The organism is Neisseria cinerea (genome assembly GCF_900475315.1).
GTDB lineage: Bacteria > Pseudomonadota > Gammaproteobacteria > Burkholderiales > Neisseriaceae > Neisseria > Neisseria cinerea.
Window position 1 is genome coordinate 1,440,589 of record NZ_LS483369.1, and the last position, 115,343, is coordinate 1,555,931.

The window sequence follows — 115,343 nt, forward strand, 5'->3', positions numbered from 1 at the left end:
CGCAAACCCGTTTCATGATGCACATCCAACGGTTCGAGCCGAACGCCGCCCAATGACAAGACCGGCAGTATTATCCTTTCCGACATCCTTTTCTCCCAATATTCCGCCTTCAGACGGCATTTCCGTTCAAAATGCCGTCTGAACACCTAAAAGCACAATACTCCCGCTTCCGAAACAAACCCGCCCAAAGGCCGGTCGTGCTCCTCGACCGGCAGTCTGTCCACCAACTGGCAGGCAAAGCCCACGCCCACAGTTTTTGCCTGCAAACGGTATTTCATAGCCGCAAGCGTCGCATCGTAGTAGCCGCCTGCCTGTCCCAAGCGATAGCCCAGCCTGTCCATACCGACCACTGGTACAAGCAGGAGGTTCAAATCATGCACACGCCTTTTCCGACCTGCAAACTGAGGGACATGCAGCTTCGCCCTACCGCGCTTGCGTTCTTGTTTCGTCTCGTCGGCAGGATAAGGCGTAAACCACATCCGCCGCAAACGCGGTTCGATATAAGGCAGATAAAGTTTGGCCCCGCGTTTTTGCGCCGCGTGGACAAACCCGTCCAGCCGCAGTTCGTTGCCCATCGGCCAATACACGCCGATTTTCCGCCCCTTCTTGATATAACGTTTAAGCAGGCGGTTAATCGTTTGCCCTGCCGCCAACCGCCCTTGATGCCCCATCTGCGCGCGGGCACGACGCAATTCTCGGCGCAGGGCGTGTTTTTCCTCATTCCTCATTTCAGACGGCCTTTTAAGTGTTGTTGTAGAATACGGCGATTATAAACACTCTGTTAACCTCGAAACAGGATTCCGCCATGTGGCATATCGTCCTTATCGGCTACCTCTTCGTCGCCGTCATGTATTCCGCCGCCCAACCCAGCATCGTGCGCGCGTTGATTTATTTGGTTTTTTGGGCAGTGTTGCCCACTGTATTCACGGTCTTCGTCGTAACCGTCCGCCGCCGCAACCGCCTGATGAAGCAACAGGAAAAAGAAGCATTCGAACAAAGCCGCCGCGCAGCCGGACAAGAAGGCGGCAAACACAGCGGCAGTGCATAAAATCCCTTTTCAGACGGCCTCTTATCCGCTATAATCCATCAGTTTTCCATTTCGGAAACACTCTTTTATTTTTTAAAACTTATGCCCACTTTCGCCGAAGGGTGCTTGACAATAGGCGCAGCCTATCAAGTTCTATGCGATTGAATGTGTGCTCTTTAACCCTTTCAAGGAAATAACATGTCTCAAATTACTATGCGTCAGATGATTGAAGCCGGTGTTCACTTCGGTCACCAAACCCGTTTCTGGAACCCGAAAATGGCTCAATACATTTTCGGTGCGCGCAACAAAATCCATATCGTAAACTTGGAAAAAACCCTGCCGATGTTCCAAGAGGCGCAAGAAGCCGTACGTCGTCTGGTTGCCAACAAAGGTACAGTATTGTTCGTAGGTACCAAACGCCAAGCCCGCGAAATCATCCGCGAAGAAGCTACCCGTGCCGGTATGCCTTTCGTTGATTACCGCTGGTTGGGTGGTATGCTGACTAACTACAAAACCGTTAAGCAATCCATCAAACGCCTGGAAGAAAAAACTGCTGCCTTGGAAAACGCTGCCGAAGGCGGTTTCAATAAAAAAGAAATTCTGGAAATGCAACGCGACGTTGAAAAACTGGAACGTTCTTTGGGCGGTATCAAAAACATGAAAGGCCTGCCTGACGCGATTTTCGTTATCGATACCGGCTACCAAAAAGGTACTCTGGTTGAAGCTGAAAAATTGGGCATCCCTGTTATCGCCGTAGTCGATACCAACAATAGCCCTGACGGCGTGAAATACGTTATCCCTGGTAACGATGACTCCGCTAAAGCTATCCGCCTGTACTGCCGCGGCATCGCTGACGCAGTTTTGGAAGGCAAAAACCAAGCGCTGCAAGAAACTGTAGCCGCTACCCAAGAAGCTGCTGCCGAGTAATTCGGTACACAGAAGAGGGGCGTTATGCCCCTTTTCTCAAATCCCGTTCTGAAATCCGTTTCAGACGGCCACTATTTCCAAACACGGCAATCACCGTGTTCCCAAAAATCTAGGAGATTCAAAATGGCAGAAATTACTGCAAAAATGGTTGCCGACCTGCGCGCCGCTACCGGCCTGGGCATGATGGAATGCAAAAAAGCCTTGGTTGAAGCTGAAGGCAACTTCGACAAAGCCGAAGAAATCCTGCGTATTAAATCTGGTGCGAAAGCCGGTAAACTGGCTGGCCGTACTGCTGCCGAAGGCGTATTGGCTTACGCGATCAACGGCAATGTCGGCGCATTGGTTGAAGTAAACTGCGAAACCGACTTCGTTGCTAAAGACACCGGCTTCGTAGAATTTGCCAACTTCGTTGCGAAAACTGCCGCCGAGAAAAAACCGGCTTCTGTTGAAGAACTGAGCGAACTGGTTGAAGCAGAACGCAAAGCCATCATCGCTAAATTGGGCGAGAACATGTCTGTTCGCCGCTTCCAAGTGATCGACACTGCCAACCAACTGGTTGCCTACATCCACGGTGCTTTGGCTACCGAAGGCGTATTGGTTGAGTACAAAGGCTCTGAAGATGTAGCACGCAAAATCGGTATGCACATCGTTGCCGCTAAACCACAATGCGTAAGCGAAGCCGAAGTAGATGCTGAAACCGTTGAAAAAGAACGCCACATCTACACCGAACAAGCTATCGCTTCCGGCAAACCTGCCGACATCGCCGCTAAAATGGTTGAAGGCCGTATCCGCAAATTCTTGGCTGAAATCACTCTGAACGGCCAAGCATTCGTGATGAACCCTGACCAAACTGTTGCCCAATTCGCTAAAGAAAACGGCACTGAAGTGGTTAGCTTCGTACGCTACAAAGTAGGCGACGGTATCGAAAAAGCCGTTGTTGACTACGCAGCCGAAGTTGCCGCCGCTGCTAAAGTGTAAGGCACTTATGAAAAAGAAAGCACCTGGATTCCAAACGAATCAGGGTGCTTTTTTTTGAGAAAACCGTTTACGGTACCTATTTTAAGACGGCCGAATATTCAGGCTGTCTGAAAACCAAAACAATAATAGAACGACACACCATATCATTGTAATCCGACCGTTTGAAAATTCAGACGGCCCAAACTCCGACCGACGACATTCAAGAAAGCAAGGTATCCCATGACACAACAAATCAAATACAAACGCGTATTACTGAAACTCTCCGGCGAATCCCTGATGGGTTCTGATCCGTTCGGCATCAATCACGATACCATCGTTCAAACTGTCGGCGAAATTACCGAAGTCGTTAAAATGGGCGTGCAAGTCGGTATCGTTGTCGGCGGCGGTAACATTTTCCGCGGCGTATCCGCCCAAGCAGGCAGCATGGACCGCGCCACTGCCGACTACATGGGCATGATGGCAACCGTGATGAACGCCTTGGCACTCAAAGACGCATTTGAAACTTTGGGCATCAAAGCGCGCGTACAATCCGCACTGTCTATGCAGCAAATCGCTGAAACTTACGCCCGTCCCAAAGCCATTCAATATTTGGAAGAAGGCAAAGTCGTGATTTTTGCCGCCGGTACCGGTAATCCGTTCTTCACGACCGACACTGCCGCCGCATTGCGTGGTGCGGAAATGAACTGCGACGTGATGCTCAAAGCCACCAACGTTGACGGCGTGTACACCGCAGACCCGAAAAAAGACCCATCTGCAACACGCTACGAAACCATTACTTTTGATGAAGCCTTGTTGAAAAACCTCAAAGTGATGGACGCCACCGCTTTCGCCCTCTGTCGCGAACGCAAGCTCAATATTGTAGTATTCGGCATTGCTAAAGAAGGCTCGCTCAAACGCGTTATTACCGGCGAAGACGAGGGCACACTGGTTCACTGCTGATTGCCCTAGGACTGGCAGATATAGTCGCATATAGGCTTCAGACGGCCATTTATTATATGGAGATTAATAAGCCTAAACCCATCCTGCCTTATACATCAATTTTTCATATGCCGACTATATTGCCTTCCATTTGAAAATGCCGTCTGAACGATGTTCAGACGGCATTTTGCCTTTCAGTGGGTAAACCGCCTTGTAGTAGGCGGACAAAATCGGCATAAGGAGCAACACCGTACTCATCACCCGCACCGATTTCAACCTGTTTTGCCGTTTTGATGAACTAAGCATCCCCGATTACAGCACCTTATGCCGCTTCTGGTTTTTTCAGCCGTGTGGATGAGGCAGGAAAGCTAATATGGGAAAACGACCCCAATAAAAATTGGTGGGGTAACCGTATGGATGATATTCGCAGCATCGTCCAAGGCGCAGTCAATCCTTTTTTAATGGGTTTTCAAGGAGTAGGGATTGGGGCAATTATCGACAGCGCGGTAAACCCGGTAACCGATGCGGCAGCACAGAAAACTTTACAAGATATTAATGATTTAGGAAATTTAAGTCCCGCAGCACAACTTGCGGCTGCAACCACATTACAAGACAGTGCTTTTGCGGTTAAGGACAGTATTAACTCTGCCAAACAATGGGCAGATGCCCATCCGAACATTACAGCTACTGCCCAAACTGCCCTTTCCATAGCAGAAGCTGCAGGTACGGTTTGGGGAGGTAAAAAAGTAGAACTTAACCCGACTAAATGGGATTGGGTTAAAAATACCGGCTATAAAACACCTGCTGCCCGACCTATGCAGACTTTAGATGGGGAGATGGCTGGGGGAAACAAATCATTAAAAATAGGGACACAATCTGTTGAAAAATCAACCGGTCGTACAATACCTAATAATTTAAAGGAACAATTAGCAATGGAAGAAGTTAAGGCAAACCCACAGGGCAAAACTCCTGCGAGAATACCTCCTATGTCCGATACTAAAAATGGTTGGTTAGCAAAAGACGGTTGGGTTAAGCGTGTTCAAAACGTAAACAAAATTGAGATACATTACATTGAAAACACAAGAACCGGTGAAAAAACAGATTTTAAGTTTAAGGATTAGTCATGTTTTTAGATGATGTAAATGTTTTTTTAGATGATTTAAATACTAATCCAATCACTGACGAATGGTATATGTCCAATTTTGCCGATAAACATATTAAAATTTTGGAAAGTTACGAAGCCTTTGATATTCTAAAACAATTTGTTGATTACATGATTGAAGAATATGATGAAAAATCAGAATATGAAATCATGGAAATATTGAGACAATTAAAATATCAAGCAGATACCAACGAAAAATTTTATACAAATACACAGAAACAGAAAATTGTAGAATTATATAAACAAGAAATTAGTCAGGATATTTTAAATGAAATCTTTAGATAAACTATCAATATAGAAGGAAATCCTTGGAAAAAATAAAATGATAATCGAACACAATGGAAATATACATAAAATAGCCAGAATGACTGGAAATAAAAATAATTTTTTAGAAATAATCCTATCAGATATTCATGAAAATATAAAAATCAAACTATTAACTATAAAAGTAAAAGGAGAGAATGTTATAAATATCCTTCCTGAGGAAGTTAGTTTTTATGCAAAACAAGGTGTTGATTTAATTTATGAGAAATATAAACGGAAATTCTTTATCTCCGAAATTTCTTTTTGCCAATCAGATAGCCGGCCTTCAAGTATCTACGCTTTTCTTACATTTCACTTGCTTGAAGATATTATTAAAAATGAATCCCCATCCAACTACACCTGACTGGTTAATAGCAGGTATGAACCGTGTATTCATATCAATATAAGATTAATTACGGCAGAATTTGATGAAATTAGACAAAAACTTATCGTAAGATTTTATTTAGACAGAGAAGCAGCCGTAGGTCGGATTCTCGAATCCGACATTTTCCAACAGCGTTTTTTCGGAAACGATAGACGCGTCAAATATTTTGTCGGATACAAATATCCGACCTACATCTCTGCACAGCGAACTTTACAAGGTATTAATGATTTAGGAAATTTAAGTCCGGAAGCACAACTTGCTGCCGCGAGCCTATTACAGGACAGTGCTTTTGCGGTAAAAGACGGTATCAACTCTGCCAAACAATGGGCTGATGCCCATCCGAATATAACTGCAACAGCCCAAACTGCCCTTTCCGTAGCAGAGGCCGCAGGTACGGTTTGGAGAGGTAAAAAAGTAGAACTTAACCCGACTAAATGGGATTGGGTTAAAAATACCGGCTATAAAACACCTGCTGCCCGACCTATGCAGACTTTAGATGGGGAGATGACCGGTGGGAATAGACCGCCTAAATCTATAACGTCGGAAGGAAAAGCCAATGCTGCAACTTATCCTCAATTAGTTAATCAATTAACTGAGCAAAACTTAAAAAACATTGCTGCACAAGATTCAAGATTAGCAAGTGCTGTAAATGATTGGAAAACAATACAACCAAATAAAAAGGGAGAAATTAATTTTGGTATTGGTTCTGCAACTCGTCAAGAGGCTGAACAGTTAGGAAAAATTTGGGTTGGAGACGGAGCCAAACCAGTTAATAGTCCATCTTGTCAAGGATGTATGTTAAGTGCAGATGGCACAAGGCTATATCGTCCTCCAACTACAAAATCAAACACCCCTGAATCACTTAACCCAACGGGAGTGCAAGCTAATTTTGTTACTAGAAGTGTTGATGGAAAAACCTTAACTAATGGACATTTGAATATAAAATGATTAAATTGGATTTAAAAAGCATAAATTTATATGATATTGATTTTGAAAAATTTACCCCAGAAATTCCAGATAATTTTCATAGATGGATAGATTTGGATATCGGAATCGAAGGAGAACAAGGCTCATCTATTTTTTCACTTTGCATTTGTTCTCCTAAATGGATTTCCCATCATTGTAATAAAGAAGGTTTTTTTTGGTCTAATGCATTAATATTAGAACAGTTTGATCATAAGATTATTAAAAGTGAAATTGATAAAATATTAGAATATTGTTCAAAAGAAACTTGGGATTTGACACTTTCAAACTTATTACGATTTTTTTCTTGGGAATTCGAAGATTACAATCCAAACACATAAGAGCAATTTGGGATGATAAGTCTGGAACGGTTGTAATTAGAAATCCCAAAGACCCAGATGGTGGAACTGCATTTAGACCAACCTTAGTCAAAACTTACTTTGACAAGCAAAAATAAAATTATTATGAATATAATCAATTACAAAGGTGATAACATTATTATTTCTTTAACAAGAGAAGAGCTTCAATTATTGCGTTCCCTTGTTATTGAAATTTATGCAGGTGTTTGCATAGATGCAGAAGAATTTGAGATTGTGTCAGGAATTCGCAATCCTCAATTAGTGCAAGAGCTAGAACAACATTTAATTGAAGCATATAATCTAATGGATACATCTAACTAAATGGTTATGCAGCCGTAGGTCGGATTCTCGAATCCGACATTTTCTAACAGCGGCATTTCGGAAACGATAAACGCGTCAAATATTTTTGTCGGATACAAATATCCGGTCCGCATTTTAAATTCAAATCTCTTCCAATTTCGCAAACTTGGTGTCCAGCTCTTTTACGCCCTGTTTGCCGAAGTTGATGGTCAGTCGGGCGGATTCGCCTTTGTCTACGGCATCGATGATGACGCCGGTGCCGAATTTGGCGTGGCGGACGTTTTGGCCGATGCGGAAGCCTGCGTAGGTTTGCGGCTGTTTGAAGTCGTCGATGATTTTGTCTTTGAACGTAGCGGTTTGGCGCGTGTTGCCGTAGCTGTCGTAGGCCGGTTTTTTGACGGACAGGTAGTGCAATACTTCGGGCGGAATTTCTTCGACGAAGCGGGAGACGATGCCGAATTGGGTTTGTCCATGTAGCATACGTTGTTGCGCCATGGTGATGTAGAGGCGTTTGCGGGCGCGGGTGATGGCGACGTACATGAGGCGGCGTTCTTCTTCGAGGCCGCCGCGTTCAGTAAGGCTCATTTCGCTGGGGAAGCGGCCTTCTTCCATGCCGGTGAGGAATACGGCGTTAAATTCCAAGCCTTTGGAGGCGTGGACGGTCATCAGTTGGACGGCTTTTTCGCCTGCACCTGCTTGGTTTTCGCCGGATTCGAGGGCGGCGTTGCTTAAGAAGGCGAGGATGGGGAAGGCGAGGTCGTCTGAAATGTTTTCAGGCAGAGTTTCGAAGTTGCTGTCTTCGGGTTTGAACTCGATGGCAGCGTTGACGAGTTCGTCAAGGTTGTCGAGGCGGTCTTGGTTGTCGCCTTTTTGGGTTTGGTAGTGTTCGGTTAGGCCGCTGTCTTTGAGGATGCCGACGATGATTTCGGATAGGGGCATTTGTCCGACTTGGTTGCGCAGGGCTTCAATCAGGCGGACGAAGGCGGCGATTTTGGTGGCTTTTGCGCCGGCATTGCAGGCTGCCTGCCAGAGGGTAATGCCTTGTTCGTTTGAGGCCGTCTGAAGGTTTTCGATGGTGCGTGCGCCGATGCCGCGCGGTGGGAAGTTGATGACGCGCAAGAGGGCGTTGTCGTCGTCGGGATTGACGGCGAGGCGCAGGTAGGCGAGCGCGTGTTTGATTTCTTGGCGTTCGTAAAAGCGCAGGCCGCCGTAGATTTTGTAGGGGATGCCGCTGCGGAACAGGCTTTGTTCGATAACGCGGGATTGGGCGTTGCTGCGGTAGAGGACGGCGATTTCGTCCAAATCCCAGCCTTCGCGTTCGAGGGCTTTGGTTTCGTCAACGATGAATTGGGCTTCTTCAAGGTCGGTAAAGGCGGAGTAGTAGCGGATTTTGTCGCCTGCTTCGGCGTCGGTGCACAGGTTTTTGCCGAGGCGTTCGTCGTTGTTTTCAATGACGGCGTTGGCGGCGGCGAGGATGTTGCCGACGGAGCGGTAGTTTTGTTCGAGTTTGACGGGCGCGTCGATGTGGAACTCTTCCATCAGCGCGGTCATGTTGCCGACGTGCGCGCCGCGGAACCGGTAGATGCTTTGGTCGTCGTCGCCGACGGCAAACACTGCCGCGTTGCCGCCCGCCATGAGTTTGAGCCAGGCGTATTGCAGTTTGTTGGTGTCTTGGAACTCGTCGACCAGAATGTGATTGAAGCGGTTTTGATAATGTTGGCGCAGGATTTCGTTGCTTTGCAGCATTTCGTAGCTGCGGAGCATGAGTTCGGCAAAATCGACCACGCCTTCGCGTTGGCAGATTTTGTCGTATTCGGCGTAGCACTCAATCATGCGGCGCGTGTGCGGATCGGGCGCGCTCAAGACGGAAGCGCGTAAACCGGATTCTTTTTGCGCGTTGATAAAGCCTTGCAGCGAACGCGGCGCGATGATTTCTTCGGCGATGTTGAGGCTTTTGAGCAGGCGTTTGATCAGGGAAAGCTGGTCGCCGCTGTCGAGGATTTGGAAGGAGGAGGGCAGGCCTGCGTCGCGGTGGTGCAGGCGCAAAAAGCGGTGGCAGAGGCCGTGAAACGTGCCGAGCCACATGGCGCGGACGTTGACGGGAATCATCGCGCCGAGTCGGGTTTGCATTTCTTTGGCAGCTTTGTTGGTAAACGTTACCGCCATAATGCTGTGTACGCTGGCTTGTCCGCTTTGCAAAAGCCATGCGATACGCGTGGTCAGCACGCGCGTTTTGCCGCTGCCCGCGCCCGCCAAAACGAGGGCGGATTGCGGCGGCCAGGTTACGGCGGAAAGTTGTTCAGGGTTCAAGCCTTGCAGCAGATTGGGAGCGGATTCGTTGGGAAACATAGGGATGCCGTCTGAAAAGTGGAATGCGCTATTTTAATAGAAACGGAAGGATGTCTGACAACTTGATTTTGATTTCGGTTTTGGCAAAGCCCTCGCCGACACACGCACGCAAAACCTTGATAGGCGGATATCACATTGAGGCGTTCCAAACCGATTTGGACGGACGCATCGGCAGGATACGGGCTGGTTTGCCGCCTGAACATAGGAATAACCGCCTTTCACTTTGCAAACAACCGAAATCGTACCGATTGTTCAGACACAACCAAAAACAAATGCCGTCTGAAACCCGAATTGTCAGGTTTCAGACGGCATTTTTTGTTCAGGCGGTTGCCGCTTCTTCGCCGAACACTTCCCGCCACAATTTCCTGACATTGCCGTAGTGGGACAGCAATTCGTCGCTTACTTCGGTTTTTTCCGCGTCGCGCAGTTTGGTGTTGTGTTGCTGCTGGCGGTAGAAGCGGTAGGCGGTGCGGCTTTGTTCGGCGAGGTTTTTGTCGATAAGGCTGCAGTCGGCGGCAATGTTCAAGAGGGCGATGTTGCCGTAGTTGTCGAGAAGTTGCGGATATTTTCGGGCATGGGCAAGGATGAGGTATTGGACGATAAATTCGACGTCGACCACGCCGCCACGTGCGTATTTGACGTTGCTGTCAATCGGCGGATGGGTGGGGAACATTTTTTCGCGCATTTCGATGATTTCGCCTGCCAAGGCGGTGTGGTCGCGCTCGGCGGTGAGGATTTCGGTGCGGATGCGGTCGAAGGCCGTCTGAATTTCGGGTGTGCCGCATATGAAGCGGGCACGGGTAAGGGACTGGTGTTCCCATGTCCATGCGTTTTCGCGCTGGTATTTTTTGAAGGCGGCGATACTGTGGGCGAGGAAGCCGGCGTCGCCGTTGGGGCGCAGGCGCAGGTCGGTTTCGTAGAGGCTGCCTGCGCCAGTGGCGGCGGAAAGCCAGTTGGTCAGGCGGCGGGCAAGGCGGCTGTATACGTCACCTGCATCGGGATGGGGATCGTCGTAGAGGTAGACGAGGTCGAGGTCGGAGGCGTAGCCGAGTTCTTTGCCGCCAAGTTTGCCGTAACCGACGATGGCGAATTGCGGGGTGTCGCGGTGTTTTTTGGGCATGTCCGCCCATGCGCACGGCAGGGCGGCGGCGAGGATGGTGTCGGCGAGGGCGGAAAGTTGGTCGGAGAGGGATTCTACTGTCCACAGTCCGGCGAGGTCTTGGACGGCGAGGCGGAAGACTTGGGCGTGCTGGAAGCGGCGCAGGGTGTCCATTTGCGCTTCGGTGTCGCCGCCGCAGGCTTTGAGGTCGTCTGAAAGGGCGGCGGCGAGGGCTTGCCAGTCGAACGCGGTATCCAAAAGCTGCGCGCTGATGAGTTCGTCCAGCAGAATCGGATATTTGCTCAGATACGCCGCCACCCATGAGCTTTGGCTCATAATCTGCGCGAGTTGCGCCAAGGTTTGCGGATGTTCGTTGAGGAAGGCGAGATAGGCGGAGCGGCGGCTGATGTTTTCGAGGAAATCAAACAGCCGCATTAATGTATCGGTCGGATTGGGTTGCTCTGCCGCCGCCTGTACGAACAGCGGCACAATGGCGTCAAAACGCGGCTGAGCGTGTGCGGAGAGGTGGCGGTATTTATGACCGTGCCGGATTTGGTCGAGCCTTGCGGCGATGGTTTCGGCATCGAACCCGTGTTCTCTCAGACGACCTTGCCGCTCTTCTTCGTCGGGTTTGTCCTGCCATGCCCATTGCCATTCGCTGTTGTCCTGTGTTTGCTCTTCGGGTTCGCTCAAAATTTCGTTGAACAACTGATTGACCTTGTTACGATGAACGTTGAGGTCGTCTGAAAAGGCGGCGTAGCTGTCGAAACCCATACTTTCGGCAAGCAGTTGTTTCTGTTCGGGCGAGGAGGGCAGGGTTTGGGTTTGCTGGTCGTCCCAGTATTGCAGGCGGTGTTCGACGTCGCGCAGGAAGCGGTAGGCGGCAAGCAGGGTTTCGACGTTTTCAGACGGTATGATGCCCAGCTCGGCAAGTTTTTTCAGCGTTTCCTGCGTGCCTTTCAGTTGCAGCGCGCGCATTTGCCCGCCGCGTATCATCTGAAAAATCTGGGCGATAAATTCGACTTCGCGGATGCCGCCCGCGCCGAGTTTGATGTTGTCCGCCATGCCTTTTTTGCTGACTTCGCTGCGGATTTGGCGGTGTAGGTTGCGCATTGCCTCATACGCGCTGTAATCCAGATATTTGCGGAATACGAAGGGACGCACCAGCGATTTGATGTCGTTTGGATACGGCGTAACCACGCGTCCTTTGCACCACGCATAGCGTTCCCATTCGCGCCCCTGCGTAATCAGGTATTGCTCCAGCGCGGTTTCGCTCAATACTAGCGCGCCCGAATCGCCGTCCGGCCGCAGCCGCATATCGACGCGGAACACCTGCCCGTCGGCGGTAATGTCGTTCAGCAGCGCAATCAGTTTCTGCCCGACTTTGGTGAAAAATTCCTGATTACCCCGTTCGCGCCTGCCGTCGGTGTCGCCCGATTCGGGATAGATGAAAATCAAATCGATGTCGGAAGACACGTTCAACTCATAGCCGCCCGCCTTGCCCATCGCCACCACGCTCAAATGCTGCGGCGATTTCGTATAACGCCCAATCGGTGTGCCGTACATATCCTGATAATAGGCGTAGGCGAAATCCAGCGCGGTATTGACGGCAAAATCGGCAAACAGCGTAATCGTGCGGGTTACTTCGTTCAAATCGCTGATGCGGTTTATATCGCGCACGATAATCTGCGACACCACATAACGGCGCAACTCGCGCAACTGCCGCGCCAATTCTTCCTCGTTTTCTTCCGCGCGGATTTTGTCCCAATCGGCAAAAGCTTGAAAATCAGCTTCGGTCAACACCTTGTCCAGCATGAGCAGGAAGATTTCGAGCTTGAGTTTGCCGTTGTCGAGCTGGCGGGCGAGGAACAGGGAATGGCGGCGGGCGGCGTCGAGGCAGTTGTCGGACATTTCGGATTCCGTTTGGAAGGATGACGGGAATGGTATGGTGGATTAACTTTAAATTAGGACAGGGCGAGGGGATGCCGTACCAGTTTAAAGTCAAGGCACTATATCATAGCAATCTTCGATGCCGTCTGAAACCTTGTCCCGATATTCGGACGGACTCCTACCGATAAAAAACAGCGGCAAATGCCGCCGTTTCCTGCTCAAACCTCGCCACGCTCTTTTAAAACAGAATAAGCAGCACGTTTCCCGTGTGGATTTTTTAAAAAAACCATCACTCTTTACGATTTCATGCAGCTCTTCACTTGATTTCTCCGCATATTCCATTTTCAGCGCCTTATGCTCATTGGCTGCTTCAATCATTCCCTCGCCTACTGTTTTTGCTGCTTTTGCCACACCATTCCAAAAGCCCATAATCATGTTCTCCAATCGTTTCAAATAAGGTCGTTGTTTCTGTCAAGAAATAACGACAGTTTATAAACTGTCGGAAAACAAAATGCCGTCTGAAGACAGATTCTGACTTTCAGACGGCATTTCAAAACAGATTAAGCGTTCAGCAGGCTTTCATCCAAAGCCAAATCATCGTTTCGGTTAACCGCCACTTTGCGCGCCAACACGTTTTGCGCGATTTGCTGCGCTTCGGCAAGCGAGTGCATTTGATAAGTGCCGCATTGGTATTCGTTCAGCTCGGGGATTTTGCTTTGATCTTTGACATTGACCACATCCTGCATCGAGGCGAGCCATGCATTGGCGACCTGCTGTTCGGAAGGCGTACCGATGAGGCTCATGTAGAAACCGGTACGGCAGCCCATCGGGGAAATGTCGATGATTTCGACGCCGTTGCCGTTTAAGTGGTCGCGCATAAAGCCTGCAAACAAATGCTCCAGCGTGTGTATACCTTTTTCGGGCAGGATTTCTTTGTTGGGAACGCAAAAGCGCAGGTCGAATACGGTAATGGTGTCGCCTTTGGGCGTGGTCATGGTTTTTGCCACACGCACGGCAGGAGCGTGCATACGGGTGTGGTCAACCTTGAAACTGTCTAACAGGGGCATTGGGTTATCCTTTTGAATGAATGGTTTGGGGGTAGGATGGGTTCTGAGTCCGATTACAATTCGGCAATCTTTACCGCTTCGCCCGAAGCCGCGCTCAGGGCTTCGTTTAAAACGTCATAAAAATCGCGTCCGTCTCGCGTTGCCAGCCATTTGCCGTTTTGCTCGGCGAAATGGTAGCCGCCGCTTTTTGCGGCAATCCACAATTCCTGATTGGGCGTGTGGCGGTTGACGATGATTTGCGTGCCGTCTCCGGCTTCGATGGTCAGGACGTTTCCGGCAAACTGGCAGTCGAAATCCCAGCCGTTTTCGTCGATTTGGTCTTCGATGTGTTCGAACAATTCTTCGCTCATGCGGATGAATTCGCTTTCGGTCATCATGGCTTTTTGCGTGTTTTTTGTTTAAGATACCGAATCTTGCCACATTCGCGCTTATGAAGGAAGTTTACCGATGAAATACGGCGTATTTTTTGCAGCGGCAACCGCCCTCCTGCTCTCGGCCTGCGGTTACAAAGGCGACCTCTACCTGCCCAAAGAAGGCGACAAGGCGCGTTTCGGCGTAATCCAAACCGGTTTGCAACTTCAAAGCAAACCGCAATCCACTTCACAAACCCAAAAATGAAAACGAAAACATGACCCTATTTTGCGAACAAGTCCCCTACCCCCGCCTTGCCGAAGAATTCGGCACGCCGCTTTATGTGTACAGCCAATCCGCGCTGATCGAAGCATTTGAACACTACCAAACTGCCTTTGCCGAGCTCTCCCCGCTCGTCTGCTATGCAGTTAAAGCCAATGGCAACCTAAGCATCATCAAGCACTTTGCTTCTTTGGGGAGCGGTTTTGACATTGTGTCCGGCGGCGAATTAGCACGCGTTTTGGCGGCAGGCGGCGATGCGGCGAAAACGATTTTTTCCGGTGTGGGTAAGAGTGAAGCAGAAATTGAGTTCGCGCTGAATGCGGGTGTGAAATGCTTCAATATGGAAAGCATTCCCGAAATCGACCGTATTCAAAAAGTTGCCGCGCGGTTGGGTAAAACCGCGCCCGTCTCCCTGCGCGTCAACCCCGATGTCGATGCCAAAACCCATCCCTACATCTCCACAGGACTGAAAGCCAACAAATTCGGCATCGCCTACGCCGACGCGCTCGAAGCCTACCGCCATGCCGCACAACAGCCCAATTTGAAAATCATCGGCATCGACTGCCACATCGGTTCGCAACTGACCGACTTAAGCCCGCTGGTCGAAGCCTGCGAACGCATTTTGATTTTAGTTGACGCTCTTGCCGCCGAAGGCATTGTTTTGGAACATTTGGACTTAGGCGGCGGCGTCGGCATTGTTTACCAAGACGAAAATGTGCCTGATTTGGGCGCGTATGCCCAAGCAGTTCAAAAACTGATCGGCACACGCCGTCTGAAACTCATTCTTGAGCCAGGCCGCAGTTTGGTCGGCAACGCAGGTTCGCTGCTGACACGCGTCGAATTCGTCAAATACGGCGAAGAGAAAAACTTTGTGATGGTCGATGCAGCGATGAACGATTTAATGCGCCCCGCCCTATATGATGCCTATCATCACATCGAGGCGGTCGAAACCAAAGACATTGAGCCTCTGACGGCCAACATCGTCGGCCCGATTTGTGAAACCGGCGACTTCCTCGGCAAAGACCGCACCATCGCCTGCGAAGAAGGTGATTTGCTGCTTATCCGCAGCGCGGGCGCATACGGTGCCAGCATGGCGAGCAATTACAACGCGCGCAACCGTGCGGCGGAAGTGTTGGTTGACGGCGGCGGATACAAGCTCATCCGCCGGCGCGAAACCTTGGAACAACAAATGGCAAACGAACTCGCCTACCTGTAAGCCGAACATCAAAATGCCGTCTGAAACAGTTCAGACGGCATTTTTAACGCTCTAAAGGCTTACTCGTTCGGCAACCTTAACAGGGAAAGCAGCAGCCCTCCCCAGATTATCACGATTGAGACAATCATCATCACAATGGCGGAAGTACTCATTTTTCTTCTCCTTGTTCGTGTTCGTGTTCGTCTTTGACATTAAAATCCTGACCGTGTTTCCAAGGCAGCAGCGAAAGCAGCAACCCGAACACGACCAATGCCGCCGACATTCCCCATCCGAAAATACTGAGGAAACCATCCGGATAACCTTCGTAATTTTTCTCCATCAGGCCGCTGGTATCTTTAAACAGCATATAGCCGAGCATGGCGACGGTAAAGAACACACAAACCGTCCACAACGCACCGATGCGTATGGAAGACAACGCGTTAAGATGCTTGCGCAACTCCGGCAGCCTGCGGAATACGATAATCGCCAAAACATACAAGAAACCGGATGCCACAATGCCGTAAGTATTGACGAACTTGTCCAAAACGTCCAAAACAGGCAGACCGGTGGTCGTACCGAACAACAATGTAGAAACAATGCCCATGGGAATACAGACGAGCAATGTAGCGTTGACGCGACCGATATTCAACTTGTCCTGAATGGCGGCCACAATCACTTCGACGATGGAAATCATCGAGGTAATGCCTGCAAACACCAGCGAACCGAAAAACAATACGCCGATAAGTGCACCCATGGGAGCCTGATTGATGATGGTCGGAAAAGCGATAAACGCCAAACCGATACCGCTGGAGGCGACCTCATTAACCGCCTGCCCGTTTGCCTGCGCCATAAAGCCCAGTGCGGCAAACACGCCGATACCCGCGAGCAACTCAAAACTGCTGTTGGCAAACCCGACCACCAAGCCCGTGCCGCCCAAATCCGTTTTCTTCTTCAAGTAAGAAGAATAAGTAACCATAATGCCGAAACAGATGGAAAGAGAGAAGAAAATCTGACCATAAGCAGCCACCCAGACCTTAGGATCGGCAAGCTTGGACCAGTCCGGCGTAAACAATGCGTCCAGCCCCTTTGCCGCACCCGGCAGGGTCAGTGAAATGCCGACCATAATCAAGAACATGATTACAAGCAACGGCATAAAGAAAGACGATGCGCCTGCCACGCCTTTTTGCACGCCCAAAGCCATAATGACCGATGTGAAAACCCATACGCCGACTAACGGCCCGACAACTTTACCGACAAAATCCAATCCCAAAGCCTCAGGCCCGGCCATATTCAGGAAGTCTTTAAAGAAGAAGTCTTGCGGATTGACACCCCATGCCGCATTGAACGAATAATAAACATAACTTGCCGACCAACCGATAATCACTGCGTAATAGATGCAGATGACGATATTGGTCATCACATTCCACCAGCCTACCGGTTCAAACCAGCGTCCGAGGCGGCGGAAAGCCAACGGCGGGGAACCCCGATAACGGTGCCCGATGGCATAATCAAGCAGCAGCAGCGGAATACCGGCTGTCAGAAGGGCGACCAAGTACGGCAGCATGAATGCGCCGCCGCCATTATCAAATGCAATATAGGGAAACCGCCAGATATTGCCCAAACCCACGGCAGAACCGATGGCGGCAAACATAAACGCCCGACGGTTGTTAAACGTGGCGCGTTCGTTCGTTTTGGAATCAGACACGTTGATACCTCTTAATTACCTAATAAAAAACAAGCCATTAACGGCTACTCGATATAGAAAACAGCGTCTGACAGGATAATGTCGTCTGAAAAAACAATCTGGCTTTTGACTGATTGTTTACAATCTATGCGCTTATCGTAAAAAAATTTAACGCCGATGGCAAGCAATGATGACTTGAAAATGAAAAAATTTTCTATTTACCCGTAAAAATCCCCTTTTTATGCCTACCGGCACCCGCCCATTATTCAGATAAAAAAACCGCACGGTATAAGCCGTGCGGTTTTTTTATCTGAAAGCTTCAGACGGCATTTCTTACATCATGCCGCCCATACCACCCATGCCGCCCATGTCAGGCATAGCAGGTTTTTCTTCAGGGATTTCAGCAATCATGCAGTCTGTGGTCAGCATCAGGCCGGCGATAGATGCGGCGTGTTGCAGCGCAGAACGGGTTACTTTGGCAGGGTCGAGTACGCCCATTTCGATCATGTCGCCGTATTCGCCGGAGCCTGCGTTGTAACCGTAGTTGCCTTTGCCTTCCAACACTTTGTTCACAACCACGCTAGGTTCGCCGCCTGCGTTGGCAACGATTTGGCGCAGCGGAGACTCAACGGCGCGCAATACGATTTGTACGCCTGCGTCTTGGTCGGCATTGCCGGTGTGCAGGTTTTCCAGAGCGGCACGGGCGCGCAACAGGGCTACGCCGCCGCCTGCAACCACGCCTTCTTCAACGGCTGCGCGGGTAGCGTGCAACGCGTCTTCCACGCGGTCTTTTTTCTCTTTCATTTCGACTTCGGTAGCGGCACCAACTTTGATTACTGCTACGCCGCCTGCCAATTTGGCAACGCGCTCTTGCAGTTTTTCTTTGTCGTAATCGCTGGTCGCGGTTTCGATTTGTTGGCGGATTTCGGCAACACGCGCTTCGATTTGGGCAGCGTCGCCGAAGCCGTCGATGATGGTGGTGTTTTCTTTACCGATTTCGATGCGTTTGGCTTGACCCAAGTCTTCCAGAGTGGCTTTTTCCAAAGACAGGCCGACTTCTTCGGCAATCACGGTGCCGCCGGTCAGGATGGCGATGTCTTGCAACATGGCTTTGCGGCGGTCGCCGAAGCCCGGAGCTTTAACGGCAACGGTTTTCAGGATGCCGCGGATGTTGTTCACGACCAAAGTCGCCAAGGCTTCGCCTTCTACGTCTTCAGCGATAATCAAGAGCGGACGGCTAGCTTTGGCCACTTGTTCCAAAACAGGCAACAAGTCGCGGATGTTGCTGATTTTTTTGTCAAACAGCAATACAAACGGATTGTCCAAAGCAGCAATTTGTTTTTCAGCGTCGTTGATGAAGTAAGGAGACAGGTAGCCACGGTCGAACTGCATACCTTCAACCACGTCCAGCTCGTTTTCCAAAGATTTGCCGTCTTCAACGGTAATCACGCCTTCTTTGCCGACTTTTTCCATCGCTTCGGCGATAATCGCGCCGACTTGTTCGTCAGAGTTGGCGGAAATAGATCCGACTTGCGCGATTTCTTTAGAAGTGTCGCAAGGTTTGGCGATGTTTTTCAGCTCGTCAACCAAAGCGGCAACAGCTTTGTCGATACCACGTTTCAGGTCGGTCGGGTTCATACCGGCGGTCACGTATTTCATGCCTTCGGCAACGATGGATTGTGCCAATACGGTTGCAGTAGTGGTACCGTCACCTGCTACGTCGTTGGTTTTAGACGCAACTTCTTTCACCATTTGCGCGCCCATGTTTTCGAATTTGTCTTTCAATTCGATTTCTTTTGCAACAGACACACCGTCTTTAGTGATGTGCGGACCGCCAAAAGCGCGGTCGAGTACCACGTTGCGGCCTTTAGGGCCCAAAGTTACGCGTACGGCGTTTGCCAATACATTGACGCCGTTTACCATTTTTTGGCGAACTTCATTGCCGAATTGTACGTCTTTTGCTGCCATTTAAATTCTCCAAATCAATATTAAAAATCTGTTCGATGCCGTCTGAAAACTTCATGTTTGATTCAGACGGCCTTCGGTTCTGAAACCTAATTCAACAATTATTCAACGATACCAAAGATGTCTTCTTCACGCATTACCAACAGCTCTTCGCCGTCGGCTTTTACGGTTTGGCCGCTGTATTTGCCGAAAATGATTTTGTCGCCGACTTTGACATCCAGCGGACGGCGCGCGCCGTCTTTACCGATTTTGCCCGCACCCACGGCGATTACTTCGCCCATGTCGGGTTTTTCAGCGGCTGCGCCCGGCAAGACGATGCCCGATGCGGTTTTCTCTTCAGCTTCCAAGCGTTTGACGACGACGCGGTCGTGTAAAGGGCGGATGGTCATGTTTATACTCCGATAAAATTATTTAAAAACAATTTCCTGCCTAAAAAACTCAGACAGATTAAGGATGAAAACCGGACAGCCGTCAGGCGGCTGCCTGTATAAGTCGGTAAAATTAGGGTTTGTTCGAACAAATTCAAGTGATGCGGTACAAAATTATTCCTGCCGTTTTTCATGTCGTCGAACAAACCTGTCAACAAAAAACAACACTTTCCAAATAAAAACAATACGCAACTTTACAGAATAACTACATCTCGATAATATTAATGAGAATAATTATTGACTGTCTAAAATCTAAACCATTTCTTAGCAGTTTTGTTTTTATTTTTCTATCTCAACAAGGAAGATTGAATGAATACCCCGTTGTTCCGCCTCAGCCTGCTCTCACTTACCCTGGCGGCAGGTTTTGCCCATGCGGCAGAAAATAATGCCAAGGCCGTACTGGATACCGTTACCGTAAAAGGCGACCGCCAAGGCAGCAAAATCCGTACCAACATCGTTACGCTTCAACAAAAAGACGAAAGCACCGCAACCGATATGCGCGAACTCTTAAAAGAAGAGCCGTCCATCGATTTCGGCGGCGGTAACGGCACGTCCCAACACCTGACCTTGCGCGGCATGGGTCATAATTCTGTCGACGTCAAGGTGGACAACGCCTATTCCGACAGCCAAATCCTTTACCACCAAGGCAGATTTATTGTCGATCCCGCTTTGGTTAAAGTCGTTTCCGTACAAAAAGGCGCGGGTTCCGCCTCTGCCGGTATCGGCGCAACCAACGGCGCGATTATCGCCAAAACCGTCGATGCCCAAGACCTGCTCAAAGGCTTGGATAAAAACTGGGGCGTGCGCCTCAGCAGCGGCTATGCCTCTAATGACGGCGTAAACTACGGCGCAAGCGTATTCGGAAAAGAGGGCAACTTCGACGGTTTGTTCTCTTACAACCGCAACGATGAAAAAGATTACGAAGCAGGTAAAGGCTACAAAAGTCCCAACGGCGGCAAAACCGTACCTTACAGCGCACTGGACAAACGCAGCTACCTCGCCAAAATCGGAACAACCTTCGGCGACGGCGACCACCGCATCGTGTTGAGCCACATGAAAGACCAGCACCGGGGCATCCGTACTGTGCGTGAAGAGTTTACAATCTTCGAGTCCGACCCTGCAAAAGACAGGCAGAAACCCTCATACCGTGAAACTACCCAATCCAACACCAACTTAGAGTACACGGGCAAGAACCTGGGCTTTGTCGAAAAACTGAACGCCAACGCCTATGTGTTGGAAAACGAACGCTATTCCGCCGATGACAGCGGCAGCGGTTACGCAGGCAATGTAAAAGGTCCTAACCATACCCGAATCGCCACTCATGGTGCGAACTTCAACTTCGACAGCCGCCTTGCCGAACAAACCCTGTTGAAATACGGTATTAACTACCGCCATCAGGAAATCAAACCGCAAGCGTTTTTGAACGGCGAATTTGAGATCTCCGGTAAGAAGAAAGATCCGAAAGATCCCAAAAAAGAAATAGATAAGACCGATGAAGAAAAAGCGAAAGACAAGAAAGATATGGATCTTGTCCATTCCTACAAACTGTCCAACCCGACCAAAACCGATACTGGCGCGTATATCGAAGCCATTCACGAAATTAACGGCTTTACCCTGACCGGCGGGCTGCGTTACGACCGCTTCAAGGTAAAAACCCACGACGGCAAAACCGTTTCAAGCAGCAGCCTTAACCCGAGTTTCGGTGTGATTTGGCAGCCGCACGAATACTGGAGCTTCAGCGCAAGCCACAACTACGCCAGCCGCAGCCCGCGCCTGTATGACGCGCTGCAAACTCACGGTAAACGCGGTATCATCTCGATTGCTGACGGCACAAAAGCCGAACGCGCACGAAATACCGAAATCGGCTTCAACTACAACGACGGCACGTTTGCCGCAAACGGCAGCTACTTCTGGCAGACCATCAAAGACGCGCTTGCCAATCCGCAAAACCGCCACGACTCTGTCGCCGTCCGTGAAGCCGTTAACGCCGGTTACATCAAAAACCACGGTTACGAATTGGGCGCGTCCTACCGCACCGGCAGCTTGACTGCCAAAGTCGGCGTAAGCTACAGCAAACCGCGCTTTTACGATACGCACAAAGACAAGCTGTTGAGCGCGAACCCTGAATTTGGCGCACAAGTCGGCCGCACTTGGACAGCCTCCCTTGCCTACCGCTTCAAAAACCCGAATCTGGAAATCGGCTGGCGCGGCCGTTATGTTCAAAAAGCTGAGGGTTCGATATTGGTGGCAGGTCAAAAAGGTCGCGACGGCAAACTGGAAAACGTTGTACGCCAAGGTTTCGGTGTGAACGACATCTTCGCCAACTGGAAACCGCTGGGCAAAGACACGCTCAATGTCAATCTTTCAGTCAACAACGTGTTTAACAAGTTCTACTATCCGCACAGCCAACGCTGGACCAATACCCTACCAGGTACCGGACGTGATGTACGCTTGGGTGTGAACTACAAGTTCTAAAACATAGTGTAAAATCCGGATGCCGTCTGAAACCCGTTTGGCGTTGAAGGCGGCATTCGGATATTACAGGTCGGATATTGATGCCCGGCCTGTCTTGCCTACATCCTCGAATCCCACAACAGAGAAATTATCCTATGTCACGTTTAACTGCTTTAGCCGTATGCTGCGCCCTTGCTTTGGGTGCGTGTTCGCCGAAAGATTCCGCTTCAAACCAAAACGCGCAAACCGCTCCTGCCGCCCAAACCGAAGGTGCGTCCCTGACCGTCAAAACGGCGCGCGGCGATGCGAACGTGCCGCAAAATCCGGAGCGCATCGCCGTTTACGATTTGGGCGTACTTGATACTTTAAGCAAATTGGGCGTGAAAACCGGTTTGTCCGTCGATCAAAACCGGCTGCCTTATTTGGACGAATATTTCAAATCCACGAAACCTGCCGGCACGCTGTTCGAGCCGGATTACGAAGCACTCAACGCTTACAAACCGCAGCTCATCATCATCGGCAGCCGCGCAGCCAAAGCGTTTGACAAATTGAACGAAATCGCGCCGACCATCGAAATGACCGCCGATACCGCCAACCTCAAAGAAAGTGCCAAAGAGCGTATCGACGCGCTGGCGCAAATCTTCGGCAAACAGGCGGAAGCCGACAAGCTGAAGGCGGAAATCGACGCGTCTTTTGAAGCCGCAAAAACTGCCGCGCAAGGCAAAGGCAAAGGTTTGGTGATTTTAGTCAACGGCGGCAAGATGTCCGCCTTCGGCCCGTCTTCACGACTGGGCGGCTGGCTACACAAAGACATCGGCGTTCCCGCTGTCGATGAATCAATTAAAGAAGGCAGCCACGGCCAGCCCGTCAGCTTCGAATACTTGAAAGAGAAAAATCCCGACTGGCTGTTTGTCCTTGACCGCGGCGCGGCCATCGGCGAAGAGGGTCAGGCGGCGAAAGACGTGTTGAATAATCCGCTGGTCGCCGAAACAACCGCATGGAAAAAAGGACAAGTCGTTTACCTCGTTCCCGAAACTTATTTGGCAGCCGGCGGCGCGCAAGAGCTGCTGAATGCAAGCAAACAGGTTGCCGACGCTTTTAACGCGGCAAAATAATGAAACGGCGGCATTCGATGCCGTCTGAAACACGGAGATTCAAACCGCCTCCTGTGTTTCAGACGGCATTTGCCCGATTTCCGGCGACTGCATCATCCAGTACCCCGCCTTGTAAAAACAGGGTCGGAAGCGGATTCCCGCAGCCTTATTCAGATTTCCTACAGGCGTAAAAAGCCGACAATAACGCCTTTCCACCCTTCTCTTTTTATGACTGCCAGACCCTTATCGCTAAACTTAACCAACCTCCTGCTTTTGGCGGCATTATTTATCGTCAGCCTGTCGGTAGGCGTTGCCGATTTCCGCTGGTCGGATGTGTTTTCCCTGTCCGACAGTACCGAATTGATACTGGTCAGCCGCCTGCCCCGCACATTCGCCATCGTGCTGACCGGTGCATCGATGGCGGTAGCGGGGATGATTATGCAGATTTTGATGCACAACCGTTTTGTCGAACCTTCTATGGCGGGCGCGAGCCAAAGTGCGGCCTTAGGCCTGTTGGCGGTAACATTGCTGTTTCCGACGGCCGCCCTGATGGTCAAAATGTCGGTTGCCGCCGTTGCTGCGTTAATCGGGATGTTGGTGTTTATGATGCTTATCCGCCGTCTGCCGCCGACGGCGCAATTAATGGTGCCGCTGGTGGGGATTATTTTCGGCGGCGTCATTGAGGCGGCGGCAACATTTGTGGCATACAAGTTCGAGATGCTGCAAATGCTCGGCGTATGGCAGCAGGGCGACTTTTCAAGCGTACTGCTGGGACGTTACGAGCTGCTTTGGATTACGGGTGGATTGGCATTATTTGCCTACCTGATTGCAGACCGGCTGACCATACTGGGGCTGGGTGAGGCAGTAAGCGTCAATCTGGGTCTGAACCGGACGGCAGTCTTGTGGTCAGGTTTGATTATTGTGGCACTGATTACATCGCTGGTTATCGTTACGGTCGGCAATATCCCGTTTATCGGGCTGGTCGTACCGAACATCATCAGCCGGCTGATAGGCGACAGGTTGCGCCAAAGCCTGCCGGCGGTGGCTTTGTTGGGCGCGTCTTTGGTTTTATTGTGCGACATTATCGGACGCGTGATTGTGTTTCCGTTTGAAATTCCGGTATCGACCGTCTTCGGCGTATTGGGTACGGTGTTGTTTTTATGGCTTTTGTTAAGGAAACCTGCCCATGCCGTCTGAAAACAAATTTGAATTTATGCAAGGTTCCCCGCGCCCGTTATGGGCGGCATTCGCACTCTTACTGATCTGCTGCGGACTGTTTTTAACGCTCAATGTCAAAGGCGATTGGGATTTTGTACTGCAACTGCGGCTGACCAAGCTCGCGGCTTTACTGTTAGTCGCATATGCGGTCGGCGTTTCCACCCAGCTTTTTCAAACGCTGACCAACAATCCGATTCTCACACCCTCGATTTTAGGTTTTGACGCGCTGTATATGTTTTTACAGACGCTTTTGGTTTTCACGCTGGGCGGCGTGGGCTATACATCCCTGCCTGCAGTCGGCAAGTTCGGCTTCGAACTTACCGTCATGATGGGCGGCTCGCTGCTGCTGTTCTACACACTCGTCAAACAAGGCGGTCGCGATTTATCGCGCATGATTTTAATCGGCGTGATTTTCGGGATTTTGTTCCGCAGCCTTTCCTCGCTGCTCTCCCGCATGATCGATCCCGAAGAATTTACCGCGGCGCAGGCAAACATGTTCGCCAGTTTCAATACCGTCCACAACGAACTGTTGGGGATAGGCGCGCTGATTCTGCTCATCAGCGCGGCGGCGGTTTGGCGCGAACGCTACCGCTTGGACGTTTACCTTTTAGGGCGCGCCCAAGCCGTCAATTTAGGCATCAACTACCCGCGCAACACCTTATGGCTGCTGCTTTATACCGCCGCATTGGTGGCAACGGCAACGGCCGTGGTCGGCCCCGTAAGCTTTTTCGGGCTTCTCGTCGCCTCGCTTGCCAACCACTTTTCCCCTTCCGTCCGCCATTCCGTCCGCCTGCCGATGACGGTTTGTATCGGCGGCATCCTCCTGGTCGGCGGACAAACCGTGTTCGAACACCTGCTCGGCATGCAGGCAGTGTTGAGCGTGGTAGTAGAATTTGCCGGCGGACTCGTTTTCCTCTATCTCGTTTTAAAACACAAAAAATGACGGATGCCGTCTGAACGGCCGCCCGCCTCGACAGGACAAAACATATGACACAAGAACATTTCCCCTCATTCTTCAACCAAGCCCCGACCATCACCGTCAGGGACGCGCTTGCCGAATTCCTCGGCGCGGCCGAAAACGGCATCCTCACTTACCGCTACGCCGATGCCGTGCGCCTGTGCGGCCACTCCTGCCCGACCGTCGCCGGTGCCTACCTGATGGTCATCAAAGGGCTGGAAGCACTTTACGGCGCAGAGCTGCCGCAACGCGGCGACATCGAAGCCTTTATGCAGGGCAATCGTGACGAAGGCACGACCGGCGTTACCGCGTCCGTCGTCCAACTCCTTACCGGCGCCGCACCCGAAACCGGCTTTGGCGGCGTAGGCCCGGCCGGACGCTTTGCCCGCCGCCACCTCTTATCCTTTGGTGCAGGCGAAATCACCGGCACACTCGCGCTCCGCCGCCGCGATACCGGCAAAACCGTTGCCGTCAGCCTCAACGCCGCGCTCCAACCCTTTGCACCACAAATGCGCGACATCATGCCCAAAGCCGTCAGCGGCAGCGCAAGCCCCGACGAACTCAAACAATTCGGCGAACTCTGGCAAGAACGCGTCCGCGCCTTCCTGATTGACCAAGCCGACAACCCCGAATTTGTTACCGTCAGCGAAATTTAACCACGCCATACAGGAATAAAATTCAGACGGCCTCATCATTTAAAGGCCGTCTGAAAACCCAATTTCCCATATTCGAATCCGCCTATGATTACCATCCGCAACGTCAGCTTCCACATCGGTACTCGCCCCATTCTGGACAACATCAGCCTCGACATTCCCGAAGGCGGCATTACCGCGCTAATCGGCCCCAACGGCGCAGGCAAATCTACCCTCCTCTCCTTTATGGCGCGGCTTCAGCCTCTGGTACACGGCAACATCAGCTACGCAGGCAAAGACATCAAAACCACCCCCACCGCCGAACTCGCCCGCACGCTCTCCATCCTCACCCAAGAAAACAGCATCATGAGCCGCATTACCGTGCGCGACCTGCTCATGTTCGGCCGCTATCCCTACCACCAAGGCAGGCCGTCTGAAAACGACAAAACCATCGTTGAAGAAGCGCTTGCCGAGTTCCACCTGCAAGACTTCGCCGACCGCTACCTGACCGAGCTTTCCGGCGGCCAACGCCAACGCGCCATGATTGCCATGGTATTCTGTCAGCGCACCGACTACGTTTTGCTGGACGAACCGCTGAACAACCTCGACATGTATCATGCCCGCTGCCTCATGCAAATCCTGCGCCGGCTGACCGACGAACACAAACGCACCACCGTCGTCGTATTGCACGACATCAACCAGGCCGCCGCCTACGCCGACCACGTCGTCGCCATGAAAAACGGCCAAGTCGCCATGCAGGGCAAGCCCAACGACATTTTCACCGCCGCAAACATCAAAACCCTATTCGACATGGACGTCGACGTACTCGACCACCAAGGCAAAAAACTGATTGTCCACCATATCTGAACCCGAAAAAATGCCGTCTGAACATTCAGACGGCACCCCATATCCTGACAAAATTAAGAAACGACACCGGCAGTATTGGCGGCAGCATAACATGCACATGTTAACAGATATCAATACCGAACCACCCGCCGGCAAGAATCAAATAAATAAATAAATAAATAAATAAATAAATTATGCAAAATAAATTACGACAAAGTATTGTATATATGCCTCCCTTTCACATATACTTCAATATGTAAGCAAACTTAGTGGGAACGAAAATACTTGCAAAAGATTTCCACCCCGTTTTTTATCCACTCACAAAGGTAATGAGCCATGAAACACTTTCAATCCAAAGTACTGACCGCAGCCATCCTTGCCGCCCTCAGCGGCAGCGCAATGGCAGCCGACGTTTACGAAAAACCAGAAGTAGACGCCAAGATTACCGAAGCAAAAACCGCGGTAACCACCGATCTTGAAAGCAAAATCACCGCCGCAAAAGAAGAACTGGGCAAAAAACTGGATGACCAAAAAGCCAGCGACAGCAAAGAGATTGAGAAAGTCAAAAAGTCTATTGCTGGCGTTACAGAACTCCTGACAGGTAAAGAAGGCGACGACCAAAACCCTGGATTGATTAAGACCATTGACGACCTTAACACATCCGTAGAAAGCAACAAGTCTGAAATAAAAAGCAACAAGTCTGAAATAGAAAAATTAACAACCAATTTAGCAGACACTGATGCCGCTCTGGATAAAACCACCGAAGCCTTGAATCAAGCGGAAGAAAAGATAACGGCATTTGCCACAGAGACTGAGAAAAATATCGAGGCAATCAATACAAAACTAGATGAAGCCAGCAAAAGCGTCAATAGCTCACTGGACGATATCAACACTAAGGCGACACAGCCCTCAGTACCGCTGATGAAGCCAAAAAGGTAGCCGACGAAACCAAACAAAGCGTCGATACCAAAGTAAAAGCCGCAGAAGATGCCGCAGTCAAAGCCGAAGCTGCAGCAGACAAAGCTGATACTGCAGCCGGTAAGGCCGAAGCTGCCGCTGCAAAAGTTACCGACGTTGAAAAAGTTGCCAAAGCCGCCCTGGTTGAAGCCTACAACAATGCCCAAGATATCAACGGATTCAAAGCCGGAGACACCATCTACGACATTGATGAAAACAACGAAATTACCGCAAAAAAAGCAACAGAAGATGATGTTAAAGCCGACGACTTTGAAGGTAAGGGTCTGAAAGAAGTCGTGGCTGAACACGACCAAAGCCTTGCCGACCTGACCGAAACCGTCAATGAAAACAGCGAAGCATTGGTGAAAACCGCCGAGGTTGTCAACCAACACACAGAAGATCTGACAGCCGTTAAAACTGCTATCAATAAAAACGAAGATGCTATCAATAAAAACAAAGATGCTATCAATGACACCAAAGACGACTTGGCGCTAGTGACCGCCACAGCAATCAACAATGTCCAAGACATCAACGGTTTCAAAGCCGGAGACACCATCTACGACATTGATGAAAATGGCAAGATTACCAAAAAAGAAGCAACTGCAGCCGATGTTGAAGCCGACGACTTTAAAGGTCTGGGTCTGAAAGAAGTCGTAGCTGAACACGACCAAAGCCTTGCCGACCTGACCGAAACCGTCAATGAAAACAGCGAAGCATTGGTGAAAACCGCCGAGGTTGTCAACCAACACACAGAAGATCTGAAAGCCGTTGAAACTGCTATCAATGAAAATAAAGCTGCTATCGACAAGAATAAGGACGACATTAAAGCAATCGTAGAAGGCGTACGCGATAACGTCCTGCCTGCACTCGAAGCAAACCGCGAAGACATCGATGCTAACAAAAAAGCCATCGATGAAAACAAGGCAAATGCCGACAAACGCTTTACCGCAGTACATGATGCTGTCAAGGCTGTAGCCGACCAAGTTGCTGACAACGGCAACAACATCGATGCCAACAAAAAAGCCATCGATGAAAACAAAGCTGCTATCGCTACAAAAGCAGACAAAGCCGAACTGGATAAAGTGTCCGACAAGGTAACCGCAAATGAGACTGCTATCGCTAAAAAAGCAGACCAAACCGCATTGGATGCAGTGTCCGACAAAGTAACCGCGAACGAGACTGCTATCGCTAAAAAAGCAGACCAACCCGCATTGGATGCAGTATCCGGCAAGGTAACCGCGAACGAGACTGCTATCGCTAAAAAAGCAGACCAAACCGCATTGGATGCAGTATCCGGCAAGGTAAACAAAAACACTGCTGATATCGCTACAAAAGCAAACAGTGCCGACGTGTACACCAAAAAAGAGTCTGACAGCAAATTTGTCAAAGTCGAGAACAGCATCAACGGTTTGGACACTACTACCAAAGGATTGAACACACGCCTGGTTTCTGCCGAAAAATCCGTTGCAGACCACGGTACTCGCCTGGCTGCTGCCGAAAAATCTGTTGCAGACCACGGTACTCGCTTGGCTTCTGCTGAAAAATCCATTACCGAACACGGTACGCGCCTGAACGGTTTGGATAAAACAGTATCAGACCTGCGCAAAGAAACCCGCCAAGGCCTTGCAGAACAAGCCGCGCTCTCCGGTCTGTTCCAACCTTACAACGTGGGTCGGTTCAATGTAACGGCTGCAGTCGGCGGCTACAAATCCGAATCCGCAGTCGCCATCGGTACCGGCTTCCGCTTTACTGAAAACTTTGCCGCCAAAGCAGGCGTGGCAGTCGGCACTTCGTCCGGTTCTTCCGCAGCCTACCATGTCGGCGTAAATTACGAGTGGTAAGCAGCATCTCCCGATAAAGAAACCGCAGCCCTGCAAGGCTGCGGTTTTTATTTTCTATCCGGTCGTCAGACTGCCGCATCCGAACGCTCGCCCGTACGGATGCGTACCGCTTCCTCGACCGGCAACACAAAAATCTTGCCGTCGCCGATTTTTCCCGAACGCGCAACCTCGACAATCACGTCAATCGCGCGTTCCACGGCGTCATCCGCCAACACCAGCTCGATTTTGACTTTGGGCAGGAAATCGACGGCGTATTCCGCGCCCCGGTAAATCTCCGTATGCCCCTTCTGCCTTCCAAACCCTTTAACCTCGCTGACGGTCATGCCTGTAATGCCGATTTCGGTCAATGCTTCGCGCACGTCGTCGAGTTTGAAAGGTTTGATGATGGCTTCGATTTTTTTCATGGCAAACTCCATTGATTGACGGAAACAAATGCAAATATAGCAGAAGCGGCAGGGAAACGATAAGCGGTACGGTTCACTCGGCGACACGGCAATTTGCCGGAAACCGCCATTCCCGCGTATGAGGGAATCCCGACCTCTGCATTTCAGCAATATTTAAAGGCTTCTGTAAATCCAAACTTCCATATTCCCGACCGTGCGGAAATGACAGCATTTGATATCAAAACATACGGAAGCAGTTGCCCGCCCCTCTGCTTCCTGCAATTATCCGCATACCCGACTTTGGGTAAAAATCAGAAAAACAGATAAAACCCTTATTCCTTAATATCTTCAGACGGCACCTGTATTTCCCCCAACCATATGCCGTCTGAAGATTGTCAACACTTTAGCCCAAATTACCAAGCAACCCAGACCCTTTCGGCGTATAATACGGCCTTTCCCAACCGCATTTGTGAGCTGAATCATGTCTGTTGTTTTGCCCTTGCGCGGCGTTACCGCCCTTTCCGATTTCCGTGTTGAAAAACTCTTGCAAAAAGCGGCCGTACTCGGTCTGCCCGAAGTGAAACTGAAAAGCGAATTTTGGTATTTTGTCGGCAGCGAGAAAGCATTGGATGCTGCGACTGTCGAAAAACTGCAAGCCTTGTTGGCGGCGCAAAGCGTTAAAGAAACGCCCGAAGCGCGCGAGGGCTTGCATTTATTTTTGGTAACGCCCCGTTTGGGTACGATTTCGCCGTGGGCTTCCAAGGCAACCAATATCGCGGAAAACTGCGGTTTGGAAGGCATAGAGCGCATCGAGCGCGGCATGGCGGTGTGGCTGGAAGGTCGTCTGAATGATGAACAGAAACAGCAATGGGCGGCTTTGCTGCACGACCGCATGACCGAATCCGTATTGCCCGATTTTCAGACGGCCTCCAAATTATTCCACCATCTCGAATCCGAAACCTTCTCCAGCGTCGATGTTTTGGGCGGCGGTAAAGAGGCTTTGGTCAAAGCCAATACCGAAATGGGTTTGGCACTCTCCGCCGACGAAATAGATTATCTGGTTGAAAACTATCAGGCTTTGCAGCGCAATCCGTCCGATGTGGAGCTGATGATGTTCGCGCAGGCAAACAGCGAACACTGCCGCCACAAAATCTTCAACGCCGATTTCATCCTCAACGGCGAAAAACAGCCGAAATCGCTCTTCGGTATGATACGCGACACGCACAACGCACATCCCGAAGGCACAGTCGTTGCCTATAAAGACAATTCGTCCGTGATTGAAGGCGCGAAAATCGAGCGTTTCTATCCGAATGCAGCGGAAAACCAAGGCTACCGTTTCCATGAGGAAGACACGCATATCATCATGAAAGTGGAAACGCACAACCACCCGACAGCCATCGCGCCGTTTGCGGGCGCGGCGACGGGCGCGGGCGGTGAAATCCGCGATGAAGGCGCAACAGGTAAAGGCTCACGTCCGAAAGCAGGTTTGACCGGCTTTACCGTCTCCAACCTGAATATTCCGGGCTTGGAGCAGCCTTGGGAACAAGCCTACGGCAAACCCGGCCATATTGCTTCCCCTTTAGACATCATGATTGAAGGCCCCATCGGCGGCGCGGCGTTCAACAACGAATTCGGCCGTCCGAACCTCTTGGGCTACTTCCGCACTTTTGAAGAGAAGTTCGACGGTCAGGTTCGCGGCTATCACAAACCGATTATGATTGCCGGTGGCTTGGGCAGCATTCAGGCACAGCAGACACACAAAGATGAAATCCCAGAAGGCGCATTGCTGATCCAACTGGGCGGCCCGGGTATGCTCATCGGCTTGGGTGGTGGCGCGGCTTCTTCCATGAACACCGGCACAAACGACGCATCTTTAGACTTCAACTCCGTACAACGCGGCAACCCCGAAATCGAACGCCGCGCGCAAGAAGTCATCGACCGTTGCTGGCAGCTTGGCGACAAAAACCCGATTATCTCCATCCACGACGTCGGTGCAGGCGGCTTGTCCAACGCCTTCCCCGAACTCGTCAACGATGCCGGACGCGGCGCGGTATTCAAGTTGCGCGAAGTGCCTCTGGAAGAACACGGCCTCAATCCATTGCAGATTTGGTGTAACGAATCACAAGAGCGTTATGTGTTGTCGATTTTGGAAAAAGATTTGGAGACCTTCCGCGCTATCTGCGAACGCGAACGCTGCCCGTTTGCCGTAGTCGGCACGGCAACCGACGACGGTCATTTGAAAGTACGCGACGACTTGTTCTCCAACAACCCTGTCGATTTGCCGCTGAACGTTTTGCTCGGCAAACCGCCTAAAACCACGCGTACCGACAAAACAGTTACGCCATCTGAAAAACCGTTTAACGCCGGCGATATCGACATTACCGAAGCCGCCTACCGTGTTCTGCGTCTGCCTACAGTAGCTGCCAAGAACTTCCTGATTACCATCGGCGACCGCAGTGTCGGCGGCATGACCCACCGCGACCAAATGGTCGGCAAATACCAAACCCCCGTAGCCGACTGCGCCGTTACCATGATGGGCTTCAACACCTATCGCGGCGAAGCAATGTCTATGGGCGAAAAACCAACCGTCGCCCTGTTTGACGCGCCCGCTTCAGGCAGAATGTGTGTCGGCGAAGCCATCACCAACATCGCGGCGGTCAACATCGGCGACATCGGCAATATCAAGCTCTCCGCCAACTGGATGGCGGCATGCGGTAACGAAGGCGAAGACGAAAAACTCTACCGTACCGTCGAAGCGGTTTCTAAAGCCTGTCAGGCATTGGATTTGAGCATTCCCGTGGGCAAAGACAGCCTGTCGATGAAAACCGTTTGGCAGGACGGCGAAGAGAAAAAATCCGTCGTTTCACCGTTGAGCCTGATTATCTCCGCGTTCGCGCCAGTTCAAGACGTACGCAAGACTGTTACGCCCGAATTGAAAAACGTCGAAGACAGCGTATTGCTGTTTGTCGATTTGGGCTTCGGCAAAGCGCGTATGGGCGGCTCGGCGTTCGGTCAGGTCTATAACAATATGAGCGGCGACGCGCCCGATTTGGACGATACAGGTCGTCTGAAAGACTTTTACGGCGTGATTCAGCAGCTTGTCGCTGAAGACAAACTCTTGGCGTATCACGACCGCAGCGACGGCGGCTTGTTTGCGACGCTGGCGGAGATGGCGTTTGCGGGGCGTTGCGGTATCAGTGCCGATATAGATTGCCTGATGGATAAATTCCTGCCGATTCATCACCCAGATTTCCAAGGCGACCCTGCCGAAGACTTATCTGACGAACTTTATAATCATGCCGCCATTAAAATCTTATTCAATGAAGAATTAGGTGCGGTTATCCAAATTCGCCAAAAAGATAGAGATTACGTTGATGCAGCATTTAAAGCAGCCAACTTAATCGATGCAGTAAGCTGGATTGGCTCTCCTGATTTTGACAATGAATCTATTTCTTTCTTTGGTTACGGTTATTTCCTAGAACAAACCCGCGCCGACCTGCAACGCGCATGGCAGGAAACCAGCCACGCCATTCAGAAACTGCGCGACAACCCTGCCTGCGCCGATAGCGAGTTTGCCCTGATTGGCGACAACGACCGCAGCGCATTGTTTGCCGACGTGAAGTTTGACGTGAACGAAGACAGCGCCGCGCCTTTCGTCAACAGCGGCGCGAAACCCAAAATCGCCATCCTGCGCGAACAGGGCGTGAACGGGCAAATCGAAATGGCCGCCGCCTTCACCCGCGCCGGATTCGATGCCTACGACGTGCATATGTCCGACCTGATGGCAGGCCGCGTCCACCTTGCCGACTTCAAAATGCTGGCGGCGTGCGGCGGTTTCAGCTACGGCGACGTACTCGGCGCAGGCGAAGGCTGGGCGAAATCGATTCTGTTTCACCCTGCTCTACGCGACCAATTCGCCGCCTTCTTTGTCGATCCGAATACACTGACATTGGGCGTGTGCAACGGCTGTCAAATGGTTAGCAACCTTGCCGAGATTATCCCGGGCGCAGAAGCATGGCCTAAATTCAAACGCAACTTGAGCGAACAGTTTGAAGCGCGCCTGAGCATGGTTCATGTTCCGAAATCCGCGTCGCTGATTCTGAACGAAATGCAAGGCTCCAGCCTGCCTGTCGTCGTCAGCCACGGCGAAGGCCGCGCCGACTTCACGCTTCACGGCGGCAACATTTCTGCTGATTTGGGCATTGCGCTGCAATATGTGGACGGTCAAAACCAAGTGACCCAAACTTATCCGCTCAACCCCAACGGCTCGCCTCAAGGTATTGCCGGTGTGACCAACGCCGACGGCCGCGTTACCATCATGATGCCCCACCCCGAACGCGTGTACCGCGCCGCACAAATGAGCTGGAAACCGGAAGACTGGATGGAATTATCCGGCTGGTACCGCCTCTTTGCCGGCGCAAGAAAAGCTTTGGGCTAACCGCCCCAATCAACTCAAACCAATGCCGTCTGAAGAATATTTCAGACGGCATTATGGCATACCATCCTTTAAACGGTATCCTTCCACCGAGGAACACTCATGAAAATCACACCCGTCAAAGCCTTGACCGACAACTACATTTGGATGATACAGGAAGGCAACCATGCCGTCTGCGTCGATCCCTCCGACCCCACACCCGTATTGGAATTCCTCGTACGCAACCGACTCATGCTTGCCCAAACATGGGTAACTCACCCCCACCCCGACCACGAGGGCGGTGCTGCCGCACTGTGGCGCGGCTACATGGAATCGCCCATTTACGGTGAAACCGACATCGAAGCAGCAACCCACACCGTAACCGCAGGCACCCAATTTACCTTCGGCGAAGGGTTAATCACCGTTTGGGCAACCCCGGGCCATACCGACCGCCACATCAGCTACCTCATGGAAACTTCAGACGGCATACACGTCTTTTGCGGCGACACCCTTTTTTCCGCCGGCTGCGGACGCGTGTTCACCGGTACGGTCGAACAGCTTTACGACAGCTTCCAACGGTTCAACCAATTACCCGAAGGCACCCTGTTCTACCCGGCACACGAATACACCGCCGCCAACCTAGATTTTGCCGCCCATATCGAGCCGGACAACGCCGACATTCAGGCGGCATTGAAGGCGGCGGCGCATACGCCAACCCTGCCCGTTACCCTCGCACATGAACGCCGCATCAATCCGTTTTTGCGCGTCGACCTGCCGCACGTCAGGGCCCGCGTCGAGGCATTGAGCGGGAAAACGTTAAACAGCAGCCTCGATACCTTTATCGCACTGCGTGAACTTAAAAACCGATACCGGACGAAATAAAACAACAGGAAAACGCAGCCATTCCTAGGATTTTTATTAAAATCTTAAATAAAATCATACAATCATCACCAATAGACGAAAGGACGCCGTTCCCTTATAATCAAACAAAAACAAAATATACAATATAAATCCAGCACAAAACGGGGCCGGTGATTCTTACCCGCAAGAATCGTTGATTTTCTCTATTACACGGATAATCATCATGCGCTTCACACACACCACCCCGTTTTATTCCGTATTGTCCACCCTCGGTCTTTTTGCCGTTTCCCCTGCTTACTCATCCATTGTCCGCAGCGATGTCGATTACCAATATTTTCGCGACTTTGCCGAAAATAAAGGTGCATTCTCCGTAGGTGCAAGCAATATTTCCATCCGAGACAAGCAAGGCAAAATATTAGGCAGGGTTCTCAACGGCATCCCCATGCCCGACTTCCGCGTCAGCAACCGCCAAACCGCCATCGCCACCCTGGTTCACCCCCAATACGTTAACAGCGTCAAACACAACTCCGGCTACGGTTCCATACAATTCGGCAACGACACCCAAAATCCCGAAGAACAAGCCTATACCTACCGCCTCATATCACGAAACCCGCACCCTGGCTACGACTACCACCTTCCCCGCCTCAACAAACTGGTTACCGAAATCTCACCTGCCGCACTCAGCAGCGTACCCTTGCTTGGAAACGGCCAGCCAAAGACCAATGCCTACCTTGATACCGACCGCTTCCCCTACTTTGTACGGCTCGGCTCGGGCACGCAACAAGTCCGTAAAGCAAACGGCACGCGCACACAAACCGCTCCGGCATACCAATACCTGACCGGCGGCACAGCGCTAAAAGTATTGGGTTCCCAAAACCACGGTTTACGCGTCGGCGGCAGCCTGACCGACCAACCCCTTAACACCTACGCAATCCCCGGAGACAGCGGTTCCCCCCTGTTCGCTTTCGACAAGTATGAAAACCGCTGGGTGCTTGCGGGCGTACTCGGCACCTACACCGGCTTCGACAACTTCTTCAACAACTACATCGTCACCCAACCCGAATTCATCCGTTCCACCATCCGCCAATACGAAACCCGGCTGGATGTCGGGCTGACCACCAACGAACTCATATGGCGCGACAGCGGCAAGGGCCGCAGCACCCTGCAAGGGCTCAACGAACGCATCACCCTGCCCATTGCAAACCCTTCGCTTGCCCCACAAAACGACAGCAGGCACATGCCGTCTGAAGATGCCGGCAAAACGCTCATCCTATCCAGCAAGTTCGACAACAAAACACTGATACTGGCAGACAATATCAACCAAGGCGCAGGCGCATTGCAGTTCGACAGCAACTTCACCGTTGTCGGTAAAAACCGCACATGGCAAGGTGCAGGCGTTATCGTAGCCGACGGCAAACGCGTCTTCTGGCAAGTCAGCAACCCCAAAGGCGACCGGCTCTCCAAACTGGGCGCAGGCACGCTTATCGCCAACGGACAAGGCATCAACCAGGGCGACATCAGCATCGGGGAAGGCACTGTCGTACTCGCCCAAAAAGCCGCTTCAGACGGCAGCAAACAAGCATTCAACCAAGTCGGCATCACCAGCGGCAGGGGCACGGCCGTCCTCGCCGACAGCCGGCAAATCAAACCCGAAAACCTCTATTTCGGCTTCAGGGGCGGACGGCTCGACCTCAACGGCAACAACCTTGCCTTTACCCATATCCGCCATGCGGACGGCGGCGCGCAAATCGTCAACCACAACCCTGACCAAGCCGCGACACTGACGCTGACCGGCAACCCCGCCCTCAGTCCCGACCATGTCGAGTGGGTGAAATGGGGCAACCGTCCGCAAGGCAACGCGGCGGTTTACGAATACATCAACACGCACCGCAACCGTCGGACCGACTACTTCATACTCAAACCCGGCGGCAACCCGCGCGAATTTTTCCCGTTAAATATGGAAAACTCAACAAGCTGGCAATTTGTCGGCAACAACAGGCAACAGGCCGCCAAACAAGTCGCCCAAGCCGAAAATGCCCGCCCCGACCTGATTACCTTCGGCGGATACTTGGGTGAGAACGCGCAAACGGGCAAAGCCGCACCGAGTTACAGCAAAACCAATATCGAATGGGTGCAATGGTCCAAACACCCCACACAAGCCCTTGCTCTATACGAATACGTCAACCCGCACAGTGGCAGGCGTACCGACTATTACCGCCTCAAAGAAGGCGGTAACCCCGGCGCCTACTTCCCATGGGATGCCTACAGCACCCAAGACTGGGAATTTCTCGGACATGACCGCGAAGCAGCCATAGAAAAAACCCGCCATATCGCAAATGCCGCCGTATACGGACGGCCTGAATACCGTTACAACGGGGCACTCAACCTGCACTACCGTCCCAAACGCACCGACAGCACGCTGTTGCTCAACGGCGGCATGAACCTTAACGGTGAAGTCTTGATTGAGGGCGGCAATATGATTGTGTCAGGCAGACCCGTACCCCATGCCTACGACCACCAGGCCAAACGCGAACCCATTCTTGAAAACGAATGGACCGACGGTAGCTTCAAGGCTGCGCGTTTCACCCTCAGAAACCATGCCCGACTGACGGCAGGGCGCAATACCGCGCATCTGGACGGCGACATAACCGCATACGATCTGTCCGGCATCGACCTCGGCTTTACCCAAGGCAAAACACCGGAATGCTACCGTTCCTACCATAGCGGCAGCACCCACTGCACACCCAACGCCGTTTTAAAAGCCGAAAACTATCGTGCACTACCTACAACGCAAGTACGCGGCGACATTACCCTTAACGACCGTTCAGAGCTCCGCCTGGGCAAAGCACACCTGTACGGCAGCATCCGTGCCGGCAAAGACACCGCAGTCCGTATGGAAGCAGACAGCAACTGGACACTTTCCCAGTCCAGCCACACCGGCGCACTGACGCTTGACGGCGCACAAATCACCCTGAACCCCGATTTCGCCAACAATACACACAACAACCGCTTCAACACGCTGACCGTCAACGGCACACTTGACGGATTCGGCACATTCCGATTCCTGACCGACATCGTCCGAAAACAAAACGACCTCCTCAAACTAGAAGGGAACAGCCGCGGCGCATTCCAAATCCACGTTAGAAACACCGGACAAGAACCTCAAACAACCGAATCGCTTGCACTTGTGAGCCTCAACCCGAAACACAGCCACCAAGCCCGATTCACCCTACAAAACGGCTATGCCGATTTGGGTGCCTACCGCTACATCCTCCGCAAAAACAACAACGGATACAGCCTGTATAACCCGCTCAAAGAGGCCGAACTTCAAATTGAAGCCACGCGTGCGGAACATAAGCGCAACCAACGGGCATACGACAAATTACACGCCAAACTTACCCTCAAACAACAAGAAACCGAACGGCTGCAGCATATCCACCAACAGGCTCAAACCAACCAAAACGGCAGTGAAGGCAGACTGGCCCAAATCAACCGGGAAATCAACCAACTGCAGCAAAACTTCAACCAGACCGCAGCCGAATACAACCGGACCAACCGCTCCCGTACGCTCAAACGGCGCTCAATCTACGGGCAATATATCCGGTTGCAAAATACCCTCCACAGCCGCCAACAACAGGCAACCGACATCAGCAGACAGGCTCAAAATGACGCTGACGCGACTAGGCAGGCACTACAGGCCTGGCAGAACAGTCAAACCGAACTTGCCCGCATCGACAGCCAAGTCCAATATCTGTCCACCCAATTGAAACAGACAGACCCGCTGACCAGCATTCTGACGCGTGCCCAAAACCTGTGTGCCGCACAAGGATACAGTGCCGACATCTGCCGTCAGGTTGCCAAAGCCGCCAACACGAACGACCTGACACTCTTCGAAACCGAACTGGATACGTACATAGAACGTGTAGAAATGGCCGAATCCGAACTTGACAAAGCACAGCAAGGCGGCGATGCGCAAGCCGTCGAAACAGCCCGGCACGCCTACCTGAACGCACTCAACCGTCTGTCCCGACAAATCCACAGTTTGGAAACCGGCGTTGCCGACATCCGTATGCCGAACCAGGCCGAACTGATCAGCCGGTCGGCCAACACCGCCGTTTCCGAACAGGCCGCCTACAATACCGGCCGGCAACAGGCGGGACGCCGCATCGACCGCCACCTTACCGATCCGCAACAGCAAAACATCTGGCTGGAAACCGGTACGCAACAAACCGACTACCATAGCGGCACACATCGTCCCTACCAACAGACTACCGACTATACACATATCGGCATCCAAACCGGCATCACCGACCGTCTCAGTGTCGGTACGATTTTGACCGATGAGCGTACAAACAACCGTTTTGATGAAGGCGTATCCGCCCAAAACCGCAGCAACGGCGCACATCTGTTCGTCAAAGGGGAAAACGGCGCACTCTTTGCCGCGGCAGATTTAGGCTACAGCAACAGCCGTACCCGATTTACCGATTATGACGGGGCTGCCGTCCGCCGCCACGCATGGGATGCGGGCATCAACACCGGCATCAAAATCGATACCAGCATCAACCTCAGACCCTATGCCGGCATCCGTATAAACCGCAGCAACGGCAACCAGTACGTACTCGACGGTGCAGAGATAAACAGCCCGGCGCAAATCCAAACCACATGGCATGCCGGCATCCGTCTCGATAAAACCGTCGAACTGGGTCAAGCCAAGCTGACCCCCGCCTTCAGCAGCGATTACTACCATACCCGCCAAAACAGTGGCTCCGCCCTCAGCGTCAACGACCGTACCTTACTGCAGCAAGCCGCCCACGGCACACTGCATACCCTGCAAATCGACGCCGGATACAAAGGCTGGAACGCCAAACTTCATGCCGCTTACGGCAAAGACAGCAACACCGCCCGCCACAAACAGGCAGGAATCAAAATAGGCTACAACTGGTAACAAGCCGGTGAAAATGCCGTCTGAAACTCCGCGTTTCAGACGGCATTTACGTTAAAAATAGCAAGCCGTTTCCGACAAAAGAGAGTAAAATAGCGGCGTTTCCGACTCTGTGCCTGCCCTGTCAGGCTTTTATCATGGATCTTCCCAGTCCGTTTTTACCAAACGCACCCCGCACTTCCAACCGACAATAACCATCCCGCCGAAATGCCTCCCCGCGCACGGCGGGCGGAGCATTTATGAGCATCGAACAAACCCCTCCGAACTTTGAAAACAACGGTATCGAAAACGACGTAGAGCGCGTTTCCGCCGATTTCGACCGTATCCACGCACTGTGCGAAATCCTCTCGCCAGCCTTCCCGCAAATTGAGGAAGGTGTGCCGATTGAGGATGAGGCGTTGCGCGACAAATTCACCGAACTGACCGTCCTTCTGAACGAATTGCACCCGGCCGACGTGGCGGCGGTATTGGAATCGCTGCCGCCGCGCGAACGTAATATTGTCTGGATTTTGGTCAAACCGGAAGACGACGGCGAAGTCTTGCTGGAAGTGTCCGATGCAGTCCGCGAAACACTGATCGAGTCGATGGACAAAGACGAGCTGTTGGCAGCGGTCGACGACTTGGATGCGGACGAATTGGCGGAGCTGGCAGACGACCTGCCACACCAAGTGGTTTACGAAGCGCTGCAAACGCGCGATGAAGAAGAGCGTGCGCAAGTCAAAGCGGCAATGTCTTATGAAGACCATCAGGTTGGCGCGATTATGGACTTCGAACTGGTCAGCATCCGTGCCGATGTAACCTGCGAAGTGGTACTGCGTTACCTGCGCCGTTTCGACAGCCTGCCCGACCACACGGATAAAATCTTCGTGGTTGATGAAAACGATGTTTTACAGGGCGTACTGCCCATACGCAAACTCCTAGTCGCCGATCCCGAAGACTTGGTAGAAACCGTAATGGCAAGGGATATCGTACGTTTCCGTGCCGAAGACGATGTGGAAGAGGCCGCGCAGGCATTTGAACGCTACGACTTGGTAACCGCGCCCGTCATCGATGAAAACAAAAAACTCATCGGCAGGGTAACCATCGACGAAATGGTCGACGTCATCCGAGAAGAATCAGAAGCAGATATCCTGAACATGGCGGGTTTGCAGGAAGAAGAAGATTTGTTCGCACCCGTGTGGGATTCGGTGAAAAACCGCTGGATGTGGCTTGCCGTCAACCTCTGTACCGCCTTCCTTGCCAGCCGCGTCATCGGCGCATTCGAAGGCAGTATCGAAAAAATCGTCGCTCTCGCCGCACTGATGCCCATCGTCGCCGGCATAGGCGGCAACTCCGGCAACCAAACCATCACCATGATTGTCCGCGCGATGGCGATGGGGCAGTTGACGGGAATGCAGGCGGGGCGCTTGTTGAAAAAAGAAGTCGGCGTCGCCTTGGTCAACGGCATTATCTGGGGAACCGTCATGGGCGCGGTTTCATGGCTGCTCTACGGCAGCCTCGGCATCGGCTTGGTCATGGTTGCCGCGATGACGCTCAACCTCCTGCTGGCGGCAACGGTTGGCGTACTGATTCCCGTCATTATGGATAAGTTCGGACGCGATCCCGCACTGGGCAGTTCGGTACTGATTACCGCCGTTACCGACTCCGGCGGCTTCCTGATTTTCTTGGGTCTCGCAACCCTGTTCCTACTTTAAATGCCGTCTGAAACACATGAAAATGCCGTCTGAAACACCCTGTGGGGATTTTCAGACGGCATTTCACTATTTATCTTTGTTGTTACACAAGATTATTGGACGGTATGTCGGGACTGCTCTCGGGCAACGCCGACCACATCCGCACCAAACAGCGCATTGACATCGGTTTCGTCAAACACATATTTGCTGTGGCAGAAGTCGCAATCAATCTCGATGCTGCCTTGTTCCGCCACCACGCTGCCGACTTCTTCCCCGCCCAGCATCAACAGCATATCGCTGACCTTGCCCCGAGAACAGGTACATGAAAATTCAAACGTTTCCGGCTCGAATACGCGCGGCGGTGTTTCGTGGAACAGGCGGTACAAAACATGTTGCGCATCCAATTCTGCCAGCTCGCCCGCCGTCAGTGTGCGCGCCAGCGTACTAACGTGTTCCCATGCCTCTTCATCCAACACCTCTTCAGGCAGACGCTGCACCAGCAGACCGCCCACCGCTTCGTCGCTTGCAGACAGGACGATGTGCGTATCAAGCTGTTCGGAACGTTTCATATAGTTCACCAACATTTGCGCGATACCGTCGCCTTCCAAAGGCACTACACCCTGCCAAGGTTCGCCGTCTTTGGGCTGCAGCGTCAGCACGAATACGCCGCCCTCGCCCAAAAGGTCGGCCAAACTTTCATCTTCACCGATTTCTGCCGCCTCGTCCCACCGCGCGGTTGCACGGACGGTACGGTCAGAAGTCGCTTCCGCAACCAACATTTTCAGCCGCCCCTGCCCCTGAACCTGCACAATCAGCGCACCTTCGTTTTTTAAGTTGCCCGACAGCAACACACCCGCCGCCAACAACTCGCCCAAAGCACGACGGATGGCGGAAGGATAGTTTTTCTGCTTCACGATGTGCCGCCATACGTTTTCCAAGCGGACATGCAGCCCGCGTACGGGCATATCGTCAAAAATAAAACGGGTACGTACATCGGCATGGCGGATATTTTGATTCATTATTCTCTCTGATTGATTGTTCGGATGGCGGATATATGGTTGCGGTCTGCCCGAAAACAAGGTCATGCATAGAATATGCCCGTTTAAATATCCGATAAAACAAATAAAATCAAAAGATTAACTCAATCTAACAAGCAGTTTTTGCCAAACCGGTGTTTTTTTATATACAATCAACAAGATATTTTTAATTGATACAGCATAACATCGCATGGCGGCATGAGGCCTCCTGCGCGGAAACACCGATATGGATTCTTTTCTCAAGCCGGTCATTCTGGCGGTATTGTGGCTGGTATTTGCCGCCCGTCCCGCCTTTGCCGACGAGTTGACCAACCTGCTCAGCAACCGCGAGCAAATTCTCAAACAGTTTGCCGAAAACGGACAATACACCCAAACCGCCCGCACTAATAATGACCGTACTTCAGGTTCCGCCGACGAGCTTATCGGCAATGCGATGGGACTCTTGGGCGTCGCCTACCGCTACGGCGGTACGTCGGCCTCCACCGGATTCGACTGCAGCGGCTTCATGCAGCACATCTTCAAACGCGCGATGGGCATCAACCTGCCGCGTACGTCGGAAGAACAGGCGCGGATGGGCTCTTCCGTTTCCCGAAGCGACCTGCAGCCCGGCGATATGGTCTTCTTCCGCACGCTCGGCGGCGGCCGGATTTCACATGTCGGACTCTATATCGGCAACGACCGCTTCATCCATGCACCGCGCACGGGAAAAAATATCGAAATCACCAGCCTGAGCCACAAATATTGGAGCAGTAAATATGCGTTCGCCCGTCGGGTTAAGAAAAACGATTCATCCCGCTTTCTAAACTGATTTCCCAAGGAATACGCAATGAGTATGCCCGAAATGCCCAAATGGTACGATGACGACGGACAGATCGTATCCTGTACCGAAAAAGTCAAAGTAATGGCCGAAAACATGACCGAACTGTACCAGACGGCACAGGATGCGTTTGAAGACGCGTTGCTGATGGGCTGCAGCGAACAGCAGTTGCGCGATTATCTGCACACGCTGATTGCCGGCTTGGACAACCCCTACCGCAAAGCCTGAACAGGGTACATGTCATGTGGCACGGTTTATCCGTGCCGTTTTCCGTTTGCGTCCCGGCTTTTCAGACAGCATGAATAACGTTATGATTAAACAGTTAACAAAATAAATCATTCCACGCCGGCATCCGGACACCCGCTATGAACATCATCCGCGCACTACTCATCATCCTCGGCTGCCTCTCTGTCGGCGAAACTGCCGTTTACCTCAGCGGCATCAAGCTGCCCGGCAGCATTATCGGCATGGGCGTACTGTTCCTCATGCTTCAGGCAGGATGGGTCAAACCTTCATGGTTGCAAGAGTTGACCGACGCGCTGATGTCAAACCTGACGCTGTTCCTCGTGCCGCCCTGCGTTGCCGTCATCAGCTACCTTGACCTCATCACCGACGACTGGTTCCCTATACTGACTGCTACCGCCGCTAGCACGCTGTGCGTCCTAATCGTTACCGGCAAAGTCCACCAGTGGATACGGGGTATTATCCGATGAACGAAATCCTCAGACAGCCGAGCATCCTGCTTTTCCTCACGCTTGCCGCGTACGCGCTCGCCATCATCATTAGGAAGCGGACGGGCAACATACTCTTCAACCCCGTCCTAATCAGCACGGTTGCGCTGATTGCCTACCTGAAAATCCTCAACATTGATTACGCGGTGTATCACAACGCCGCACAATTCATTGATTTCTGGCTTAAACCCGCCGTTGTCGTACTTGCCGTCCCGCTCTACCAAAACCGCCGAAAAATCTTCAACCAATGGCTGCCCGTCATCGTTTCGCAACTTGCAGGCAGCATTACGGGCATCGTTACGGGAATGTATTTTGCCAAATGGCTGGGAGCGGGGCGCGATGTCGTTCTCTCCCTTGCCTCCAAATCCGTGACAAACCCCATTGCCATCGAAATTACCCGTTCCATCGGCGGCATTCCCGCCATTACCGCCGCCACCGTCATCATCGCCGGCCTCGTCGGGCAGATTGCCGGTTACAAAATGTTGAAAAACACGGTCGTTATGCCCTCGTCTGTCGGAATGTCGCTCGGCACGGCTTCGCACGCGATGGGCATTGCCGCCTCGCTCGAACGCAGCCGGCGTATGGCGGCATACGCTGGACTGGGGCTGACGCTCAACGGCGTACTGACCGCACTCATCGCTCCGTTAATCATACCCGTTTTAGAATTTTGAACCCGTTTCAGACGGCATACCGGGATATGCCGTCTGAAATGTCGGAATACACGTCATGACACCTACGCTTCCCCGGCGCATCGCTCGCAAAATCCGTCAAACCCGCCGCCTGTCGCGCAAAAGCATCGCCTTTGTGTTCCTCTTGGCAGGCTCGGCACTCGTTGCCCTGACCGCGCTGTTTTTCGCCCACCTTGCCGACTTTGCACTGGAACTGAACACCAACCTGGTTCAGAAATACCCGTGGTTCGCGTGGATTGCCCTGCCGCTGGGATTACCCGCCATCACCTGGTTTACACGCAAATATGCGCCATACACATCGGGCAGCGGCATCCCCCAAGTCATCGCCTCACTGTCACTGCCCTACGGCGCACAAAAAACACGGCTGATCCGCCTCAAACCGACACTGCTGAAAATCCCGCTCACCTTTTTGGGCATGCTGTTCGGTGCATCCATCGGACGCGAAGGCCCGTCCGTTCAGGTAGGCTCGGCAGTGATGGGGGCGTGGGGCGCGTGGTGCAAAAAACACGGTTTGGCATTCAAAGGGATGCAGGAAAACGATTTGATGGCGGCGGGGGCGGCGGGCGGCTTGGCAGCCGCATTCAACGCACCTTTGGCAGGCGTGATTTTCGCCATTGAGGAACTGGGGCGCGGCATCATGTTGCGCTGGGAGAGACAGATTCTTTTGGGCGTGCTCGCCTCCGGTTTTATACAGGTCGCCATTCAGGGCAACAACCCGTATTTTTCCGGCTTCAACGGCGGTGTTTTGGAACATATCTTTCTGTGGGTCGCACTGTCCGGTCTGGTTTGCGGCGCGGCGGGCGGCCTGTTCGGACGGCTGCTCTATCATGGTGCGGCGGCATTTTCCCCGCGCAAAATACGGGGCTTCGTCCGCAATCATCCGTTGTTGCTCTCGGCTGTCATGGGTCTGCTGCTTGCCGCATTGGGCACGCTTTACCAGGGCAGGACTTACGGTACGGGCTACCATGAAGCCGCCCAAGCCCTAAACGGCATTTACGAAGCCCCCTTCGGTCTGGCTGCGGCAAAATGGCTCGCCACCGTTTTCAGCTATTGGGCGGGCATACCGGGCGGCATCTTTACCCCCTCGCTGACCATAGGCGCATTCTTAGGCGAACACATCGCCTCCGTCGCCAACGTATCTGCCGGTGCAAACATCATCGTCCTCATCTGCATGGCGGCATTTCTGGCAGGTGCGACACAATCCCCGATAACTTCCGCCGTCGTCGTCATGGAAATGACCGGCGGGCAAAGCCTGCTGTTTTGGATGCTGATTGCCTGCATTTTCGCTTCGCAGGTTTCGCGCCAGTTTTCGCCGCAGCCGTTTTACCATGCATCGGGAATGCGTTTCCGCCGGCGCGTGCTGCAGGAAACCGCCGCCCAAACCGGCAATGCGCCCGCAGGACTGCAAACCGCAAACAGCAAAGCGGGAATGCCGTCTGAAAATTAAAACGCCCCGATCAAACGCCGGCAGCCGCCCCTTCACGCAGCCGGGACGGGGCGCAGGGCAAACCGCCTTGATTCGAATACCGTTCCGCCGCCGCTTGAGACTTCAGCAACAATGCCGTCTGAACGACAGAATGCGGTTTTCAGACGGCATTTCCCCATCCAGATATTGCCCGAACCCAACCAAAGCGTTTGCTATAATTATATTTTTTACCGCACACGCACCAATCATGTTTCCCGATTTCTCCCAAACCCTCTCCAAAGACCGCCACTTCCTGCAATCCGCCTTCAAAAATCCCAACAAATACGGCGGCTTGTCCAAAGTCGAAGAAAAATACCGAAAATCGCACGAAATCTTTTTGAAGCGTTTGGCCGCATTGCCCAAGCCCGAATTCGACAACACGCTGCCTGTTCACGAAAAACTCGACGAAATCAAAAAAGCCATTGCCGAGAATCAGGTAACGATTATCTGCGGCGAAACCGGTTCGGGCAAAACCACGCAGTTACCCAAGATTTGTTTGGAACTCGGACGCGGGGCGGCAGGGCTGATCGGGCATACCCAGCCGCGCCGTTTGGCCGCGCGTTCGGTGGCAGAGCGGATTGCCGAAGAGCTGAAATCCGAAATCGGCAGCGCGGTCGGCTATAAAGTGCGCTTTACCGACCACACCTCGCGCGATGCCTGCGTCAAGCTGATGACCGACGGCATCCTGTTGGCAGAAACCCAGACCGACCGTTATCTCGCCGCCTACGACACGATTATCATCGACGAAGCGCACGAACGCAGCCTGAACATCGACTTCCTCTTGGGCTATTTGAAACAGCTCCTGCCGCGCCGCCCCGATTTAAAAGTCATCATCACCTCGGCAACCATAGACGCAGAACGCTTCTCCCAACACTTCAACGGCGCGCCCGTACTGGAAGTGAGCGGGCGCACTTATCCCGTCGAAATCCTCTACCGCCCGCTGACCAGCAAAGACGAAGACGATGCAGAAGTCGAGCTGACCGACGCGATTGTCGATGCGGCGGACGAATTGGCGCGACACGGCGAAGGCGATATTTTGGTGTTTCTGCCAGGCGAACGCGAAATCCGCGAAGCCACCGAAGCTCTGCGCAAATCCCCGCTGCGCCGCAACGACGAAATCCTGCCCCTGTTCGCACGCCTGTCGCACGCCGAACAGCACAAAATCTTCCATCCTTCGGGCGCGAAACGCCGCATCGTGTTAGCAACCAACGTCGCCGAAACCTCGCTCACCGTGCCGGGCATCAAATACGTCATCGACACCGGCCTCGCGCGCGTCAAACGCTATTCCGCACGGGCGAAGGTGGAACAGCTCCATGTAGAGAAAATCTCCCAAGCCGCCGCCCGCCAACGTTCCGGCCGCTGCGGCCGCGTCTCCGCAGGCGTGTGTATCCGACTGTTTTCAGAAGAAGATTTCAACAGCCGCACCGAATTCACCGACCCCGAAATCGTCCGCAGCAACCTCGCCGCCGTCATCCTACGCATGGCAGCGTTGAAACTGGGCGACGTGGCGGCATTCCCATTCCTCGAAGCACCAGACCAGCGGTATATCAATGACGGTTTTCAGGTGTTGTTGGAGTTGGGTGCGGTGGAGGCCGTCTGAAAGTTAATTACACTTGATATTTCATAATAACCCTAATAAAATATCCGGGATTATTACAGGATATTTTAAGGTGATTTTATGCTTAAATCGTATGTTGAAGAAAAACGTTTGGAACTTGGATTAACGCAAAAAGAATTTGCTCAGTTATTGGGAATGAAAGAAAACGGTGAAAGAACAGTTCGTGGATGGGAGAGCGGTTTACATAAGCCAAGCCCTGCACGAATGAGGTTAATTCAAAGTTTAAAAGCAGATCATCCATTTAAACAATCAACAAATTCACTGTTTACATTTATTGATTTATTTGCAGGCATAGGTGGTATTCGTCTGCCTTTTCAACAGTTAGGAGGAGAATGTGTTTTTTCAAGCGAAATAGATAAGCATGCACAAAAAACCTATTTTGCGAATTATGGAGAATATCCAAGCGGAGATATTACGCAAATTTTAGCCGATCAAATCCCAGATCATGATATTTTATTAGCCGGATTTCCATGCCAAGCTTTTTCTCAAGCTGGCCTTAAAAAAGGATTTCAAGATACTCGTGGAACAATGTTTTTTGAAATTCAACGTATTTTGGTAGAAAAACGTCCTAAAGTATTTTTATTGGAAAATGTTAAGCGTTTAAAAACAGATCGAAAAGGACAGACCTTTCAAACAATTTATGACATCTTGACTGGACAATATCAGGGAGAACCTGATAGCGATATTCCAATGTCTACCGAAGCAAGAAAAGCATTTTTTAAAAAACTTAATTACTGGGTAGATTTTAAAGTCTTGCGAGCCTCTGATTTTGGCGTGCCTCAAAATCGGGAACGTATTTTTATCGTTGGTTTTAATAAAGATTACTTTAATAAAATTAGTGACTTTTCGGAAATTTTTTCTTTTCCTGAGCCAACTTTTAAAAGAACAAAAGTTGGAGACATATTGGAATATATTTCAGCAGATGATACAACTTACACACTTTCGGACAATTTGTGGCAGGGACATCAAAAAAGAAAAGCGGAACATATCGAAAAAGGTAATGGTTTTGGTTATAGTCTATTTAACTCAGAAAGTGAATATACCAATACCATTAGTGCACGATATTATAAAGATGGCTCAGAAGCCTTGATTGATCAATCTCATTTTGGGAAAAACCCAAGAATGCTTACTCCGAGAGAGTGTGCTCGTTTACAAGGATTCCCAGAGAATTATTTGGTTGATGCTGTTTCAAAAGCACAATCCTATAAACAATTTGGTAATTCTGTTTGTGTGAAAGTAATTGAGGCAGTTGCTAAAAAAATGCTTTCTGCTTTAGAAAAAGCAGAAAGCATACAAAGACAATTCTAAAATTTTTAATTACTTAATTTTCTTGAGGAAAGGGAGGGTATTTACGCACAATCAGTGAATCCCAATAAGTATTATTAGCTCTCCATTGGGAATAGTTGCGTTCATTACCCTCATACATGCCGCTATCAAAGAAGACGACCCCTGATCGTACCAATTTAAGCCAATTTTCAAAATTCATTGGCTCACCGAAAACAATGGTACGATAGACACCACAGTCATCTTGTAAACACTTAAACCAGCCATTTTGTGAGAATTTTTTTGTAAATTTCGGTTGTAACCATTCTTTACTCCAACTAGCTAATGTTAAATTTTCTTGTTGCAACCAAGTAGGTACTATTTTGTCTTTATTAGGGCGAGGGTCCTGCGAATAATTATAAACAATTTTAATAGTATCATCTTCATCAATCAACATTTTAGAACCATTCCAAGAAGAAGGTCGATGAATAGTAGGAATAGGCTCACCAGACCAAGAATAACGCCCATTTTTTTGAGCATTGGGTTTACCGAAAATCTTGATAAATTGAGTTCTACTCAAATTTAATTGATTGTTTTTGAAAATATAATAATCAGCACTCCAATCTCCAAATGTTGTTTTACCACTTGTCGTATGATTTTTCATTTCATAACCAAATAAATCTGCTTCATTATGGGCATTATGGCTAATTCCCATTTGTGTTTCCAACCAATGACCTGCACGGCCATCATGATTTTGATTTAATAGACTGGTATCAGGTTTTTTTTCATAAACATTTTCTCTAAATCGACGAATAATTTCTAATTCTTGTTCAATAACCATTATTTTCTCCAAATTTGTAATAAGGGAGTAATAATATTGGGGGAGATAAGTACAAAAACAAGATTAATCTGTAAACTCCGAATTATTATGAGAAATATTGATACTAAGATTATCGATCGATCTAGAAAGCTATGCAAAATATGAAAAACCAAGTACGCGGATCAGGCATGGATGCCCGACCCAACCCAGCCAATGTTTCAGACGGCCTGCAAAACAGTTCGGGCCATATCGGTACCAACACGCGCTACCGCCTGACCAAACTCGGCGAACAAATGGCGCGCCTGCCCATCGACCCGAAAATCGCGCGCATTTTGTTGGCGGCGAAGAAGCACGACTGCATAGCGGAAATATTGGTAATCGCGTCCGCACTGTCGATTCAAGACCCGCGCGAGCGGCCGCTGGAGGCACGCGATGCCGCGGCCAAGGCGCACGAGCGTTTTACCGATAAGCAATCCGACTTTCTTGCCTATCTGAATATTTGGGACAGCTTTCAGCGCGAGCGCGACAAAGGTTTGTCCAACAAGCAGCTGGTGCAGTGGTGTCGTCAATATTTCCTGTCACACCTGCGGATGCGTGAGTGGCGCGAGCTGCACCACCAGCTTGCCCAAACCGCGATTGAAATGGGTTTGACCACCAAGGAAGTCGCTTTCAGACGACCTCCCGAAGCCAAGCAACTGACGTCGTCTGAAAACCAAGGCGACCAAGACTTATCCGCCAAACTCAAACAAAAACAACTGGATAAAAAGCAACACCGCGCCCAAATCCGTGCCGCCAAAGAAGCCGGCTACGAACAAATCCACCGCGCCCTACTGACTGGCCTTATTGCCAACGTCGGCATGAAATCGCCCGATGGCAACGACTACACCGGCGCGCGCGGCAGCCGCTTCCACCTTTTCCCCGCCTCAGCCCTGTTCAAAGCCAAACCCAAATGGGTGATGGCGGCAGAATTGGTTGAAACCACACGCCTTTACGCACGCGACGCCGCCGTTATCCAGCCTGAATGGATAGAGCAGGAAGCGCCGCACCTCGTCCGCTATCATTATTTCGAGCCGCACTGGGAGCAAAAACGCGGCGAAGTCGTCGCCAGCGAACGCGTGACGCTTTACGGCCTGACCGTATTGCCGCGCCGCCCCGTGTCTTACGGCAAAGTTGCGCCCGAAGAAGCGCGCGAAATCTTTATCCGCGGCGCATTGGTGGCGCAGGAAAGTAATCTTCAAACGGCCTTTTTTGCCCACAATAAAAAGCTGATTAAAGAAATTACTGAACTTGAACACAAATCGCGCAAGCAAGACGTATTGGTCGATGACGAAGCCCTGTTTGCGTTTTATAACGAACGTCTACCCGAGCTGGTGTGGAAAGATGCGAAAGGCGGCGTTTGGGGAAGTGAAGAGGGCGGACAAACCCAGTCGGACAAGACGGTCGGACAAAACGGACAAGCAAACCAGCGCAACGCAGAGAGTGTGGCGCAAGCCACGCACGCGGATTCCAAAGATGCGTCCAACCGCGTGCGTGAACCGAGTTCACATACCCGACAAAATGTTTCAGACGATCCCAAACCCAATAAGCAGCCAGCATCTCAAAAAGGCCGTCTGAAACCTTTGCCCCTTGCCGATATCCGCACCTTTGAAGCCTGGCTCAAAACCGCCGAACGCGACAATCCGCGCTTGCTGTTCCTCAGCCGCAACGATTTGATGCAACACGCCGCCGCGCACATTACCGAAGAACAGTTCCCCAAATTCTGGCAAACCGCAGACGGCAAGTTCAAACTTTCCTACCGCTTCGAGCCGCACCATCCGCTCGACGGCGTGACCATGACCGTGCCGCTGACCGTCCTCAACCGCCTGCATGCGCCGTCACTCGAATGGCTGGTGCCTGGTATGTTGCGCGAAAAAATCCAATTGCTGATTAAAGCACTGCCGAAGCAAATCCGCCGCATTTGCGTACCTGTACCCGATTTCATCACCAAATTTCTCGAAAGCAATCCCGACTGCCAAGCGGCCATCATTCCCCAGTTGGCGCACTTTATCGCCAAAAGTGCCGGCGATATGCGGATTCTCGAGCAAATCGACCAAGACGCATGGGCGGCGCAAGAATTGCCCGAACACTGCTATCTGAATCTGCGCATTATCGACGACGGCGGACAAGAGCTTGCAGGCGGCCGCAAACTGCATGAGTTGCAACAACAACTCGGCCAAGCCGCCGCCGTCACCTTCCGCGACAACACCCAAGAATTTGAGCGCGACAACGTTACCGCATGGGACATCGGCACCCTGCCCGAATCCATCAAATTTGCCCGCGGCAAACAACAGCTCACCGGCTACCTCGGCCTGCAAAAAGAAAAAGACGGCCGCATCGCCCTGCGCCTGTTCGACACCACCGAAGCCGCCGAACAGGCACACCGTCAAGGCGTAATCGAATTGATGAAGCTGCAATTAAAAGAGCAGGTAAAAGATTTAAACAAAGGCATCCAAGGCTTCACCCAAGCCGCCATGCTGCTCAAACACATCAACGCCGACACCTTGCGCGACGACCTCACACAGGCCGTCTGTGACCGCGCCTTTATCGGCGAAGACGAGCTGCCGCGCAACGAAAAAGCCTTCAAAGAACAAATCAAACGCGCACGCAGCCGCCTGCCCGCCGTCAAAGAAGCCCTCAGCCGCTACTTGCAGGAAACCGCAGCCGCCTACGCCGAACTCAACGGCAAACTCGGCAAACATCCATTGACCCACCTCCTAAGACTACGCCTGCAAACCCTGCTTGCCCCCGGCTTTGCCACCCACACCCCGTGGGCACAATGGCCGCGCCTCCCCATCTACCTCAAAGCCATGACCCTGCGCCTCGAAAAATACAGCAGCAACCCCGCCCGCGACGCAGCCCGCGAAGCCGATATTCAAGAGCTGGAACAAATGTGGCAGGAAAAAACCGACGGCTTAGTGAAACAAGGACAGCCCGTTTCAGACGACCTCGCCGCGTTTAAATGGATGATTGAAGAATTGAGAGTGTCGCTGTTCGCACAGGAATTGAAGACGCCGTATCCGGTGTCGGTGAAGAGGTTGGGGAAGGAGTGGGAGAAAATTCCTTAGCATCTTATTGACATTGATTAGGATTTGACTAATACTATAAGTAACATTATAAACGTAATTTGGTTAGAAGATGAAAGCAGTAGATTTATTCTGTGGTTGTGGTGGTTTATCAGAGGGTGCTAGGCAAGCTGGTGTTGATATTTTGGCAGGAATTGATATAGAGAAAAAATATCTTCAAACGTTTGAATATAATTTCCCTAACGCATTGGCTTTAAATAAAAATATTACAATATTTGAACCAGATGATTTATTGACTAGACTAGGCTTAAAACAAGGTGAGTTAGACTTTATAATAGGTGGGCCACCTTGCCAAGGATTCTCTAAGAATACACCTATATCAAAAAGAAGTAGAGATAGCGAAAATAATATTTTAGTTAATTATTTTCTAAGATATTGTGCAAAAATCTTACCAAGAATCATCATAATGGAAAATGTAGCAGAGATGAAAAATGGATTTGATCAGCACTATACCAAAAAGATAGAAGAGGAATTAAGTAAATTAGGGTATAAAGTGATTCATGGAGTTTTAAATGCGGCTGATTTTGGTGTACCTCAAAATAGAAAACGAGCTTTTTTTATTGCAAGGCGAGATGGAAAATCTCCCGTATTTCCACAACCCACCCATGCAAAGTACGGAAATATATCCTTAAATAGTCATATTACGGTTTGGGAGGCGATCAGTGATTTAGTTGAAACAGCTAAGGCCACAATTGAACAATATAAAACCCCCCCACAAAATTCTTACCAGCTAAATATGCGAGAAAAATCAGTAGTAGTGCAAAATCATATTAGTAAGAAACTAACCTCTATACAGCAACAAAGAATTAATTCATTACAACCAGGACAGGGAATAAAAGATTTACCCGATAAGCTACGCCCCAAAAGTGGTTATAGTGGAGCTTATGGAAGACTAACAAAGGATATGATCATGCCAACAATTACGCGTTGGGTTTTTCATGCTGGGTCAGGGCGATGGGGACACCCGACTGAGTATAGACTCATTACAATCCGAGAAGCAGCAAGGCTACATAGCTTCCCTGATAAATTTACATTTATTGGTTCATACACTGAGCAAGCAGGGCAGGTTGGGAATTCCGTCCCTCCCTTGCTTGCCAAAGCTATTGTTGAAGCACAATTAAATTGAATTTAAGCCCTCTAGCAAATGGAAAAATTGTTCTTGAGTTAATCTATTACTGGGGAAGGGAAATTGTATTTTATGTGAGGAACAAACTTCATCCCACCATTTCCTTTCCCCATTAAAATGAAGTTGATTTTCTCCAAGCCCATGCCACGCAAACCATTTACATTGCGTTGGAATGTGTATTCCATGTAAAGCAGGTAGCTGTTCCTTCCCTGTAGTCTTTTTTGGAGTAGACCATGCCCACATAAAATCACTTGGGGAAAACAAAATTGGATTGTCTCTAGTACATAATTTCTTCTCAAAATATGTTAACTTAGTTTCTTCTACAATTAGACGTGAATACCCAACTTCATCTAAATTATATTTATTTATACTCTCTAGAATATGATCATTACAAAATTCAATTAATGTATTGCCTAATATTTGAGTCGCCTCTTTAGCAGATGAATCATTTGCATATGAAGCAGAAATTAAAACATCTGAATTAGGAATTTTCGCTCTTTTCCATGTAATAGGTGTATCAATTTTAGTTGATTTAACTTGCCATCCTACTCTGTTGCTTATGTCTACAACATCCACAAAATCATAGGTTTTTAATACTTTGGCTTTTCTAACATCTCCTAATATATATTCCATCAGAGAACCTGGTACATTATCGGTAGCAAAAGGCAACTTTAGATAGCCCTCCAGTATTTTCTGTAACCGAGCCATCTGATAGACATCAGAATATACTTTACTCATTAGCGTAACCTTAAAAGTCAATTAACTCAGACAACGATATATTTAATGCATTACTAAGTGCACTCAATGTAACAATTGTTGGATTCCGTTTCCCACGTTCTAATGAACTGATGTAGGTACGATGTAGTCCTGACGTTTCCGCCAATTGTTCTTGAGATAAACCTTTTTCTTGACGAATACTTGCCAGATGTAAACCAAATTTTTGAAGTAAATTTTCCATAGGATGAATGTTACTTTTATGAATCCTATATAGCTACACTCTAAGAGTAACAAAGACAAATAAATAATAGTGAATGGTATCTTTCAGGTGTCCGCTCCACCTGCAAACCATGCAAAACTTGGAATCTGTGTATAGGGTGTATGCAGTACACACGCATGCGGTCTTTGCCAAACAAGAATTCCCACCACCCTCTCCCCAAACGTCGCCAAACCAGTAAAACCCATATATTTCAACAACTTCTTGGAAGCAAACCATGCCCCGTATCCACCCACTCCACCTGTTCCCGCCCCATATCGCCGAACGCGACCTGTTGTATTTTGAGCAGGGTAAAGTTCGCGATGTCCAAAAAACTTCCGCCGAGCGTTATCAGGCGGAGGTGTGCGGTTCGGAAAACTATTGGGTATAGTTGAAGCTGGATAGTGATTTGTATATTAAAGACGAAGGCTGCAATTGTCCTTATGTCTAAGAGTGCAAACATACCTTAAATTACTATATTACATAGGCAAAATATAAACCTATAAAGAATTGGAAATATAATGCCGTCTGAAAACATCTTCAGACGGCATTATAAAATCTGTTCACCTTTTCAGATGAGTAATGTACACCCCTATACGATTTTTGCTACCATGCTCCATAAATCCACGGCTAAAGATATCCTTATTATGTCCTATGATTTATCGAAACGACTTGTAATCGGCTTAGCATCAAGCGCCCTATTCGACTTATCCGAATCGGATAATATATTTAGAACAGAAGGGGCAGAAACCTATAGGCAATATCAGAGAGAAAAACAAAACCACCCCTTAAAAAAAGGCGTTGCCTTTCCATTTATTAAAAAACTTCTGTCTATCAATGAAATAAACCCAAACGACCCACCGATTGAAGTTATTCTTTTATCCAGAAACGATCCGGATACCGGTTTACGGGTCATGAATTCGATAGAAGCCTATGGGCTTGATATTACACGAGCCTTATTCCTTCAAGGCGGAGACCCGCACAGATACATTAAAACACTATCGATTGATTTATTCTTATCTGCAAATGAAGTTGATGTGAGACAAGCTATCACGGCGGGCTATCCTGCCGGACACGTTTTAGCATCTCATTTCGAAGATGGTTGTCTCAGTGATTCGGAATTAAGGATTGCGTTGGATTTTGATGGTGTTCTTATTGATGATTCGTCAGAAAAAATCTATGCAGATCAAGGAATACGGTCTTTCCAAGAATATGAATTGAAACATAGTAACAAAACACATAATTCAGGACCATTAACGGGATTCCTAAAAAAATTATCAGAAATCCAAATACAGGAAAAAAACTTCTCCGTAACTAACAGGCAATACAAACCCAAATTACGTATTGCAATTATTACTGCTAGAAATGCCCCCTCCCACAAGCGTGTGATTAACACAATGCGTAGCTGGGGAATAACCGTAAATGAGGCCTTTTTTCTCGGCGGTATTGAAAAAAGAAAAATTCTTGAAGTACTCAAACCCCATATTTTCTTTGATGATCAAAAAATACATCTGGATTCTGCCACAGAAATCCTGCCTTCCGTCCATATCCCGTTCGGAATCAGAAACAAACATAATCTATAAAAATACCGGCGTTGTTTACAATATCTCCCATACTTGTAAACAACACCGATAATTTCAAACCTACTTAAATAATGTACAACCCTTATCATTACCCCTAAAATAATCTAATCCATCATCACAAGAACTGGTAGATCCTTTACAAACAAAAGTTACCAAATTCTCATTCATCTTAATAATACGAGGCTCTTTATTTTTATCTATGGCAACTGCCTTCAACATAAACTTACTGTCCAACGCACCTCTCGCAACCCCATTCAACCGAATACAAAAACCCTCAGCCTCTTGAATCGGTAACTTTGGCCACTTAGTAGATGTTTGTTTAAATGTCCCATTTTGTAGATAAAACTTTTCCATAAAATGTGCATTCTCTAATAAAGCCGAGCGTACCGCACTTATTCTAGCCTTTTCAATATAATTACTGTAGATTGGATAAGCAATTAGAGCAAGTACAGACAATATCAAAACTACTGATATTAATTCAACCAGCGTAAACCCCCGATTATCAGTCATTACTTTACTTCCAATAAGAACAGATTATTCAACATATTTCTTTGAACAGACTTACTATCCCATTCAGCAGTATGCATGTTCCCGCCCTATTTTTTAGCTGCGGGTAAAGCCGGTTTGGCTGGGGCCTTAGCCGCAGGCGCACCGACAGAAGCCTGGTCCTTCAGCTTCGCCAACACCGCAGGGCCGATACCCTTAACCTTCGTCAACTCGTCCACAGACTTGAACGCACCGTTTTGCGCACGGTATTCCACAATGGCCTTTGCCTTCGCCGGACCTATTCCCGGCAGCGCCTCCAATTCCTGCTGGGAAGCGGCATTGACGTTTACCGCAGCAAAAGAGAAGGCGCAGGAGAACAGCATACAGAACAATACAAACATTTTTTTCATAGTTTTTCCTTCAACGTGTGGTAAATAATAAAATTACGTCATTTTAAAATGAATATCCCAAAATTTCAAGTATCCCTCCACAAACCCAACCGGACACCTCACAGATACCGTCCCGCCATCCCCGACATTTTTTCCTGGCAAAGCAAAAACCCCCGGATATCCGGGGGTTTTCTGAATGGGTGTTTGGCAGTGACCTACTTTCGCATGGAAGAACCACACTATCATCGGCGCTGAGTCGTTTCACGGTCCTGTTCGGGATGGGAAGGCGTGGGACCAACTCGCTATGGCCGCCAAACTTAAACTGTTACAAATCGGTAAAGCCTTAATCAATATATTCGGTGATGACTGAATCAGTCAGTAAGCTTTTATCTCTTGAAGTTCTTCAAATGATAGAGTCAAGCCTCACGAGCAATTAGTATGGGTTAGCTTCACGCGTTACCGCGCTTCCACACCCCACCTATCAACGTCCTGGTCTCGAACGACTCTTTAGTGTGGTTAAACCACAAGGGAAGTCTCATCTTCAGGCGAGTTTCGCGCTTAGATGCTTTCAGCGCTTATCTCTTCCGAACTTAGCTACCCGGCTATGCAACTGGCGTTACAACCGGTACACCAGAGGTTCGTCCACTCCGGTCCTCTCGTACTAGGAGCAGCCCCCGTCAAACTTCCAACGCCCACTGCAGATAGGGACCAAACTGTCTCACGACGTTTTAAACCCAGCTCACGTACCACTTTAAATGGCGAACAGCCATACCCTTGGGACCGACTACAGCCCCAGGATGTGATGAGCCGACATCGAGGTGCCAAACTCCGCCGTCGATATGAACTCTTGGGCGGAATCAGCCTGTTATCCCCGGAGTACCTTTTATCCGTTGAGCGATGGCCCTTCCATACAGAACCACCGGATCACTATGTCCTGCTTTCGCACCTGCTCGACTTGTCGGTCTCGCAGTTAAGCTACCTTTTGCCATTGCACTATCAGTCCGATTTCCGACCGGACCTAGGTAACCTTCGAACTCCTCCGTTACTCTTTGGGAGGAGACCGCCCCAGTCAAACTGCCTACCATGCACGGTCCCCGACCCGGATTACGGGTCTGGGTTAGAACCTCAAAGACACCAGGGTGGTATTTCAAGGACGGCTCCACAGAGACTGGCGTCTCTGCTTCTAAGCCTCCCACCTATCCTACACAAGTGACTTCAAAGTCCAATGCAAAGCTACAGTAAAGGTTCACGGGGTCTTTCCGTCTAGCAGCGGGTAGATTGCATCTTCACAACCACTTCAACTTCGCTGAGTCTCAGGAGGAGACAGTGTGGCCATCGTTACGCCATTCGTGCGGGTCGGAACTTACCCGACAAGGAATTTCGCTACCTTAGGACCGTTATAGTTACGGCCGCCGTTTACTGGGGCTTCGATCCGATGCTCTCACATCTTCAATTAACCTTCCAGCACCGGGCAGGCGTCACACCCTATACGTCCACTTTCGTGTTAGCAGAGTGCTGTGTTTTTAATAAACAGTCGCAGCCACCTATTCTCTGCGACCCTCCTAGGCTTACGGAGCAAGTCCTTAACCTTAGAGGGCATACCTTCTCCCGAAGTTACGGTATCAATTTGCCGAGTTCCTTCTCCTGAGTTCTCTCAAGCGCCTTAGAATTCTCATCCTGCCCACCTGTGTCGGTTTGCGGTACGGTTCGATTCAAACTGAAGCTTAGTGGCTTTTCCTGGAAGCGTGGTATCGGTTACTTCGTGTCCGTAGACACTCGTCGTCACTTCTCGGTGTTAAGAAGACCCGGATTTGCCTAAGTCTTCCACCTACCGGCTTAAACAAGCTATTCCAACAGCTTGCTAACCTAACCTTCTCCGTCCCCACATCGCATTTGAATCAAGTACAGGAATATTAACCTGTTTCCCATCGACTACGCATTTCTGCCTCGCCTTAGGGGCCGACTCACCCTACGCCGATGAACGTTGCGTAGGAAACCTTGGGCTTTCGGCGAGCGGGCTTTTCACCCGCTTTATCGCTACTCATGTCAACATTCGCACTTCTGATACCTCCAGCACACTTTACAATGCACCTTCATCGGCCTACAGAACGCTCCCCTACCATGCCGGTAAACCGGCATCCGCAGCTTCGGTTATAGATTTGAGCCCCGTTACATCTTCCGCGCAGGACGACTCGACCAGTGAGCTATTACGCTTTCTTTAAATGATGGCTGCTTCTAAGCCAACATCCTGGCTGTCTATGCCTTCCCACTTCGTTTACCACTTAATCTATCATTTGGGACCTTAGCTGGCGGTCTGGGTTGTTTCCCTCTTGACAACGGACGTTAGCACCCGCTGTCTGTCTCCCGAGGAACCACTTGATGGTATTCTGAGTTTGCCATGGGTTGGTAAGTTGCAATAACCCCCTAGCCATAACAGTGCTTTACCCCCATCAGTGTCTTGCTCGAGGCACTACCTAAATAGTTTTCGGGGAGAACCAGCTATCTCCGAGTTTGTTTAGCCTTTCACCCCTATCCACAGCTCATCCCCGCATTTTGCAACATGCGTGGGTTCGGTCCTCCAGTACCTGTTACGGCACCTTCAACCTGGCCATGGATAGATCACTCGGTTTCGGGTCTACACCCAGCAACTATTCGCCCTATTAAGACTCGGTTTCCCTACGCCTCCCCTATTCGGTTAAGCTCGCTACTGAATGTAAGTCGTTGACCCATTATACAAAAGGTACGCAGTCACACCACTAGGGTGCTCCCACTGTTTGTATGCATCAGGTTTCAGGTTCTATTTCACTCCCCTCCCGGGGTTCTTTTCGCCTTTCCCTCACGGTACTGGTTCACTATCGGTCGATGATGAGTATTTAGCCTTGGAGGATGGTCCCCCCATATTCAGACAGGATTTCACGTGTCCCGCCCTACTTTTCGTACGCTTAGTACCACCGTTGTGATTTTGAATACGGGACTATCACCCACTATGGTCAAGCTTCCCAGCTTGTTCTTCTATCTCAACAGTTATCACGTACAGGCTCCTCCGCGTTCGCTCGCCACTACTTGCGGAATCTCGGTTGATTTCTTTTCCTCCGGGTACTTAGATGGTTCAGTTCTCCGGGTTCGCTTCTCTAAGTCTATGTATTCAACTTAGGATACTGCACAGAATGCAGTGGGTTTCCCCATTCGGACATCGCGGGATCATAGCTTTATTGCCAGCTCCCCCGCGCTTTTCGCAGGCTTACACGTCCTTCGTCGCCTATCATCGCCAAGGCATCCACCTGATGCACTTATTCACTTGACTCTATCATTTCAAGAACTTCTTTGACTTCGTTTACCTACCCGTTGACTAGGGAAGCAAACTTGAAATTTCTACTTTGATAAAGCTTACTGCTTTGTTGTGTCTTAATCCTGCCTTTTGTGTTTCAGGATTAAGTCGATACAATCATCACCCAAATACTGTGTTTGTTTTCTTTTCTCTCGCGAGAGATTTTTACCCTTTGCAAAAGGTAAAAATCAAAACAAACTCATTGTCTTTGTTTGTTGATTTCGGCTTTCCAATTTGTTAAAGATCGATGCGTCGTTATTCTACTTCGCAAATCAAAATAAGCTGCTAAAAATAGCAAACTTGCTTTCATTTGTAAAGTTTTGGTGGAGGCAAACGGGATCGAACCGATGACCCCCTGCTTGCAAAGCAGGTGCTCTACCAACTGAGCTATGCCCCCGTTATTGGTGGGTCTGGGAGGACTTGAACCTCCGACCCCACGCTTATCAAGCGTGTGCTCTAACCAGCTGAGCTACAAACCCGGATTCTCTTCTTAAGCGAACCTTGCCTTCACTCAAGCTTCTTCCGCATCTTTTCAGTTTACCGATAAGTGTGAATGCCTAAAGCCTCTTCTTTCTCTAGAAAGGAGGTGATCCAGCCGCAGGTTCCCCTACGGCTACCTTGTTACGACTTCACCCCAGTCATGAAGCATACCGTGGTAAGCGGACCCCTTGCGGTTATCCTACCTACTTCTGGTATCCCCCACTCCCATGGTGTGACGGGCGGTGTGTACAAGACCCGGGAACGTATTCACCGCAGTATGCTGACCTGCGATTACTAGCGATTCCGACTTCATGCACTCGAGTTGCAGAGTGCAATCCGGACTACGATCGGTTTTGTGAGATTGGCTCCACCTCGCGGCTTGGCTACCCTCTGTACCGACCATTGTATGACGTGTGAAGCCCTGGTCATAAGGGCCATGAGGACTTGACGTCATCCCCACCTTCCTCCGGCTTGTCACCGGCAGTCTCATTAGAGTGCCCAACTGAATGATGGCAACTAATGACAAGGGTTGCGCTCGTTGCGGGACTTAACCCAACATCTCACGACACGAGCTGACGACAGCCATGCAGCACCTGTGTTACGGTTCCCGAAGGCACTCCTCCGTCTCTGGAGGATTCCGTACATGTCAAGACCAGGTAAGGTTCTTCGCGTTGCATCGAATTAATCCACATCATCCACCGCTTGTGCGGGTCCCCGTCAATTCCTTTGAGTTTTAATCTTGCGACCGTACTCCCCAGGCGGTCAATTTCACGCGTTAGCTACGCTACTGAACAATCAAGTTGCCCAACAGCTAATTGACATCGTTTAGGGCGTGGACTACCAGGGTATCTAATCCTGTTTGCTACCCACGCTTTCGAGCATGAACGTCAGTGTTATCCCAGGAGGCTGCCTTCGCCATCGGTATTCCTCCACATCTCTACGCATTTCACTGCTACACGTGGAATTCTACCTCCCTCTGACACACTCTAGTCACCCAGTTCAGAACGCAGTTCCCAGGTTGAGCCCGGGGATTTCACATCCTGCTTAAGTAACCGTCTGCGCTCGCTTTACGCCCAGTAATTCCGATTAACGCTCGCACCCTACGTATTACCGCGGCTGCTGGCACGTAGTTAGCCGGTGCTTATTCTTCAGGTACCGTCATCAGCCGCTGATATTAGCAACAGCCTTTTCTTCCCTGACAAAAGTCCTTTACAACCCGAAGGCCTTCTTCAGACACGCGGCATGGCTGGATCAGGCTTGCGCCCATTGTCCAAAATTCCCCACTGCTGCCTCCCGTAGGAGTCTGGGCCGTGTCTCAGTCCCAGTGTGGCGGATCATCCTCTCAGACCCGCTACTGATCGTCGCCTTGGTAGGCCTTTACCCCACCAACTAGCTAATCAGATATCGGCCGCTCGAATAGCGCAAGGCCCGAAGGTCCCCTGCTTTCCCTCTCAAGACGTATGCGGTATTAGCTGATCTTTCGATCAGTTATCCCCCACTACTCGGTACGTTCCGATATGTTACTCACCCGTTCGCCACTCGCCACCCAAGAAGCAAGCTTCTCTGTGCTGCCGTCCGACTTGCATGTGTAAAGCATGCCGCCAGCGTTCAATCTGAGCCAGGATCAAACTCTTATGTTCAATCTCTAACTTTTTAACTTCTGGTCTGCTTCAAAGAAACCGACAGGACAATGTTCAAAACATCATCTTGTCTGTCTTTCAAACAGTGTGAGGCTCAAGGCACTCACACTTATCGGTAATCTGTTTTGTTAAAGAGCGTTTGAACTATTAAGTACGCAACAGTATCGGAATATCCAATACGGCTTAAACCAAACCGTGCTATACTTCTCCGTTTCATTACCGCCGCTTCGTCAGCAGCGAAGAACCGAACTATACGCTTGAAGACGTATACGGTCAATACCTCACCTTGCCTTTTTTTAATTATTTTCTCCATCTCGCTGTCTGATAAGGTTTTTTATTTCGCCACAAACCACATCTGACTCGAAATTTACCTGCCTCCATCTTAATCTGCTTCTCTCACTCTATTTAATACAGCTTAAATTACCGGTGGTGCTTATTTTTGCAAAATGATTTCTAATACAAATTTACTGCCTATATAAGCAATCATTAGACTGACAAACCCAATGATAGTCCATACAGCAACATTTTTACCCCGCCATGAGGTCATGCCGTGTTTAAGCAGCAGTCCTCCGTAAATCAACCACGACAATATGCCGAATACGGTTTTATGAGTAAAGGTCATGGGTTTTCCAAATACCGCTTCTGCAAAAAATGTTCCACTGACAACAGAATAAGTCAACAAGATAAAACCGGCCAGCATAGTTTGAAACATAAGCCGTTCCAAACTCAACAACGGAGGCAGAAATCCTGTGAATTTTGAAAAACTCCTACGATGTAGGCTTCGGTGCAGCAAAATGGTTAACACTGATAACAATGTAGCAATACCAAACAGTCCGTACGCAAACAACGATGCCCCTATATGCAGCATAAAAGGAAGGTCGGCAATCTTGTACCCTATAAACTTTCCGGGAAAAACGAGACCCAAAAACAGCATCATTACGGCACATGGGTACAACAACAACTGCAATCCGCGCAACGAATAAAAGAAACTGCCGACAAAATAGATAAACAACATCATCCAAACAATCAGGCTGACGGAATAACCGAAACCCATAATCAGTATTTTGTCTTGAATAACCGGCATCAACAGCGCCGCCCCATGCGCGGTCAATGCCGCACCCAAGACAGGCAGCTCGGTTCTCCATGGGTAGTCTTTACTGCGCCCCTGCTGTTGGCAATACCATGCAAACGCGCCCAACCCGGCATAAACTACAAGCAAGCAGATGAAAACTGTCGGCATAATGAACTTTCTTTAACATATGTTATTGGCCATATGCGGCTGTTCCTGAAATATTGGAACTTTTAGCGTCGAGATTGTAGAATCCGATTTTTGGCAATATCTGCCAAATTCACCCAAATACCGTTTGACACGATAACCGTATCAAAATAATCTCGATTTCATTTTAACAAAGAATGCCCCGCATTGGGCAAGCTATTATCCACACCAAGGACAAACAATGTTAGACAATTTAACCAGCCGCTTCAGCAATGTCCTCAAAAACATCCGCGGACAAGCCAAACTGACCGAAGACAATATTAAAGAAGCCTTGCGCGAGGTTCGTCTTGCCCTGCTGGAAGCCGACGTTGCATTGCCCGTCGTTAAAGAATTCGTCAACACAGTCAAAGAACAAGCCCTTGGCCAAGAAGTCGTCGGCAGCCTGACGCCTGACCAAGCCTTTATCGGCGTGGTCAACCAAGCTTTAGTCGAACTGATGGGCAAGGAAAACAAAACGCTGGATTTATCGGTTTCACCGCCCGCCATCGTTTTGATGGCCGGTTTGCAAGGTGCCGGTAAGACAACAACCGTCGGCAAACTCGCCCGCCTGCTGAAAAACGATCAGAAGAAAAAAGTTTTGGTGGTATCCGCCGACGTTTACCGCCCTGCCGCAATTGAACAGCTGCGTCTGTTGGCAGAACAGGTCGGCGTGGACTTTTTCCCGTCCGATACCAACCAAAAACCGGTTGAGATTGCAACTGCCGCCGTCGATTACGCCAAAAAACATTTTTACGATGTCTTGATGGTCGATACCGCCGGCCGCCTGGCAATCGATGAAGAGATGATGAACGAAATCAAAGCGCTGCATACGGCGGTCAACCCGGTTGAAACTTTGTTCGTCATCGATGCCATGCTGGGTCAGGATGCGGTGAACACTGCTCAGGCATTTAATGAAGCCCTGCCGCTGACCGGTGTCGTATTGACCAAGATGGATGGCGACTCGCGCGGCGGTGCGGCATTGTCCGTACGCCATGTAACCGGCAAACCGATTAAATTTATCGGTGTCGGCGAAAAAATCAACGGCCTCGAACCTTTCCACCCCGACCGTCTTGCCAGCCGTATCCTCGGCATGGGCGACGTATTGACCCTGATTGAAGACGTTCAAAAAGGTATTGATGAAGAAGCCGCCGCCAAAATGGCGAAAAAGCTGCAAAAAGGCAAAGGCTTCGACCTCAACGACTTTAAAGAACAAATCCAGCAGATGCGCAACATGGGCGGCTTGGAAAACCTGATGTCGAAAATGCCGGGCGAACTGGGTCAAATATCGAAACAAATCCCCGAAGGTACGGCTGAAAAAGCGATGGGCAAAGTAGAAGCCATCATCAACTCGATGACCCCTAAAGAACGCGCCAACCCTGCCCTGCTCAAAGCCAGCCGCAAACGACGTATTGCAATGGGTGCGGGTACGACCGTGCAGGAAGTGAACAAATTGCTCAAACAGTTTGAACAAATGCAACAAATGATGAAGATGTTCAGCGGCAACGGTTTGGGCAAACTGATGCGCTTGGCCAAAGGCATGAAGGGAATGAAGGGAATGTTTCCCGGTCTTTAATGTTTGAAAACAAAAGCCGTCTAAAACGATTTTCAGACGGCTTTTTGTCTGTTACCATGTCTGCACATCATTTCAAAACAGATTGATGCACCATTCCTCAAATTTTCGAATAGCTGAAACATGCCTGCTCGTGCGATAATTTCACATCTGCAAAATCAAACAGTTATTCAGAAAAGCGTACCGATCCGGCCAGGGCAGTATAGTAAGTGCGTACCTTATGCCGGACCCGCATGTTGAAACATATAAGGAAACATTATGAACCGTCGTCAATTTTTGGGCAGTGCCGCTGCCGTCTCCCTGGCTTCCGCCGCCTCTTTCGCGCGTGCGCACAGCCATGCCGACCACCATCATCATCACGATATGCAACCTGCCGCCGCATCCGCCTACACTGCCGTCCGCCAGACTGCAGCACACTGCATAGATGCTGGACAGGTTTGCCTGACACACTGCCTGTCCCTGCTTACCCAGGGCGATACGTCTATGGCCGATTGCGCGGTTACCGTGCGCCAAATGCTTGCCCTATGCGGTGCGTTGCACGACCTTGCTGCACAAAATGCCCCTCTGACACGCGACGCGGCAAAAGTGTGCCTCGACGCATGCAAACAATGTTCCAAAGCCTGTAAAGAACATGCTGCCCACCATGCGGAATGCAAAGCATGTTACGAGTCCTGCCTTGACTGTATCAAAGAATGCGAAAAACTCGTTGCCTGATACTGAAAAATGCCGTCTGAATCCTTTTCAGACGGCATTTTTTTGACTGCTAAATTATGTGCCGAACACTTTCAAACGTTCTGCAACAGGTTCAAAGGCCTTTTCACCTGCCGCCCCTTCAATACCGCCGATAACCATTTGTGCGCGCAACAACCAATTTTCGGGGATATTCCACGCTTTGGCAATCGCCGCATCGGGCAAGGGGTTGTAATGTTGCAGGTTTGCACCTACGCCGACCGCGGCAAGTGTTGTCCAGACGGCATACTGTACCATAGCGTTCGCCTGGTCCGCCCAAACGGGAAAGTTGGCGGCATAAGCAGGGAACTGCTCCTGCAAACCTTTGACAACATTTTGATCTTCATAAAACAAAATAGTTGCCGCACCCGCCTTAAACAGGTTCAATTTTTGCGCGGTCGGTTCAAAACTGTCGGCAGGCACGACGGCACGCAGCGCGTCTTCGACAAATTGCCACACCTTATCATGCTCTTCGCCAAACAGCACGACCACACGGGCAGATTGGGAATTGAACGAAGAAGGTGTGTGCAAAACAGCATGTTCGACGATTTGGACAACTTCATCTTTGCCGACGGGCAGATTTTTATTTAACGAATAAATGGAACGGCGGCTTTCCGCAGCCTGTTGCAGAGATTGACGAGTCATTTCTTTTCCTCAAAAACATTCAACAAAATACACTTTAGGCAGTCCGGTTCAGGCTTTACGCTTGAAAAACAGCCTGTCCAGCGACCATGCTCCACCGCCCGCTGCCGCAATATAGAAGAATACGAAGCAGAACAGCACTGCAGACTCGCCGCCGTTGGCAATCGGGAACAAAGCATTTCCGGAAGCGTGCGCCATAAAATAGGCAACCGCCATCTGGCCGGACAAAACAAACGCGGCAGGGCGCGTAAACAAGCCCAACACCAGCAAAATGCCGCCGACAATTTCTAAAATACCGGCAACCAGCATCAACCCTTCGGGTGAACCGCTGCCCATTTCAATGGGAAAGGCGAAGAATTTTGACGTACCGTGCAACAAAAACAGGTAGGCGGTTACGATACGCAAAACAGAAAGCAAAACAGGTTGGATACGGTTGCAGCAATTGGACATAAAAGCTCCTTAAATATTCGTCATCTTTTGTACCGGTACAGTATAGATAATTCCTCCCCATAGATATATACTGCTTTTATTGAAACAATGTTTCCAAAAAAGAAACTATGGACACCCTGTTCAGCCTCAAGGTTTTCCGCCAAGTCGTCCAAAGCGGCGGCTTTACCCGCGCCGCCGACGCGCTCGGCATCTCCACCGCAATGGCAAGCAAACACATCAGCCACTTGGAAAACACCGTCCAAGCCAAACTCCTGCACCGCAACAGCCGCAACCTCAGCCTGACCGAAGCCGGGGAAGAATACTACCGGCAATGCAGTTACGCGCTCGACACGCTCGACGATGCCGCGCAAAAAGCCGCCGGAGGGACGGAAAAACCGCAGGGGCTGCTGCGCGTGACGATGCCGCTGTGGTTTGCCGGCAGCCTGATATGCAACTGGCTGGCGGAATACCGCGAACGTTATCCCGAGGTAACATTAGAACTGATTTTGGACAACCGCCACATCGATTTGATTGCTGAAGGCGTGGATTTGGCGTTGCGCGTTTCCCAAACCCTTTCCCCTTCGCTAATCGTGCGCCCGCTGGCGGAAATCGAATTTGCCCTGCTTGCCTCGCCGGACTTCCTGATGTGCAACGGCGTACCGAAAACACCTGAAGAAGTCATGATGCTGCCCGCTGTCCTGCCGACCTACACCAACCAGCAGAAACTCGACATCACCCGCAAATCGGACGGCAAGAAATACCGGCTTGAACTGACCCCCGTCATCCGTACCGACAATACGCTGATGATGCGCGAAATGATTAAGGCGGGCGCGTGCATCGGGTATCAGCCGTTTTGGGCGGTAGAACACGATTTGCGTTGCGGTACGCTGGTGCGCTTGCTGTCCGAATATACCGTCCCGACCGACCGCCTGAATGCCGTTTATGCGGACAGGGCATTCTTAAGCGCGAAAGTCCGCAGCTTCATCGATTTTCTGAACGAAAAAATTGAAAACAGAAAAGACTGCCGAAATGCCGTCTGAACACGCCGCCACTGTTGCACACGCTATGTATACGCTCGTCTGGTTCCGACAAAACCTCCGTATCCGCGACAACGCCGCCTTATGCGCCGCCGTTGCCGAAGGTTCGCCCATTATCGGCATTTGGATTGAAGATACCGAAACAGGCAATCTGCACCGGACTGCATTCTACCGCCAATCTGCCGCCGAACTTGCCCAAGTGCTTGCAGGGCACGGCATCCCGCTCTACACGGCTGCATCGTCATCCGAGCTGGTCCGACTTGCCGCCGGCTCCTCCGTCCGCACCGTCATCGCCGACGCATCCTGTACCTTTGCTGAAAAACTCGCCGACAACGCCCTTTGGCATGAGCTGGACAAACACGGTATCAGGCTGACCTTCGTCAACGACCGTTCCGTTTTCGACCAAACCGACCTGACACCAGACAACGGTACGGCACACACCGATTTCAACCGCTACCGCAAAGCATGGTGCGACCGCTTTTCCAAGCACCCCCCCGCCGATTCGGACATATTCGCGACATACCGCCAACCGTTCCCCGAAAACCTTTCCGCCCCGCAAACTGCCGCTCTTTCAGACGGCATCTTCCCAATACGGCGCGGTGGCAGTTCTGCTGCATGGAAGCAGTGGCAGACCTTCCTCAAACAGGCAGATTTTTATGATGTATTAAAAGATTTTCCTTCACGCAAACACACATCGCTGATGAGTGCCTATCTGAATGCAGGCTGCCTTTCGCCGAGGCTGTTGGCACGGGAGGGCATCGGGTACCGCTTGGATTCGTGGACGGACAACCTGATCCGCCGCGACTTCTTCCTTCAACTTGCCTTGCAGCACGCGGACGATGCCCCTTCAGACGGCAATCCGGAAAATACCCGATATCTGTCACTCTGGCAGCAGGGACAGACCGGCATCCCGATTATCGATGCCTCTATGCGCTGCCTATATAAGACGGGCGGCCTCCATCCCGTACTGCGCCGGCTGTGCGCCGACTTCCTATGCCATACGCTTCGCGTGCCCCGTCATGAAGGCGAAGCATGGTTTGCCCGACTGCTGACCGATTTCGATGCAGCAATCAACCAAGGCAACTGGCGGCTTGCCGCCTCACGGCACACCTACCCCGACATTGCCGCCGCCGCACACAAGACCGACCCCGACGGCACCTTTGTCAGACGGCACATCCCCGAGCTTGCCCACCTGCCGGCGGCAGTCATCCATACCCCGTGGCGCGCCGCCGGCAGCATCGACACCCACGGCTATCCCGCCCATCCTGTCGCCGGTATTCCCTAAGCGGCATGGCAACCTAAAACAAATGCCGTCTGAACTTCCGTTTCAGACGGCATTGTATCCGAATGACTCAATATCTTCCGCTTTTCTCACTTTCAATAATCAGGTATGCCCAAATCACCGCCACCCAAGCCGACACCGTTCCCATCGCCAGCAAAAAATGCTGCCAATCCGTCATCGGCGGTACAGGGCAACGGCCGCATTCGATTTCCGCGCCGCCCAACAACCGGTACAGCAGCATATCCGCAATCCAAAGCAACAACGGGTATTTCAAACGCTGCAACCAAAAAACCAACCACGTCCGCACGATTCACCTCACCCCCATTCCGACAACGATATTGTACCGCTTCCGTGCAATGTTAAAATAACCCCACTTCTACCGCCGTACAAAACGCCATGCTCACCGATTTAGAAAAAAACGCCATCCGCGACCATTACCAAAATATCGGCAAAAACCTGCCCGGTTTCCGTCCGCGCACTTCGCAGCGGGAAATGATTGCGGCGGTTGCCAACGCTTTTTCGCGGACATTGACGCGTGAAGAGGGCGGCGAGCCGCCCAAACGCGAAGGCGAGAGCATTGCCGTAATCGAAGGCCCGACCGGCGTGGGTAAATCGCTTGCCTACCTGCTTGCGGGCGGCATCATGGCGCAAACACGCGGCAAGCGGCTGATTGTGAGCAGCGCGACGGTTGCCTTGCAGGAGCAGTTGGTAGACCGCGACCTGCCGTTTCTGGTCGAAAAAAGCGGTTTGGAACTGACCTTCGCACTTGCCAAAGGGCGCGGCCGCTATCTCTGCCCCTACAAACTCTATCAACTGACGCAAAGCAACGCCCAACAAAACCTGCTCGGCTTTGAAGCCCCCGCCGTCTTGTGGGACAGCAAACCCAAGCCCGAAGAATTGAAGCTGCTGCGCGACATCGCCGACGAATTTTCCGCCCGACGGTTCAACGGCGACCGCGACACTTGGCCGGAAAAAATCGATGACGCGATTTGGCTCAAAGTGACCAACGACCGCCACGGCTGCCTGAAAACCGCCTGTCCCAACCGTCCGGAATGCCCTTTTTACCTGGCACGCGATGTCTTGGAAACCGTCGATGTCGTCGTTGCCAACCATGACCTTCTGCTTGCCGACATCAGCATGGGCGGCGGCGTGATTCTGCCTGAGCCAGAAAACAGTTTCTATTGCATCGACGAAGCGCACCACCTGCCCAAAAAAGCCCTCAGCCGTTTTGCCGCCGAACATTCATGGAATATTGCCGTTTGGACGCTGGAAAAACTGCCGCAGCTTACCGGCAAAATTGCCGCGCTTACCGATAAAGCCGAACTTGCCAACCTGGCCGACGAAGCCGCCGCATCCTTGCTCGACAGCCTGCATGAATGGCAATTCCATTTGGCGGAAGAGCCATCTTTAAGTCTGGGGGTGTCTGAAAACGACAGACGAACCAACAGCGAACCGACTTGGCTGTGGGAAGACGGCAAAATCCCCGAAGGCCTCGAAACCACCGTTTCCAATACGGCCATTGCTGCGCGCAGCCTGCTCAAACACGTTATCGGGCTGAACGATGCGCTTTCTGCCGCACGCCGCGAAAAAGAACAGGACGGCGCGCTCCTCGACCGCCTGACCAGCGAGTTCGGCCTTTTTATCTCCCGTATCGAACAAATCAGCGCAGTTTGGGATTTGCTCTCCACCGTCCCCCTCGAAGGCGAAGAGCCGCTGGCAAAATGGATAACCCGCCGCGCCGACGACAAAAACGACTACATTTTCAACGCCAGCCCCATCAGCAGCGCGTCCCACCTCGCCAACAGCCTGTGGCGGCGCGCGGCAGGCGCGGTATTGACCTCCGCCACCCTGCAATCCTTGGGCAACTTTAACCTGATGCTGCGCCAAACCGGGCTGCAATGGCTGCCCGAGACCACCACCCTCGCCCTCAAAAGCCCCTTTGACTTTGAAAAACAGGGCGAACTCTACATCCCCCCCATATACGCCAGCCCCAAAGACCCCGAAGCCCACACCGAAGCCATCATCGAATGGCTGCCCAAGCTTATTTCGCCCACCGAAGCCATCGGCACACTCGTCCTGTTTTCCTCGCGCAAACAAATGCAGGATGTCGCTCTGCGCCTGCCCGGAGACTACCTGCCGCTCTTGCTCGTACAAGGCGAATTACCCAAAGCCGTCCTCCTGCAAAAACACCACCAGGCCATAGAAGAAGGCAAAGCCAGCATCATCTTCGGACTCGACAGCTTTGCCGAAGGACTCGACCTGCCCGGCACCGCCTGCGTGCAAGTCATCATCGCCAAACTCCCCTTCGCCATGCCCGACAACCCCATCGAAAAAACCCAAAACCGCTGGATAGAACAGCGCGGCGGCAACCCCTTCATCGAAATCACCGTCCCCGAAGCCGGCATCAAACTCATCCAGGCCGTCGGCCGCCTCATTCGCACCGAACAAGACTATGGCCGCGTAACCATCCTCGACAACCGCATCAAAACGCAGCGGTACGGCCAACAATTATTAGCCGGCCTGCCGCCGTTTAAAAGGATAGGGTAAACATACTGCCCTTCCCGCAACAGAAAGGAAAAATCATGAACTTCACCCGACTGCTCAACCAAGTCTTAAGCACGGTTCAAAAAAAAGGCAACACATTCTCCGACAGCCCGCTCAATTCATTCGGCGGAGGCGCGCTGGTTGCCGGTGTCGCCTCCATGCTGCTGAACGGTAAAAACCGCAAAACCATCACCAAAATCGGTTCGACCGCCGCTTTGGGCTACCTCGCCTACCGGGGCTATCAGATGTGGCAGCAAAACAAAGGGCGGGCAACCGTAACACAAAGCGATTTCCAACCTGCCGGAGAAACTGAAGAAACATACAGCCGCACCGTATTGCGCACCATGATAGCCGCCGCCGCTTCAGACGGCATGATAGACGAAGCCGAACGCCGGACTATCGAACAGGAAAGCGGCACAGACCCCGAAACTGCCGCATGGCTCGCCGCCGAATACCGCCTTCCCGCAAGCATCGAAGACATCGCCGCCTCCGTCGGCAACGATGAGGCGCTGGCGGCGGAGGCCTATCTGGCGGCAAGACTGGTATGTGCCGATTTGTCGCGGAAAGAAACCGTCTTCCTCGCCCGCCTGTCGCAAGCTTTGGAACTGGATGACAATCTGGTGGAAAACTTGGAAAGGCAATTGGGGTTTTGATTAAAAATTCCCTCCCGCAGGGGAGGGAAAAGCATTAAGAGAACAGTTATTTCCAACCACTGTCTCTCAAACCGGCAAATGAGAACCGTCCGCCGACCCGAACGGGAAACGGTATACGGCGGCATACGACGGCACAAACGATATCGGACGGCAAGGCAGGTTACTGCAATGCGCCGCCGTGTGAATGCTTGAGCAAGCTTTCATGTTTGTGGAATTCCCGCCCCATATAATAGGAACCGAATTCCGTCAGGTGATCCTGGTCGCTATAAAGATAATGGCCGTGTATTTCGACCGTGTTTTTAGGAAGGTATTTCTGTGCATCAACCCAATGCACATTGGGGATATCTTTAACCAAATCAAAGACCACCTGATTGCTCTTTTCAATATTGCCCATAGCTTGAATAGGTTGGAGATATTGGTTTATAGCAAATCTTTTCAATTTTTCCTCCCTCAAGGGCGAACGGCTGATTGATGCATTATTTGCAAAAACATATACGGGTTTGACGGCGGCTATCCTTATGTCCCGGTATTTTAAAAATGCCGTCTGAACGCGCGTTCAGACGGCATCGGTTTCAATAAACGCTCAAATCCGTTTAGCCAACGCTTCAGCCTTGCCCACATACAGTGCGGGGGTCAGCTCAAGCAATTTTGCTTTGGCTTCAGTAGGGATTTCCAGCGATTCGATGAAGACTTTCAGCACTTCGGGCGTAATGCCGTCTTTACCGCGCGTCAGGTCTTTCAGCTTCTCGTAAGGATTGGCGACACCGTAACGGCGCATTACGGTTTGAATCGGCTCGGCGAGCAGCTCCCAAGTGGCATCCAAATCGGCGGCAAGCGCGGCAGGGTTGGGTTCGAGCTTGTTCAGACCGCGCAGGTGGGCGACGAAACCCAACATGGCATAGCCCACGCCCACGCCCATATTACGCAGGACGGTGCTGTCGGTCAGGTCGCGCTGCCAGCGGGAGACGGGCAGTTTTTCGGACAAAAAGCCCAATACGGCGTTAGACATGCCGAGGTTGCCCTCGGAGTTTTCAAAGTCGATGGGGTTGACTTTGTGCGGCATAGTGGAAGAACCGACTTCGCCTGCTTTGACTTTTTGTTTGAAGTAACCCAAAGAAATGTAGCCCCAAACATCGCGGTTGAAGTCGATCAGAATCGTGTTGATGCGGCTGAGGGTTTGGAAGAATTCAGCCATGTAGTCGTGCGGTTCGATTTGGATGGTGTAGGGGTTGAAGGTCAGGCCGAGGCTGATTTCGACAAAGTTGCGGCAGTGGGTTTCCCAATCGACGTCGGGATAGGCGACCATGTGGGCATTGTAGTTGCCGACCGCGCCGTTGATTTTGCCGAGGAATTCTTGCGCTTGCAGGTTTTTAAACTGACGTTGCAGGCGGTACACGATATTGGCGATTTCTTTACCAAGTGTGCTTGGTGTAGCAGGCTGGCCATGCGTGCGGCTCATCATAGGAACGGCAGCCAACTCATGCGCCATGCCGGTCAGCTTCTCGATGATTTCGGCCAGCTTCGGCAGCAAAACAGCCTCACGCGCTTCTTGCAGCATTAAAGCGTGGGACAGGTTGTTGATGTCTTCGCTGGTGCAGGCGAAATGGATGAACTCGCCGGCAGCGGCGACTTCGGGCACTTCGGCAAAACGTTTTTTCAGCCAATATTCGATGGCTTTGACATCATGATTGGTCGTGGCTTCGATGGCTTTGACGGCGGCTGCGTCTTCCAATGAAAAGTTTTCGATGACTTTGTCGATTTCGGCAAGCGTTCCGGCACTAAAGGGCGGTACTTCGACAATCTTCGGCTCGGCGGCCAGGGCTTTGAGCCAGTTTAATTCGACTTTAACGCGCGCCTTCATCAGGCCGTACTCTGAAAAAATCGGGCGCAATGCTTCAACGGATTGGGCATAACGGCCGTCTAAAGGGGAAAGCGAGGCGATGGGGTTGATCATATCGGCATCCTGTTCGGAAAAGACATCAAGAAATGTTAAATTGTTTGCAATTATACATGATTTTGCAGGGCATCATGCCGTCTGAAACCCGTTTTCCGACAGATACGCAACGATTTCTTCTTCATCGTCCGATATGGTGAACAAAGAGGCTGCTCCTTCGGAAATCAGACCGCGCGCCAAAAGCTGCGTGTTTATCCACTCCGCCAGACCCGACCAAAACGCCTTCCCGACCAAAACGACCGGACGCGGCGGCACTTTGCCCGTCTGCACCAAGGTTAGGATTTCAAACAATTCGTCCAGCGTCCCGAAGCCGCCCGGCATCACGACATATGCTTGGGAATAGCTGAAAAACGCCGCCTTGCGTTCGGCAAAACGGGAAAACCGCAAGGCGATGTCCTGATACGGATTCGGTTTCTGCTCATGCGGCAGGGCAATGTTCAGCCCCACCGAAACCGATTTCCCTGCAAACGCGCCCTTGTTTGCCGCCTCCATAATCCCCGGTCCCCCGCCCGAAATGACGGCAATGCCCAAATCCGACAGCCGCCTTGCCAGACGGCAGGCAAACGCATAATCCGCATGATTCTGCGGCGTGCGCGCGCTGCCGAAGATACTGACTGCCGGAAACACACCCGCCAATGCTTCGTCTGCCTGCCTGCGTTCGGCATCATAACGTGCCTGCTCCGTCACACGGTTTGTATTCCCCATTCCGTCCTCCGTTTAAAAACAACGATTGTACCTGCAGGAACACGATACAATAACCGTTTTTTTGCCATGCTCGACATCATCTACCGCGACGGCCGCACCGTTGCCGTCAACAAGCCCGCCGGAATGCTCGTCCACCGTTCGTGGTTGGACAGCCGCGAAACCGTCTTCGCCATGCAGACGCTGCGCGACCAAATCGGACAACACGTCTACCCCGTCCACCGCCTCGACCGCCCCACATCCGGCGTCCTCCTGTTTGCCCTCGACCCTGAAGCCGCCCGCCTGCTGACGCAGCAGTTCGAACAAAAAAACATACGCAAAACCTACTGGGCAATCGTGCGCGGACACCTGCCTTCAGACGGCATCATCGACTATCCGCTCAAATACTGCCCCGACAAAATTGCCGAAGCGCATACCGAATCCGTCATACAGGACGCGCAAACCGCCTGCCGCTGCATCGCCCGAACCGAGCTGCCCTTCCAATCCGCACTGCGCTACCCGACCTCGCGCTACTCGTGGGCGGAGCTGACGCCGCATACAGGGCGCAAGCACCAGCTCCGCCGCCACATGAAACACATCTTCCACCCCATCGTCGGCGACACCAACTACGGCGACCTGCGCCAAAACCACGCCGTTGCCGCACACCTCGGCACGCAACGCCTCATGCTCCACGCCCGTTCCCTGACCTTCCGAAGCCCCGATGGCGGACAGACCGTAACCGCCCTTGCCGAAACCGACAGCCAATGGGCGGTCTGGCTGGAACAGTTCAAATAGGTGCGCCAACCCTCCCCAAACCTTTTTTCAGACGGCATTTTCGGTAATCTGCTAAAATCGCCCGCTTGAGTTTCCACAGAAAAATCCGAAAAATGAATATTTTTTACGAAGAGTCCGGCCAATTCAAAGTTGCCGCCATCGTCCAAAAAAACGACGCTACCTACCAAGTCGATACCCAACACGGCAAACGCACCAAAGTGAAGGCAAACAACGTCTTTGCCGAGTTCGACGGCGACATGGCGGCGTTTTTGGAGAACGCGCAGGCGCAGGCGGCGGACATCGACACCGATTTATTGTGGGAAGTATGCGGCGAAGAAGAATTTTCCGCTGAGGCGATTGCCGAAGAATATTACGGTCATGCGCCGACCAAAACCGAGCTGGCGGCGACTTTAATTGCGCTGTACGCCGCGCCGATGTATTTCTACAAAAAAGCCAAAGGCGTGTTCAAAGCCGCGCCTGAAGAAACTTTGAAACAAGCGCTTGCCGCCATCGAACGCAAAAAACAGCAAGACGCACAAATCGACGCTTGGGCGGAAGCCTTGAAACGCGGCGAGATGCCGTCTGAAATCGCGGCGGATTTGAAAACCATCTTACACGCGCCCGACAAACAGTCGCTGACCTACAAAGCCTTTACCAAAGCCGCCGACGCGCTGAAAACCTCCGCCTACGAATTGGCGAAAAAAACGGGCGGCATTACGTCCATTCCCCAATATCTGCAAGACGGTTTTGAAATCAAATACTTCCCCAAAGGAACAGGCTTCTCCGACCTTGCCCTTCCTGAAATGCCCAACTTGCCCAAAGCCGACGTTACCTCCTTTTCCATTGACGACGAATCGACCACCGAAGTGGACGATGCCTTGAGCCTGACCGACTTGGGCAATGGCATGAAACGCGTCGGCATCCACATCGCCGCGCCGTCGCTTGCCATTAAACCAGGCGACAAAATGGAAAAAAACATCATGAAACGCTTGAGCACGGTCTATTTCCCCGGCGGCAAAATCACCATGCTGCCTGAAAACTGGATTGCCGCGTTCAGCCTTGATGCGGGCGCGTACCGTCCTGCCGTCAGCATTTATTTCGATGTGGACAGCGAGTTCAACGTCGGTGAGCCGACCTGCAAAATCGAAGCCGTCAATATCGCCGAAAACCTGCGCATCCAAGCCATCGAGCCGCATTTCAACGCCGAAACCGGCTTGGACGAAGCAGGCGAAATGATGTTCGCCCACCATCAAGACCTGATTTGGTTCTATCAATTTGCCATCGCCCTGCAAAAAGCACGCGGCAAATACGAGCCCGACCGCGCGCCGCAATACGATTACAGCATCGAATTAGATGAGGAAGGCAACGTATCCGTTGTCCGCCGCGAACGCGGTTCGCCCATCGATACGCTGGTCAGCGAGATGATGATTCTTGCCAACAGCACTTGGGCGCAAATGCTGGACGAAAACGAGCTGCCCGGCCTTTTCCGCGTCCAACCGGCAGGCAAAGTGCGCATGAGCACCAAATCCGAGCCGCACATCGGCATGGGCGTGCAGCATTACGGCTGGTTCACTTCGCCACTGCGCCGCGCCGCCGACTACATCAACCAAAAGCAGCTGATCAGCCTAATCGACGACACTGCCGAGCCGCTGTATCAAAACAGCGATGCCGAGCTTTTTGCCGCACTGCGCGACTTTGATGCCGCCTATACAGCCTACGCCGACTTCCAACGCCAAATGGAAGCCTACTGGAGCCTCGTGTACCTGCAACAGCAAGGCACAAGCGAGCTGACGGCCACCATCCTCAAAGAAGACCTCGTCCGCATCGAAGGCCTGCCGCTGGTCACGCGCGCGACCGGTATTCCGTTTGACGCGCTGCCCAAATCACAGGCATTGTTCAAAATTACTGAATTGAATGCCGAGAAGCAGTTTGTCTCGCTCAACTACATCAAGGCAGTCGCACTCGCGGGCACAACGGCAGGCAATGCCGTCTGAACCCCGATACGGCAAACTCCGGCAACAAAAAACGGACGGCAAATATGCCGTCCGTTTTTACTTTTATCCCCGATTTATGGGGCAAGTTTTCCGACTGCATCCTGTCAAAAAATTCCATTACTTTCAAATGCTTGAAAGTTAAAAAGGTTAAATTTTTTCTTAGCAATCAAAACCATTGTTTGACGGAACATTAACTTAAAGAGCAACCGGAAAACTTGTACGCGGATTACATGGCGTTTGTCTATATTTCTCAATATGTTCTGCCGCTTCGTCCGCCTGTCTGCCGCCGCAGTTTGAAAAAGCCGTGCCGCCCAAAGGTTGTCGGGACGGCACGGCTTTTCAGTCACGACCGTTTCAGCGGATGTCCACGTAGGCACCGGAATGCAGGTCGCGCAACAGGTCGGCGGTCGCACGCTCCGCCTTCTGTTGGAAAATATACTGGCGCACGGCGTTGCGGACGCGTTCCTGAGGCGTGCCGGCCTCGCGTACTTCGTTCAGCTTGATGATGTGCCAGCCGAACTGGGTGCGTACGGGCGCGCTGACTTGGCCGGGTTTGAGACTGCGGACGGTTTCTTCAAAGGCGGGAACCATTACGCCGTCGGCAAACCAGCCTAAGTCGCCGCCGTTGCCCGCGCTCGCGTCTTGCGAATATTGGCGCGCCAGGCTGGAAAAGTCTGCACCGCTGCGTGCCTCTCCGTAGATTTTGCGGATGGTGCTTTCTGCGCCGACGGCGGCGTTCTCGCTGTCGGCCTTAATCAGGATGTGTTGGGCGCGGTATTGGCGCATCGGCTCGCCTTCGGGCAGGGTAACGCCCTGTTTCTGCGCCTGTTCGATAAAGCGGTCGACCTCTGCCTCGCTTACCCGGCTGTTCTGCATCACTGCCTGCTGGCGGACTTTTTCGGCAATAATGCTGTCGGCAAGTTCGCGGCGTTGTTCGGCAGACAGGTTTTTAAGCGAGGGGTTTTGCGCGGCGACGGCGGCAATTTCTGCCTCACTTGCCTGAATATTGCGGCGTTTGCCCGCCTGTACGATCAGGGATTGGTTGACCAGCTGCATCAGTACTTGTTCGGTCAATGCCGTATCGCTGATTTGTACGCCTTTGGGCAGGTTTGCCTTGGTATCGGCAACAGCCTGTGCCAGCCTGCGGCGTGTGATGACTTCGTTGTCGGCAACGGCGGCGATGCCGTCTGAAAAGTGTATGCCGCCTTCCTGTTGCGCGGTTTCTTGGCGTGCCGTCTCCGCCGGCTTGGCGGCTTTGGCGGCAGATGCAGGTTTTGCCGCACGGGGTGCCGCTTGGCTGTAGGAGGCGCTCAGCAGTGCGGCGGCTATCATCAGGGTTTTTATCTTCATCGATATTTCCTTATCGGTTGGATTCCGCACTTGGGTTCGGCGGAATCGGGGTTGTTCGTCGGACGGCAGGTTCGTTGGAACAGGACGGAGATTCGGTCTGTTTACGGCTGCGTTTTGCGCCTGCCTGAAAGGTCCAGATTCGGGATATAGCCGGGTACGGCAATGTCCATCGTGCCTTTGGGAACCCTGCCGATATTGCTCAAGTCTTTTAATTGCAGGGTAAGGAAGACGGCGTTTTTGTAGGTGTTCTCTCCGGTAACGTAACGTTGCGCATACATGCCGGCGCTCCAGCAGCCGCAACTGCTCCGATATTCGGCACCCGCCAGCATTTCTATCGGTTTTTTGGCTTCAAAACCGTAGTTGTAGCGGGCGACGGCCGACAGGTTACGCGTCAGCGGCCATTGTGCGGACAGGTCGAGCTGGCTGAGTTTGTCGTAAAAATAGGAGCCGTCGGCCTGCAGGTAGATTTTTTCATTGCGCCCGTATTTGTAACGGGCGTTCAATACTTTGCCAGGCTCGGGCAGGTAGCTGATACCGACGGTGTAATTTTCGGCGCGTTTGTCGTTTTGGTTGTAATGGATGCTGCTGTCGAGGGTAAAACGGCCGCCTATGCCGCTGGATGCGAATGCCACCCAGTCGGAACGGTTGCGCGGATTCCTGCTGATGCTGCCGTCAAGCATGACTGCGTCGTTCTTGAAATAGAACTTCTGACCGATGCCGGCGCGGAACCGTTCTTCTCCGGTCGCGTTGTCGAGAATACGGCTCTGCACGGCGGCGGAAAGGCTGTTTGCGGCGTTAATCCTGTCGTTGCCGTAATAGAGGTTTTCACGGAACAGCTGACCGTAGCCGAAACTGTTCTCGGATGAGTCGAAATTGGGCAGGTCGTTTTGTGATTTGGCCGGGATATAGTTGTAGAACAGGCGCGGTTCGAGGGTTTGCAGGACTTCTCCGCCGAACAGCCGCGTATTCCGCTCGAAGGTTGCGCCGCTGTCGATATTGACAATGGGCAGCACGCGGCTGACGCGGCGCGGCTCTTTGCCGTCGAAGCGGTTAAGGCTGTAATAGGTGGCGTGCAGCCCGAGCTTGGGCCGGATATAACCCCAGCTGCTGCCGAACTCCCATTTGACGCCGGGATACACGACCAGGCGGCTGCCGTCTTGGCGGCTGTTGTGGCTGAATCGTGTGAATTGTGCGGATACGCCGACTTGCGCTCTGCCTGTATTTTTACGCCACTCGGCCGAAAGGCGCGGCATGAGGGCATACGGTTCGTCTTTATAGCCGTTTTGGTTGGCCAGCGTCTGGAATTTTTGTGCCGACAATCCGACGTTCAAAATGCCGCCAGCCGCCTTGCCGCTGTAATCCAGCCATACCCGCCGGTTGAGGTTGATGTTGCTGGCTATTTCTTCGCTGCCGTAAAAGTCGCGGTAGTAGCCGCTGTCGGAAACCCCGTTGAAATCTACGCCGGCTTGGGTTGTTTCGGAAATCTTATGCTTATGCTGCCATTTCGCCTGATAACGGTTGCTCATACCGCTTTTTTTGTCGTGCGGCATCCAGGTCAGGTCGGACTGTCCGCTGTAATCCGGCCGCAGGTAACGGAACTGCCCGTCGAATACCGCGCCCCGCGCGCCGATTATACCGGCGGACAGGGTGGCATCGAAATTGGGGGCAAGGTTGAAATAATAGGGGACGGAAAGGGAAATGCCGTCTGAACCGGTGGACAGGGAGGGAACGAGCAGGCCGCTTTTGCGGTTGCCGTTCAGCGGGAAGTCCGCCCAAGGCGTATAGAAAAGGGGAACGCCTCCGAATACGAACGAGGCATGCTTGGCAACGCCCACACCCTGTTCCTGATCGGCTTCGACGGAAGCGGCCTTGATATACCAGCCGGCATCGCCTGTGGAACAGGTGTTGAATTGGGTTTCCGTCAGTTTGTAATGCCCCTCGCCCGCCATTTCGGCCGTGCGGCTGACGCTTTGCAGCCGCCGCCCGTCGCGCTCCTCTTCCATGCGGACATTGTGCGCCTCACCGGTCTGGCGGGCGAGGTTATAGGTCAGCGTTTCACCCTGAATCAACGTACCGTCCTGCTTGAGGGCGAAACGGTCTCCCGCGGTAACGGTTTCGCCGACCTGGTCGTAATCCGCCCAGTCGGCATTGAGGGTTGCCCGGTTGCGTTCGACAACGACGCCGCCCTCCGCGCGTACCTTGACCTGCGACTGCCCTTCCACCTTGTCGGCGACAATTCGCGTGTGGTTTTCGGGCACAGGCCCTTCGCCGCTTCCTTTAACGGCAGATTCGGTTTTTTCGGGTTTGCCGCTTTCGTTACTGCAAAACAGGCAGGTTGAACCGAGGCTCAGGCCGGCAGGCTGCATGGGTTCGGACACGCTCCGAACGCTTCCTCCGGCGGTCGGATTGTCTGTTTCCTCCGCCGCAACGGCATCGGCGGCGGCGCAATGCGTGCCGAAGCAGAAGCCCAATGCCAGCACCAGTGGTTTGAGTGAAAATAAACGAGCCAAAATTGCCCCTCAAGTCGGTTTGCCAGTTAGAATAGCGTTTATTGTAACCTGAAATGCTTTAGTACTGTTATGCAACGACAAATCGAACTGAAAAATTGGCTTCAGACCGTCTATCCCGACCGCAGTTTCGAACTGGCCTTTGCGGCGGCGGATGCTGATTTCCGCCGCTATTTCCGTGCAACATTTTCAGACGGCAGCAGCAGCGTCTGCATGGATGCGCCGCCCGACAAGATGAGTGTCGCACCTTATTTGAAAGTGCAGAAACTGTTTAACATGGTCAATGTGCCGCAGATATTGCACGCGGACACGGATTTGGGGTTTGTGGTATTGAACGACTTGGGCAATACGACGTTTTTAACCGCGATGCTTCAGGAACAGGGCGAAACGGCGCACAAAGCGCTGCTGCTGGAGGCCATCGGCGAGCTGGTCGAATTGCAGAAGGCAAGCCGTGAAGGGGTCTTGCCCGAATATGACCGTGAAACGATGCTGCGCGAAATCAACCTGTTCCCGGAATGGTTTGTCGCAAAAGAATTGGGGCGCGAATTAACATTCAAACAACGCCAACTTTGGCAGCAGACCGTCGATACGCTGCTGCCGCCCCTGTTGGCGCAGCCCAAAGTCTATGTGCACCGCGACTTTATCGTCCGCAACCTGATGCTGACGCGCGGCAGGCCGGGCGTTTTAGACTTCCAAGACGCGCTTTACGGCCCGATTTCCTACGATTTGGTGTCGCTGTTGCGCGATGCCTTTATCGAATGGGAAGAAGAATTTGTCTTGGACTTGGTTATCCGCTACTGGGAAAAGGCGCGGGCTGCCGACTTGCCCGTCCCCGAAGCGTTTGACGAGTTTTACCGCTGGTTCGAATGGATGGGCGTGCAGCGGCACTTGAAGGTTGCAGGCATCTTCGCACGCCTGTACTACCGCGACGGCAAAGACAAATACCGTCCGGAAATCCCGCGTTTCTTAAACTATCTGCGCCGCGTATCACGCCGTTACGCCGAACTCGCCCCGCTCTACGCGCTCTTGGTCGAACTGGTCGGCGATGAAGAACTGGAAACGGGCTTTACGTTTTAGACCCAATCAAAATGCCGTCTGAAAACCAAGTTTCAGACGGCATTTTTCAAACGGGCTTACTGCGCGGCTTTTTGTTCTTCGCGTACTTTGTCCGCCAAAAGGTCGATGGTGTTCATACCGGACTCCCAGTCGGCAAATTCGACTTTATATTTGCCGCCGACGATAACCGTGGGCGTACCGTCGATTTGGAAGGTTTCGGTCAGCTCCTGCATTTTGTCGGCGCGCGCCTGGCTTTCGGGAGATTCGTAGGCGGCAAGGACTTTTTTGCCGTCAAAGGCGGTTTGTTCGCCCAGCCATTTTTTGAGGACTTCCGGCTCTTGCAGCTTAATTTTCTGATTAACCATCGCATCGAAAATATGGCTGTTCGCCACATCTTTGCTTTCGGCGGCAGCCATATCGACGGCGGCGGCAAGGCGGGCGAGCGGCAGCATCTCTTTTTGCCAGACGACATGCTCGGTACGCAGGTACATATCGTCTTTAAAAGACTTGGCGTGTTTGCTCAAAACAGGCTCGAGGTGGGCGCAGTGCGGGCAGAAATAGCCGAAAAACTCAAGGACTTCAACCTTGCCTGCCTGCTGTTGGGGAATCGGGTTGGAAAGGACGGTATAGTTTTGCCCTTCGACCAGCCCTGCCGGGGCGGCGGCTGCCGAAGCGGCAGGCGCGCTGTCGGCGGGGACGCTGGTTTGGACTTTACTGTCGCACGCGGCAAGGGCGAACAGGGCGGCAACGCCGAGGGCAAGGTGTCTGGATTTCATACGGTTCTCCGTGATGTTGGAAATAAATCGGATATTGGTATTTTATTGTATTTTCGCGTGTTGATACAGTTTGCCTCTGGAAAAGGAAGCTTTCGTATCGGGAAACCGGTTCAGACGGCATGAAACCCTATGCCGTCTGAACCGGTTTCTGTCGTACAATACGCGCCGTTGCCCCAAACGGGTACGACTGTTGAGGAACAATAATGAATATGCTGGGAGCTTTGGCAAAAGTCGGCAGCCTGACGATGGTGTCGCGCGTTTTGGGATTTGTGCGCGATACGGTCATTGCGCGCGCATTCGGCGCAGGCATGGCGACGGATGCGTTTTTTGTCGCGTTCAAACTGCCCAACCTGCTTCGCCGCGTGTTTGCGGAAGGGGCGTTTGCCCAAGCGTTTGTGCCGATTTTGGCGGAATATAAGGAAACGCGTTCTAAAGAGGCGACGGAAGCTTTTATCCGCCATGTGGCGGGGATGCTGTCGTTTGTACTGGTCATCGTTACCGCGCTGGGCATACTTGCCGCGCCTTGGGTGATTTATGTTTCCGCACCCGGTTTTGCCAAAGATGCCGACAAATTTCAGCTCTCCATCGATTTGCTGCGGATTACGTTTCCTTATATCTTATTAATTTCACTTTCCTCTTTTGTCGGCTCGGTACTCAATTCCTATCATAAATTCAGCATTCCGGCGTTTACGCCCACGTTCCTGAACGTGTCGTTTATCGTATTCGCGCTGTTTTTCGTGCCGTATTTCGATCCTCCCGTTACCGCGCTGGCTTGGGCGGTCTTTGTCGGCGGTATTTTGCAGCTCGGCTTTCAGCTCCCTTGGTTGGCGAAACTGGGTTTTTTGAAACTGCCCAAACTGAATTTCAAAGATGCGGCGGTCAACCGCGTCATGAAACAGATGGCGCCTGCGATTTTGGGCGTGAGCGTGGCGCAGATTTCTTTGGTTATCAACACGATTTTCGCGTCTTATCTGCAATCGGGCAGCGTTTCATGGATGTATTACGCCGACCGCATGATGGAGCTGCCCAGCGGCGTACTGGGGGCGGCACTCGGTACGATTTTGCTGCCGACTTTGTCCAAACACTCGGCAAACCAAGATACGGAACAGTTTTCCGCCCTGCTTGACTGGGGTTTGCGCCTGTGCATGCTGCTGACGCTGCCGGCGGCGGTCGGACTGGCGGTGTTGTCGTTCCCGCTGGTGGCAACCTTGTTCATGTACCGCGAATTCACGCTGTTTGACGCGCAGATGACACAACATGCGCTGATTGCCTATTCTTTCGGTTTAATCGGTTTGATCATGATTAAAGTGTTGGCACCCGGCTTCTATGCGCGGCAAAACATCAAAACGCCCGTCAAAATCGCCATCTTTACGCTCATCTGCACGCAGTTGATGAACCTTGCCTTTATCGGCCCACTGAAACACGTCGGACTTTCGCTTGCCATCGGTCTGGGCGCGTGTATCAATGCCGGATTGTTGTTCTTCCTGTTGCGCAAACACGGTATTTACCGGCCCGGCAAGGGTTGGGCGGCGTTCTTGGCAAAAATGCTGCTCTCGCTCGCCGTGATGGGAGGCGGCCTGTATGCCGCCCAAATCTGGCTGCCGTTCGACTGGGCACACGCCGGTGGAATGCAAAAGGCCGCCCGGCTCTTCATCCTGATTGTCATCGGAGGTTGCCTGTATTTCGCATCACTGGCGGCACTGGGCTTCCGTCCGCGCCATTTCAAACGGGTGGAAAGCTGACCGATGCCGATATCCTTTTTCGGAAAACGCTTTTTCCGCGTATCCTTACTGCCTGCCGCCGTACTGCTGCCGATTTTTGCGCTCATTGCCCGCGCCGTCGCTTCAGACGGCATGCTCCCGTATGAAGAAACGCTGATGAGGCAGGTTCGTGCCGTTACGCCCGATACGTTTTACCCTGTCGCGCTCGTACTGCATTATTTGGGCAAAACCGCCGTCGCCGTACCGCTGGTTACATTCGCCTGCGCGTGCCTCTGCCGCTTGGGGCGTTGGCGCGAAGCGGTGTTCTGCGCCCTGTCCGCCCTGCTGCCCACGCTGAATATGCTGCTGCTGAAAGCATGGTTTGCGCGTCCGCGCCCGCAGCTCTGGACGCACCCTGTCGAAGAGGGCAATTTTTCCTTCCCCAGCGGACACAGCACGTTTTCCGCCGCCGTCGCCGTCATGCTGACCGTATGCTTCCGGCACACGCCCTACCGCCGCGCCGTACTGTCCGCCGGCATCCTGTTTGCCCTGCTGACAGGGTTCTCGCGCATATATTTGGGCGTACATTATCCCTCGGACGTTTGGGCTGGTTGGACGAACGGGCTGCTGTGCGCGCTGACCGCCTATTGCGTCATCATGCCGTCTGAAAACAGAAAAACCGATACCTTATGATTTTAACACTGCCGGACACACCGTTTTTCCTCCGCAACGGCAATGCCGACACGATTGCCGCCAAATTCCTGCAACGCCCCGCACCCGCATACCGCCGCGAGCTGCTTCCCGACAGCACGGGTAAAACCAAAGTCCCCTACGACTTTTCAGACGGCATTTCGCCCGATGCGCCGCTGGTCGTGCTGTTTCACGGTTTGGAGGGTGGCAGTGGCAGCCATTACGCGGTCGAACTGATGCTCGCGGTACGCAGCCGCGGTTGGAACGGCGCAGTCGTCCATTTCCGCAGCTGCGGCGGCGTAGCGAACACCGCCCCGGTGTTCTACCACTTGGGCGATACCGCCGAAATCGCCTTTACTTTGGACACGCTCACCGCGCGTTACCGTGAAATATACGCCGTCGGCGTATCGCTGGGCGGCAACGCGCTGGCAAAATATTTGGGCGAACAGGGCGAAAACGCGCTGCCGCAAGCCGCCGCCGTCATCTCCGCCCCCGTCGATGCAGAGGCGGCAGGCAGCCGCTTCGACAGCGGCATCACGCGGCTGCTCTACACGCGCTACTTCCTCCGCACACTGATACCCAAAGCACGGTCGCTCCAAGGTTTTCAGACGGCATTTGCCGCAGAGTGCAAAACACTGGGTGAGTTTGACGACCGTTTCACCGCACCGCTGCACGGCTTTGCCGACCGGCACGACTACTACCGCCAAACTTCCTGCAAACCGCTGCTCAAACACGTTACCAAACCGCTGCTCCTACTCAATGCCGTCAACGACCCCTTCCTGCCGCCCGAAGCGCTGCCGACACCGGACGAAGTGTCCGAAGCCGTTACCCTGTTCCAGCCGGCACACGGTGGTCATGTCGGCTTTGTCAGCAGCACCGGCGGCAGGCTGCACCTGCAATGGCTGCCGCAGACCGTCCTGTCCTATTTCGACAGCTTCCGCACAAACAGTCGTTAACGGTTTGATGCTAATATTCCCCCTTTCCCCAGACGAATACGGAACCCGACATGACCGACATCCTCAATAAAATCCTTGCCACCAAAGCACAGGAAGTTGCTGCCCAAAAAGCCGCCGTCAACGCCGAACACATCCGCGCACTTGCCGCAGAAGCCGCACCCGTCCGCAGCTTCATCGATTCGATACGCGGCAAACACCGCCTAAACCTGCCCGCCGTCATTGCCGAAATCAAAAAGGCAAGCCCGAGCAAAGGCCTGATCCGTCCGGACTTCCGACCGGCCGAGATTGCACGCGCATATGAAAACGCCGGAGCGGCGTGTTTGTCCGTACTGACCGACGAACCCTATTTCCAAGGTTCGCCCGAATACCTCAAACAGGCGCGCGAAGCCGTATCGCTGCCCGTGCTGCGCAAAGACTTCATCATCGACGAATATCAGGTTTATCAGGCGCGCGCATGGGGGGCGGATGCCGTCCTGCTGATTGCCGCAGCACTGGAACAGGAACAATTGGAACACTTTGAAGCGGTGGCGCACGAATTGGGCATGACCGTCCTGCTCGAGCTGCACAATGAAACCGAATTGGAAAAATGCCGCAACCTGACCACGCCGTTGTGGGGCGTAAACAACCGCAACCTGAGGACTTTTGAAGTCTCCCTCGACCAAACCCTGTCGCTGCTGCCCGCGCTGGAAGGCAAAACCGTCGTTACTGAAAGCGGCATTACGGGTAAGGCGGATGTGGAATTTATGCGGACGCGCGGCGTGCATACCTTCCTGATCGGCGAAACGTTCATGCGTGCCGACGATATTGAGGCGGAAGTGGGCAAACTCTTCTAAATCCCGATTTCAGACGGCATATTGCCGCCGACCGATCAACACCCTTACCGAGCACGGAACCATCATGCACCGACCGACCGCCAAACAGATTTTGCACGAAGTATTCGGTTATCCCGAATTTCGCGGCAGGCAGGAGGCTATCGTCAATGCTTTGGCCGGCGGCGAGAGTTTGATGGTGCTGATGCCGACGGGCGGGGGCAAGTCTTTGTGTTACCAGATTCCGGCGCTGATGCGCGAAGGCGTGACGGTTGTCGTATCGCCGCTGATTGCGCTGATGAACGACCAAGTGGCCAGCCTGCATGTGGCCGGGATTGAAGCGGCGGCAGTCAACAGCAGCACATCGGCAGATGAGGCGCGCGAGATTGCCGACAAGCTTGCCCAAGGCCGTCTGAAACTGCTTTATGTCGCACCGGAACGCTTGGTTACCGACCGCTTTTTACGTTTTCTCGACCAACAAACCGTCAGCCTGTTTGCCATTGATGAGGCGCATTGCGTCAGCCAATGGGGACACGATTTCCGCCCCGAATACCAACAGCTCGGCATGCTTGCCGAACGCTATCCGAACGTCCCGCGCATCGCCCTGACCGCCACCGCCGATGCGGCCACGCGCGCCGACATCAAGCATTATCTGCACTTGGACGATGCGCCCGAATTTGTCTCCAGCTTTGACCGCCAGAATATTTATTATCAGGTTATCGAAAAAAACAACGGCAAAAAACAATTGCTGGATTTCATCCGCAAAGAAATGACGGGGCAAAGCGGCATTGTGTATTGCTTAAGCCGCAAAAAGGTGGAAGATGTGGCGCAGTTTTTGCGTGAAAACGGATTAAACGCGATTCCATATCATGCCGGTTTGAGCATGGACGTGCGCGAGGAAAACCAACGTCGCTTTACACATGAAGACAATATTATCGTGGTGGCGACCGTGGCGTTCGGCATGGGCATAGACAAACCCGACGTGCGCTTTGTCGCCCATCTCGATATGCCCCAGAGTGTCGAACATTTCTATCAGGAATCGGGGCGTGCCGGCCGGGACGGGCTGCCAGCCGTGAGCTGGCTGTGTTACGGTTTGAACGATTGGGTGTTGCTGCGCGAACGGATTGCCGAAGGCAACAGCGACGAGGTGCAAAAGCAAATCGAAATGCAAAAACTCGATGCCATGCTTTCCGTCTGCGAAACCGCCGCCTGCCGCCGCGTACTGCTGCTCAAACATTTCGGCGAAGAATCCGAACCCTGCGGCCATTGCGACAACTGCCTGCATCCGCCCGTACGGTTTGACGGCACGGTGTTGGTGCAAAAATTACTCAGCTGCGTGTACCGCGCCGGACAACGTTTTGCCGCCGGTTACATCACCAACCTTTTGCGAGGTAAAAGCGACGATTGGATACGCGGCAACCGGCACGAGCAACTGTCCACATTCGGCATCGGTGCGGAGTTGTCCGACAAAGAATGGCGCAGCGTCATCCGCCAGTGCATCAGCCTCGGCTACCTCACCGTCAACATTGCCCGATATCAGGCATTGCAACTGACCGAAGCCGCCAAAAAAGTCCTCAAAGGCGAAACCGAAGTGATGCTGCGTCCGCTCAAGCGCGACAAGCCCGCCGTCCGCACCCTCAAAGACAACTGGCTGCGTACCGAACGCGAAGAACGCCTGTGGCAGGCATTGCGCGTTTGGCGTATGAAACAGGCAGAAGCCGAAGGCATCCCCGCCTATATGATTTTCGGTGACAAAACCCTGCGCGACCTTGTCGAAAAAATGCCGCAAAACCTCAACGGGCTGCACGACATCTACGGTTTGGGCGAAGCCAAAATCAACCGTTTCGGACACGGCATACTCAAAGTCTGCCAAAACGCCGCCGACTTTAGCCACGATGCCGTCATCCGTCCGCAAACCGAACGCGAACAACAACTGCGTCAAAAACTAGAAGCCTGGCGGTACGAACAGGCAACGGCGGAAAAATGCGCCCTGTATGCCGTCCTCTCCGACGAAAGCCTTGCCGACATGCTTGCCGACACGCCCGAAACCGAAACCGACCTCGAAGGCGTGCACGGCTTGGGCAGCGTACGCACCGCCAAATACGGACGGGACATCCTCGCCGTCTGCCGTCCGTTTTCAGACGGCATCGATGAAACCGCCAAACGCAAACGCCGCCTGATGCGCGCCCTGATTCAATGGTGCAACGAAACCGCAAAACACGAACAGTCCGAACCCTACCGCATTCTCAGCAAAGCCGCCCTGCGCGCCATTGCCGCCAAACAGCCGGAAGGTTTGGCGGAGCTTGCCGCCGTATATGGCGTAGGCGAAGAAAAAGCCGCACGTTACGGTGCGGCGGTGTTGGCGGTGTTGGAGCGGAATGCCGTCTGAAAAGGGAAAACAGGCTCAGACGGCATCTGCACATTTTCACCCCGACACGCTCATTTCTTCGGAAAAAACTGCACCACGTTCTCCCCTTGCGGCAGCACCAGTTTTTTCACGGCGTGTCCGTAAACCGTTTCCAGCGTAATGCCCAAACCGCCTTCTCGTTCAAATATCGCCCCGACACACGAACGCGCGGCATTTTCATCGTTCCACGCCATCGCCCGCCAGATGCCCAGCGTGTCCATATCCGCCCAAAACGTTTCCGCCTTTTTGTAATCCAACACCAGCTTCGCCGTATCGGTAACGGGGTCGTAAAACCCGTTTTCAGCAAGCATATCGCCCAAGTCGTGCATATCGGGGAAAAGCGCGCTGCGGCTCTCAATACCGTTTTCTTTCAGACGGCATTTCAGTTCCGCCAAGGTATCTCGCCCGAAGCAGGTGAAAAACAGCAGCCCGTCCGTCTTCAGCGCGCGCGCCCAATTTTGCAGCACGGGGACGATGCTTTCCGCCTCAGTCAAACCAAGGTTGGACCACAACATATCGGCACACGCTTCGGGCAGCAGCGCGGTCGGGGATTGGCAGTGTTGCACCACGCCCTTACCCGTAAACCTTTGCCAAAAACCGCCTTTGCGGGCGGCGGCCGCCGCCGCCAAAAAATCCGCACGGGAATCGTATTCTTCAAATACCGCCTGCGGATAGCGTTTCGCCAGCAGGCTGCGGCTGATGTCCGCATCCGCCCCGGCAAGCAGGATATGCTTGGGCGCGTTGCGGACGAGTGTCAGCCGTTGGTCGGCATGTTCGGCGAGATGGCGGTGAACCTGCCAGCATTTGTCCTGCGGATTCATGTCAAACCCCTTCGACAAAGTCGCGGTACAGCGCGGCAAACGCTTCCGCATGGCTCAAAAACGGCGCATGCGCCGCCTTTTCCATCACAACCAGCCTGCTGCCCTTCAAACGGCGGTGCAGATATTCACCCATGCGCGGCGGCGTAATCGCGTCTTTGCCGCCGAACACCAGCAGTACCGGAACATCTATCTTGTCCAACAAATGCCGCGCATCCACCCTTTCCGCCGCTTCCAAAGCTTCCTGTAAGGCGGAGGGCGTGCCGCACCGTGCCAAATCGGGCAGGATTCTGCCTATGATTCCGTCCGCATCATGCGTATGCAAAAGCTGCAATTGTAGAAACTGTTTAATATGTTTGGCATAATCCGAACGGAACGCACCGACCATTTTGCCCAGTGCAGGCGCGGCAAGCCCTTCGGGATAGTCTTCGTCAGCCGTCAGCCGGGCGAAACTCGCCGTCAGGCAGAGCGAACGGACTTTGTCAGAATGGCGGGCCGCCAGATACAGTGCAACCAATCCGCCGAGCGACCAGCCGAGAATGTCGGCCGGCGCGTCAATTTGAGCGGCAACAGCGTCGGCGGCTGCCTCAATATCGAAGGGTTGCACAAAGGGCGCGTCCCCGTGTCCGGGCAAATCGACGGAGGACACCGACCACGTTGCGGGCAGGCGCGGCATCAGGTCGTCGAACACATGGCGGTTCGCCCCCCACCCGTGTATCAGGTAAACTTTTTTGGCAGCATCAGGCATGAATTTTCTCTCTTGTTGGCGGCGCATCGCAGACGCGGCCGCAGTCAGACACTGCGTATTATGCCACGATTCATCAGACGTTTCAGACGGCATCTGCGCCGGCTGCAATACCGATTTGGCAAGTTTCCGCACCGACGCGGCAAACAGCTGCCCCCTGTGTTTCAGACACATCCAAGGCGGATCGGTGTGCGGCATTTGCCAAAAGAAACCGCCCGCATTCGACCGGATGTGGGCCTCGCTGCATTACGAACCACCCGTCAGCAACATGATACGTACGCTGAAACACTTGGCAGATTTGGGCATGGTTCGCCCGTTGGCAAACCTGATGGTACAAAACCCGCCCGACTGGCTTTCAGACGAATGTTTCGATTTCGTCCTGCCCGTACCGCTGGGCAAAGAACGGCTGCTTCAACGCGGCTTTAATCAAAGCGAAAGTATCGCCGGGCTGCTGGCGCAACGCTACGGTTGGCGCACACTGCCGCGGCATACCGTTTTCCGCCGCCACCGGCCTCCTCAAAGCACGCTCAAAGGCAGCGACCGACTGAAAAACATCAAAAATGCCTTTGAAGTCTGCACACCGATACCGGAAAACTGTAATATTCTGTTAATCGACGATGTCTTTACCACCGGCGCAACGCTGGGCGAGCTGGCGAAGATGCTGAAAAAGTCAGGCGCAAACCGCATCTGCTGCTGGACGCTGGCACACACGCCAATGAAAAAATAACTAAATTTTTTGACACCCATGCCGCCTTATGGCAAGGTTATGCGCCTATAAGTGATTGATATTTATGTTTACCATCGTTTTATACCAACCGGAAATCCCACCGAATACAGGCAATATCATCCGCCTGTGCGCCAATACCGGCGCGGATTTGCACCTGATCAAGCCGCTCGGCTTCCCATTGGATTCCGCCAAAATGAAACGTGCTGGGCTCGACTACCACGAGTTCGCCAACCTGACGGTGCACGAAAACTTCGACGACTGCCTCAAGGCATTGGCGGGCCGACGTATTTTCGCACTGACCACTAAAGGCACGGCGCGCCCCGATGAAACGGCGTTTCAAAAAGGCGACGTTTTATTGTTCGGGCCGGAAACGCGCGGGCTGCCCGCCGACATTCTCGACAGCCTGCCCGCCACGCAAAAAATCCGCCTACCCATGCAGCCCGGCAGCCGGAGTATGAACCTTTCCAATACCGTTGCCGTGATTCTCTTCGAAGCATGGCGGCAACACGGTTACTCAGGCGGCGTTTGAACGCAAGTTCATGCCATCTGAAAACCTATCCGGACACATTCCGAACCGCCGTCCGCACTGTGCGGCGGTTCGGAACGTATCCGGCGGGCATGATGCCCATTCGTCTTCAACTCAAGAACGGAACACGTTTTGACTTTAACCCGAAAAACCCTTTTCCTCCTCACGGCCGCATTCGGCATACATTCCTTTCAGACGGCATCCGCCGACGCAGTGGTCAAAGCAGAAAAACTGCACGCCTCCGCCAACCGCAGCTACAAAGTAGCCGGCAAACGCTACACGCCGATAAACCAAGTTGCCGCATTTACACAAACCGGCAACGCCTCATGGTATGGCGGCAGATTTCACGGCCGCAAAACTTCCGGCGGGGAACGATACGACATGAACGCCTTCACCGCCGCACACAAAACACTGCCCATTCCCAGCTACGTCCGCGTAACCAATACCCGTAACGGGAAAAGCGTCGTCGTCCGCATCAACGACCGCGGCCCCTTCCACAGCAACCGCATCATCGACGTATCCAAAGCGGCGGCCCAACAATTGGGCTTTGTCAGCCAAGGTACGGCACATGTCAAAATCGAACAGATTGTCCCGGGCAAATCCTCACCGACTGCCGAAAACAAAGACATCTTCATCGACTTGAAATCCTTCGGTACGGAACGCGAAGCACAGGCATATCTGAACCATGCCGCCCAAAACCTGGCTTCATCGGCATCAAACCCGAACCTATCGGTTGAAAAACGCCATTACGAATATGTCGTCAAAATGGGGCCGTTTTCCTCGCAGGAACGTGCCGCCGAAGCCGAAACTCAGGCACGCGGTATGATTCAGACGGCATTGACTGCCGGTTGACACGCCCCCTAATGCAGGGCTAATCTTCAGAGACTATCATGCTTGAAACTTTACAGGAGCAAAATATGAACTTCAAACACCTTCTCTTAAGCGCCGCCGCAACCGCACTGTTGGGCATTTCCTCTCCCGCACTCGCCCACCACGACGGCCATGACGACGATCATCCGCACGCTATGCATGAACACAAAGCACAAGCCGGGCTGATCAGCCAGGCACAGGCGAGAAAAGCAGCTTTGGCACGTATCGGCGGCCGCGTTACCGACATCGACCTCGACCAAGATGACGGCCGTCCGCACTACGATGTCGAAATCGTCAAAAACGGACAGGAATACAAAGTTGTCGTTGATGCCCGTACCGGCCGCGTGATTTCCTCCCGCCGGGACGACTGAATTTGATACAATCCGTGCCGTCTGAAGCCCCAACCGGTTTCAGACGGCATTTTGCACCCGACACTTCAGGATCCTTCATACATGATCAGCAGACTGACCGGCAAACTAGTTGAGAAAACCCCTCCTCAAATCGTCATCGATGTCAACGGCGTAGGATACGAAGCCGACGTATCCATGCAGACCTTCTACAACCTGCCGCCATTGGGCGAAACCGTACAGGTTTTCACCCAACTCGTCGTCCGTGAGGACGCACACCTGCTCTTCGGTTTTGCCACTGCGGAAGAGCGCAAAACATTCCGCCAACTAATCAAGGTCAGCGGCATCGGGGCAAAAACCGCCTTGGGGATTTTATCAGCGATGACTGCCGACGAACTGGCGCAGGCGGTTGCAGAAGAAGATGTCAAACGCCTCTCCTCCGCCCCGGGAATCGGTAAAAAAACCGCCGAACGCATGGTTTTGGAACTGCGCGGAAAACTGATAACCCATACCGTAACGGACGGGCTGTTTGCCGCCCCGTCCGAGAATGACGAAACCAATGACATCGTCAGCACGCTTCTTGCGCTGGGTTACAGCGAACGCGAGGCAAAAGCTGCAGTTAAAGGCATCCCTAAAGGGACAGATGTGGGCGAAGGTGTGCGCCTCGCCCTGAAAAACCTGCTGAAATAATGCCGTCTGAAACAGGCCTACTGAAATCGAAAACAATGTTAAACAAAATCTTTTCTTGGTTCGAATCCCGAATCGACCCCTATCCCGAAGCCGCCCCGAAAACGCCTGAAAAAGGACTGTGGCGGTTTATCTGGAGCAACATCAGGGGCTTGCGCAAATGGATTGCCGTTTTGGCAGCATTTACCGCAGGCATCGGCATCATGGAAGCCCTGCTGTTTCAATTTATGGGCAAAGTCGTGGACTGGCTCGGCAAATACACGCCCGCGACCCTGTTTGCTGAAAAAGGCTGGGCGTTGACGGCGATGGCGGGAATGATGGTGTTTTTCGCCCTCTGGACCTTCCTCGCGTCCAACGTGCGCCTGCAAACCCTGCAAGGCGTGTTCCCCATGCGCCTGCGCTGGAACTTCCACCGCCTGATGCTGGGACAGAGCCTCGGCTTCTATCAGGACGAATTTGCAGGACGCGTGTCCGCCAAAGTCATGCAAACTGCGCTGGCGCTGCGCGACGTGGTGATGACCGTCGCTGACATGGTTGTTTATGTACTGGTGTATTTCATTACTTCCGGCGTGATTCTGATTTCGTTCGACGGCTGGCTGCTGCTGCCCTTTATCGGCTGGATAATTGGATTCGCCCTGATTATGCGCTTCCTGATTCCCAAGCTCGGCAAAACCGCCGCGCGTCAGGCGGATGCGCGTTCGCTGATGACCGGCCGCATTACCGACGCCTATTCCAACATCACCACCGTCAAACTCTTCTCCCACGGCGCGCGCGAAGCGGCCTACGCCAAGCAGTCGATGGAAGAATTTATGGTGACGGTACACGCCCAAATGCGTTTGGCGACGCTTCTGCACACCTGCAGCTTCATCGTCAACAGCTCGCTGACCGCCGGCACGACCGCGCTGGGCATCTGGCTTTGGTATCACGGGCAAGTCGGCGTCGGCGCGGTTGCTACAGCCACCGCCATGGCGTTGCGCGTCAACGGTTTGTCGCAATACATCATGTGGGAATCCGCCCGATTGTTTGAAAACATCGGCACCGTCGGCGACGGCATGGCAACCCTGTCCAAACCGCACACCATCCTCGACAAGCCGAACGCCCTGCCGCTGAAAGTGTCGCAAGGCGAAATCAAGTTCGAACACGTCGATTTCTCCTACGAAGCCGGCAAACCGCTGCTCAACGGCTTCAACCTCACCATCCGCCCGGGCGAAAAAGTCGGCTTGATCGGACGCAGCGGCGCGGGCAAATCCACCATCGTCAACCTGCTCCTGCGCTTCTACGAACCGCAAAGCGGCACGATTTCGATCGACGGTCAAACCGTGGACAGCGTGACCCAAGAAAGCCTGCGCGCCCAAATCGGTTTGGTCACGCAAGACACCTCGCTGCTGCACCGTTCCGTGCGCGACAATATCGTTTACGGCCGCCCCGATGCGACCGATGCCGAAATGGTTTCCGCCGCCGAACGCGCCGAAGCCGCTGATTTCATCCCCAACCTTTCCGATGCCAAAGGGCGGCGCGGCTATGACGCGCACGTCGGCGAACGCGGCGTGAAACTCTCCGGCGGCCAACGCCAGCGCATCGCCATCGCCCGCGTCATGCTCAAAGATGCACCGATTCTGCTGCTCGACGAAGCCACCAGCGCGCTCGACTCCGAAGTCGAAGCCGCCATCCAAGAAAGCCTCGACAAAATGATGGACGGCAAAACCGTCATCGCCATCGCCCACCGCCTCTCCACTATCGCCGCGATGGACAGGCTCATCGTCTTGGACAAAGGCCGCATCATCGAAGAAGGCAGCCACACCGAGTTGCTCGAAAAACAAGGTCTGTACGCCAAACTTTGGGCACACCAAAGCGGCGGTTTCTTGAGTGAGCATGTCGAGTGGCAGCATGACTGAAACCTTATTGTCTGGAAACCGCCGTTTTCAGACGGCATTCCCGTTCTCCTACCCGTCAAAACCATGACCGATACCGCCCAAATCATCACCAGCTACGGCCGCCGCTACATCGTGCGCACGCCCGACGGCAAAACCTACGAAGCCAGCACGCGCAAAAAGCGGGTCGATTTCGCCTGCGGCGACCGCGTGCATATCCAAAACATCAACGCCGAACAGGCCGTCATCGAAGACTACCTGCCGCGCGAAAGCCTGCTCTACCGCCAAGACACTTGGAAAACCAAACTTATCGCCGCCAACGTCAGCCAGCTCCTTATCGTTACCGCCGCCGTTCCCTCGCCCAGCGAAGCCTTGTTGCAACGCGCCCTCCTGTCCGCCGAAGCCGCGGGCATCCAAGCCGTCATCATCCTGAACAAAGCCGACCTGCCCGAAACCGCCCTCTGGCGCGAAAAACTCAAGTTCTACGAAACGCTGGGTTATCCCGTCATCGAAACCCGCGCGCTGGAAAACGCCGACATCCTGCGCCCCGTCCTGCAAGGGCATACCAACATCCTGCTCGGACAAAGCGGCATGGGCAAATCCACCCTGACCAACGCCCTCTTGGGCAACCAAACCGCCCGCACCGGCGACATCTCCACCGCGCTCGATTCCGGCAAACACACCACCACCCACGCCCAGCTTTACGATTTAAACGAAGAAACCCAATTAATCGACTCCCCCGGTTTGCAAGAATTCGGCCTGCACCACCTCCAAGCCGCCGACCTGCTGCAATACTTCCCCGACCTGAGCCATCTCGTCGGGCAATGCCGCTTCCACAACTGCACCCACCGCGCCGAACCCGGCTGCGCCGTCAAGGCTGCCGCGCAAACCGGTAAAATCCGCACCGAACGGCTGACCTTCCTGCAACGCATTACCGACGATCTGCTCAAATAACCTCTTGCTGTTTGCAGGACAAAAACCATGCCGTCTGAAATCCTGCTGTTTCAGACGGCATCCGGTTTTCAGAAATGCTACAATTCCGTTTTTACAGAAACTCCCGACACCATGAAGAAAATTACCCCGAAATCGTTTGAAGAGGCACTGTCGCGCCTTGAATCACTGACCCAGTCCATGCAGGGGGAAATGCCGTTGGAGGATGCATTGGCGGCATATCAGGAAGGCAACGAACTGGTCAGATACTGCCAAACCAAGTTGGCCCAAGTCGAACAAAAGCTACAGGTTTTAGACACAGACGGGCTGAAGGAGTTAAACCTTGAATCCGACGAATGATTTGAAAACGTGGCAACAGAGGGCACAGGCGCAAACAGAGCTGCTGCTTGAACGGTTTTTGCCGTCTGAGGGGGAAATACCGCACACACTGCACGAAGCCATGCGTTATGCGGCTTTGGACGGGGGCAAACGTCTGCGGCCGATGCTGGTTCTAGCAGCTTCGGAATTAGGCGAAGCCGTGCATGAAGCAGTAGAACAGGCAATGGCGGCAATCGAAATGATCCATGCCTATTCGTTGGTTCACGACGATATGCCAGCAATGGACAACGACAGCCTGCGCCGGGGCAAACCGACCTGCCATGTGAAGTATGGAGAAGCAACCGCACTACTGGTCGGCGATGCTTTACAGACCCAGGCCTTCGATGTATTGGCGCGTCCGTCCGGCCTGCCTGCTTCGCAGCAGCTGGCGATGTTGTCGGTTTTGGCAAAAGCAGGCGGAAGCAGGGGCATGGCAGGCGGTCAGGCTATCGATTTGGCCAATGTCGGCAAGCAGATGGCCCAAACCGATTTAGAACAGATGCACAGCCTGAAAACAGGGGCGTTGATTCGTGCCGCGGTTTTATTGGGGGCGATGTCTTGCCCGAATCTGTCTGAAAACAGTCTGGCGGTATTGGATGATTATGCGGCAAAACTGGGGCTGGCGTTCCAAGTCATCGACGATGTGTTGGACTGCGAGGCAGACACGGCGACCTTAGGGAAAACAGCGGGCAAAGACGCAGACAACGACAAGCCGACTTATGTAAAACTGATGGGCTTGGACAGTGCGCGGGCATACGCGTACCAACTGACCGACGAAGCAGTCTCGCTGCTCGAACCCTTCGGCAATAAGGCATTACGGCTCAGGCAGCTTGCCGAATTTACGATTGCGCGCAAATACTGAGCAAACTCGGATATGCCGTCTGAACAAGGCTTCAGACGGCATTATTGTTACCCTATTCCCTGTTGCGCGTATGCCAGAAATACCGCCACACAAAACATGGAAACGCAAAAATCAGGTACAGGCAGACGACTGTGGCGTAAAACTCCCAACCCTGATCGTGTACCGATCCTGCACGGGATTCGAGAATATAAGCAAGAATGGCGGTCAGTGCGAAACCTGCCGCCAGCTCGATCAGGTGATGTCCGAAATGTTTGCGCTTGAGCGGAACAATACCGAACAGCCTGACCGTAAGAAACGGAGCATTGGCAAAAATTAAGGCAAGCAGCAAGAGTGTGTACATAGATGCGGTCATAATCTTCTTTCTCCGCTTTCAGACGGCATAGCCGTTTCCCATACCGTCTAAAATACGGCGGCAACCTTAAATAAAACGGCAACCTCTGATACGGCTGCCGTGATGATACCGAATATTACAGCGTATTTTCCAGTGCCTTGGCGCACCAATCGATAACGGTTTGCGGCATGATGCCCCAGAGAAGCAGCAGGAAGGCATTGACCGTCAGGACAAATTTGGCGGCATAGTTGCTGCCGACCGGCTGGTCATGGTCAGGCGCATCGAAGTAGATGACTTTGACCACGCGCAGGTAGTAGAACGCGCCAATCAGAGACATGATAACGGCAAATACAGACAACCAAACATAGCCTTGTTTCAAGAGCGCCATAATCACGCCGAACTTGGCGTAGAAACCCATCAGTGGCGGAATGCCTGCCATGGAGAACATGGACAGCAACATCAGGAAGGCAAACCATGCATGGCGTTGGTTAAGACCCGCGAGGTCTTTAATGTTTTCACACTCAATGTCTTTGGTGGACAATACCATCAAAACACCGAAGCTGACTGCCGCCATCAAAGCATAGGTAATAGCGTAATACAAACCTGCGGTAAAGCCGACTGCGCCTGCCATAAACGCCAACAGGATAAAGCCCATGTGCGATACGGTGGAATAGGCAAGCATACGTTTGATATTGGTTTGCATGATAGCGGCAAGGTTACCAACCACCAAAGAAGCAACGGCAAGAATGGCCAACATCGGCGCCCAGTCTGAATGTATGGTACCCATACCGGTAACAAGGATACGGAACGCAAAGACAACGGCGGCAATTTTCGGAGCCGTACCCACAAAGGCGGTAACAGAGGTTGGCGCGCCATCGTACACATCGGGGACCCACATATGGAATGGAACCGCACCCAATTTAAATGCAATGGCGACTACAATAAATACCATACCCAATTTCAACAACCATTCATTAGCCTGCTCATTGAAAGCGGAAGCCAAGACGGAAGCAAAATCAAGGGAACCGGTGGCGCCGTAAACCATAGAAATGCCATAGAGCAGCAAACCGGAGGCCAACGCGCCCAATACGAAGTATTTCAGCGCGGCCTCGGCGGAGCGGCCGGAATCGCGGCGCAGGGCAATCATGGCGTACAGCGATAAAGACAACAATTCCAAACCGATATACGCGGTCAAGAAATGTGCCGAGCTGACCATGACGCTCATACCCAACAGGGCAAACAGCGACAGGGTGTAAAACTCACCTTTAAAAATTTGGCGGTCTTGGTTGTACGGTTTACTGTAAATAAACAAACCAAACGTCAGCGCATACAGTACCAGTTTTGCCAAACGGGACATGCCGTCTGCAATATACATACCGTGAAAGGCATCGACACTGCCCTGCTCCCATACCGCTAATTGGGTGACGGCCACGACAATGACTGTTCCCAAACTCATCAGATGGGTTAAATAGCGGTTTTTATCGCAAATCCACAAGTCTGCCAGCAATACGACACCCAATAGCGCAAGCAGCACGATTTCGGGCATGGCGGGCATTAAATTCAAATCAGACCAATTCATTTACACACCTCAAATCTTGCTTTGTGCCACATGGGCAATCAAATCGTTTGCCGCTTGATGCACCACTTCGATAACCGCTTGCGGATACAGACCCATGCCCAATACAGCAACCGCCAAAATCGCCAAAATCGCAAATTCGCGGCAATTGATGTCTTTCATTTCGGCAACGTGCGGATTGTGGATCGCACCAAAAATAACGCGTTTGTACATCCACAGGGTATAAGACGCACCGTAAATCAAGGTCATGGCAGCCAACGCGCCCACCCAGAAATTCACTTTAACCGCGCCCATAATCACCATAAACTCGCCCACGAAGCCGGAAGTCGCAGGCAAACCGGCATTAGCCATACCGAACAACATCATAAACGCCGCAAACTTAGGCATCACATTGACCACGCCGCCATAATCGGCAATATTGCGGGTATGCAGGCGGTCGTACATCACACCGATACACATAAACATCGCGGCAGACACGAAACCGTGGGAAATCATTTGAATGATTGCGCCTTTCAATGCCCAGTCATTCAATTGGCCGTTCACAAACAGGAACATACCCAAAGTGACAAAACCCATATGGCTGATGGAAGAATACGCCACCAGTTTTTTCATATCGGTTTGCACCAAAGCCACCATACCGATATAAATCACGGCAATCAGACTCAATACGATGATTACAGGGGCAAAATAGCGAGCCGCGTCCGGCATAATCGGCAGGATAAAGCGCAAGAAACCATACGCACCCAGTTTCAGCGTAATGGCCGCCAACACCATCGAACCGCCGGTCGGCGCTTCAACGTGGGCATCCGGCAACCAAGTGTGCACAGGGAACATCGGCACTTTTACGGCAAATGACAGGAAGAACGCTACAAACAAAAGCTGTTGTACGCCCAACGGAATCTGTTTGATGTTTTGGAAATCGACAATAGAGAAGCTGCCTGTTTGATAGTGCAGGTAAACCATGGCAACCAGCATCAAAAGCGAACCCATCAGCGTATAGAGGAACAGCTTAACCGACGCATAGACGCGGCGCGGACCGCCCCATACACCGATAATCAGGTACAGCGGAATCAGCATACCCTCGAAGAACACATAAAACAGAATCGCATCCTGCGCGGCAAACGCACCGTTAATCAAACCCGACATCATCAGGAAAGCGGCCATATACTGCGCCGGACGTTTCTGAATGACTTCCCAACCGGCCAATACCACCAGCAGCGTAATAAACGCATTCAAGATGATAAAGAGCACTGAAATACCGTCCACGCCCAATGCATAGTTGATTTTCAGAAGCGGAATCCACTCGTGGAACTCGGTAAACTGATAGCCGCCGCTCAAACGGTCGAAACCGGTAAACAGGGGCAGCGTTACCAAGAAACTGGCAAGCGCACCCATGAAGGCAAGCACACGCGCCAGCGGCGCACGGCTGTCTTTACCGGTCGCCAAAACCAGCACACCTGCGGCGATGGGTATCCATATTGCCAAGCTGAGTAGGTAGTTGGAAAACATAGTGGTTAACCTGTGGTTAAAATAAAAATGTGTTTATGTGGATATTTCTTCGTTTCAGACGGCCTGAATGTTTAAGGCCGTCTGAAACCTTATTCTTATCGGAACAATCCCCAGAAGGTCATGCCGAGCAGTACCAATACGCCGAATACCATAGCGGCGGCGTAGGTATAGATAAAGCCGGTTTGGGCTTTGCGTACCTGCGCGGCAATCGCGCCAACCAGTTTGGCAGAGCCGTTGACGATGCCGTTATCGATAATGGCGGTATCACCGACTGTCCAGAAGAAGGTACCCAATGCGCGTGTGCCTTTGGCGAAAACGTTGAAATACAGGGCGTCGAGGTAGTATTTGTTTTCAAACAAAACGTAAATCGGACGGAACGTCTGTGCAATTTTCGCAGGCAGGTGCGGCAGTTTGACGTACAGGAGCCATGCGCTTAAGACACCTGCAATAGCAAGGTAGAGTACAGGCGAATGCAGGCTGTGCGACACCATTGCCAATGCGCCGTGGAATTCTTCCTTCATGATGTGCATGGTCGGATGCGCGTCGGCATTGACGAAAATCACGTCTTTGAAGAAATCGCCGTAAAGCATAGGCTCGATGGCAACATAGCCGATGATGACGGACGGAATGGCAAGCAAAATCAAAGGCAGGGTAACAACCAACGGGCTTTCGTGCGGATTGTCGTTTTTGCCCAAGCCGTGATGTTCTTCGCCATGATGATCATCATGATGCTCAGGCAGGCTACGCCATTTCTCTTCACCGTGGAACACCATAAAGTATTGGCGGAACGCATAGAACGCAGTAACAAACACGCTGGCGAGGACGGCAAAATAGGCAAAGCCGCTGCCCGGCAGGGTGCTGTATTTCGCCGCTTCGATAATCGAATCTTTGGAATAGAAGCCAGAGAAGAACGGCGTACCAATCAGCGACAAGTTACCGATCAGCATGGTCAGCCAAGTAATCGGCATGTATTTTTTCAGATTGCCCATGTGGCGCATATCTTGGTCGTGGTGCATACCGATAATCGCGCTACCTGCGGCTAAGAACAACAAGGCTTTAAAGAAAGCGTGGGTCATCACATGAAACATCGCCACAGAATAGGCAGACGCGCCCAAAGCCACAGTCATATAGCCCAGTTGCGACAGGGTGGAATACGCAACCACACGTTTGATGTCGTTTTGAATCACGCCCAAGAAACCCATAAACAGGGCAGTAATCGCACCGATTACCATGATGACAGACAGCGCAGTGCTGCTCATCTCATAAATCGGCGACATACGCGATACCATGAACAGACCGGCGGTAACCATGGTTGCGGCGTGAATCAATGCAGAAATCGGAGTCGGGCCTTCCATCGAATCAGGCAGCCAGACATGCAGTGGGAATTGTGCCGATTTACCCATCGCACCGACAAACAGGAGCAAACAGGTTACGGTAATCAAAGACCATTCCACACCGGGGAACAGTTGGATAGTGGCCGTCTGAACATTAGGCAGATAAGCGAACACATCTTGATAGCGCAGGCTACCACCGAAATAGGCAAGCACCAAGCCGATACCAAGCAAAAAGCCGAAGTCGCCGACACGGTTGATCAAAAAGGCTTTCAGGTTGGCAAATGTTGCGCTTGGACGTTTGAAATAGAAACCGATCAAAAGGTACGATACTAAACCCACCGCTTCCCAGCCGAAGAAGAGCTGGATGAAGTTGTTGCTCATAATCAGCATCAACATGCTGAAAGTAAACAAAGAAATATAGCTAAAGAAGCGTTGGTAGCCGACTTTTTCATCATGCATATAGCCGATGGTATAGATATGCACCATCAACGACACGCCAGTGACCACGACCATCATCATCGCCGTCATCGTATCGACCAAGAAGCCGACGGAGAAATCCAAACCGCCCATTGTCAGCCAGGTATAGACGTTTTCGTCAAACTTGGCACGGCTGCCGTCAATGAAGCCCCACAGTACATAAGCCGACAACACGGCAGATACAGCGACACCGAGTATCGTAACCGTATGCGCGCCGGCACGTCCGATTTTGTTGCCGAACAAACCTGCAATCAGCGAGCCTGCCAACGGAACAAGGGCAATTATCAAATATAAAGTCATATCGTTCATGATTACCCTTTCAACTCATCCAAATCGGCAACGTTGATTGTTTGTCGGTTGCGGTACACCAGCACCATAATCGCCAAACCGATGGCGGACTCGGCAGCGGCAACGGTCAATACGAAGAATACGAAAATTTGTCCGGCAGTATCGCCCAAATGTTGCGAGAAGGCGATAAAGTTGAAATTCACCGCCAAGAGCATCAGCTCGATCGACATCAGCAATACCAGCACGTTTTTGCGGTTCATAAAGATACCCATTGCGCTGATACCGAACAGGAGCGCACCCAATACCAGATAATGCGTCAAAGTAATCATGCTTTGCCCTCCCCTTCCGGCTTGAGGCCGTCTGAAACTTCGCTTTCTTCGTCAGATTCAACTTGCGGTTTGACCGCTTCCATTTTCACCAGACGCATACGGCCTTGGTCGGCGCGTACTTTAACTTGGTCGGCAGGATCCATGCGTTTCGGATTAACCGTTTTACGGTGAACCAGCGCAATCGCGGCCACCATACCCAACAGTAACAATACCGCCGCCAATTCAAACGGCAACAGGTAGTCGGTATAAATACGGCTGCCCAAATCGCGGATATTGTTGTAATCGGCCGGAATGTCTTTCATCAGACCAAATGCGGCCAGATCGGTTTTCGGGTTGACCAGAATCAGGATCAGGGCAACCGCCAACAATGTGCCGACCACACCGGCAACCGGCGCATGACGCCAGAAACCGGCGCGCATTTCTTCAATGTCGATGTTCAACATCATCACGACGAACAGGAACAACACCATCACGGCGCCGACGTAAACCACCACCAGCGTCACGCCCAAGAATTCAGCCTGCATCAGCATCCAAAGCATCGCACTCACGCAGAAGGTCAGCACCAGATGCAAAGCGGCGTGAACGGGGTTTTTAGCAGTGACGGTACGAACCGCACCGTACAAAACGATAGCGGCAAGAATATAGAACAGAATCGCGGAAAAAGTCATTCGTCTGCTCCTTAACGATACGGCGCGTCAGCGGCTTTGCGTTTGGCGATTTCAGCTTCGTATTTGTCGCCAATGGCCAAAAGAATCGGCTTGGTCATGTGCAAGTCGCCTTTTTTCTCGCCGTGGTATTCAAAAATATGGGTTTCCACAATCGCATCGGTCGGGCAGGCCTCTTCGCAGAAACCGCAGAAGATGCACTTGGTCAGGTCGATGTCGTAACGCTTGGTGCGGCGGGTGCCGTCTTCGCGTTCTTCCGATTCAATGTTAATCGCCATTGCCGGACAAACTGCCTCGCACAATTTACACGCAATACAGCGCTCTTCGCCGTTCGGATAACGGCGTTGCGCGTGCAGGCCGCGGAAACGCACGGATTGCGGCGTTTTTTCTTCGGGGAAGTAAATCGTGTCTTTGCGGGCGAAGAAGTTTTTGAGCGTTACGCCCATGCCTTTCACCAATTCGCCCAGCAGGAAGGTTTTTACTAAATTAGCCATTTTCGGATGCTCTTTTCGGATTGTTCTGTTTACAGGCCGTCTGAAAGCGGTTTTTTTAACCTGCCGCGCCCACCATTTCTAAAAACTCGGCTTCGGTCAGCTTCGGGGTATCGTTGGCCAAGTCATAATACGGAGCTTTGCAATCAATAAAGATTTGTGATGTAGTTTCAAAGCCCGCGTTGTCGGCAAACAGCCCGGCGTTGATGTAATAATCGTTGCCAACCTGCACAAACAGGTGTGTGCCGCAGTGTTTGCAAAAACAGCGTTGCGCCCATTCGGACGACTGATAATGCGCGATGTGCTCGCTGCCTGTGATTTCGGGCGACCGGGCGGCCAAAGTAAAAGACGCGCCGCTGCCCCATGTGCGGCATTTCCCGCAATGGCAGGCGTGGAGTTCGCGGTTTTCGGCGGTTTCCAGTGATACTGCGCCGCACAGGCATTGAGCTTTCATCGGTTTCTCTCGGTTTGAAACGGTTAAAAATTTGGGGTTCAGGCTACCTGAAAACTTTCAGACGGCCTCCCTGCCCTATTTCCACAAATTCAGCGGTGAAATCATCCACACGCCCAAAATCACGATATAGGCGAAGCCGATCGGAATCAGCACTTTCCAGCCCAAACGCATGATTTGGTCGTAACGGTAGCGCGGGAAGGTTGCGCGTATCCACAGATACCAGTACAGCACAGCCGCCATTTTCACGAACATCCAGAATGCGGAAGGCGTGCCGATAAAGCCCCAGCTTTGTGGGAACGGAGACAACCAGCCACCGAGGAACATCAGCGATGTCAGCGCGGCAATCAGAATCATGAAAATGTATTCGGCGAGGAAGAACAGCGCGAATGCGAAGCCGGAATATTCAACGTGGTGACCGGCAACGATTTCAGATTCACCCTCTGCCACGTCAAACGGCGCGCGGTTGGTTTCGGCAACGGCGGAAATCAGATAGACGATGAAAATGGGGAAGAGCGGCAGCCAGTTCCAAGAGAATACCGAACCGCCAGCAATACCTTTGGCTTGAGCGGCAACGATATCGGAGAAGTTCATGCTGCCCGATACCATCACGACGCACACCAGCGCGGCACTCATGGCAATCTCGTAGGAAATGCTTTGCGCGGAAGCACGCATTGCGCCCAAGAACGAATATTTGGAGTTGGAAGCCCAGCCCGCGATGATCACGCCGTAAACCGAAAGCGAGGTAATCATCAGGATGTACAAAAGACCAATATTAATGTTGGTCAGCACCCATTCTTCGTTGAACGGAATCACTGCCCATGCCGCGAAAGACGGGGCGAGCGACATAATCGGGCCGATGTAAAACAGGGCTTTGTTTGACAGCTTCGGACGGGTTACCTCTTTAAACAAGAGTTTGAACACGTCGGCAAACGGCTGGATCAGACCCCACGGGCCGGTTACGTTCGGGCCGACACGAAGCTGCATAAAGCCGATGACTTTACGTTCGAAATATGTCAGATAGGCAACGGTCAGAATCAGCGGAATCAGGATAATCACGATTTTGACGATGACGGATACCACCAAGCCCACGGTGATGCCCAAATCGCCCAGACCGAGCGTTGCGGCAAAGAGGTTTTGGAACCATTCTTGCATGATCAAGCTCCCGCCAGTTCAATAGTGTCCATCAACGCACCCAGCGCGGCATTTTCGGTATGCAGCGGCAGATGCACCACGTTTTCAGGCAAACCGGCATCGGCTTTGACAGCAACCGATACGCTTGCGCCGTTTTGTTTGGCGATAGCAGTTTGTCCGTCTTGCAGGCCTAAGCGCGCCAACGTGTTCGGATTCACACGCGCGGCAGGCACGGCGGCATGGCTGGTTTCTTGCAACGGTGCGGAACGGCGCACGATAGAATCAGTGTGATAAATACCGACGCCGCCGACACGGACGAGACGATCTGAGGCCGTCTGAACGCCCTCCTCTGTCCATGTGCTGCGGTTGTCCAGTTTAGACGGCAGGCTTTCTGCATCCAGCGCATCTTTCAGAATCGCAGCGGTATCGTGGTATTCAAAACCTTTCAGGTCAAACAGGTTGCCCAATACGCGCAATACTTTCCACATCGGACGCGAATCGCCGAAGCCTTGTACCACGCCGTGGAAGGATTGCAGACGGCCTTCCATATTGATGAAGCTGCCTGAGGTTTCGGTAAACGGTGCAATCGGCAACAACACGTCGCACACGTCCAGCAGCGTTTCGCTGACAAACGGCGTAAACGCTATCACGCTTTTCGCCTGTTTCAGCGCGGCTAGGGCTTTTGCGCCGTCCACCGTATCGATTTCAGGCTCGACGTTGAGCAGCAAGACTGCCTGTTTCGGCGCGTTTGCCATTTCGGCAACGCTCTCGCCGGAGTTTACATTCAAGACATCCGCACCAACGCTGTTGGCGGCTTGCGGCAAAATGCCCAGCACTGCGCCGGTCGCGTCTGCCAGCTCTTGCGCGGCGGCATAAATGGCGGCGTAATCAGGATGGTTTTGCACTTCCGCGCCCAAAATCACCGCTGCTTTTTCAGCGTTTTTCAGGCTGGCGGTAACGGCGTGTTCCGCATTGGCAGACAGGTTTTTCAGACGGCCTGCCCACTCGTCGGGATGTACGGCTTCTTGGGACAGAAGCGGCATAAACAATTCTTCTTTGCTGCTGGCCAATACGCTCAAGGCCATACGGTCTTTGGCGGCGCGGCGCAGACGGGCGGTCAGGAGCGGCTGTTCTTTGCGCAAGTTCGCACCGACTACCAATACGGCATCGTTGTCAGCCAAAGATTCAATGCTTTGTCCCAACCATTGCGCACCTTTAAGGCCGTCTGAAAGACGTTTGTCTTGTTGGCGCAAACGGGTGGTAAAGTTTTTAACACCCAAGCCGTCGGCAAGTTTCTTAGCCAGATACAGCTCTTCAACCGTATTCATCGGATTGGCCCAAACGCCGACTTGGTTTTGGTTGCCGTCTTTGGCGATACATTCAATCGCGCTGCGGACATATTCCAGTGCGGTTTTCCAATCCACATTCATCCACTCGCCGCCCTGTTTGATTTTCGGGTTTTTCAGACGGCTTTCGTGATACAGGCCTTCGTAGGAGAAACGGTCGCGGTCGGACAGCCAGCATTCGTTTATAGCTTCGTTTTCCAACGGCAACACGCGGCGGACGGTATGGTCTTTGGTTTGTACAATCAGGTTGCTGCCCAAAGCGTCATGGGCGGAAACGGATTTGCGGCGGTTCAATTCCCAAGTACGCGCGTTGAAGCGGAACGGTTTGCTGGTCAATGCGCCGACAGGACACAAATCGATGACGTTGCCTGACAATTCGGTTTCCACTGCTTTTCCGATAAAAGGCATGATCTCGGAATGTTCGCCGCGGTTGGCCATAGCGATTTCTTGCACGCCGGCGATTTCTTCAGTGAAACGAACGCAACGGGTACAGTGGATACAACGGCTCATTTCCTCGGCGGAAACCAAAGGACCCATGTCTTTGCCGACGACGGAACGTTTTTCTTCGGTATAACGGCTGGTGGTTTTGCCGTAGCCCACCGCTAAATCCTGCAACTGGCATTCGCCGCCTTGGTCGCAGGTCGGACAATCAAGCGGATGGTTGATGAGCAGGAACTCCATCACGCCTTCTTGCGCCTCTCGGGCTTTTGCCGAATGCGTGCGCACAATCATGCCGTCTGTAACCGGCGTGGCACAGGCAGGCAGAGGTTTGGGGGCTTTTTCCACATCCACCAAACACATACGGCAGTTGGCGGCGATGGAAAGTTTTTTGTGGTAACAGAAATGCGGGATATAAGTACCGAGCTTGTGCGCGGCTTCAATCACCGTCGCACCCTGCTCCACAGATACCTGTTTGCCGTCGATTTCGATTTGTAACATGGTTCGTTCCTAGTTACGGGTATTTAATAAATAATTCTTTTAGAGGCCGTCTGAAAACTTAGCACCACTTATTCGGTTTCATCGGTCCGCCGTGTTCGATGTAATGCACAAACTCATCACGGAAATGCTTGGTAAAGCTGCGGACAGGGAAGACGGCGGCATCGGCGAGGGCGCAGATGGTGCGGCCGGCCATTTGGTTGCCGACGGAATCGAGCAACTCCAAGTCTTCCATGCGGCCTTTGCCTTCTACGATGCGGTGGACGATACGGTAGAGCCAGCCCGTACCTTCACGACAAGGCGTACATTGACCGCAAGACTCGTCGTAGTAGAAATAGCTCAGACGCTCAAGGGCTTTGACCATGCACACATCTTCGTCCATCACGATAATCGCGCCGGAACCCAACATTGATCCCGCTTTGGAAATCGAGTCGTAGTCCATATTGGTCTGCATCATGATGTCGGCAGGCAATACCGGCGCGGACGAACCGCCGGGGATAACGGCTTTGAGTTTTTTGCCGCCGCGCATACCGCCCGCCATTTTCAGGATTTCGGCAAACGGCGTGCCTAACGGCACTTCATAGTTGCCCGGGCGCTCGACATGACCGGAAATACAGAACAATTTGGTACCGCCTGCATTCGGAATACCTTTGTCGGCAAACGCCTGTCCGCCATCACGGATAATGAAGGGGACAGAGGAGAACGTTTCGGTATTGTTGATAGTGGTCGGTTTGCCGTACAGGCCGAACGAGGCAGGGAATGGCGGTTTGAAGCGCGGCTGGCCTTTTTTGCCTTCCAACGATTCGAGCAATGCAGTTTCTTCGCCGCAAATATATGCGCCGTAGCCGTGGTGGGCGAAGAGTTCAAATTCAAAATCCGAACCCAAAATATTTTTACCCAAAAAGCCTGCGGCACGCGCCTGCTCCAAAGCGGCTTCAAAGCGTTGATAGCCTTCAAAAATCTCGCCGTGGATATAGTTGTAGCCGGCTTTCGCACCCATCGCATAACCGGCAATAATCATGCCTTCAATCAGGGCATGAGGATTGAACATGATGATGTCGCGGTCTTTAAATGTACCCGGCTCGCCTTCGTCGGTGTTACAAACCACATATTTTTCGCCCGGGAAGGAACGGGGCATAAAGCTCCATTTCAAGCCGGCCGGGAAGCCCGCACCGCCACGACCGCGCAAACCGGAGGTTTTGACTTCGTCAATCACATCGGTTTGCGAGATGTTTTCGGACAGGATTTTACGCAGGGCGGTATAACCGCCACGTTTGACGTATTCGTCCAATGTCCAGCAATCGGGATTGGCGGTATCCACTTGGTCAAAAATCACGCCTGATTGGTAAATAGCCATTTTTGGTGTGCCTGTTTGTTTTCGTATAGGTTGCAGCCGTTGTTTTCAGACGGCCTGAATGTATTTTGTATTGGTTCCCAACCTACTTCGCTAAATTTTCTCCAAAAAATTCAGCATGTCCATTTTCTTTAATTCGTTACTATACGCTGCATATAATGGGTGTCGAGGTTGTCCGCTCTTTAAAAACTCCCCAATTCTTAACCAATTTATAGGGTACTGTTTTAAGTTTTCGTAAAGCTGTTTTAAGCAGTCGGAAAAATACGCTCTAGAATAAAATAAACCACCCCAAGCCAACAAAATATCACTTGTTACTTGTTGCGAAATCAATTTAGAAATGATTTCAACATTTTTTTGTATAATTTCTTTACTAGCTTCTTGCGGTAAATCATTAGGATTCGTTGCTCTTTGTGGATACAAATTAAACATTACAAAACTTATATATCCATTTTCCTCAGCAAAACCCATGACTTTTCTAATTGTAGGATCAGGTTCTTTGTCATCTGCAGTACTAGGATTAATACCAAAAACAAAAAGCGTTTTTTCAGATATAGATCCTAATGCAAAACGATATTTATTTAATTCATCTGTTTCATAAATATCTATTATGTATTCCATACCATACCCCCTTTTTCAGACGGCCTTTTATTTCAGTTCGGCAAGTTTCTTGTCAATCGCTTCTTCGGTCATAAAGCTGCACATACTGTGGTTGTTGACCAGCATGACCGGAGCGTCACCACATGCGCCCATGCATTCGCCTTCGACAAGGGTAAATTTGCCGTCAGGCGTGGTTTCGCCGTAGCCGATACCGAGTTTTTGTTTGAGGTATTCGCCGGTAGCCATACCGCCGCGCAGGGCGCAGGGCAGGTTGGTACAAACGGTCAGTTTGTATTTACCGACAGGCTCAAGGTCGTACATATTGTAGAAAGTAGCGACTTCGTAGGCTTGTGCAGGCGAGATGCCGATATAGTCTGCAACAAAGGCGATGGTCTCGGGAGCAAGCCAGCCTTTTTCGGTTTGGGCGATACGCAACGCGCCCATGATGGCGCTGCGGCGTTGGTCGGCAGGATATTTTGCCAACTCAATGTCAATTTGTTTTAAAGATTCTGCGGATAACATTATCGGTCAACCTCCCCGAATACGATGTCCTGCGTACCGATGATGGCAACGACGTCGGCCAGCATGTGGCCTTTTGCCATTTCGTCCATGCCTTGCAGGTGGGCGAAGCCGGGTGCGCGGATTTTCAGGCGGTAGGGTTTGTTTGCGCCGTCTGAAATGATGTAAACGCCGAACTCGCCTTTCGGATGTTCGACAGCGGTGTAGGTCTCGCCCTCGGGAACGTGCATACCCTCGGTAAAGAGTTTGAAATGGTGAATCAGGTCTTCCATACCTGTTTTCATTTCGGTACGTTTGGGCGGAGCAAATTTGTGGTTTGTGGTAATGACCGGACCCGGATTGACACGCAACCACTCGGAACATTGTTTGATGATACGCACGGATTGACGCATTTCTTCCATGCGGCAGAGGTAACGGTCGTAGCAGTCGCCGTTGACGCCGACGGGGATGTCGAAATCCATTTTGTCGTACACTTCGTAAGGCTGTGTCTTACGCACGTCCCATTCCACGCCGGAACCGCGTAACATCACCCCGGTAAAGCCTTTTTGCATGGCGCGCTCAGGAGTGACAACGCCGATGCCGACTGTACGCTGTTTCCAAATACGGTTGTCGGTCAGGAGGGTTTCAAGTGTATCGATGTTTTTCGGGAAACGTTCGCAGAAGGCATCGATAAAGTCGAGCATGGTGCCTTCGCGGGATTCATTGAGCTGCTTCAATACTTTGGCATTGCGGAATTTGCTGCTCTCGTATTTAGGCATGAAGTCGGGCAGGTCGCGGTAAACGCCGCCGGGACGGAAGTAGGCTGCGTGCATACGCGCGCCGGACACGGCTTCGTACAAGTCCATCAGCTCTTCGCGGTCGCGGAAGGCGTAAAGGATGGCGGTCATCGCGCCAATGTCGAAGGCGTGTGAACCGATGCCCATCAAGTGATTGAGGATGCGCGTTACTTCGGCGAACATCACGCGAATATACTGGGCGCGGATAGGTACATCAATTCCGGCAAGTTTTTCTACTGCCAAACAATACGCCTGCTCGTTGACCATCATGGAAACGTAATCCAAGCGGTCCATATAGGGCAGGGCTTGCAGATAGGTTTTGGTTTCTGCCAGTTTTTCGGTACCTCGGTGCAGGAGGCCGATATGTGGGTCGGCACGGACGATGGTTTCGCCCTCCAACTCCAAAATCATACGCAATACGCCGTGCGCCGCAGGGTGTTGCGGGCCGAAGTTGATGGTGTAGTTTCTTAATTTATTGGCCACCGTAGTTCTCCTCACGGACGATACGCGGCGTGATCTCGCGCGGCTCAATGGTAACAGGTTGGTAAATCACGCGTTTTTGCTCTTCGTCGTAACGCATTTCCACATAACCGGAAATCGGGAAATCTTTGCGGAACGGATGTCCGACGAAACCGTAATCGGTCAGGATGCGGCGCAAGTCCGGATGGTTGTTGAACATGATGCCGTACATATCGAAGGCTTCGCGCTCGTACCAATCCGCACTGTTGTAAATATCGACTACGGATTCGACTACGGGGAAGTCGTCGTCTGAAACCCAGACGCGCACGCGGATGCGCTGATTGTTTTTAACGGAAAGCAGCTGGCTGACGACGGCAAAGCGCTTGCCCTGCCATAATTCGTTTTTATAAGTGCTGTAATCGACACCGCACAAGTCAACCAGAAGCTCGAAATGCAGTTCTTCATGGTCGCGCAGCGTGGTCATGACTGAAATATAGTGTTCAGGCAGACACTCGACGGTAATTTCGCCCAAAGCTGAAATGACTTTGCTTGCCTGATCGCCAAGCACACTGACGACGGTTTCGTATAAGTTTTGAATGCTTGCCATATCGTCCTCTCCTTACTCATCACGCGCGATGGTGGAAGTGCGCTTGATTTTTTGTTGGAGCTGAATCAGGCCGTAAATCAGAGCTTCCGCAGTCGGTGGACAACCCGGCACATAAACATCTACCGGCACGACGCGG

The 115,343-nt window shown here is 52.1% G+C and carries 103 protein-coding genes, 2 tRNA genes, 3 rRNA genes and 4 pseudogenes (2 of these 112 only partly in view); 62 read left to right on the top strand and 50 right to left on the bottom strand.

All coding sequences use genetic code 11. The features are described 5' to 3' along the window. Both DQM57_RS07470 and DQM57_RS07475 read right to left on the bottom strand, forming a co-directional pair. Positions 1-86 carry the 5' end (the start) of a GNAT family N-acetyltransferase gene (locus DQM57_RS07470; protein ID WP_111727404.1) on the bottom strand. 505 nt of this gene lie to the left of the window's left edge, so 86 of the gene's 591 nt are visible here — the first part of the coding sequence; the start codon lies at positions 84-86; its stop codon lies off the left edge, out of view. A 60-nt stretch (positions 87-146) separates the two neighbouring features. Continuing rightward, a complete protein-coding gene (locus tag DQM57_RS07475) occupies positions 147-728 on the bottom strand; it encodes a 5-formyltetrahydrofolate cyclo-ligase (RefSeq protein WP_111727405.1) in 582 nt (193 codons plus the stop codon). Positions 729-805: 77 nt separating this feature from the next. Here DQM57_RS07475 and DQM57_RS07480 point away from each other — a divergent pair, with 77 nt between their 5' ends. The 4 genes from DQM57_RS07480 (at position 806) to pyrH (ending at position 3,871) form a co-directional block, all read left to right on the top strand. Beyond that, a complete protein-coding gene (locus tag DQM57_RS07480) occupies positions 806-1,048 on the top strand; it encodes a hypothetical protein (RefSeq protein WP_111727406.1) in 243 nt (80 codons plus the stop codon). 177 nt (positions 1,049-1,225) lie between these two features. Beyond that, complete coding sequence (gene rpsB / locus DQM57_RS07485; RefSeq protein ID WP_111727407.1) at positions 1,226-1,954, top strand: 30S ribosomal protein S2; 729 nt, start codon at positions 1,226-1,228, stop codon at positions 1,952-1,954. A gap of 123 nt (positions 1,955-2,077) precedes the next feature. Next, the gene (gene tsf / locus DQM57_RS07490) at positions 2,078-2,932 is read left to right on the top strand and encodes a translation elongation factor Ts (protein ID WP_107997346.1); all 855 of its coding nucleotides are present in this window, start codon (positions 2,078-2,080) and stop codon (positions 2,930-2,932) included. A 219-nt stretch (positions 2,933-3,151) separates the two neighbouring features. After that, positions 3,152-3,871 carry a UMP kinase gene (gene pyrH / locus DQM57_RS07500; protein ID WP_111727408.1) on the top strand — a complete coding sequence of 240 codons (720 nt, stop codon included), beginning with the start codon at positions 3,152-3,154 and terminating at the stop codon, positions 3,869-3,871. 114 nt (positions 3,872-3,985) lie between these two features. Here pyrH and DQM57_RS09975 read toward each other — a convergent pair whose 3' ends face one another. Further along, complete coding sequence (locus DQM57_RS09975; protein WP_267894424.1) at positions 3,986-4,108, bottom strand: hypothetical protein; 123 nt, start codon at positions 4,106-4,108, stop codon at positions 3,986-3,988. A 68-nt stretch (positions 4,109-4,176) separates the two neighbouring features. On the opposite strand from DQM57_RS09975, the pseudogene mafB reads away from it, so the two are divergent. From mafB to DQM57_RS07535, 7 genes and pseudogenes are all read left to right on the top strand, one after another. Continuing rightward, positions 4,177-4,713: pseudogene (gene mafB / locus DQM57_RS07505) on the top strand (polymorphic toxin MafB class 3); the annotation flags it as partial. 260 nt (positions 4,714-4,973) lie between these two features. Further along, a complete protein-coding gene (locus tag DQM57_RS07510; protein WP_002224708.1) occupies positions 4,974-5,297 on the top strand; it encodes a hypothetical protein in 324 nt (107 codons plus the stop codon). A gap of 37 nt (positions 5,298-5,334) precedes the next feature. Then, entirely contained in the window at positions 5,335-5,679 is a 345-nt protein-coding gene (locus tag DQM57_RS07515) for a hypothetical protein (RefSeq protein ID WP_003677141.1), read from the top strand. A gap of 207 nt (positions 5,680-5,886) precedes the next feature. Then, a pseudogene (locus tag DQM57_RS09905) lies at positions 5,887-6,234 on the top strand (MafB family polymorphic toxin); the annotation flags it as partial. Beyond that, positions 6,235-6,648, top strand: coding sequence for a hypothetical protein (locus DQM57_RS09910; RefSeq protein ID WP_307752918.1), 414 nt, complete (start codon positions 6,235-6,237; stop codon positions 6,646-6,648). It begins immediately after the preceding pseudogene. Next, the gene (locus DQM57_RS07525) at positions 6,645-7,004 is read left to right on the top strand and encodes an immunity 8 family protein (RefSeq protein WP_002215099.1); all 360 of its coding nucleotides are present in this window, start codon (positions 6,645-6,647) and stop codon (positions 7,002-7,004) included. The genes DQM57_RS09910 and DQM57_RS07525 overlap by 4 nt, the downstream gene beginning before the upstream one ends. 123 nt (positions 7,005-7,127) lie before the next feature. Further along, the gene (locus DQM57_RS07535) at positions 7,128-7,343 is read left to right on the top strand and encodes a hypothetical protein (protein WP_111727412.1); all 216 of its coding nucleotides are present in this window, start codon (positions 7,128-7,130) and stop codon (positions 7,341-7,343) included. 120 nt (positions 7,344-7,463) lie between these two features. Here DQM57_RS07535 and uvrD read toward each other — a convergent pair whose 3' ends face one another. Beyond that, positions 7,464-9,671 carry a DNA helicase II gene (uvrD, locus tag DQM57_RS07540; RefSeq protein WP_111727413.1) on the bottom strand — a complete coding sequence of 736 codons (2,208 nt, stop codon included), beginning with the start codon at positions 9,669-9,671 and terminating at the stop codon, positions 7,464-7,466. 50 nt (positions 9,672-9,721) lie between these two features. Here uvrD and DQM57_RS07545 point away from each other — a divergent pair, with 50 nt between their 5' ends. Further along, on the top strand, positions 9,722-10,051 hold the full coding sequence (locus DQM57_RS07545) for a hypothetical protein (protein ID WP_231992104.1): 330 nt from the start codon (positions 9,722-9,724) through the stop codon (positions 10,049-10,051). Here DQM57_RS07545 and glnE read toward each other — a convergent pair. Then, positions 9,991-12,681, bottom strand: coding sequence for a bifunctional [glutamate--ammonia ligase]-adenylyl-L-tyrosine phosphorylase/[glutamate--ammonia-ligase] adenylyltransferase (gene glnE / locus DQM57_RS07550; RefSeq protein WP_111727414.1), 2,691 nt, complete (start codon positions 12,679-12,681; stop codon positions 9,991-9,993). The two genes, DQM57_RS07545 and glnE, sit on opposite strands and share 61 nt — an antisense overlap. A 118-nt stretch (positions 12,682-12,799) precedes the next feature. Between glnE and DQM57_RS10075 the strand changes: the two genes are divergently transcribed. Continuing rightward, positions 12,800-13,117, top strand: coding sequence for a hypothetical protein (locus DQM57_RS10075; RefSeq protein ID WP_167395563.1), 318 nt, complete (start codon positions 12,800-12,802; stop codon positions 13,115-13,117). Positions 13,118-13,220: 103 nt separating this feature from the next. On the opposite strand, the gene luxS is transcribed toward DQM57_RS10075, so the two are convergent. Both luxS and cyaY read right to left on the bottom strand, forming a co-directional pair. Beyond that, positions 13,221-13,727 carry an S-ribosylhomocysteine lyase gene (gene luxS / locus DQM57_RS07560; protein WP_111727415.1) on the bottom strand — a complete coding sequence of 169 codons (507 nt, stop codon included), beginning with the start codon at positions 13,725-13,727 and terminating at the stop codon, positions 13,221-13,223. 53 nt (positions 13,728-13,780) lie between these two features. Beyond that, entirely contained in the window at positions 13,781-14,104 is a 324-nt protein-coding gene (gene cyaY / locus DQM57_RS07565) for an iron donor protein CyaY (RefSeq protein WP_002246480.1), read from the bottom strand. A 70-nt stretch (positions 14,105-14,174) separates the two neighbouring features. Here cyaY and lptM point away from each other — a divergent pair, with 70 nt between their 5' ends. Next, complete coding sequence (gene lptM, locus DQM57_RS07570; protein WP_107961096.1) at positions 14,175-14,345, top strand: LPS translocon maturation chaperone LptM; 171 nt, start codon at positions 14,175-14,177, stop codon at positions 14,343-14,345. A gap of 10 nt (positions 14,346-14,355) precedes the next feature. Next, complete coding sequence (gene lysA, locus DQM57_RS07575) at positions 14,356-15,576, top strand: diaminopimelate decarboxylase (RefSeq protein ID WP_111727416.1); 1,221 nt, start codon at positions 14,356-14,358, stop codon at positions 15,574-15,576. Between the two features lie 59 nt (positions 15,577-15,635). Here lysA and DQM57_RS07580 read toward each other — a convergent pair whose 3' ends face one another. From DQM57_RS07580 to DQM57_RS07595, 4 genes are all read right to left on the bottom strand, one after another. Then, positions 15,636-15,728 carry a methionine/alanine import family NSS transporter small subunit gene (locus DQM57_RS07580; RefSeq protein WP_002233157.1) on the bottom strand — a complete coding sequence of 31 codons (93 nt, stop codon included), beginning with the start codon at positions 15,726-15,728 and terminating at the stop codon, positions 15,636-15,638. Then, positions 15,725-17,260 carry a sodium-dependent transporter gene (locus DQM57_RS07585; protein ID WP_107961098.1) on the bottom strand — a complete coding sequence of 512 codons (1,536 nt, stop codon included), beginning with the start codon at positions 17,258-17,260 and terminating at the stop codon, positions 15,725-15,727. The genes DQM57_RS07580 and DQM57_RS07585 overlap by 4 nt, the downstream gene beginning before the upstream one ends. Before the next feature lie 312 nt (positions 17,261-17,572). Next, a complete protein-coding gene (gene groL, locus DQM57_RS07590) occupies positions 17,573-19,207 on the bottom strand; it encodes a chaperonin GroEL (RefSeq protein ID WP_111727417.1) in 1,635 nt (544 codons plus the stop codon). A 98-nt stretch (positions 19,208-19,305) separates the two neighbouring features. After that, positions 19,306-19,593: a co-chaperone GroES gene (locus DQM57_RS07595; RefSeq protein ID WP_002218094.1), complete on the bottom strand. Its 288-nt coding sequence runs from the start codon at positions 19,591-19,593 to the stop codon at positions 19,306-19,308. A gap of 348 nt (positions 19,594-19,941) precedes the next feature. Here DQM57_RS07595 and fetA point away from each other — a divergent pair, with 348 nt between their 5' ends. The 8 genes from fetA to DQM57_RS09915 all read left to right on the top strand — a co-directional run bounded on the left by fetA (position 19,942) and on the right by DQM57_RS09915 (position 29,632). Then, positions 19,942-22,107, top strand: a complete 2,166-nt coding sequence (fetA, locus tag DQM57_RS07600; protein ID WP_111727418.1) for a TonB-dependent siderophore receptor FetA/FrpB — start codon at positions 19,942-19,944, stop codon at positions 22,105-22,107. 134 nt (positions 22,108-22,241) lie between these two features. Further along, positions 22,242-23,201, top strand: coding sequence for a siderophore ABC transporter substrate-binding protein (locus DQM57_RS07605; protein WP_111727419.1), 960 nt, complete (start codon positions 22,242-22,244; stop codon positions 23,199-23,201). Between the two features lie 207 nt (positions 23,202-23,408). Beyond that, on the top strand, positions 23,409-24,377 hold the full coding sequence (locus DQM57_RS07610) for an ABC transporter permease (protein ID WP_111727420.1): 969 nt from the start codon (positions 23,409-23,411) through the stop codon (positions 24,375-24,377). After that, a complete protein-coding gene (locus DQM57_RS07615; protein WP_111727421.1) occupies positions 24,367-25,341 on the top strand; it encodes an iron chelate uptake ABC transporter family permease subunit in 975 nt (324 codons plus the stop codon). Before DQM57_RS07610 ends, DQM57_RS07615 begins: the two co-directional genes overlap by 11 nt. 44 nt (positions 25,342-25,385) lie before the next feature. Then, positions 25,386-26,012, top strand: coding sequence for an FmdE family protein (locus DQM57_RS07620; RefSeq protein WP_111727422.1), 627 nt, complete (start codon positions 25,386-25,388; stop codon positions 26,010-26,012). An 84-nt stretch (positions 26,013-26,096) separates the two neighbouring features. After that, positions 26,097-26,855, top strand: a complete 759-nt coding sequence (locus DQM57_RS07625; RefSeq protein ID WP_107997336.1) for an iron ABC transporter ATP-binding protein — start codon at positions 26,097-26,099, stop codon at positions 26,853-26,855. A 315-nt stretch (positions 26,856-27,170) separates the two neighbouring features. Continuing rightward, a complete protein-coding gene (locus DQM57_RS07630) occupies positions 27,171-27,773 on the top strand; it encodes an adhesin (RefSeq protein ID WP_111727423.1) in 603 nt (200 codons plus the stop codon). 440 nt (positions 27,774-28,213) lie between these two features. Next, positions 28,214-29,632 carry a YadA-like family protein gene (locus DQM57_RS09915; RefSeq protein ID WP_373279804.1) on the top strand — a complete coding sequence of 473 codons (1,419 nt, stop codon included), beginning with the start codon at positions 28,214-28,216 and terminating at the stop codon, positions 29,630-29,632. Positions 29,633-29,697: 65 nt separating this feature from the next. On the opposite strand, the gene DQM57_RS07650 is transcribed toward DQM57_RS09915, so the two are convergent. Further along, positions 29,698-30,036 (bottom strand): P-II family nitrogen regulator, encoded by a 339-nt coding sequence (locus tag DQM57_RS07650; protein WP_039854868.1) that lies wholly within the window; start codon positions 30,034-30,036, stop codon positions 29,698-29,700. Between the two features lie 460 nt (positions 30,037-30,496). Here DQM57_RS07650 and purL point away from each other — a divergent pair, with 460 nt between their 5' ends. The 4 genes from purL (at position 30,497) to mgtE (ending at position 41,926) form a co-directional block, all read left to right on the top strand. Next, positions 30,497-34,453, top strand: coding sequence for a phosphoribosylformylglycinamidine synthase (purL, locus tag DQM57_RS07660; protein ID WP_111727426.1), 3,957 nt, complete (start codon positions 30,497-30,499; stop codon positions 34,451-34,453). A 99-nt stretch (positions 34,454-34,552) separates the two neighbouring features. Continuing rightward, the gene (gloB, locus tag DQM57_RS07665; RefSeq protein ID WP_111727427.1) at positions 34,553-35,311 is read left to right on the top strand and encodes a hydroxyacylglutathione hydrolase; all 759 of its coding nucleotides are present in this window, start codon (positions 34,553-34,555) and stop codon (positions 35,309-35,311) included. A 202-nt stretch (positions 35,312-35,513) separates the two neighbouring features. Then, a complete protein-coding gene (locus tag DQM57_RS09690) occupies positions 35,514-40,235 on the top strand; it encodes a S6 family peptidase (protein ID WP_197711720.1) in 4,722 nt (1,573 codons plus the stop codon). Positions 40,236-40,471: 236 nt separating this feature from the next. Next, complete coding sequence (mgtE, locus tag DQM57_RS07680; protein WP_111727428.1) at positions 40,472-41,926, top strand: magnesium transporter; 1,455 nt, start codon at positions 40,472-40,474, stop codon at positions 41,924-41,926. Between the two features lie 92 nt (positions 41,927-42,018). Here the strand turns inward: mgtE and hslO are convergent, their stop codons facing one another. Further along, a complete protein-coding gene (gene hslO, locus DQM57_RS07685) occupies positions 42,019-42,924 on the bottom strand; it encodes an Hsp33 family molecular chaperone HslO (RefSeq protein ID WP_111727429.1) in 906 nt (301 codons plus the stop codon). A gap of 244 nt (positions 42,925-43,168) precedes the next feature. On the opposite strand from hslO, the gene DQM57_RS07695 reads away from it, so the two are divergent. From DQM57_RS07695 to DQM57_RS07725, 7 genes are all read left to right on the top strand, one after another. After that, positions 43,169-43,750, top strand: coding sequence for a C40 family peptidase (locus DQM57_RS07695; RefSeq protein ID WP_167395564.1), 582 nt, complete (start codon positions 43,169-43,171; stop codon positions 43,748-43,750). Positions 43,751-43,768: 18 nt separating this feature from the next. After that, positions 43,769-43,987: a hypothetical protein gene (locus DQM57_RS07700; RefSeq protein WP_003678298.1), complete on the top strand. Its 219-nt coding sequence runs from the start codon at positions 43,769-43,771 to the stop codon at positions 43,985-43,987. Between the two features lie 137 nt (positions 43,988-44,124). Continuing rightward, positions 44,125-44,472 carry a CidA/LrgA family protein gene (locus tag DQM57_RS07705; protein ID WP_111727430.1) on the top strand — a complete coding sequence of 116 codons (348 nt, stop codon included), beginning with the start codon at positions 44,125-44,127 and terminating at the stop codon, positions 44,470-44,472. Beyond that, positions 44,469-45,161, top strand: coding sequence for an LrgB family protein (locus DQM57_RS07710; protein ID WP_111727431.1), 693 nt, complete (start codon positions 44,469-44,471; stop codon positions 45,159-45,161). The genes DQM57_RS07705 and DQM57_RS07710 overlap by 4 nt, the downstream gene beginning before the upstream one ends. A gap of 55 nt (positions 45,162-45,216) precedes the next feature. Further along, positions 45,217-46,626 (top strand): chloride channel protein, encoded by a 1,410-nt coding sequence (locus DQM57_RS07715; RefSeq protein WP_111727432.1) that lies wholly within the window; start codon positions 45,217-45,219, stop codon positions 46,624-46,626. Positions 46,627-46,852: 226 nt separating this feature from the next. Continuing rightward, positions 46,853-48,244: an ATP-dependent RNA helicase HrpA gene (gene hrpA, locus DQM57_RS07720; RefSeq protein ID WP_111727433.1), complete on the top strand. Its 1,392-nt coding sequence runs from the start codon at positions 46,853-46,855 to the stop codon at positions 48,242-48,244. A 78-nt stretch (positions 48,245-48,322) separates the two neighbouring features. After that, positions 48,323-49,570, top strand: coding sequence for a DNA cytosine methyltransferase (locus DQM57_RS07725; protein WP_111727434.1), 1,248 nt, complete (start codon positions 48,323-48,325; stop codon positions 49,568-49,570). Between the two features lie 13 nt (positions 49,571-49,583). Here DQM57_RS07725 and DQM57_RS07730 read toward each other — a convergent pair whose 3' ends face one another. Continuing rightward, positions 49,584-50,366 carry an LlaMI family restriction endonuclease gene (locus DQM57_RS07730; RefSeq protein WP_111727435.1) on the bottom strand — a complete coding sequence of 261 codons (783 nt, stop codon included), beginning with the start codon at positions 50,364-50,366 and terminating at the stop codon, positions 49,584-49,586. Between the two features lie 131 nt (positions 50,367-50,497). On the opposite strand from DQM57_RS07730, the gene DQM57_RS07735 reads away from it, so the two are divergent. Then, positions 50,498-53,449 (top strand): DUF3418 domain-containing protein, encoded by a 2,952-nt coding sequence (locus DQM57_RS07735; protein ID WP_111727436.1) that lies wholly within the window; start codon positions 50,498-50,500, stop codon positions 53,447-53,449. 70 nt (positions 53,450-53,519) lie between these two features. After that, positions 53,520-54,593 (top strand): DNA cytosine methyltransferase, encoded by a 1,074-nt coding sequence (locus DQM57_RS07740; protein ID WP_111727437.1) that lies wholly within the window; start codon positions 53,520-53,522, stop codon positions 54,591-54,593. On the opposite strand, the gene DQM57_RS07745 is transcribed toward DQM57_RS07740, so the two are convergent. Together DQM57_RS07745 and DQM57_RS07750 are read right to left on the bottom strand one after the other, a co-directional pair. Continuing rightward, on the bottom strand, positions 54,585-55,331 hold the full coding sequence (locus tag DQM57_RS07745; protein WP_111727438.1) for a hypothetical protein: 747 nt from the start codon (positions 55,329-55,331) through the stop codon (positions 54,585-54,587). The two genes, DQM57_RS07740 and DQM57_RS07745, sit on opposite strands and share 9 nt — an antisense overlap. A 10-nt stretch (positions 55,332-55,341) precedes the next feature. Further along, entirely contained in the window at positions 55,342-55,551 is a 210-nt protein-coding gene (locus DQM57_RS07750) for a helix-turn-helix domain-containing protein (protein ID WP_111727439.1), read from the bottom strand. A gap of 253 nt (positions 55,552-55,804) precedes the next feature. Here DQM57_RS07750 and DQM57_RS09695 point away from each other — a divergent pair, with 253 nt between their 5' ends. Continuing rightward, on the top strand, positions 55,805-55,957 hold the full coding sequence (locus tag DQM57_RS09695; RefSeq protein WP_167395565.1) for a hypothetical protein: 153 nt from the start codon (positions 55,805-55,807) through the stop codon (positions 55,955-55,957). Between the two features lie 130 nt (positions 55,958-56,087). After that, positions 56,088-57,149 (top strand): 5'-nucleotidase, encoded by a 1,062-nt coding sequence (locus DQM57_RS07755; protein WP_230698763.1) that lies wholly within the window; start codon positions 56,088-56,090, stop codon positions 57,147-57,149. A 60-nt stretch (positions 57,150-57,209) separates the two neighbouring features. On the opposite strand, the gene DQM57_RS07760 is transcribed toward DQM57_RS07755, so the two are convergent. From DQM57_RS07760 to DQM57_RS07800, 8 genes and pseudogenes are all read right to left on the bottom strand, one after another. After that, on the bottom strand, positions 57,210-57,659 hold the full coding sequence (locus DQM57_RS07760) for a type IV pilin protein (RefSeq protein WP_003678313.1): 450 nt from the start codon (positions 57,657-57,659) through the stop codon (positions 57,210-57,212). Positions 57,660-57,745: 86 nt separating this feature from the next. Beyond that, positions 57,746-58,134: pseudogene (locus tag DQM57_RS07765) on the bottom strand (helix-hairpin-helix domain-containing protein). A gap of 92 nt (positions 58,135-58,226) precedes the next feature. Then, positions 58,227-58,340 (bottom strand): 5S ribosomal RNA (gene rrf, locus DQM57_RS07770). A gap of 96 nt (positions 58,341-58,436) precedes the next feature. Beyond that, a 23S ribosomal RNA gene (locus DQM57_RS07775) occupies positions 58,437-61,328 on the bottom strand. Between the two features lie 345 nt (positions 61,329-61,673). Beyond that, positions 61,674-61,749: transfer RNA gene (locus DQM57_RS07780), tRNA-Ala, on the bottom strand. A gap of 5 nt (positions 61,750-61,754) precedes the next feature. Next, positions 61,755-61,831: transfer RNA gene (locus tag DQM57_RS07785), tRNA-Ile, on the bottom strand. A 100-nt stretch (positions 61,832-61,931) separates the two neighbouring features. Next, positions 61,932-63,472, bottom strand: a 16S ribosomal RNA gene (locus DQM57_RS07790). Together the 16S, 23S and 5S rRNA genes with 2 tRNA genes alongside form the textbook arrangement of a ribosomal RNA operon. 433 nt (positions 63,473-63,905) lie before the next feature. After that, positions 63,906-64,712, bottom strand: a complete 807-nt coding sequence (locus tag DQM57_RS07800; RefSeq protein WP_107860402.1) for a cytochrome C assembly family protein — start codon at positions 64,710-64,712, stop codon at positions 63,906-63,908. 217 nt (positions 64,713-64,929) lie between these two features. Between DQM57_RS07800 and ffh the strand changes: the two genes are divergently transcribed. Both ffh and DQM57_RS07810 read left to right on the top strand, forming a co-directional pair. Continuing rightward, positions 64,930-66,300 carry a signal recognition particle protein gene (gene ffh / locus DQM57_RS07805; protein ID WP_111727440.1) on the top strand — a complete coding sequence of 457 codons (1,371 nt, stop codon included), beginning with the start codon at positions 64,930-64,932 and terminating at the stop codon, positions 66,298-66,300. A gap of 255 nt (positions 66,301-66,555) precedes the next feature. Next, positions 66,556-67,011: a four-helix bundle copper-binding protein gene (locus tag DQM57_RS07810; protein ID WP_111727441.1), complete on the top strand. Its 456-nt coding sequence runs from the start codon at positions 66,556-66,558 to the stop codon at positions 67,009-67,011. Between the two features lie 54 nt (positions 67,012-67,065). On the opposite strand, the gene DQM57_RS07815 is transcribed toward DQM57_RS07810, so the two are convergent. Next, entirely contained in the window at positions 67,066-67,671 is a 606-nt protein-coding gene (locus DQM57_RS07815; RefSeq protein ID WP_107960939.1) for a nitroreductase family protein, read from the bottom strand. Positions 67,672-67,719: 48 nt separating this feature from the next. Continuing rightward, entirely contained in the window at positions 67,720-68,118 is a 399-nt protein-coding gene (locus tag DQM57_RS07820; protein ID WP_107860399.1) for a DoxX family protein, read from the bottom strand. Positions 68,119-68,225: 107 nt separating this feature from the next. On the opposite strand from DQM57_RS07820, the gene DQM57_RS07825 reads away from it, so the two are divergent. The 5 genes from DQM57_RS07825 (at position 68,226) to DQM57_RS07845 (ending at position 73,613) form a co-directional block, all read left to right on the top strand. Continuing rightward, positions 68,226-69,137 (top strand): LysR family transcriptional regulator, encoded by a 912-nt coding sequence (locus DQM57_RS07825; RefSeq protein WP_111727442.1) that lies wholly within the window; start codon positions 68,226-68,228, stop codon positions 69,135-69,137. Further along, the gene (locus DQM57_RS07830; RefSeq protein ID WP_107960941.1) at positions 69,127-70,419 is read left to right on the top strand and encodes an FAD-binding domain-containing protein; all 1,293 of its coding nucleotides are present in this window, start codon (positions 69,127-69,129) and stop codon (positions 70,417-70,419) included. Before DQM57_RS07825 ends, DQM57_RS07830 begins: the two co-directional genes overlap by 11 nt. 62 nt (positions 70,420-70,481) lie before the next feature. Beyond that, entirely contained in the window at positions 70,482-70,784 is a 303-nt protein-coding gene (locus tag DQM57_RS07835) for a hypothetical protein (RefSeq protein ID WP_107860396.1), read from the top strand. A gap of 28 nt (positions 70,785-70,812) precedes the next feature. After that, positions 70,813-72,963: an ATP-dependent DNA helicase DinG gene (gene dinG / locus DQM57_RS07840; protein WP_111727443.1), complete on the top strand. Its 2,151-nt coding sequence runs from the start codon at positions 70,813-70,815 to the stop codon at positions 72,961-72,963. Between the two features lie 35 nt (positions 72,964-72,998). Next, the gene (locus DQM57_RS07845) at positions 72,999-73,613 is read left to right on the top strand and encodes a tellurite resistance TerB family protein (protein WP_111727444.1); all 615 of its coding nucleotides are present in this window, start codon (positions 72,999-73,001) and stop codon (positions 73,611-73,613) included. A 160-nt stretch (positions 73,614-73,773) separates the two neighbouring features. On the opposite strand, the pseudogene DQM57_RS07850 reads toward DQM57_RS07845, so the two are convergent. From DQM57_RS07850 to DQM57_RS07860, 3 genes and pseudogenes are all read right to left on the bottom strand, one after another. Next, positions 73,774-74,130: pseudogene (locus DQM57_RS07850) on the bottom strand (SGNH hydrolase domain-containing protein); the annotation flags it as partial. Positions 74,131-74,196: 66 nt separating this feature from the next. Continuing rightward, positions 74,197-75,567 (bottom strand): adenylosuccinate lyase, encoded by a 1,371-nt coding sequence (purB, locus tag DQM57_RS07855; RefSeq protein ID WP_111727445.1) that lies wholly within the window; start codon positions 75,565-75,567, stop codon positions 74,197-74,199. 72 nt (positions 75,568-75,639) lie between these two features. After that, positions 75,640-76,272: an LOG family protein gene (locus tag DQM57_RS07860; protein ID WP_111727446.1), complete on the bottom strand. Its 633-nt coding sequence runs from the start codon at positions 76,270-76,272 to the stop codon at positions 75,640-75,642. A gap of 66 nt (positions 76,273-76,338) precedes the next feature. Here DQM57_RS07860 and truC point away from each other — a divergent pair, with 66 nt between their 5' ends. Continuing rightward, positions 76,339-77,043, top strand: coding sequence for a tRNA pseudouridine(65) synthase TruC (gene truC, locus DQM57_RS07865; protein WP_111727447.1), 705 nt, complete (start codon positions 76,339-76,341; stop codon positions 77,041-77,043). Between the two features lie 92 nt (positions 77,044-77,135). Next, positions 77,136-79,016 (top strand): ribonuclease catalytic domain-containing protein, encoded by a 1,881-nt coding sequence (locus DQM57_RS07870; protein ID WP_111727448.1) that lies wholly within the window; start codon positions 77,136-77,138, stop codon positions 79,014-79,016. Between the two features lie 354 nt (positions 79,017-79,370). On the opposite strand, the gene DQM57_RS07875 is transcribed toward DQM57_RS07870, so the two are convergent. Then, a complete protein-coding gene (locus tag DQM57_RS07875; RefSeq protein ID WP_111727449.1) occupies positions 79,371-80,366 on the bottom strand; it encodes a peptidylprolyl isomerase in 996 nt (331 codons plus the stop codon). Between the two features lie 101 nt (positions 80,367-80,467). Then, positions 80,468-82,876, bottom strand: a complete 2,409-nt coding sequence (locus tag DQM57_RS07880) for an LPS-assembly protein LptD (RefSeq protein WP_111727450.1) — start codon at positions 82,874-82,876, stop codon at positions 80,468-80,470. 69 nt (positions 82,877-82,945) lie between these two features. Between DQM57_RS07880 and amgK the strand changes: the two genes are divergently transcribed. Beyond that, positions 82,946-83,950, top strand: coding sequence for an N-acetylmuramate/N-acetylglucosamine kinase AmgK (gene amgK, locus DQM57_RS07885; RefSeq protein ID WP_111727451.1), 1,005 nt, complete (start codon positions 82,946-82,948; stop codon positions 83,948-83,950). Between the two features lie 56 nt (positions 83,951-84,006). Here the strand turns inward: amgK and DQM57_RS07890 are convergent, their stop codons facing one another. After that, positions 84,007-84,705: a thiol:disulfide interchange protein DsbA/DsbL gene (locus tag DQM57_RS07890; RefSeq protein WP_107863303.1), complete on the bottom strand. Its 699-nt coding sequence runs from the start codon at positions 84,703-84,705 to the stop codon at positions 84,007-84,009. A 203-nt stretch (positions 84,706-84,908) separates the two neighbouring features. Between DQM57_RS07890 and murJ the strand changes: the two genes are divergently transcribed. The 5 genes from murJ to recQ all read left to right on the top strand — a co-directional run bounded on the left by murJ (position 84,909) and on the right by recQ (position 91,249). Continuing rightward, positions 84,909-86,447, top strand: a complete 1,539-nt coding sequence (gene murJ, locus DQM57_RS07895) for a murein biosynthesis integral membrane protein MurJ (RefSeq protein ID WP_002247315.1) — start codon at positions 84,909-84,911, stop codon at positions 86,445-86,447. A gap of 3 nt (positions 86,448-86,450) precedes the next feature. Beyond that, positions 86,451-87,098 (top strand): phosphatase PAP2 family protein, encoded by a 648-nt coding sequence (locus DQM57_RS07900; protein ID WP_111727452.1) that lies wholly within the window; start codon positions 86,451-86,453, stop codon positions 87,096-87,098. Next, complete coding sequence (locus tag DQM57_RS07905) at positions 87,095-88,051, top strand: YheT family hydrolase (protein WP_111727453.1); 957 nt, start codon at positions 87,095-87,097, stop codon at positions 88,049-88,051. Before DQM57_RS07900 ends, DQM57_RS07905 begins: the two co-directional genes overlap by 4 nt. A gap of 50 nt (positions 88,052-88,101) precedes the next feature. Then, positions 88,102-88,884, top strand: a complete 783-nt coding sequence (trpC, locus tag DQM57_RS07910; RefSeq protein WP_111727454.1) for an indole-3-glycerol phosphate synthase TrpC — start codon at positions 88,102-88,104, stop codon at positions 88,882-88,884. A gap of 64 nt (positions 88,885-88,948) precedes the next feature. After that, the gene (gene recQ / locus DQM57_RS07915; RefSeq protein ID WP_111727455.1) at positions 88,949-91,249 is read left to right on the top strand and encodes a DNA helicase RecQ; all 2,301 of its coding nucleotides are present in this window, start codon (positions 88,949-88,951) and stop codon (positions 91,247-91,249) included. Between the two features lie 50 nt (positions 91,250-91,299). Here the strand turns inward: recQ and DQM57_RS07920 are convergent, their stop codons facing one another. Together DQM57_RS07920 and bioH are read right to left on the bottom strand one after the other, a co-directional pair. Further along, positions 91,300-92,088 (bottom strand): class I SAM-dependent methyltransferase, encoded by a 789-nt coding sequence (locus DQM57_RS07920; protein WP_111727456.1) that lies wholly within the window; start codon positions 92,086-92,088, stop codon positions 91,300-91,302. A gap of 1 nt (position 92,089) precedes the next feature. Beyond that, positions 92,090-92,833: a pimeloyl-ACP methyl ester esterase BioH gene (gene bioH, locus DQM57_RS07925; protein ID WP_308418443.1), complete on the bottom strand. Its 744-nt coding sequence runs from the start codon at positions 92,831-92,833 to the stop codon at positions 92,090-92,092. Here bioH and DQM57_RS07930 point away from each other — a divergent pair. The 9 genes from DQM57_RS07930 to DQM57_RS07975 all read left to right on the top strand — a co-directional run bounded on the left by DQM57_RS07930 (position 92,832) and on the right by DQM57_RS07975 (position 100,028). Continuing rightward, the gene (locus DQM57_RS07930) at positions 92,832-93,557 is read left to right on the top strand and encodes a ComF family protein (protein ID WP_111727458.1); all 726 of its coding nucleotides are present in this window, start codon (positions 92,832-92,834) and stop codon (positions 93,555-93,557) included. The two genes, bioH and DQM57_RS07930, sit on opposite strands and share 2 nt — an antisense overlap. A gap of 64 nt (positions 93,558-93,621) precedes the next feature. Then, positions 93,622-94,086 carry a tRNA (uridine(34)/cytosine(34)/5-carboxymethylaminomethyluridine(34)-2'-O)-methyltransferase TrmL gene (trmL, locus tag DQM57_RS07935; RefSeq protein ID WP_111727459.1) on the top strand — a complete coding sequence of 155 codons (465 nt, stop codon included), beginning with the start codon at positions 93,622-93,624 and terminating at the stop codon, positions 94,084-94,086. Positions 94,087-94,215: 129 nt separating this feature from the next. After that, the gene (locus DQM57_RS07945) at positions 94,216-94,935 is read left to right on the top strand and encodes a septal ring lytic transglycosylase RlpA family protein (protein ID WP_025458241.1); all 720 of its coding nucleotides are present in this window, start codon (positions 94,216-94,218) and stop codon (positions 94,933-94,935) included. A gap of 65 nt (positions 94,936-95,000) precedes the next feature. Continuing rightward, positions 95,001-95,324, top strand: coding sequence for a PepSY domain-containing protein (locus DQM57_RS07950; RefSeq protein WP_111727733.1), 324 nt, complete (start codon positions 95,001-95,003; stop codon positions 95,322-95,324). 81 nt (positions 95,325-95,405) lie between these two features. Further along, entirely contained in the window at positions 95,406-95,990 is a 585-nt protein-coding gene (ruvA, locus tag DQM57_RS07955) for a Holliday junction branch migration protein RuvA (protein ID WP_111727460.1), read from the top strand. A gap of 35 nt (positions 95,991-96,025) precedes the next feature. Then, positions 96,026-97,882: an ABC transporter ATP-binding protein gene (locus DQM57_RS07960; protein WP_111727461.1), complete on the top strand. Its 1,857-nt coding sequence runs from the start codon at positions 96,026-96,028 to the stop codon at positions 97,880-97,882. Between the two features lie 63 nt (positions 97,883-97,945). Continuing rightward, positions 97,946-98,812: a ribosome small subunit-dependent GTPase A gene (gene rsgA, locus DQM57_RS07965; RefSeq protein WP_167395568.1), complete on the top strand. Its 867-nt coding sequence runs from the start codon at positions 97,946-97,948 to the stop codon at positions 98,810-98,812. Between the two features lie 27 nt (positions 98,813-98,839). Beyond that, positions 98,840-99,148: an exodeoxyribonuclease VII small subunit gene (locus tag DQM57_RS07970; protein WP_003676973.1), complete on the top strand. Its 309-nt coding sequence runs from the start codon at positions 98,840-98,842 to the stop codon at positions 99,146-99,148. Next, positions 99,132-100,028 carry a polyprenyl synthetase family protein gene (locus DQM57_RS07975; protein WP_108044190.1) on the top strand — a complete coding sequence of 299 codons (897 nt, stop codon included), beginning with the start codon at positions 99,132-99,134 and terminating at the stop codon, positions 100,026-100,028. The genes DQM57_RS07970 and DQM57_RS07975 overlap by 17 nt, the downstream gene beginning before the upstream one ends. A 52-nt stretch (positions 100,029-100,080) precedes the next feature. Here DQM57_RS07975 and DQM57_RS07980 read toward each other — a convergent pair whose 3' ends face one another. The 16 genes from DQM57_RS07980 to DQM57_RS08055 all read right to left on the bottom strand — a co-directional run. Continuing rightward, positions 100,081-100,380 carry a DUF2818 family protein gene (locus DQM57_RS07980; protein ID WP_003676976.1) on the bottom strand — a complete coding sequence of 100 codons (300 nt, stop codon included), beginning with the start codon at positions 100,378-100,380 and terminating at the stop codon, positions 100,081-100,083. A gap of 115 nt (positions 100,381-100,495) precedes the next feature. Then, a complete protein-coding gene (gene nuoN / locus DQM57_RS07985; protein ID WP_107960968.1) occupies positions 100,496-101,938 on the bottom strand; it encodes an NADH-quinone oxidoreductase subunit NuoN in 1,443 nt (480 codons plus the stop codon). A 9-nt stretch (positions 101,939-101,947) separates the two neighbouring features. Continuing rightward, a complete protein-coding gene (locus DQM57_RS07990) occupies positions 101,948-103,444 on the bottom strand; it encodes an NADH-quinone oxidoreductase subunit M (RefSeq protein WP_111727463.1) in 1,497 nt (498 codons plus the stop codon). Between the two features lie 95 nt (positions 103,445-103,539). Continuing rightward, positions 103,540-105,564, bottom strand: coding sequence for an NADH-quinone oxidoreductase subunit L (gene nuoL, locus DQM57_RS07995; protein ID WP_111727464.1), 2,025 nt, complete (start codon positions 105,562-105,564; stop codon positions 103,540-103,542). Between the two features lie 2 nt (positions 105,565-105,566). Beyond that, the gene (gene nuoK / locus DQM57_RS08000; RefSeq protein ID WP_002215628.1) at positions 105,567-105,872 is read right to left on the bottom strand and encodes an NADH-quinone oxidoreductase subunit NuoK; all 306 of its coding nucleotides are present in this window, start codon (positions 105,870-105,872) and stop codon (positions 105,567-105,569) included. Then, positions 105,869-106,540 (bottom strand): NADH-quinone oxidoreductase subunit J, encoded by a 672-nt coding sequence (locus tag DQM57_RS08005; protein ID WP_111727465.1) that lies wholly within the window; start codon positions 106,538-106,540, stop codon positions 105,869-105,871. The genes nuoK and DQM57_RS08005 overlap by 4 nt, the downstream gene beginning before the upstream one ends. 11 nt (positions 106,541-106,551) lie before the next feature. After that, complete coding sequence (gene nuoI / locus DQM57_RS08010) at positions 106,552-107,031, bottom strand: NADH-quinone oxidoreductase subunit NuoI (protein WP_002216341.1); 480 nt, start codon at positions 107,029-107,031, stop codon at positions 106,552-106,554. 55 nt (positions 107,032-107,086) lie between these two features. Beyond that, the gene (locus tag DQM57_RS08015) at positions 107,087-107,482 is read right to left on the bottom strand and encodes a GFA family protein (protein ID WP_003676990.1); all 396 of its coding nucleotides are present in this window, start codon (positions 107,480-107,482) and stop codon (positions 107,087-107,089) included. Between the two features lie 75 nt (positions 107,483-107,557). Continuing rightward, entirely contained in the window at positions 107,558-108,634 is a 1,077-nt protein-coding gene (gene nuoH / locus DQM57_RS08020) for an NADH-quinone oxidoreductase subunit NuoH (RefSeq protein ID WP_002216340.1), read from the bottom strand. Positions 108,635-108,636: 2 nt separating this feature from the next. Continuing rightward, positions 108,637-110,898 (bottom strand): NADH-quinone oxidoreductase subunit NuoG, encoded by a 2,262-nt coding sequence (gene nuoG / locus DQM57_RS08025; RefSeq protein ID WP_111727466.1) that lies wholly within the window; start codon positions 110,896-110,898, stop codon positions 108,637-108,639. Between the two features lie 58 nt (positions 110,899-110,956). Next, on the bottom strand, positions 110,957-112,252 hold the full coding sequence (gene nuoF / locus DQM57_RS08030) for an NADH-quinone oxidoreductase subunit NuoF (RefSeq protein WP_111727467.1): 1,296 nt from the start codon (positions 112,250-112,252) through the stop codon (positions 110,957-110,959). A gap of 90 nt (positions 112,253-112,342) precedes the next feature. After that, a complete protein-coding gene (locus DQM57_RS08035; RefSeq protein ID WP_111727468.1) occupies positions 112,343-112,867 on the bottom strand; it encodes a DUF1643 domain-containing protein in 525 nt (174 codons plus the stop codon). 27 nt (positions 112,868-112,894) lie between these two features. Then, entirely contained in the window at positions 112,895-113,368 is a 474-nt protein-coding gene (nuoE, locus tag DQM57_RS08040; RefSeq protein WP_049332996.1) for an NADH-quinone oxidoreductase subunit NuoE, read from the bottom strand. Beyond that, the gene (gene nuoD, locus DQM57_RS08045; protein WP_049332998.1) at positions 113,368-114,624 is read right to left on the bottom strand and encodes an NADH dehydrogenase (quinone) subunit D; all 1,257 of its coding nucleotides are present in this window, start codon (positions 114,622-114,624) and stop codon (positions 113,368-113,370) included. The genes nuoE and nuoD overlap by 1 nt, the downstream gene beginning before the upstream one ends. After that, complete coding sequence (locus DQM57_RS08050) at positions 114,614-115,207, bottom strand: NADH-quinone oxidoreductase subunit C (RefSeq protein WP_111727469.1); 594 nt, start codon at positions 115,205-115,207, stop codon at positions 114,614-114,616. Before DQM57_RS08050 ends, nuoD begins: the two co-directional genes overlap by 11 nt. 12 nt (positions 115,208-115,219) lie before the next feature. After that, on the bottom strand, positions 115,220-115,343 hold the final stretch of the coding sequence (locus DQM57_RS08055; protein ID WP_002215610.1) for a NuoB/complex I 20 kDa subunit family protein. Its footprint extends 359 nt past the window's final position; the window shows 124 of its 483 coding nt (coding positions 360-483); its start codon lies beyond the right edge, outside the window; it ends in the stop codon at positions 115,220-115,222.

Bases quoted from the DNA above. Each gene is read 5' to 3' on its own strand.
- DQM57_RS07900 (WP_111727452.1), top strand. From the start codon at position 86,451: ATGCCGATATCCTTTTTCGGAAAACGCTTTTTCCGCGTATCCTTACTG.
- DQM57_RS08050 (WP_111727469.1), bottom strand. From the start codon at position 115,207: ATGGCAAGCATTCAAAACTTATACGAAACCGTCGTCAGTGTGCTTGGC.
- DQM57_RS09690 (WP_197711720.1), top strand. From the start codon at position 35,514: ATGCGCTTCACACACACCACCCCGTTTTATTCCGTATTGTCCACCCTC.
- DQM57_RS07715 (WP_111727432.1), top strand. From the start codon at position 45,217: ATGACACCTACGCTTCCCCGGCGCATCGCTCGCAAAATCCGTCAAACC.
- truC (WP_111727447.1), top strand. From the start codon at position 76,339: ATGCTCGACATCATCTACCGCGACGGCCGCACCGTTGCCGTCAACAAG.
- DQM57_RS07800 (WP_107860402.1), bottom strand. From the start codon at position 64,712: ATGCCGACAGTTTTCATCTGCTTGCTTGTAGTTTATGCCGGGTTGGGC.
- fetA (WP_111727418.1), top strand. From the start codon at position 19,942: ATGAATACCCCGTTGTTCCGCCTCAGCCTGCTCTCACTTACCCTGGCG.
- dinG (WP_111727443.1), top strand. From the start codon at position 70,813: ATGCTCACCGATTTAGAAAAAAACGCCATCCGCGACCATTACCAAAAT.
- DQM57_RS08005 (WP_111727465.1), bottom strand. From the start codon at position 106,540: ATGACTTTTTCCGCGATTCTGTTCTATATTCTTGCCGCTATCGTTTTG.
- DQM57_RS07980 (WP_003676976.1), bottom strand. From the start codon at position 100,380: ATGACCGCATCTATGTACACACTCTTGCTGCTTGCCTTAATTTTTGCC.
- DQM57_RS07545 (WP_231992104.1), top strand. From the start codon at position 9,722: ATGTCTGACAACTTGATTTTGATTTCGGTTTTGGCAAAGCCCTCGCCG.
- DQM57_RS07750 (WP_111727439.1), bottom strand. From the start codon at position 55,551: ATGGAAAATTTACTTCAAAAATTTGGTTTACATCTGGCAAGTATTCGT.
- DQM57_RS07630 (WP_111727423.1), top strand. From the start codon at position 27,171: ATGAAACACTTTCAATCCAAAGTACTGACCGCAGCCATCCTTGCCGCC.
- DQM57_RS07815 (WP_107960939.1), bottom strand. From the start codon at position 67,671: ATGACTCGTCAATCTCTGCAACAGGCTGCGGAAAGCCGCCGTTCCATT.
- DQM57_RS07625 (WP_107997336.1), top strand. From the start codon at position 26,097: ATGATTACCATCCGCAACGTCAGCTTCCACATCGGTACTCGCCCCATT.
- DQM57_RS07480 (WP_111727406.1), top strand. From the start codon at position 806: ATGTGGCATATCGTCCTTATCGGCTACCTCTTCGTCGCCGTCATGTAT.
- DQM57_RS07960 (WP_111727461.1), top strand. From the start codon at position 96,026: ATGTTAAACAAAATCTTTTCTTGGTTCGAATCCCGAATCGACCCCTAT.
- DQM57_RS07950 (WP_111727733.1), top strand. From the start codon at position 95,001: ATGAACTTCAAACACCTTCTCTTAAGCGCCGCCGCAACCGCACTGTTG.
- DQM57_RS07875 (WP_111727449.1), bottom strand. From the start codon at position 80,366: ATGAAGATAAAAACCCTGATGATAGCCGCCGCACTGCTGAGCGCCTCC.
- DQM57_RS07515 (WP_003677141.1), top strand. From the start codon at position 5,335: ATGATAATCGAACACAATGGAAATATACATAAAATAGCCAGAATGACT.
- rsgA (WP_167395568.1), top strand. From the start codon at position 97,946: ATGACCGATACCGCCCAAATCATCACCAGCTACGGCCGCCGCTACATC.
- trmL (WP_111727459.1), top strand. From the start codon at position 93,622: ATGTTTACCATCGTTTTATACCAACCGGAAATCCCACCGAATACAGGC.
- lysA (WP_111727416.1), top strand. From the start codon at position 14,356: ATGACCCTATTTTGCGAACAAGTCCCCTACCCCCGCCTTGCCGAAGAA.
- ffh (WP_111727440.1), top strand. From the start codon at position 64,930: ATGTTAGACAATTTAACCAGCCGCTTCAGCAATGTCCTCAAAAACATC.
- DQM57_RS07905 (WP_111727453.1), top strand. From the start codon at position 87,095: ATGATTTTAACACTGCCGGACACACCGTTTTTCCTCCGCAACGGCAAT.
- DQM57_RS07810 (WP_111727441.1), top strand. From the start codon at position 66,556: ATGAACCGTCGTCAATTTTTGGGCAGTGCCGCTGCCGTCTCCCTGGCT.
- purB (WP_111727445.1), bottom strand. From the start codon at position 75,567: ATGATCAACCCCATCGCCTCGCTTTCCCCTTTAGACGGCCGTTATGCC.
- DQM57_RS07620 (WP_111727422.1), top strand. From the start codon at position 25,386: ATGACACAAGAACATTTCCCCTCATTCTTCAACCAAGCCCCGACCATC.
- nuoF (WP_111727467.1), bottom strand. From the start codon at position 112,252: ATGGCTATTTACCAATCAGGCGTGATTTTTGACCAAGTGGATACCGCC.
- DQM57_RS07730 (WP_111727435.1), bottom strand. From the start codon at position 50,366: ATGGTTATTGAACAAGAATTAGAAATTATTCGTCGATTTAGAGAAAAT.
- DQM57_RS07735 (WP_111727436.1), top strand. From the start codon at position 50,498: ATGCAAAATATGAAAAACCAAGTACGCGGATCAGGCATGGATGCCCGA.
- nuoI (WP_002216341.1), bottom strand. From the start codon at position 107,031: ATGGCTAATTTAGTAAAAACCTTCCTGCTGGGCGAATTGGTGAAAGGC.
- amgK (WP_111727451.1), top strand. From the start codon at position 82,946: ATGCAACGACAAATCGAACTGAAAAATTGGCTTCAGACCGTCTATCCC.
- DQM57_RS07700 (WP_003678298.1), top strand. From the start codon at position 43,769: ATGAGTATGCCCGAAATGCCCAAATGGTACGATGACGACGGACAGATC.
- ruvA (WP_111727460.1), top strand. From the start codon at position 95,406: ATGATCAGCAGACTGACCGGCAAACTAGTTGAGAAAACCCCTCCTCAA.
- DQM57_RS07970 (WP_003676973.1), top strand. From the start codon at position 98,840: ATGCCGTCTGAAATCCTGCTGTTTCAGACGGCATCCGGTTTTCAGAAA.
- DQM57_RS08015 (WP_003676990.1), bottom strand. From the start codon at position 107,482: ATGAAAGCTCAATGCCTGTGCGGCGCAGTATCACTGGAAACCGCCGAA.
- DQM57_RS07705 (WP_111727430.1), top strand. From the start codon at position 44,125: ATGAACATCATCCGCGCACTACTCATCATCCTCGGCTGCCTCTCTGTC.
- DQM57_RS07580 (WP_002233157.1), bottom strand. From the start codon at position 15,728: ATGAGTACTTCCGCCATTGTGATGATGATTGTCTCAATCGTGATAATC.
- DQM57_RS07510 (WP_002224708.1), top strand. From the start codon at position 4,974: ATGTTTTTAGATGATGTAAATGTTTTTTTAGATGATTTAAATACTAAT.
- luxS (WP_111727415.1), bottom strand. From the start codon at position 13,727: ATGCCCCTGTTAGACAGTTTCAAGGTTGACCACACCCGTATGCACGCT.
- murJ (WP_002247315.1), top strand. From the start codon at position 84,909: ATGAATATGCTGGGAGCTTTGGCAAAAGTCGGCAGCCTGACGATGGTG.
- nuoK (WP_002215628.1), bottom strand. From the start codon at position 105,872: ATGATTACTTTGACGCATTATCTGGTATTGGGTGCGCTCCTGTTCGGT.
- glnE (WP_111727414.1), bottom strand. From the start codon at position 12,681: ATGTCCGACAACTGCCTCGACGCCGCCCGCCGCCATTCCCTGTTCCTC.
- DQM57_RS07845 (WP_111727444.1), top strand. From the start codon at position 72,999: ATGAACTTCACCCGACTGCTCAACCAAGTCTTAAGCACGGTTCAAAAA.
- mgtE (WP_111727428.1), top strand. From the start codon at position 40,472: ATGAGCATCGAACAAACCCCTCCGAACTTTGAAAACAACGGTATCGAA.
- DQM57_RS07745 (WP_111727438.1), bottom strand. From the start codon at position 55,331: ATGAGTAAAGTATATTCTGATGTCTATCAGATGGCTCGGTTACAGAAA.
- DQM57_RS07610 (WP_111727420.1), top strand. From the start codon at position 23,409: ATGACTGCCAGACCCTTATCGCTAAACTTAACCAACCTCCTGCTTTTG.
- DQM57_RS07695 (WP_167395564.1), top strand. From the start codon at position 43,169: ATGGATTCTTTTCTCAAGCCGGTCATTCTGGCGGTATTGTGGCTGGTA.
- DQM57_RS07595 (WP_002218094.1), bottom strand. From the start codon at position 19,593: ATGACCATCCGCCCTTTACACGACCGCGTCGTCGTCAAACGCTTGGAA.
- DQM57_RS07920 (WP_111727456.1), bottom strand. From the start codon at position 92,088: ATGAATCCGCAGGACAAATGCTGGCAGGTTCACCGCCATCTCGCCGAA.
- DQM57_RS07930 (WP_111727458.1), top strand. From the start codon at position 92,832: ATGAATTTTCTCTCTTGTTGGCGGCGCATCGCAGACGCGGCCGCAGTC.
- DQM57_RS07740 (WP_111727437.1), top strand. From the start codon at position 53,520: ATGAAAGCAGTAGATTTATTCTGTGGTTGTGGTGGTTTATCAGAGGGT.
- DQM57_RS07710 (WP_111727431.1), top strand. From the start codon at position 44,469: ATGAACGAAATCCTCAGACAGCCGAGCATCCTGCTTTTCCTCACGCTT.
- hrpA (WP_111727433.1), top strand. From the start codon at position 46,853: ATGTTTCCCGATTTCTCCCAAACCCTCTCCAAAGACCGCCACTTCCTG.
- cyaY (WP_002246480.1), bottom strand. From the start codon at position 14,104: ATGATGACCGAAAGCGAATTCATCCGCATGAGCGAAGAATTGTTCGAA.
- DQM57_RS09695 (WP_167395565.1), top strand. From the start codon at position 55,805: ATGCCCCGTATCCACCCACTCCACCTGTTCCCGCCCCATATCGCCGAA.
- nuoH (WP_002216340.1), bottom strand. From the start codon at position 108,634: ATGCAAGAATGGTTCCAAAACCTCTTTGCCGCAACGCTCGGTCTGGGC.
- DQM57_RS07615 (WP_111727421.1), top strand. From the start codon at position 24,367: ATGCCGTCTGAAAACAAATTTGAATTTATGCAAGGTTCCCCGCGCCCG.
- gloB (WP_111727427.1), top strand. From the start codon at position 34,553: ATGAAAATCACACCCGTCAAAGCCTTGACCGACAACTACATTTGGATG.
- tsf (WP_107997346.1), top strand. From the start codon at position 2,078: ATGGCAGAAATTACTGCAAAAATGGTTGCCGACCTGCGCGCCGCTACC.
- DQM57_RS07825 (WP_111727442.1), top strand. From the start codon at position 68,226: ATGGACACCCTGTTCAGCCTCAAGGTTTTCCGCCAAGTCGTCCAAAGC.
- nuoL (WP_111727464.1), bottom strand. From the start codon at position 105,564: ATGAACGATATGACTTTATATTTGATAATTGCCCTTGTTCCGTTGGCA.
- bioH (WP_308418443.1), bottom strand. From the start codon at position 92,833: ATGCCTGATGCTGCCAAAAAAGTTTACCTGATACACGGGTGGGGGGCG.
- trpC (WP_111727454.1), top strand. From the start codon at position 88,102: ATGACCGACATCCTCAATAAAATCCTTGCCACCAAAGCACAGGAAGTT.
- DQM57_RS07535 (WP_111727412.1), top strand. From the start codon at position 7,128: ATGAATATAATCAATTACAAAGGTGATAACATTATTATTTCTTTAACA.
- DQM57_RS07990 (WP_111727463.1), bottom strand. From the start codon at position 103,444: ATGTTTTCCAACTACCTACTCAGCTTGGCAATATGGATACCCATCGCC.
- nuoG (WP_111727466.1), bottom strand. From the start codon at position 110,898: ATGTTACAAATCGAAATCGACGGCAAACAGGTATCTGTGGAGCAGGGT.
- DQM57_RS07725 (WP_111727434.1), top strand. From the start codon at position 48,323: ATGCTTAAATCGTATGTTGAAGAAAAACGTTTGGAACTTGGATTAACG.
- DQM57_RS10075 (WP_167395563.1), top strand. From the start codon at position 12,800: ATGCCGTCTGAAACCTTGTCCCGATATTCGGACGGACTCCTACCGATA.
- DQM57_RS07835 (WP_107860396.1), top strand. From the start codon at position 70,482: ATGACTCAATATCTTCCGCTTTTCTCACTTTCAATAATCAGGTATGCC.
- purL (WP_111727426.1), top strand. From the start codon at position 30,497: ATGTCTGTTGTTTTGCCCTTGCGCGGCGTTACCGCCCTTTCCGATTTC.
- DQM57_RS07860 (WP_111727446.1), bottom strand. From the start codon at position 76,272: ATGGGGAATACAAACCGTGTGACGGAGCAGGCACGTTATGATGCCGAA.
- DQM57_RS07890 (WP_107863303.1), bottom strand. From the start codon at position 84,705: ATGAAATCCAGACACCTTGCCCTCGGCGTTGCCGCCCTGTTCGCCCTT.
- groL (WP_111727417.1), bottom strand. From the start codon at position 19,207: ATGGCAGCAAAAGACGTACAATTCGGCAATGAAGTTCGCCAAAAAATG.
- nuoE (WP_049332996.1), bottom strand. From the start codon at position 113,368: ATGTTATCCGCAGAATCTTTAAAACAAATTGACATTGAGTTGGCAAAA.
- pyrH (WP_111727408.1), top strand. From the start codon at position 3,152: ATGACACAACAAATCAAATACAAACGCGTATTACTGAAACTCTCCGGC.
- DQM57_RS09975 (WP_267894424.1), bottom strand. From the start codon at position 4,108: ATGAGTACGGTGTTGCTCCTTATGCCGATTTTGTCCGCCTACTACAAG.
- hslO (WP_111727429.1), bottom strand. From the start codon at position 42,924: ATGAATCAAAATATCCGCCATGCCGATGTACGTACCCGTTTTATTTTT.
- DQM57_RS08035 (WP_111727468.1), bottom strand. From the start codon at position 112,867: ATGGAATACATAATAGATATTTATGAAACAGATGAATTAAATAAATAT.
- DQM57_RS07755 (WP_230698763.1), top strand. From the start codon at position 56,088: ATGCCGTCTGAAAACATCTTCAGACGGCATTATAAAATCTGTTCACCT.
- recQ (WP_111727455.1), top strand. From the start codon at position 88,949: ATGCACCGACCGACCGCCAAACAGATTTTGCACGAAGTATTCGGTTAT.
- lptM (WP_107961096.1), top strand. From the start codon at position 14,175: ATGAAATACGGCGTATTTTTTGCAGCGGCAACCGCCCTCCTGCTCTCG.
- nuoN (WP_107960968.1), bottom strand. From the start codon at position 101,938: ATGAATTGGTCTGATTTGAATTTAATGCCCGCCATGCCCGAAATCGTG.
- DQM57_RS07870 (WP_111727448.1), top strand. From the start codon at position 77,136: ATGAATATTTTTTACGAAGAGTCCGGCCAATTCAAAGTTGCCGCCATC.
- DQM57_RS07820 (WP_107860399.1), bottom strand. From the start codon at position 68,118: ATGTCCAATTGCTGCAACCGTATCCAACCTGTTTTGCTTTCTGTTTTG.
- DQM57_RS07760 (WP_003678313.1), bottom strand. From the start codon at position 57,659: ATGACTGATAATCGGGGGTTTACGCTGGTTGAATTAATATCAGTAGTT.
- DQM57_RS07525 (WP_002215099.1), top strand. From the start codon at position 6,645: ATGATTAAATTGGATTTAAAAAGCATAAATTTATATGATATTGATTTT.
- uvrD (WP_111727413.1), bottom strand. From the start codon at position 9,671: ATGTTTCCCAACGAATCCGCTCCCAATCTGCTGCAAGGCTTGAACCCT.
- DQM57_RS07605 (WP_111727419.1), top strand. From the start codon at position 22,242: ATGTCACGTTTAACTGCTTTAGCCGTATGCTGCGCCCTTGCTTTGGGT.
- DQM57_RS07475 (WP_111727405.1), bottom strand. From the start codon at position 728: ATGAGGAATGAGGAAAAACACGCCCTGCGCCGAGAATTGCGTCGTGCC.
- rpsB (WP_111727407.1), top strand. From the start codon at position 1,226: ATGTCTCAAATTACTATGCGTCAGATGATTGAAGCCGGTGTTCACTTC.
- DQM57_RS07830 (WP_107960941.1), top strand. From the start codon at position 69,127: ATGCCGTCTGAACACGCCGCCACTGTTGCACACGCTATGTATACGCTC.
- DQM57_RS07650 (WP_039854868.1), bottom strand. From the start codon at position 30,036: ATGAAAAAAATCGAAGCCATCATCAAACCTTTCAAACTCGACGACGTG.